Below are 115,343 nucleotides of genomic sequence, written 5' to 3'. Positions count from 1 at the left end.
GCCACAACATCCATCGGGTAACGCTCAGCCAGATCATTAATCAGGCTACCCAGACCCTTCTTATCTGCCACGCCAGAGAACCAGGGGTAATCCTTCGGCAGAGCCTGGTTGAACAGAACCTGACCAACAGTGCAGTCCAGCAGCACAGAATCGCCGGGCTGGTAACCCTCCGGTGCTTCCCAATCCTCGGGAGCAACAAACTGGTCACCATCAAGGCGAATCTTCACCTTGGTGTACAGCTCAATCTCATGACGATCCATCGCCATCAGAGCCTCAGACACCGAGGAGAATGCATGACCCTCGTTCTTCTGACCATCGCGAGGAGTAGTCAGGTGGTACAGACCAATAATCATATCCTGCGAAGGAACAGCCACAGGGCGGCCATCCGACGGCTTCAGGATGTTGTTCGAGGACAGCATGAGGATACGAGCCTCAGCCTGAGCCTCAGGAGACAGCGGCAGATGAACTGCCATCTGGTCACCATCGAAGTCAGCGTTGAACGCGGAGCAAACCAGCGGGTGCAGCTGAATAGCCTTACCCTCAACCAGCTTCGGCTCAAACGCCTGAATACCGAGGCGGTGCAGGGTAGGTGCACGGTTCAGCAGAACCGGGTGCTCAGCAATAACCTCTTCCAGAACGTCCCAAACCTGCGGGCGGAAACGCTCAACCATACGCTTAGCGCTCTTAATGTTCTGAGCGTGGCTCAGCTCCACCAGACGCTTCATAACGAAGGGCTTGAACAGCTCCAGCGCCATCTGCTTGGGCAGACCACACTGGTGCATCTGCAGCTGAGGACCAACCACAATCACGGAACGACCCGAGTAGTCAACACGCTTACCGAGCAGGTTCTGACGGAAACGACCCTGCTTACCCTTCAGCATGTCAGACAGAGACTTCAGGGGGCGGTTACCGGGGCCGGTCACCGGGCGACCGCGACGACCGTTATCGAAGAGCGAGTCCACAGCTTCCTGCAGCATACGCTTCTCGTTGTTCACGATAATCTCGGGAGCACCCAGCTCCAGCAGACGCTTCAAACGGTTGTTACGGTTAATCACACGACGGTACAGGTCGTTCAGGTCGGAGGTCGCGAAGCGGCCACCGTCCAGCTGAACCATCGGGCGCAGTTCCGGCGGAATAACCGGAACGACATCCAGGACCATACCCAGCGGAGAGTTGTTAGTGGTCAAGAAGGCGTTAACAACCTTCAGGCGCTTCAGGGCGCGGGTCTTCTTCTGGCCCTTACCGGTCTGAATAATCTCCTTGAGAGCCTCAGCCTCAGCCTCCAGGTCGAAGGACTCCAGACGCTTCTTAATAGCCTCTGCGCCCATCGCGCCCTCAAAGTACAGGCCGTACTTATCAATCATGGAACGGTACAGCGCCTCGTCACCCTCAAGGTCAGCGACCTTCAGGTTCTTGAAGCGATCCCACACACGATCCAGGTGCTCAGCCTCACGCTCGTAACGCTTACGTACCGACGCGAGCTGACGCTCAGCGTTATCACGCAGCTTACGCTTCTCAGCAGCCTTGCCGCCTTCTGCCTCAATACGAGCCAGCTCCGCCTCAACCTCACGGCTGATAGCGTTCACGTCAGCGTTCAGAGCAGCCTCAAGCTCCTGCTTCTCACGGTCGTGAGCAGCCTGCAGCATCGGCAGATCCTCGTGACGAGCTTCCTCGTCAACCTTAGTGATCATGTACGCAGCGAAGTAAATGACCTTCTCCAGGTCCTTCGGAGCCAGATCCAGCAGGTAACCCAGGCGGGAAGGAACACCCTTGAAGTACCAAATGTGGGTAACAGGAGCAGCCAGCTCAATGTGACCCATACGCTCACGACGTACCTTAGAGCGGGTCACCTCAACACCACAGCGCTCACACACAATGCCCTTGAAGCGCACGCGCTTGTACTTACCGCAGTAGCACTCCCAGTCCTTGGTGGGGCCGAAGATACGCTCGTCGAAGAGGCCGTCCTTCTCGGGCTTCAGGGTACGGTAGTTGATGGTCTCGGGCTTCTTAACCTCACCAAAGGACCAACGACGGATGTCGTCGGCGGTGGCGAGGCCAATTCGCATCAAACCAAGCGAAGATTCGTTGGACATATCGGTCCTAATCTCTTTCTGTAAGTTTCTGAAGACTTGGGTTAGCGGGCGGGAACCCCACAACGCACGCGAGCGCATGCGGGGTTCCCCACCCTAGAAGGAGGCGGTGCTTATGCCTCGTCGACGGAGCTAGGCTCGTCGTGGGTCAGGCTCACGCCCATATCTTCTGCTGCCCGGAAGCCTTCTTCCTCCGAGTCGCTCATCTCAATAATCTTGCCGTCGGTGGAGAGCACCTCGACGTTCAGGCACAGAGACTGCATTTCCTTGATAAGAACCTTGAAGGATTCGGGGATACCCGGCTCAGGGATGTTCTCGCCCTTCACGATAGCCTCGTAAACCTTCACACGGCCCGCCACGTCATCGGACTTGACGGTCAGGATTTCCTGCAGGGTGTATGCGGCGCCGTATGCCTCCAGCGCCCACACTTCCATCTCACCGAAGCGCTGACCACCGAACTGCGCCTTACCACCCAGGGGCTGCTGGGTAATCATCGAGTACGGACCGGTGGAACGAGCGTGAATCTTGTCATCCACCAGGTGGTGCAGCTTCAGGATGTACTGGTAACCAACCGAAATCGGGTCCGGGAACGGCTCACCGGAACGGCCGTCAATCAGACGTGCCTTACCGGAACGGTTGATCAGACGGTCGCCATCGCGGTTCGGGTTCGAGTGATCCATGAGGTCGAACAGTTCGTCCTCGTGGGCACCGTCGAACACCGGGGTTGCCAGGCGGGTCGGGCCGGATTCCTTCGGGAAGTTCGGCATGTGCTTGAGCCATTCGGGCTCGCCCTCAATCTTCCAACCCTGCTTAGCCAGCCAACCGGTGTGGACTTCCAGAACCTGACCAATGTTCATACGACCGGGCACACCCAGCGGGTTCAGGATAACGTCCACGGGGGTACCGTCTTCCAGGAAGGGCATATCCTCGATCGGCAGGATCTTGGAAATAACACCCTTGTTACCGTGGCGGCCTGCGAGCTTGTCGCCGTCGGTAATCTTACGCTTCTGAGCCACGTACACGCGGACCAGCTGGTTCACGCCCGGGGGCAGATCGTCCTCATCGTTGCTCTCGCGGTCGAAGATGCGGATACCGATGACGGTACCGGACTCACCGTGAGGAACCTTCAGGGAGGTGTCGCGAACCTCGCGAGACTTCTCACCGAAGATTGCGCGCAGCAGGCGCTCCTCGGGGGTCAGCTCGGTCTCGCCCTTGGGGGTGACCTTACCAACCAGGATGTCGCCAGCCTCAACCTCAGCACCGATGTGGATGATGCCGCGCTCGTCCAGAGCCGAGAGAACATCCTCGGACACGTTCGGAATGTCGCGGGTAATCTCCTCGGGGCCCAGCTTGGTGTCGCGGGCGTCAATCTCGTGCTCCTCAATGTGAATCGAGGTCAGCACGTCCTCAGAAACCATGCGCTGGGAGAGGATGATCGCATCCTCGTAGTTCAGGCCTTCCCACGGCATGTATGCCACGAGCAGGTTCTTACCCAGTGCCAGCTCGCCGCCGTCGGTGGAGGGGCCATCAGCAATAACGTCGCGGTATTCGACGCGCTGGCCTTCCTTCACCACAACGCGCTGGTTGTAGCAGTTACCCGGGTTCGAGCGGGAGAACTTCATGATCGGGTAGGTGGAGACAGAGCCGTCGTCGTTACGGACGATAACGGTCTTAGCGTCCACGGAGGAAACCACACCGGGCTTCTTCGCGAGCACGGAGTCACCGGAGTCCAGTGCTGCGTACTTCTCCATACCGGTACCAACCACGGGAGCCTCAGACTCCAGCAGGGGCACAGCCTGACGCTGCATGTTAGCACCCATCAGTGCTCGGTTAGCGTCGTCGTGCTCCAGGTAAGGAATCAGAGCGGTAGCAACAGACACCATCTGGCGCGGGGAGACGTCCATGTACTGAACGGCGCCGGGAGCAACCAGAACAGCTTCGCCAGAACCATCGCCCGCACGGCAGAGAACCTCGTTTTCAGCGAAGGTGCGGTCAGCGTTCAGCGGTGCGTTTGCCTGTGCGATAACAACAGACTTCTCGTCGTCAGCGGTCAGGTAGCGGACCTCATCGGTCACGCGGCCGTCAGTCACCACGCGGTAGGGGGTCTCAATGAAACCGAAGGAGTTGATGCGACCGTAGGTCGCCAGCGAACCAATCAGACCAATGTTCGGGCCTTCAGGGGTTTCAATGGGGCACATACGACCGTAGTGCGAGGGGTGGACGTCTCGAACTTCCATGCCTGCACGGTCACGGGACAGACCGCCCGGACCCAGTGCGGACAGACGACGCTTGTGGGTCAGACCTGCCAGCGGGTTGTTCTGGTCCATGAACTGCGACAGCTGAGAAGTACCGAAGAACTCCTTGATAGCTGCCACGACGGGGCGGATGTTCACCAAGGACTGCGGGGTGATAGCGTCCACATCCTGGGTGGTCATGCGCTCGCGAACCACACGCTCCATACGGGACAGACCGGTACGGATCTGGTTCTCAATCAGCTCGCCCACGGTGCGGATACGACGGTTGCCGAAGTGGTCAATATCGTCGATATCAATCTTGAGGGAGATTTCCTCGCCGTCACGAACACCGGGGATGGTGGTCTCGCCTGCGTGTAGAGCGCAGAGGTAACGAATCATCTGGGCGATGTCGTCCTGGCTCAGAACGGAAGCCTCGGGGGAATCCATGGGAACGTCCACGCCGAGCTTACGGTTCAGCTTGTAACGACCAACCTTCGCCAGGTCGTAGCGGCGCGGGGTGAAGTACATGTTGTCCAGCAGAGCCTGGGCAGCTTCAACCGTCGGGGGTTCGCCCGGACGCAGCTTGCGGTAGATATCCAGCAGAGCCTCGTCGCGGTCCTTAACGGAGTCCTTCTCCAGGGTTGCGCGGATGGAGTCGTACTGACCGAACTCAGCCAGAATCTTGGACTCGGTCCAGCCCAGAGCCTTCAGCAGAACAGTCACAGACTGCTTACGCTTACGGTCCAGACGCACGCCCACCTGGTCGCGCTTATCAATCTCAAGCTCAAACCATGCACCGCGGGAAGGAATCACGCGGGCAGAGTAAATGTCCTTATCGGAGGTACGGTCGGGAGCCTTCTCGAAGTAAGCACCGGGGGAACGCACCAGCTGAGAAACGACCACACGCTCAGTACCGTTAATAACGAAGGTACCGGCCTCGGTCATCAGGGGGAAGTCACCCATGAACAGGGTCTGCTGCTTGACCTCGCCAGTAGCGAGGTTCATGAATTCAGCCTTAATGTACAGCGGAGCCGAGTAGGTTGCGTCGCGGTCCTTGCACTCCTCAACAGAGTACTTGGGGTCAGCAAACTCAGGCTCAGAGAAGGAGAGCTGCATAGTCTCCTGGAAGTCACGGATCGGGGAGATTTCTTCAAAAATCTCAGCCAGACCGGACTGGGCGGGGACAGAATTGTCACCTGCAGCCTGCGCCTTTTCCAGACGCTCCGCCCAGCGCTCGTTACCCACGAGGCGGTCGAAGCTATCGGTCTGGATAGCAAGCAGGTTGGGAACCTTCAGCGGTTCGTTAATCTTCGCGAATGAAATTCGGCGGGAGACGTTCTCCGCGCCGTTAGCGGCGTCATGATTCGAGGTGCTCGAAGCGACCAAAATGGGGATCCTTCCACAGACATGTCTGTTAGCAATCAGCCTCCCGGCGACATTACCGGCGACACGACAACCTCAGCCCCCGAATAAAACGGTGCTCGAAGCTATAGAGTCGGACGGAAAAACGTCACCTTCAGCCCGTGCCCACCGCTATATGAAGGCACAAAGGTTAGGGAAAGCGTAAATACTAACAATACAGGAAGAAAGCCTTTCTGTCTACCACACCCACATCAGGAGTGCAAACCTGCCACGGCATGCACCTAGCATTCCACCACATTCACAGCCAAACCGCCCATAGACGTCTCCTTATAGCGGTGAGACATATCCAAACCGGTCTGACGCATCGTCTCAATCACCTGATCCAACGACACACGGTGCGTACCATCACCACGCAACGCCATACGAGCAGCCGTCACAGCATTCGACGCCGCCATTGCATTACGCTCAATACACGGAATCTGCACCAAACCACCCACCGGGTCACAGGTCAGACCCAAGTTGTGCTCCATCGCAATCTCAGCAGCATTCTCAACCTGCTCAGGAGTACCACCCATCACCTGCGCCAAACCGGCAGCAGCCATCGATGAGGCACTACCCACCTCGCCCTGGCAACCAACCTCAGCACCAGAAATCGACGCGCGCTTCTTATACAGCACGCCTACAGCAGAAGACGCCAAGAAGAAATCAACAACCGCCTGATCACGAGCAGCCTGACCGCAATGGCGAATACCCTGCGTGTAGTTCATCGCATAATGCAACACCGCCGGAATAATACCCGCAGCACCATTCGTCGGAGCAGTCACCACGCGACCGCCAAAAGCGTTCTCCTCATTGACCGCCAAAGCAATCAGATTCACCCAGTCAATAGCGAACTCAGGAGACTTCGAAGGATCCTCCACCATCAAATCGCGATGCCACGCACCCGCGCGGCAACGCACCTTCAGCGGGCCCGGCAAATAACCCACACGTGCCAGGGAAGAGCCAATGCACTCCTTCATCACACGGTAGATATGCAAGATGCCATCACGGACCTCCTGCTCAGAACGCAGAGAACACTCATTCGCCATCTTCAACTGCGCAATCGACAACCCAGCCTCATTCGCCATCTCCAGCAGCTCAGTAGCCGAACCGAACGGATACGGAGGGTTCATCAGCGACGCACCACCGGTCGCCTCCTCATCACCCTCAACAATGAAACCGCCACCAATGGAATAGTAGGTACGCTCCAACAGCAGCTGCTCACCGGCAAACGCCGCGATCTTCATGCCGTTCGTATGGCGCGGAAGAACCGTCAGAGGGCGCAGAGTCATATCCAGCTCACGGTACTTCACCACCGGGCCGTACACCTTCTGCTCCTCACCGCCTGGCGCAGTCACACCGTACGCAGAGGACGGGTAACCAGCAAGCGGCAAAGTACCATCCACGCTATTGCGCTCAATCATCGCCTCAGAATCAGCGATATTGATAGTCTCCGGAACAAAACCACACAGGCCCTTCAACGCAGCACTCATCGTACCGTGACCAGCACCCGTAGCCGCCAACGAACCATACAAATCAACATGCACACCCGTCACACGGTCCAGCAGACCCTCATCAATCAGCTCCGCCACAAAACGGTTCGAAGCGCGCATCGGCCCCACCGTATGCGAACTCGAAGGGCCCACACCAACGCTGAACATCTCAAAAACACTGATGTCATACGGCAGAGCCTCTGCCTTCTTCTGGGCGCTGCTGGGCGCGCTCTGGTTAATAGCCACATTCTGTCCTTCAAATAAATAATGTCTGTGCACCGCACCAAAAGATACGCGCCCCTGAATGGAGGAACCACACATCAATCTGCGGTCTATAAGTGCGGACAATCACCCTTGACTGGCCGCTCTAATCCTAACGCACTTCAGAACCATCACAAACTAAGGTTCAGAACACCTCACGCCCTCCCTCGCTATTCAACGCCCACCTCACGGCGCAGAAAAGGCGCCGTGCCCACACGGGACACGACGCCTCTACCCTACAGATTATCTGCAGAAAAACTCTTACTTCTCACGCTTGTAGAACGGCAGAGCCACAACATCAAACGGAGCACGCTTACCGCGGATATCAACATCCACAGTAGAGCCAACCTCAGAGAACTCACGGTTCACCAGCGCCATAGCAATCGGGAAGCCCAAAGTCGGGGAAGGAATACCGGAGGTAACCTCACCAATCTCATTACCTTCAGCATCCACCAGCTTAGAACCGGCACGAGCAGGACGCTTCGCCTGAGCCTTCAGACCAACCAGGATACGCTTCGATTCACTCTTAGCCAACTCAGTCAGAGCCTCACGACCCACAAAGTTAGCAGCCTTCTTCTCCAGAGCAATCTCAACCAGGCGACCCAAACCGGACTCAAACGGAGTAATCTCAAGACCCAGCTCGTTACCGTACAGCGGCATACCAGCTTCAAGACGCAGGGAGTCACGAGAAGCCAGACCGGCAGGAATCATACCGAAAGGCTCACCGGCAGCAGCCAGCTTATCCCACAGCTCAACAGCGTTCTCATTCGGAACGAACAGCTCGAAGCCATCCTCACCGGTGTAACCGGTACGAGCCAGCAAAACATCAACGCCGGCAACAGTCAGCGGTACCGAAGCGTAGTACTTCAGCTCACGGACAGCCTCTTCATCAGACACGCCAGCAGCCAGCAGAATCTCCTCAGCACGAGGACCCTGAACAGCCACCAGAGAAGTCTGATCCGACTCATTCACAAACTCAACGTTAAAATCGCCCAGGCGCTCGCTCATCGCCGCGAAGTCAGTGTCAATGTTCGAAGCGTTCGGAACGACCATGAATTCCTCATCGCCCAGACGGTAAGTAATCAGGTCGTCAATCACGCCGCCCTTATCGTTGACCAGGATCGAGTACTTCGCCTTACCAACCTTCAGGATGGACATGTTCGACACCAGAGCGTAATCCAGGAACGCACCCGCATCCGGGCCGGTCACACGGAACTCACCCATGTGAGACAGGTCGAAAATACCGGCACGAGTACGGACAGCCTCGTGCTCAGCAACGTCGTTAGCATACTTCAGGGGCATATCCCAGCCACCAAAGTCGGTGAAAGAAGCGCCCAGCTTCTCGTGAACCGGGTACAGGGAGGTCTTCTTGGGGGACATTAGGTTCTCCTCACGCACAGCCTTGTGCTGTTATCGTTCAATCGTCGTAGATTTAGTTCACCCCCACAGACACGAGATACGCTGCGGAGGCGACCCCCACCCGCCCCCAGAAACCTGAGGACGGGTGAGGCAGGTAGACCGCTACAGCCTACCCAGGAGCGTTACAGGCTCCTTATGCTTCCAGGTCGAAAGCCTCCATCGGGGGGCATTCGCACACGAAGTTACGGTCACCGCCAGCGCCATCAATACGACCCACCGAGGTGAAGTACTTGTTAGCGCGCAGGCTCGGGACAGGGAAAGCTGCCTGAGTACGGCTGTAGGGGCGATCCCACTCATCAGCGCTCACCACATCAACGGTGTGCGGTGCGTTGCGCAGAACCGAATCATCCACAGCGACCTTGCCCTCAGCCACCTCGATAATCTCGTCGTAGATGGTCTCCATTGCCTCAATGAAGCGGTCCAGCTCTTCCTTCGACTCAGACTCAGTCGGCTCAACCATCAGGGTGCCCGGAACCGGGAACGCCAGAGTCGGAGCGTGGAAGCCGAAGTCCATCAGACGCTTGCAGACGTCCTCAGCAGTCACGTGAGACTGATCGGTCAGCTGACGCAGGTCCAGGATGCACTCGTGAGCGACCAGACCGCCGGGGCCGGTGTACAGCACCGGGTACTTGTCGTTGAGCTTCTTCGCAATGTAGTTAGCGTTCAGCACCGCGTACTGCGAAGAGTCCTTCAGACCCTGAGCACCAGTCATCGCAATGTACATCCAGCTAATCGGCAGAACACCGGCAGAACCGAAGAACGCCTGAGAAATCGGCAGTGCAGCATCGTTGGGGAGCTTACCTTCAGCATCAGCGCGGTATGCGTCGCCGGGCAGGAACTTCGCCAGGTGCTCACGAACAGCCAGCGGGCCAACACCGGGGCCGCCACCACCGTGAGGAATGGAGAAGGTCTTGTGCAGGTTCAGGTGCGAAACGTCGCCGCCGAACTTACCGGGCTGAGCGAAGCCCATCTGAGCGTTCAGGTTCGCGCCATCCAGGTACACCTGGCCGCCAGCCTCGTGAACCAGCTGGCAAACCTCAGCAACCTGCTCCTCAAACACACCGTGAGTGGAAGGGTAGGTAATCATGATGCCGGCAACCTTGGGGCCGTACTTCTCAATCTTTGCCTTCAGGTCGTCAACATCAATCGAACCGTCAGCCGCAGTTGCCACACCGGCAACCTTCAGACCAGCCAGAGCAGCAGATGCCGCGTTGGTGCCGTGAGCAGACAGCGGAATCAGGACGGTATCGCGCTCGTGGTCACCGTTAGCCTCATGGAAGGAACGGATAGCGCGCAGACCAGCGTACTCACCGGTCGCACCCGAGTTCGGCTGCAGCGAGATAGCATCGTAACCGGTAATAGCAACCAGCCACTCGCTCAAATCCTTAATCAGCTCGTGCCAGCCCTCTGCCTGGTCCTCCGGGACCAGCGGGTGGATGTTCGCGAACTCAGGCCAGGAGATGGGCTCCATCTCAGCGGCCGCGTTCAGCTTCATGGTGCACGAACCCAGCGGAATCATGGTGCGGTCAAGTGCCAGGTCCTTATCAGCGAGGTGACGCAGGTAGCGCATCATCTCGGTCTCGGAGCGGTACTTGTGGAAAATCGGGTGCTGCATGTACTCATCGGTACGCAGCAGCTCAGCGGGCAGATCGTACTGTGCATCTGCCTCACCCAGGGTGCCGCCCAGAGCCTCAACCAGGCCCTTGAGCAGCTCCTCACCATGAGACTCACCCACGGAAATACCAACACGGTTCTCGTCGAAGCGGCGGATGTTCACGCCAGCTTCCAGAGCCTTCGCAACCAGCTCGTCAGCACGGCCAGCAGCCTCCACCACAACGGTGTCGAAGAAAGTATCGTGGGCGATACCGTAGCCCGCAGCCTTCAGCGCGGTAGCAACACGAGCGGCGTTGGTGTGCAGGCGGTTCGCGATAGCGCGCAGGCCCTCAGGACCGTGGTACATCGCGTAAGCGCCAGCAACAATCGCCAGCAGAGCCTGAGCAGTACAAATATTGGAAGTAGCCTTCTCACGGCGGATGTGCTGCTCACGAGTCTGCAGAGCCAGACGGTAAGCAGGCTTACCGGCAGAGTCCTTAGAAACACCCACCAGACGGCCAGGCATGGTACGCTCCATACCCTTGTGAACAGCCATGTACGCAGCGTGGGGGCCACCGAAGAAGAAAGGCAGACCGAAACGCTGAGTATTACCCACAGCGATATCAGCGCCCAGCTCACCAGGGGACTTCAGCAGGGTCAGAGCCAGCAGGTCAGCAGCAACGGTAACCAGAGCGTTACGCTCCTTAGCAGCCTTAATCAACGGCTCAATATCGCGGATATCGCCTTCATTGCCGGGGTACGCCAGGATGACACCGTACAGGTCACCCTCGGGCAGACCCTCAGAGAAATCAGTAATCACGAAAGGAATGCCGAGCATCTCTGCACGTCCACGAGTCACCGAAATAACCTGAGGCAGGCAACGGGAGTCAATAGCGAAGAAGCCGTTCTTCACCTTGCGGTTTGCACGGTGCATCATGACAGCTGCTTCAGCCACTGCGGACGCCTCATCCAGCAGGGAGGAGTTTGCAATCTCCAGGCCGGTCAGCTCCATCACGGTGTTCTGGAAGTTCAGCAGAGCCTCCAGGCGGCCCTGAGAAATCTCAGCCTGGTACGGGGTGTAAGAAGTGTAGAAACCGGGGTTTTCCAGAATGTTACGGCGCAGAACCGCGGGAGTTACAGCGTCATAGTATCCGGCACCAATCATCTGGGCGAGAACCTTATTCTTCGCAGCGTAGCCGGCAATCTTTGCCTGAGCCTCATGCTCCGACAGCGGAGCAGGCAGCTGCAATTCGCCGTCAAGGCGAATCTGGGAGGGGACGACAGCGTCCATCAGCGCATCCAGGGAAGAGTATCCCAGGGTTTCGAGCATCTGCTCTGCGTCTGCGGAACGGGGGCCGAGATGACGATCAATAAAGGACATAGGATTCTCCTATTGGTCGGCGCAAACCGTAGAGGGGTCACGTCGCGCTATTGCGACGAGTCGAACACTTTAAAGTGTCCCACATCTCCACAAAGTTTCGCCAGCTTTACCAACATTCGACATGCCCAAACATCAAACTCTTCTGCCCCGCCAAAGCCCACCCCTGTTAGAGGACAAAACAGCAGAAAAGCACAAAGTCCGGCTCGTTCCCTCCGAAGAGAAAACGAGCCGGACTCAGTCAAAGCAAACTTCATATACACCCTGCAGAAGGATGTACTAGAAGACCCTACTTAGCGTGGTTAGGCTTGCCACCGTGCGGCACGAGGAATGCCGACAGGAAGGCGAGGAACGCGGTCACGGCCAGCAGCATCAGACCGATGAAGTAGTTGTTCTCAGCCTGGTTGTAGGTTGCACCCATCACCAGCGGCGGGAAGAAACCACCCAGAGCGCCAGCAGCAGCAACCACACCGGACACCGCACCAACGTTCTTCGGATCAGCCGCACGAGCCACCCAGCCGAAGACCGAGCCGTGGCCCAGACCCAGAAGAGCAGCCATCAGGATGAAAACAGCACCATACACGTGCTCAGCATCAGGCTGGAACGCGGTAATAACTGCCAGGATCACCACACCACCCAGGGAGATGAGGGTGATAATCTTCGGACCGAACTTATCAGCCAGCACACCACCGAAGGGACGAGCAATCACGGCAGCAGCCGCGAAGCCAGCCGCACGCATACCAGCGTCGTTAGCGTTGAAGTTGTAGATGTTGCTCAGGTAAGTGGGCAGGTAGTTCGAGAATGCCACGAACGCACCGAACACAACAGCGTAGAGGAAGCACAGCTGCCAAGTGGTCTTCACCTTGAATGCCTGAACAATCTTCGGCATCAGCGGAGTAACCTCACGGCCGATGGTTGCCGGAGAATCCTTCAAGAAGAAGAAAGAGATAGCAGCGGTTACAGCACAGATAACAGCAATCAGAACGTGAGTCTGGAAGTAACCAATACCCTGCACCAGGCGGGGGGTAGCGAATGCAGAAATTGCAGTACCCACCATGCCGGCACCGAACACACCGGTCGCAAAACCCTTCTTGGAAGCGTCATACCATGCGGAACTGAAGGGAATACCCACAGCGAACACGGTACCCGCAATACCCAGGAAGAACGCCACAACAAGCAGCATGGGCAGCGAGTTCATCTGACCAGCAACACCAACCAGGAAGACCAGGGGTGCGCTAATCGCCAGAACAGCGGTGAACATAATACGACCACCGTAGCGGTCAGTCAGACCACCAACGGGAATACGGCCGATAGCGCCGATGAAAATCGGCATAGCAACCAGAAGGCTGGTCATACCAGCGTCCAGGTGCATCTGCTTTGCGTACATCTTCGCCAGCGGGCCAACGATGGTCCATGCCCAGAAACCAATGGTCGAGATGAACGTTGCCAGCAGAACGTTACGGAGCTGACCATTCTTCAGGTCGTAGCTCGGTGCAACAGGGGTGCTCATATTTCCTCTTTTGCAATATGGATATGTGTATTAGCGGTCGGCGCGCTCACGCGGGAGAGTACCTACCGGATCCCAACCTCGACGTGCACCAACACGCTGGCCGCCACGAGAGCGGTACACGGTGTAGGGGCGGAAGAGGTAGTGCAGGGGCACAGTCAGTGCGTGCACCAGGCGGGTAAAGGGCCAAATGATGAACAGAACCATAGCCACCACGATGTGAATCTTGAAAGCCACGGGAATATTCACCATCAAAGCTACCTCAGGGTGGAAGTAGAACAGCGAACGGAACCACACAGAAATGGTCTCACGGTAGTTGAAGTGAACCTCGTGACCATTCACCGGAGGCAAACCGCCCGAGGGGTTCACTGCCGAAATCAGAGTAGCCGCAGTACCGGCGAGAATCACCAGAACCAAAACGACATACATGAAAACGTCATTACGAGTGGTAGCCGAACGCACACGAGAGTTCGAAACACGGCGACCAATCAGAACGAACATACCAACAATGGTTGCGACCGCAGCAACAGAACCGCCGACCAGCGCCACAATGTGGTAAGTGTCATCCGAAACGACCAGGTCGGTGAATGCCTTAGGCACCACCAGACCACCAACGTGGCCAAGGAAAACGGCCGCAAGACCGTAATGGAACAGGGGCGAAGCGATGCGCAACAGCTTCGATTCATAGACCTGGGACGAGCGGGTAGTCCATCCGAACTGGTCAGTACGGTAACGCCAAATGGTGCCACCAATCAGAATGACCAGTGCAACATAGGGCAGAACGCCCCACAGCAGGATGTCAACAATACCCGGATCGGCTACAGCCTGTGCAGCATGTCCTGCGTTCTCAGAAGCAAGTACGTACACGTGTTGTCTCCTCACAAGGGATAAAACTAGTTAGAACGAGCCGAAGCCTGCTGGAGCAGCTGATGATCAGCGTAGCCATTCAGGCCAACAGTCTCGACGGGAGGGCCGTAGCCAGCCATCTTCTGGACCTCCTCCTGAGTCTGCGGAGAGACGCCAGGAAGGGTATCGCAGATGCTCTGCAACAACCCGTAGTGGGGCAGATTTCCGTCCTTCATGGACAGACGAAGAAGCTCAAGGGACGGACGGTACGCCTGCAAAGCGGAACGGCCCTTACGGCGATCCACCAACGCACAGAACTCCAGCACCAGCGGCAGGTAGTCCGGAAGCTCACCATTCAAAACGGTCAACATACCGGAGTCGCGGTACATCTGCTTAAAACGCAGAAGAGTCTCACCACGGCGGCGGGTATCGCCATCGGTCCAGTAGGACAGATGCAGAGAATGACGACGCGAAAGGTCGTACTCCTGCACGTACTCGGACTGCACATCCTCCAGGTCCTTAGAAGTCAGCCACTGCTGAACCGCATCAACGGCAGCAATGAAAGCCTCATCCTGGGTGGAAGCGGTAATCTCCACCAGTTCAGGCAGAACCTTCAGAGTCTCCTCATCGGGGTAGCCCAGGAGCATACCGCTCACCTGGTAAATCACCGAGTCCTTATCCTCGCCGGGACCGTAATCGATATCAAACGGGTTCTCCGGCTGAGCCGGCTCCGAGACAGTAGCCTCGGAACCGGCCTTGCCCATGAGCTTGGAAAAGAATCCAGCCACTTATTACTTCTTTCCGGTGGTATTCGGGAAGAGGCCGTCAGGACGGGAAGAACCGTCCCAGCTGAACAAGCTGACCTTGTTGTTAGCCTCGTAGACACCGGTGGACACGGGGGTCGGGCGACCCTCCATGTCGTTGAACGCATCGCCGTACATGCCGGGTCCGCCATCCACGCTCAAGGAGCAGCCCATTTCCTCAAGGTTGTGGGCGTCTTCCATGTGAGCCTTCGGAATGACGTAACGCTCGTTGTACTTAGCGATAGCCATCAGGCGGTACATCTCGTACACCTGCTGACCAGTCATGCCAACTGCCTGAGCAATCTCCTCGTTGCCTTCGCCACCGAGGTTGATGTCACGCATGTACGAACGCATCGCAGCCAGGCGGCGCAGAACGTTAGTAACAACCTCAGTGTCACCAGCGGTGAACAGCTCAGCCAAGTACTCAACCGGAATACGGAGAGACTCAATAGCACCGAACAGGTTGTTGCTGTTCTCTGCATCGTGGCCCTGCTCCTTGAGCAGGTCAACAATCGGAGACAGCGGCGGCACGTACCAAACCATGGGCATGGTGCGGTACTCGGGGTGCAGGGGCAGAGCCACCTTCCACTCCTTCGCCAGCTTGTACACGGGCGACTTCTGAGCTGCAGTAATCCACGCATCGGGGATGTCGTTCTTACGAGCCTGCTCAATCACAGCCGGATCCGAAGGATCAAGCATCAGCGACAGCTGAGCCTCGTAGAGATCCTTCTCATCCTCGACCGAAGCAGCCTCAGTCACGCGGTCTGCATCGTAGAGGAAGATACCGATGTAGCGCATACGACCAACACAGGTCTCAGCACACACGGTCGGAATACCAGCCTCAATACGGGGGTAGCAGAAGGTACACTTCTCAGCCTTACCCGTCTTGTGGTTGAAGTACACCTTCTTGTAGGGGCAACCGGTGATGCACTGACGCCAACCGCGGCAACGGTCCTGGTCAACCAGAACGATACCGTCCTCAGCGCGCTTGTAGATAGCGCCGGAGGGGCAAGAAGCCATGCAGGAGGGGTTCAAGCAGTGCTCACAAATACGAGGCAGGTAGAACATGAAGGTCTGCTCGAACTCGAACTTAATCTTGTCCTCAGCCTTCTTGCGAACCTTCTCAACCAGCGGGTCCAGGTGACCGTACTCGGTCGCACCAGCCAGGTTGTCGTCCCAGTTCATACCCCACTCGACCTTGGTGTCCTCACCGGTGATGAGGGAGACCGGCTTAGCAGCCGGGAAGTCATCACCCAGAGGAGCACTGGTCAGGTTCTGGTAATCGTAGGTCCAGGGCTCGTAGTAGTCGTTCAGCTCGGGCTGAATCGGGGAAGCGAAGATCGTGAAGAGCTTCTGGAAGCGGTTACCGCTCTTGAGCTCCAAACGACCGCGCTTGTTCAGCACCCAGCCGCCCTTCCACTTCTCCTGATCCTCGTAACGGCGGGGGTAACCCTGACCGGGACGAGTCTCAACGTTGTTGAACCAGACGTACTCGGTACCGGCTCGGTTCGTCCATGCCTGCTTACAGGTCACGGAGCAGGTGTGGCAGCCGATGCACTTATCGAGCGCCATCACCATAGCAACTTGTGCCATAACGCGCATTAGAAAGTTACCTCCTGGGACTTACGGCGACGGATGTACGAGACGATGTCTCGCTGGTTACCGGTCGGTCCAAGATAGTTGAAGGCGAACGCCTGGTGAGCGTAGCCACCAATCATGTGGGTGGGCTTCAGAAGAATACGGGTCACCGAGTTGTGAATACCACCGCGCTTACCGGTGACTTCAGACTTCGGGCTAACCATACGCTCCTGAGCGTGGTAGACGTAGCAAACGCCCTCGGGCATACGGTGCGAAACAACCGCACGGCCGACGAAGACACCATTGGTGTTCACACACTCAATCCACTCGCCATCCTTGACGCCAATCTTCTCAGCGTCCTGCGGGCTCATCCATGCAGTCGGACCGCCACGGAACATGCTCAGCATGTAGTGGTTATCGAAGTACTGCGAGTGAATTGCCCACTTGTTGTGCGGGGTCAGGTAGCGAACAGCAACCGAAACACCATCGGTAGTACCGAGCTCAGGCTCGTTGTACAGGCCGGTCATATCCAGCGGCGGACGGTAAATCGGCAGAGCCTCGCCCATTTCGTGCATCCAGTCGTGGTCGAGGAAGAAGTGCATACGGCCGGTCAGGGTGTGGAACGGCTTCTTCTTCTCGATGTTGACGGTGAACGGAGCGTAACGGCGACCACCGGTCTCCGAACCGGACCACTCGGGGGAGGTCATCACGGGCTGCGGTGCGGCCTGGGTCATGGGGAAGGTGATACGACGTTCCTCGTTACCTTCTGCCAGGTCCATCAGGTGCAGACCGGTCTGCTTCTCAAGCTCCTTGAAGCCCTTGACAGCGACCTCACCGTTGGAGGTACCGGAAATCATGAGGATTGCTTCAGAAATCTTCACGTCGGTATCCAGTGCCGGACGACCTGCGCCCTTACCGGAGTCCATCACACCGAATTCCTTAGCCATCTTCGCGACTTCGTCCTTCAGGTCGTAAGTGATGAACTTGGTGGTTGCACCGAGCTTATCGAACAGCGGGCCAACGGTGGTGTACATGTCGTACAGTGCGCCGTAGTCGCGCTCGACGGTGACGAAGTTCGGCATGTTCTTGCCGGGTACGCCCACCATACCGGGGGTGTTCTTCCAGTCGGGTGCGTGGCCGCCGGGCTGAGCAATCTGGCCGGGGGTGTCGTGCAACAGCGGGACCGAAACGATGTCCTTACGGACGCCGAGGTGCTTCTTAGCCAGGCGGCTGAACTCAAACGCCAGTGCCTTGAAGGTCTCGTGGTCGGTCTTTGCCTCCCACGGCGGGTCAATTGCCGGGGAGAACGCGTGCAGGAACGGGTGCATATCGGTCGAGGAGATATCGTGCTTCTCGTACCAGGTAGCAGTCGGCAGAACGATGTCAGACAGCAGGGTCGTGGAGGTCATACGGAAGTCCGAGGTGACCAGCAGATCCAGCTTGCCCTGAGGCGCGTCGTCAACCCACTTCACTTCGTTCGGCAGCTTCTCCGAGTCGGAGCCCTGGACGTTGTCCATGCTACCGACCAGGTGCTTCAGGAAGTAGCTCTCACCCTTAGCGGAGGAACCGAACAGGTTCGAACGCCACAGGGTCAGGGTACGAGGCCAGTTGACGGGGTTGTCAACGTCCTCAACGGAGAACTCCAGATCACCGGAGTTCAGACGCTGTGCAATGTAGTCCGCGTTCGAGGAAGCCTCGCCGCGTGCCACAGCCTGCTCTGCCTTGTCTGCCAGGTCCAGCGAGTTCTCAGGGAACTGCGGGTAGAACGGCATCCAGCCCATACGGGTAGAACGTGCCACAACGTCAGCAGTGTGAACGTCGCGCAGCTCGCCCTTAGCCAGCGGGGACTGCAGGTAGTCGGTGGAGTACGCATCCTGACGGAACTGGTCAGTGTGCATATACCAGAAGCCGGTACCAATCATGTGACGCGGCGGGCGGCTCCAGTCCAGAGCGTTCGCGATGTTGGTCAGACCGGTCAGAGGACGTGCCTTCTCCTGGCCCACGTAGTGAGCCCAACCGCCACCGTTACGGCCCTGGCAACCGGTCAGGTTCAGCAGAGCGAGGATAGCGCGGTAGGTGGTGTCAGCGTGGTACCACTGGCAAATACCTGCACCGAAGATGACCATGGAGCGACCGCCGGAATCCAGGGCGCTCTTGGCGAACTCGCGGGCAACGCGAATAACAGCCTCGGCGGGGACAGAAGTAATCTGCTCCTGCCATGCCGGGGTATTCTGAACGTTCCAGTCCTCGTAGTCCTTAGCCCAGGTACCGGGCAGACCCTCACGGCCCACACCGTACTGTGCCAGCATGATATCGAAGACGGTAGTAACTTCGTGACCATCAACGTAGGTTACGGGCACGCCGCGGGTAATGACGTCGCCGTGACCCTTCGGGTTATCGAAGGTCGGCATCTTAATCTCAACCGCTGCGGACTGGCCCTGAGGCAGGTCGCGAATCGACAGAATCGGCTTACGACCCTGCAAATCCAGGTTCCACTTGCCCTGGTCTTCCTGAGCGTAACGGTGACCCATGGTGCCGTTGGGCACGAAGACCTCGCCGGTCTCGCGGTCCATCAGGACGGGCTTGAAGTCAGCGTTAGCCTGCTCAGCCTCGCCAGCGAGCTTTGCAGCGGTCAGGAACTTGGAGGGAACCTTAATGCCGTCTTCACGGGTTTCCAGGGTGACCAGGAAGGGAAGGTCGGTGTAGGTCAGGGAGAAGTCCTCGAAGAACTCGACACGCTGGTCGACGTAGTTCTCCTTAAGGATGACGTGGCCCATCGCCATTGCCAGTGCCGCGTCGGTACCTGCCTGGGCGGGCAGCCACTCGTCAGCGAACTTGGTGTTGTCGGCGTAGTCGGGGCTCACGGTGACAACCTTGGTACCGCGGTAGCGGACCTCGGAGACCCAGTGAGCATCCGGGGTACGGGTCAGCGGAACGTTTGCACCCCACATGATGAGGTATGCAGCGTCCCACCAGTCGCCGGACTCGGGAACGTCGGTCTGGTCGCCGAAGACCTGCGGGGAAGCCACGGGGAGGTCAGCGTACCAGTCGTAGAAGCTGGTCATGACGCCACCGGCCAGCTGGATGTAGCGAACACCCGCGCTGAAGGACGCCATGGACATTGCCGGAATCGGGGTGAAGCCGGTGTTACGGTCGGGGCCGTAGTACTTGATGGTGTGCACGTGAGCAGCAGCCATCAGCTCGAGAGCCTCAGCCCAGGTCGAGCGCACCAGACCACCCTTACCACGTGCGTTCACGTAGCGTGCACGCTTGGCGGGGTCGGACACGATGGAGTGGAAGGCGTCCACGGGATCGTTGTGGATTGCCTTCGCTTCGCGGTACATCTCCAGCAGGAGACCGCGAACGTAGGGGTACTTAACGCGAGTGGGAGAGTAGGTGTACCACGAGAATGCTGCACCGCGGGGGCAACCGCGGGGCTCGTACTCGGGGCGGTCGGGACCAACCGAGGGGTAATCGGTTTCCTGTGCTTCCCAGGTGATAATGCCGTCCTTGACGTACACCTTCCAGGAGCAGGAGCCGGTGCAGTTCACGCCGTGGGTAGAGCGAACTTCCTTATCGTGGCTCCAACGGTCGCGGTAGAAGGCGTCACCTTCGCGGCCGCCTTCACGGAAGACGGCGCGGCCGTCTTCAGTCTCATCCCAGCGGGAGAAGAACTTACCGAACTTGATCAGCTGATCGGTAAGGGGGCCATCCGGGCCCTTAATCTGTGATGCTTGTTCCATACTGCCCAATATATCGGAAATTTGGCATAGAAAATACGAGATAAAAACCTTGCCTAATTCATGCGAAATAAGGGTGTTTTAGACCGTAAGCCAGGCGGAAATTCCACCCTCAAGCATGTACACAGAACGCTCCTCCAGAGGCGCTATTTCACGAGCCGCTTCAACCGTTCGGGTGTATCCGGTGCAGTAAATAACGATTTTCTGGGCATTTGCGGGGATTTTACGCTCAATTAGGGCTTTGAGGGAGTCATTTCGAGCCGCTTCAAGCAATTCAGTGAGGGGTAGATTAATGGCACCGTCAATCGCAAAGGCATTGAACTCCACCTGCTCACGGACATCCAAAAGGGCAATATTTTCACCCGATGACATCTTTTTAAGGTCCTGAGCGCTCATCGAGCGGGGCTTCGAGTCAGCAGAAGAGCTTGTAAAATCCTGAGAAATATTACGAATTGTTACATGATTTTTGGGCTTATGACTCGTTTCTTGGGGCAAAACAGCGCTTTTCTTAGGTACAGCTTGCACGCTAGCTACAAGAGGTATATATTCCCACCTTCCGCTTAATGCCGAATATAGGCCAACCTCACCCATGAGCGGCTCCCCCCCCCCGGTCAGCAGCTTCACCGCCTCCATGGCCATCGCAGCACCCACCACGCCAGCCATAGCACCCACCACGCCAGCAGTACTACACGACGGCACGCTACCGGCAGCAGGAGCATGAGGGTACAAATCCTCATACACCGGACCGCGACCAGCCCAAAACACACTCAGCTGCGCATCAAAACCAAGAATCGCAGCCCACACATGCGCAATCCCAGCACGCGCAGCCGCCGCCGACACCACATAACGCGACTCGAAATTATCGCTACCATCCAGCACCAGGTCAGCGCCAGACAGAAGCTCATCAACATTCGCCTCCGTCAAACGCTCACGCACAGGCACAACCTCAATAAAAGGATTCAGCGAGCGCAAAGACTCTGCGGCAGACTCAGCCTTAGAATTACCCACTCTGGCGTGCGTATGAATCACCTGGCGGTGCAGATTCGAAGCATCCACGAAGTCATCATCAACCACCACAATCTGACCGACCCCGGCACCCGCCAGGTACAGCAGCGCCGGAGCACCCAAACCGCCAGCGCCCAGCACCACCACGCGTGCGCCCTTGAGCGCCAGCTGAGCCTCGTAGCCCATTTCGGGCAGAATCAGCTGACGAGAATAGAACGCACGCTCAGCGGCAGAGAGCGCGCCCGTGCCGGTTGAAGGCTGAGAAGACATAGGGATTCCTCGCGTCTAGTGGTAGAGGTGACTTGAGCATTCAAGGAGAATAAGCCTGCCCGAGAGAAATCCCCCTGACAGGCTTATATAGAGATATCAGAATATTCAGAAGGCTAAGCGGGCGAAGTATCCACACCAACCCACTCGATGCTTCCATCGAGCAGTTCCTGTTCCTTCCAAATCGGCACGCGAGCCTTCACCCGGTCAGCCACCAGCTCACAGGCATCAAACGCGCGGCCACGGTGAGCAGCCGCCGCCATCACGGTCAGAGCCGACTCACCAATAGCAATCGGCCCCACACGATGCACAGCCCACAGACGCACACCGTCCAGCTCGGCAGCAACCTCGGCGGCAACCTCCGCAATATACTCACGAGCCTGCGGATGCGCGCTATAGGACAGCCCGCGAACCGCACTACCGTGATCATGGTTACGTACAATGCCGTCAAAAATTACCAGGGCACCCATGGCGTCGGTCATGACCTCAGCCTTAGCCGCAGCGTACAGCGGCTCCAGGGGCGCCTCCGTAATATCGGTGAACACCACGGTCGAGCCGCTCGGCTCAACACCGTGCGCACCCGAATGGTCCAGGGATTCTTCGTTCTGCGGCTTAGTGGTCATGGTAGTCCTCCATCTGACGGCAAATGTGCTCAACAAGCGGGTCGAGGGTTGCCACGCCGTCCTTCACGCCACCGCGCGAACCGGGCAGGGTCATCACGAAGGTGCGGTCAATGACGCCCGCCACGCCGCGTGAAAGCACCGCCGCGGGAATGTTCTTCAGACCGTTCATCCAGAAGGCATGCATAACGCCGGGAACTTCCTTGTCCAGGTGGGGGCGAACCGCCTCCACGGTCTGGTCGTCAGAGTTCAGACCGGTACCACCGCTGGTCAGGATGAAGGTCGGCAGGTTACCGTTCTTCTTACCTTCGGTCACCAGGGTGTTGAAGTACTCGACAATATCGCGGTCTTCAATGACCACGGCATCCGGGGTGTCGAAGCCGCGCGAGCGCAGCCACTCCACGGCGATGGGGCCGGACTTATCCTCGTACACGCCGCGGGCTGCGCGGGTGGAGGCGACAATAACCAGACCGGTGAGGTTCTCGGGCATGGTGTAGTCTTCGCTACTCATTGGCTTTCCTTTTCTGTATCTATCAGATGACGGTGGGGGCGGTGCACCGCCGTAGCTTAGGATTCCTCGCGGACGGACCAGTCGCCGGACTTGCCGCCGCTCTTCTCCAGAACACGGATATCGGTAATTACGGCGTACTTATCGACTGCCTTGATCATGTCGAAAACGGTCAGTGCCGCCGAGGAGACGGCGGTGAGCGCCTCCATCTCTACGCCGGTGACGCCGCGGGTCTTCACGGAGGCCTCAATACGCACGAAGTCGGTGCCGCGCTCAAAGTCCACCGTGATCTTGCCCAGGGGCAGCGGGTGGCAGAGGGGAATGATTTCCGGGGTGCGCTTAGCGCCCATGATGCCGGCAACACGTGCAACGGGAAGAGCGTCGCCCTTGGGCAGGTCAGCGTCAAAAATCATGGCAATCACGTCTTCGCGGGTGCGCACGGTTGCTTCAGCCAGGGCGGTGCGGGTGGTAACTGACTTCTCCGTAACGTCCACCATGTGTGCCGAGCCGTCGGCGCGCACGTGAGTCAGTTCCTGGTTGGGCTGAGAGGTAGAGGTCATCGTTTCTCCTGGCTTCTGCGCGGTATTCTTCTGCCGCGAATCGTTACTTAGTGTGAGTCTCAATTATTCCTTGTCGTTCGACCAAGGAACAATGCGGGGCGGGGGCTTAGTTATCGGTGAGGCGGATGCGGTGGTAGGGTACCGCTTCTCCCCCGGTGTAGGTGGTTCCGGGCGCCAGCTCAATGAGCACGTCCGCCTGTGCGGCGCGGTGTAACAGGTGCGAGCCGGAGAGCACGTCGGGGTAGAGTTCCACCCGGTAGGTTCCGGGCTCGACCTCGACCATGCCGAGGGTTCCGCGCAGGAACTGGCGCTTGGTTGCCGGGGCGGTGATCGGGGTTTCGGTGACGAGCACGCCTCGCGGTGCGTTGTTCAGGGTTGCCTGTTCGGAGGCAACCGCATAGGGCACACCGTAGGGGCCGCCTGCACGCAGGTAGGGGCGCAGAATCAGCGCGTACGAGATGAGGGTGCTCACCGGGTTGCCGGGGAAGGAAATCATGGGCACGCGATGGCCCTTGAAGTCGAGAACGTTTACGCCCTGCGGTCCGCCGGGCTGCTGGCTCACGTGACCAAACCAGGAGACGGGCACCAGGATGTCGGCTTCGTGTGCCTTGGCGATGGCGTTGCGCACCACTTCGTATTTACCGTGGCTAATACCGCCCGAGGTGATGATGATGTCCGGCGCGAAGCTCTCGTATTCTGCCGCGAGACGGTGCAGCAACTCGATGGGGTTATCACCAATAGCGATGCGGCGCACCTCAGCGCCGTCTTCACGGAGCATAGCGGTCAGCATGGGCCCGTTCGCGTCAAAAATCTGCCCCTGAGCCAGCTCCTGCGAGGTAGCGGTGCCGTCTTCTTCAACACCGGAAAGAATCTCGTCGCCGCCGGTGCATACGAGCACGCGGGGGCCTGCCGCGACGGTCAGGCGCGCATAACCCTGGGATGCGAGCGCACCGAGCAGAGCCGGGGTGATGCGTTCACCGGCGCGTGCGAGTACCTGGCCGGTGACGACGTCTTCGCCGCGGCGGCGTACGAACTGTCCGGGTTTGCCGGTGGCGAGTTTGACCTTTTCGCTGGGGCGGCCGAAGGATTCGGGCAGGTCCGGGTATTCGATACGTTCGGACTGCTCGACCGGGATGACGGCGTCGTAGCCCTTGGGGATGGGTGCGCCGGTCATGATGGGGTAGGTCAGGTCGTCGGAGGAGCGGGAGCGCTGCAGCGGACGCCCTGCGGGAATCTCGCGGCCGACGGTGAAGATGCGGTCCTCGCGGTCAACGGCTGCCGCGGTGAGGGCGTAGCCGTCCATTTGGGAGTTGTCGAAGCTGGGCACGTCCATGCGTGCGGTGACGTCTTGGGCGAGAATGCGTCCTGCCGCGTGGTAGAGGGGAACCGTTTCTGCGGTGCCGATGAAGACTTCACGCAACAGTAGCGCCAGGTAGGCGCGGTATTCCTCGGTGCTGGGGGTTCCATTGAATTCGGGGGAAATCATGGCGGTTCCAATCGTGCGGCAATAGTTAAGAACAGTGTACGGGTGCGGTTGTGAGCTGGTAAACGCAGTTTCGCCTAATAGTCTTCAGATGGCGCTGCGGTTCCTTGGGACGGGCCGGTTTTATCGGGTGCTTTCGCGCAGTTTTTTGAGGGCGCGAGCTAGACCGAGGACACCGAAGATTCCCAGGTAGAGGCTGATGAGAATTAGCGCGCTTCCGAGGGCGCTGGGGATGTCGCTGCTGTTGATGGCTAGGTCAATGGCGAGGGGTATGGTTTGGGTTTTGCCTTGCACATTGCCTGCGAAGGTGACGGTTGCGCCGTACTCGCCAAGCGCGCGAGCGAAGGAAAGTAGGAAAGCAGTCGCAAGGCCGGGCGCTGCGAGAGGCAGGAGCACTTTAAAGGTGGTCTCTGCCGGTCCGGCGCCTTCAACAAGAGCGATTTCTTCATAATCGCGGGGAATAGCCTGCAGGGTGGTAACTGCGGTGGCGACAAAGAAAGGCAGGGCAACGAAGACCTGGGCGATAATCACCGCGTTCGAGGTAAACGGAATAGAGATTCCAGCCTGGTAGAGGTAGGTGCCGATCATGCCTTTGCGTCCCCAGAAGAAGAGCAGACCGAGGCCGGAGACCACCGGTGAGAGAATCACCGGGGTGTAGATGATGGCGTAGAGGACCGACCCGAAGCGGTGCATCCGCGAGCGGTTGAGCACTTTGGAGAGCACGAGCGCCAGGGGAGCACCGAGGAGGCCGCAGATAAGGGTGGATGCGGCGGCCGTGCTGAGAGAGAGGTTGGCAGCCCCGAGAACCTGCGGGGTAAAGATGGTACCCAGCTGACTCCAGGGAATATTAATGAAAAGCCCGAGGAGCGGACCTGCAATGAGGAAAATACCCAGAGTTGCCGGGATGAGGAAGAGCCGGGGAACAGATGCGAAAAGCTTCTCTCGGGAGGTGCGCGCTCGGCGGCTGGTGGGCGCGGTAGCGGTGTCTGACATGGGTATTTCTACTTGTTGTGCTAGGGGTCTTCTGCAGTGGTTATTGGTGTGCGTCGGAAAATATGTTCAGGATGCGGTGGCATGCTTGTTGAGCGTGCCACCGCATCCTGCGGGGTGTGTCCCGTTGCCTCGTTATAGCTGTTTCAGCTGAGAAGCGTGGGGTGCTAATGACTACTTGGTGGTGTTGAAGCCGTAGTCGGAGAGGATCTTCTTAGCCTCGTCGGAGGTCTTCAGCCACTCGTTGAACTTCTTTGCAGCCTCGGAGGAGGAGCCGGTCTTGCTCAGCGCTGCGGGGTATTCGTTGGGCTCAACATCGGTCAGCTCGATGGAGCCGAGGTTTGCACCCTTCTTCTTGGCTGCGGCGAGGTCGGTGGTGTAGATGAAGCCCGCATCGGCGTTACCGGTGGTGACCTTGGTTGCTACGTCGGTGACCTTGCTTTCGGTGGTTGCGTTCTTGAGGGTGATGTCGTGCTTCTTCAGTTCCTGGTGGGCGATGGTGCCGCAGGGGACGTCTTCTTTGCAGACTGCGACGACGCCGTCGGTGGTCTTGAGGTCGTCGAGGCTGTTGATCTTGCCGGGGTTGCCTTCAGCGGTGACGAGCACGAGCTTATTGGTGACCAGAACGTTGGTTTCGGAGCCGGAGAACTGGTCGAGTTTCTTTGCCTTGTCCATGTTCTTGGTATCTGCGGTGATCAGCAGGTCGGGGGTTGCGCCCTGCTCAATCTGGTTGACGAGCTTTGCGGAGCCTTCGTAGACGAAGGTGACGTCCACGCCGGGGTTGGCGGCTTCGTATGCCTTTTCGAGGTCTGCGCCGGCGTTGTTCAGGGAGGCTGCGGCGAAGACTTCGATCTTGCCGGAGGCTGCCTGACTGCTTGCCGCAGACGAGGAGGAAGATGAGGAGGAGCTCTGGGGGGCGCCGCATCCGGTGAGAGCGAGGGTTGCGGCGGCGAGCGCGCTGAGGGCTGCGAGGGGGGTCTTCATGAAATTTGTTTCCTTGATGGTTTCGTACTCTTGCGGTGGTGAGGTGCGTCCATGTGTGGGCTCTGTATGACGTTTTGTGTACTTCCCTAGCTTGTACACGTTGTTTTCCTCGTGGTGGTCTGCGGTGGCGCAGTTGTAACTTACCCTGCACACACTATGTACGGGGCGCCGGAACATGGAATAATCATATTGTCACCTGAAATATGCAAATTTTCCACATAGGTTTTACATGGCGTACACGGCAAATTCGACCTCTTCTGAGCTCATTGCGGGCCCAACGTTAAGCACCTTATCTTCTGCGGAGGGTAACGGGGCTGCTTTTGTGACACCCCAAAAATCTGAGAATGGCGTAAATGTACAGCGTAAGCTCCCGAATATTACGAATAGCGGTCCGCTCTTGGACCGTTGGGGTCGTGTGGCGACTGATCTTCGTATCTCGCTGACCGATAAATGTAATCTTCGTTGCATTTATTGCATGCCGGCGGATGGTTTGCAGTGGCTCCCGAAGGAGAATCTGCTCTCCGCCGAGGAGATTGCGCGCCTTGCCGATATTGCGATTACTGAGCTGGGCGTTGAGGAGATCCGCTTTACCGGTGGCGAGCCGCTGGTGCGCGCCGATTTGGTGGATATTATTTCCCGCATCCACCAGGCGCATCCGGATGTTCCGCTTGCTATTACGACGAATGGTATTGGTTTGGAGAAGCGTGCCGCCGCGCTGGCGGAGGCTGGTCTGACCCGCATCAATGTTTCTCTGGATACGATTTGCCGTGAGACCTTTGCCGAGCTGACCCGCCGCGATAAGCTCGACGCCGTGCTCAAGGGCATCGATGGTGCAGCGGAGGCTGGCCTGTGGCCGATCAAGATTAATGCTGTGCTGATGCCGGGTCTGAATGATGATCAGGCTCCGGAGCTTCTGCGTTGGGCGTTGGCGGGCGGCTATCAGCTGCGTTTCATTGAGCAGATGCCGCTGGATGCTGATAACCGTTGGACCCGTGAGGGCACGATTACCGCCGCTGAGATTCGCGAGAAACTGTCGGCTGAGTATGTTCTGGGTTCGGTGGCGGAGGCGCGCGGCGACTCCCCCGCTCAGCTGTGGGAGGTGTACCCGCTCGGTACTGCCCTGGATGAGGCGGGCTTCCCTGCTGACGGTACCGAGTCGCTGGGCCGTGTGGGTATTATCGCCTCGGTCACGGAGTCGTTCTGCAATGCATGCACCCGCACCCGCCTGACGGCGGACGGTAAGATTCGTTCCTGCTTGTTCTCCGACACCGAGACTGATTTGATGCAGCTTCTGCGTTCCGGTGCTGACGATAAGCAGCTGGCTCTGCGCTGGCGTGAGGGCATGTGGTTTAAGCCGCGCGCCCACGGTAAGGAAGACGCTGACTTCGATATTGAGGAGTTCGCTAAGGCGAGCCGCTCGATGAGCGCTATTGGTGGCTAGGAAAGCCGCTGATTCATCAGCCGAAGGTGCGCGGATAAGGCTTTTTATTGGCATCTTGCGCCCGTGATTTTCGGCTGTCCCCTGACTTAGGATTGAGGAGCATTATGCAGGTTCATTTTTTCGCTGCCGCACGTTCTGCGGCGGGTACCACGCAGCTGTCGGTACCTTTGGCTGAGTTACCGTCGGCAACTCTTGGCGCGCTCGTTGAGCATCTGGGTCAGAGCTTGGAGGGTACGACCCCGTCGGGTCTGACTCTTGCGCAGGTGATGGAGCAGTGCTCGTTCCTGGTCAATGGTGCCCGCTCGGATGCGCAGGCACCTCTGCAGGATGCCGACCGTGTGGACGTTCTGCCTCCCTTTGCGGGTGGATAATGCGGGCGGATAAGATACCCGGTTCTGTACTTCCCGCTGGGGGCGATTTTTCGTGCGCCGCGGTCGTTGTTGCCGGAGGTGCTTCTCGCCGCCTGAACCACGTGCCGAAGGCGTCCCTGTCTGATGGTACGAATACTCTGCTGGATTGTGCTCTGGAGGCGGTGGCCGCCGCATCCCCGCGCGTGGTGGTGGGTCCTGAGAGCCTGCCCTTGCCTACCGGGGTGTTGCGTACTCGTGAGGATCCGCCGTTTTCGGGTCCTGCCGCGGCGATTCATGCCGGTTTGGAGTGCATTGCGGCCGATTGCGAGCGCTCGCAGATTCCTGTGCCCGACTGGTGCCTGATTTTGGGTGTGGATACTCCGCGTATTGCCCCGGCGGTTCAACAGCTGATTACTGCGGCGCAAAGTGCTGAGCGCACGGCGGGCTTCTCCCCTACTGATTCTGAATCATTTGAGGGTGCTGAATCATCTGCAGGTTTCTGGGGTGTTTCTGAGGGTATCTATCAGCCGCTGGTGGGTATTTACCGTTTTGAGGCAATTCGTTCGGTCTTTTCGGCCGGCACCACCAACGCTTCTGTTCGTTCTTTTTTGCGTCGTCTGAACCCTACTGCGGTTCAGATGTCTGCCGCTGATACCGCCGATGTTGATACGTGGGAGCAGGCGCAGGCGCTGGGTTATACGACGTCGCTTTGGTCAAGCTATTAGTAGCTGAGCTACCGCAGTGTGATATTAGGGCCTGACTACGAGTACCCTAGGTGATAAGTCTTGGCTTTAGATACCGTGTACATGTAGCGTTTTTGAGCTCGCGCGCTGTTGCGCGTCCCGCACACACTTTTACGAGGTACGATGTCTCACCATATTCCTTCTGTTTCGTGGCAGCAGGCCCGCCAGATTTTGCATGAGCAGGGCCTGGAGATTGCACACCATGTGAAGACGGAGTCTTTGCCGCTGCTGGCGACAATTGACCACTATTTGGCGGATGATGTTTATTCGGTGATGCCGGTGCCCCACTACAGCTCTTCCGCGATGGACGGTTACGCTGTGGCGGGTGTGCCTCCGTGGCGTCTGGTGACTCCGGCGTATCCGGAGGATTCTCGCGCTAATATTCACCGTCTGACGGTGCCGATTGCTCCGGGTGAGGCGACCCCGATTTTGACGGGTGGTTTGCTCCCTGAGGGCGCTGAAGCGATTGTGCGCGAGGAGCATTCGCGCCTGTATGAGGGTGCGGAGGCTTCGTCTCGCCCTGGTGTAGCTGCTCATTTGGAGACTCAGTCCAGTATTCATTACCTGGATATGGCGGAGGGTTTTGAGCCTCCGGCGCCGGGTGCTGATATTCGCCATGCTGGTGTTGAGCTAGAGCGTGGCGAGCTGTTGGCACGCCACGGCGACCGTATCTCTGCGCGTATGGCGGCGTTCTTGGGCACGAATGGTTTTGATGAGTTGCCGGTGTACGCCCCGATTCCGGTACGTTGCGCGTTTACGGGTAATGAGGTCATTACCTTTGGTGTGCCTGCGCCTGGTCAGGTGCGTGATGCGTTTGGCGGCTTTATGGAGCATGCGATTATTTCTGCTGGCTGCGAGGCGCGCCCTTCGATTCGTTTGGCGGATGTTGAGTCTGAGTTCCGCACGTTCTTGTCCACGTCGACGGCTCGTGTGCTGGTGTTTACGGGCGGGTCGAGCACCTCGGGTGTTGATTTGGTGCGTAAGGTGCTCAACGACATGGGCGCAACCTATTTGTTTGAGTCGGTGGATGTGCGTCCGGGGCATCCGGCATTGGCTGCGCGTTTGCCGGTTCCGGAGACGGGCCCGAATTCTGGTCGTGAGCGTTTTGTGTTGGGTCTGCCGGGTAATCCTTTGGCAGCGTACACGGCTTTGTATTCGTATTTGCCGCCGCTTTTGGCTGGTATGAGGGATATGCCCCTACCGGAGCTGGATTCGGCTGTTTTGGGTGAGCCGGTTGATACTTTGCGTAAGCCGGCGGGGGTTCGTCTGTTGCCGGTGTCGGTGCGTGATGGTGTAGCGTATCCTCTACCGAAGTCGGCGTCGCATATGTTGTCGTCGTTGGCAGCGGCTACTCATTGTGCGGTGTTGGATGATTCTTCGGTTCGGGGTTCTGCCCATGAGGTGGGAGCTCGGGTTCCGATTATTCCGGTGCTGTAGTAAGGCGCTATTTTCCGGCGTTGAAATGTTTATGCGGTATGCGGTCGGGGTATAGTAGAGAGATATGTCAATCGTTTAGCATACCGAAGGGAGCCCCCGTGGCTAAGCCCAAACTCAGCGACGTTGCAGCCCTGGCGGGAGTCTCCCCCACCACGGTCTCCCGCGTGCTCAACAACCGCGGCTACCTGAGCGAAAGCACCCGCACCAAGGTCCACGAGGCAATGCGGGAACTCGGCTACCGCCCCAACGCCATCGCCCGCAGCCTGCAGGGCCAGCGCTCGCAGATGGTGGGCCTCATCTTCCCCACGGTCGCAAACCCCTTCTACGGGGAGATGGTGTACCGCCTCGAAAGTTACCTTGCCGAAGCAGGCTACCGGGTCATTCTCTGCAATAGCGATGACCACCCCGAACAAGAGAAGCGCTACCTGGAGATGCTTTTCTCCAATCAGGTGGACGGCATCATCAGCGGCGCCCACTCTGACGCGCTGGTCAATATTCCGCACGCCCAGGCTCCCCTGGTGACCGTGGACCGCCTCGAAAGCGGCTTTTACCCGAATGTCCGCTCCGATAATTACGGAGGCGCCCGCGCCGCCACGGAGCATCTGATTGCCACGGGTGCGCAGAATATTGTGCACGTGACGTCGACCCTGGGTAAGCACAATGAGCGTCAGCGCGGATACCGTGAGGCAATGCTCGAAGCCGGACTCATGCCGGAGTTCCTGGAGCTGGGCTTCCGTCCTTCACTGGGTATTAAACGTGAGGTGCTCTACCGCTACCTTGATGAACGCGCCGATAGTCCGGAGCCGGTGGATGCGGTCTTTGCCTCCAACGATAATTACGCCGCGTTGGCGCTGGGCTGGGCGCGCGCACGCGCTATTCGTGTTCCGGAGGATTTCCAGGTGATTGGTTACGATGGCACGCAGAGCGTTCAGCTGCTCATGCCGGAGTTGGCGACCGTGGTTCAGCCGATTGAGGGCATGGCAGAGCGTACCGCGCAGCGTCTGCTGGAGCTCATTGAGCTACAGCAGGAGGATTCCTCAGAGAAGACCACTCCCCCAATTACCCAGCCCGAGGATGTACTCCCGGTTGAGCTCCATCTGGGGGCTACGGTGCGTTCTATCCCGAATCTGGATCAGATTCAGCCTGACACCTCCGCCCCGGACGAGCTCCAATAGACGAGCTCCAATAAGAAGCTCCTCTTCTGACGATAAAAATCCGCCCCACCGTGCGAGTGCTCACGGTGGGGCGGATTTTGCATATACATTTATCGGTTTTGTGCGCGTCCGGAAGTTTAGGAGGTGCGCTGCACAATCTCGGTGGGACCGGTGCCGGGGTAGACCATACCAACGGCGTGTGCCTTGGAGAAGATTCCGTGGAGCGGGCCGAGGGAGAAGAATCCGCGGCGCTCATAGAGACGGGCACTATCGTAGGTCGATGCTTCGAGGTAGGCGGGGTAGTCGCCGATGCGTTCGGTACCGTAATCGAGTAGCTGCGAGCCGATACCGCGGCCTCGGTACTCTTCGAGGACACCAATGTTGAAGAGGTACCAGTGCTTGTACGCGGGGCGGTACTTGAGCAGGTGTAGCTCCATCAGGACTGCCCTCAGCAGGGTCTTGCAACCGAGTGCCTTGTAGTAGGCGCCAATCTGCTTGAGCTCGTTAGCGAAGGAACCCTCATGGGATTCAGGGGTGTTCCAGAGACAAACACCCACAATCTTGCCGGTAGAGTCGTCAATAGCAATGTCGATACGGCCGCGACCCTGGAAGTTGCCGTAGACCTGAAGGGTCATAATGGCGCGGAGCCTGGCGAGTTCCTGTCGGCGGCTACCGCCTGCAATGACTGCCATCATGGCGGGATCTCCGTCAAACGCGGCAATCAGGACTTCGAGCGCTTCGGCATATTCATGAGGCTCGGCGGTGCGGACAGCATAGGAAGCTGAGGTCATATTCACCCTTTACAAAAGCTTGAAACTATACATAAATATTAGCTGGATTATTCACTCCTGGCTAATAAATTCTGCCTTATCAAGACATTTTTCACGGTCATGCATTAATGTGTGCCAGCTTATATTGCACCATTATGCATAATTTTAGTGCATATTTATTCATATCTTTTTTGCATGTTTTTGCAGGAAAAATTGAACACCCCGCACCAACTCTAGGAAGAGGGGTACGGGGTGTACATCACGTTGAGGTTATCTACTCATTAAGAGTGCAGACTATGCGTTAGCCTTTGCCTTCAGTGCAACCTTCAGCAGCGAATCTGCGCTGGTCACCGATGCGCCCGAAGCCTGAACATCTTCAACCGAAGCAGCCGCCTTCTTGGCGTTGGTAATCACCATGGGGGTTGCCAGCGGGTAGCCAGCAGCCTTGATGGCGGGGATATCGAACTCAGCGATGACGTCGCCGCGCTTGACGGTGTCACCCTTAGCAACCTTGGGCTCGAAGTGCTTGCCGTCGAGCTCAACGGTGTCCATGCCGATGTGCATCAGCAGATCCAGGCCGTCCTCGGTGCGCAGACCGTATGCGTGGCCGGTAGGGAATGCAACGGTGATCTTGCCGTCAGCCGGTGCGTAGAGCTTACCTTCGGTGGGCTCCACTGCGGTGCCTGCACCCAGTGCGCCGGAGGAGAAGGTGGGATCCTTGACGTCAGCCAGCAGAACCACGGAACCGACCATGTGGGAACCGATTTCGACGCTCTCGCCAGCCTCAGATGCTACAGCGGCGGCGGGAGCTGCGGCAGCAGCTACGGTGGCAACGGGAGCGGCAGCAGCGGGTGCAGCGGGTGCCTCAGTGTTGCCAGCCTCAACCTTCTTACCCCAGATAAAGGAGGCAACGAAAGCGATAACGGTGGTCAGGATGAGGCAGCCGAAGAAGCCAGCCCAGCCCGCGCCGGTAGTGGGGCTAATGGAGGGGAAGCCGATGTAACCAGCGGCGCCCAGAGCAATTGCCTTCACATTCAGGATGGAAGCGACCATTGCACCGATACCTGCGGAAACAATAGCAATGTAGAAGGGCCAGCGCAGAGCCAGGTTCACACCGAACATTGCGGGCTCAGTAATACCCAGGAATGCCGAGGGTGCAGATGCCGAAGCAATACCCTTAATCTTCTTGTTCTTGGTGGTCAGCGCAACACCGGCTGCAGCAGCACCCTGCGCCACGTTAGACATCGACGCGACAACAAAGATGAAGGAACCACCGGTAGCCCACAGGCTCATCTCGATGGGCGGGAATGCCTGGTGCATACCGGTCATCACGATGAATGCGTAGAAGGTACCGAAGACCAGACCGCCGAGCGGGCCGGCAACGGTGTAGAGCCAGTTCACGCCCTCGCCCAACCAGGTACCCAGCTGGAACATCGGGGGACCGACCAGAATAAAGGTCAGGAAGCCGGTGATGAGGATGGTCAGAGTGGGGGTGAAGATGAAGTCGATGGTGCCCTTGAGGACCTTGTGGAAGAACTTCTCGATATTCGCCAGGATGAAGGCGACCAGCATAATGGGCAGCACGGTACCCTGGTAACCCGCTTGCTGAACCTGCAGACCGAAGAGGTTCCAGTACTTCATCGGGTCGGTGCCTTCAGCACCCGCCAGGGATGCTGCGACACTGTAGCCGTTCATTAGGGCCGGGGAAACCATCGCGGCACCCATGGTCAGACCGAGGTAGGGGTTACCACCGAAGACCTTAGTAGCGGAGAAGCCGACCAGCACGGGCAGGAAGGCGAAGGGAGCTGCGGAGAGCAGGTTGATGATGTCTGCAAAGTCAGCCCACTCGGGGTGCATTGCGATGAAGCTCTCGGGACCAAAGATACCCTTGGAGGTCAGCACGCTGTTGATTGCCATCAGCATACCGCCACCGACCAGAACCGGAATCAGCGGGACGAAGATATCAGCAATGGTCTTAATGAAGCGGGAAACGATGTTGCCCTGCTTGGAGGCGATTTCCTTGAGATCATCCTTAGATGCTTCGGGTGCGCCAGCGGCGATAAGGTGCTTGTGTACCTCGTTAACGTCGCCGGGGCCGACGATAATCTGGAACTGGCCAGCATTGAGGAAGCTGCCCTTAAGATCCTCGTCGTTGTCGATTGCTGCCTGGTCGACCTTGTCCTGGTTCTTCAGGACGAGGCGAAGGCGGGTTGCGCAGTGTGCGGCTGCAACGATGTTGCCGGCGCCACCGACGTCCTTCAGCACGCGCTGTGCCACTGACTTGTGGTCCACGCTCGCTCTCCTTTGTTTGGAGCACCACCGTATGATGCTTTGTAAATGGGGTGGGGTGACATGTCTGTGTGTGCATGTCATGTATATGTCATACGTTTGACATATCAGATGTAAAACATGGTATCACGGGAAAGTTCTTAAAAGCGAGGGCCCACTCTCCACACGGAGAGTGAGCTCTCAAACATATTCAGAAATTACCGGAAACTACCCGCATAGGCGGCTCCCAACGCCTAGAAAATGGCTTAGAGGCGGCCATACTCCAGGGACAGCACCTCGCCACCGGTCAGGCGGACGCGGCGCTTATCGCCCTTGAAGAAGGTGCGAGCGGTCATAACCTCAGCGCCCATGGAGGCAACCAGCTTGCCACCCACGTACAGTTCGGTAGCCGAACCGTCCACAAGCAGGTCAAACTCGCGAATCTTCGAACGCTTCAGGGTTCGACGGCGCAGGCTGCCACCCTCGGTGTAGCGGGTACCGCCACGGTCCATCTGCACAAAGTCCTTATCCAGAACGATGCTCAGTGCCACGCCGTGGGTGTCCTTGATCTTCAGCTTCACGCACTCGTCAGAGACGTTCACGCGGCCGCGCAGACGGAAGGTCAGGGCATTCTTCAGCTCGACGAGCTTACCCTTCTCCTCCTCGCGGTACAGCGGGGTCATCTTCATCGCGTCGTTCAGCTGCGGAACCGGGCGCTGGAAAATCTTGCCGTTGCGCAGGTGCAGCTCACGCGGGTAGGTGAACATGTGCACCCAGCGGTGGCTCCACGAGGGCAGGTCGTCCTGGTCAGCATTGCCCAGCCAAGCAATCATCACCGGGGCATCACCGCATACATCGTGCGGTGCCTTCGGGTCGGCGGTCAGGCCGGTACCGGAGATGGTCTGCGGTGCGTAGAACTCGAAACCTGCATCCAGCTCGGTGAAGGGGGTCTCCACAGTGAACTTGAGAGTCTCGTTATCCAGCGAGCCAACAATGTAGCCGCTCTGGAAAATGTTGTTGTACTTCTCGCCGAGGGGCTGCATGCCCTGCGGGCTGAAAATCAGCACGTCACGAATCTCGCCGGTCAGCTCATCGCGCATGCTCAGCAGGGAGGGGCATTCGTACATGTAGGTGCCCTTGAGGCTCTTATCCTTAATACCCAGCTCGCCGCGGAAGGTCCACTCGCGGCGGTCAGCGGAGGTGTACACGACCACGGCGCCGGTCTTGTCTTCACGCTGAGCACCAATAACCATCCACCACTCGCCGTTACGCTCAAAGACGTGCGGGTCGCGGTAGTGCGCGGTGTAGCCCTTCTCAGGGCCGGAAATCAGCGGGGGCAGCTGACGGGTCGGCTTCGCGTCCTCACCCGCAGTTGCGAGAATCTGGTAGGTTTCACGGTTGCCCTTCTCGTCCTTCACGTTACCGGTGTAGAAGAACTCAAAACCGCCGGGCACCTTGATGCCGGAGCCGGAGTAGCAGCCGTGCGAGTCGTAGCGGCTGTCGGGAACCAGGGCGGTACCCTCATCGGTCCAGTGGGTCAGGTCCTCACTCACGGCGTGGCGCCAGTAGACCATACGCTCCGGGTGCAGGGGCGAGTACTGGTAGAAGGCGTGGTAGCGCTTGCCGTCAAAGACCAGGCCGTTCGGGTCGTTCAGACGGCCCACGGGAGGGGCCAGGTGCAGTGCCGGGTAGTCGCGGTCTTCACGCACACCGGCGCCGAAGGCGTCCAGGATCTGCTGTGCTTCAGCCGCCAAGTCGCGGTCGGGTCGCTCGGTTGCGCTCTTCTTCTTTTTCTTCTGCTCGCTCATGTCTATCCGTTTTCGTGCAAGGGGAATGTCTGGGTTGTCTCATCCCATCATACGGCACCTCTGACCCGTTGCCGGGCTCTAGGAGAGAGGCACCACAGTGCTCTCAGCCTCTCTCAGTTGAGGCACAGGGTGGTCACAGGGGCCTCTTCGCCGTGGGCATCACTAGGTACTAACAAAAACACTCCGTAAGCTACCGGAGAAGGTAACCGACACTCCAAACATAATGCGAGCATAGTAAAGCCCCGAGACCGCCCCCGCCGTAATGTCGGGGAAGGTTCGGGGCTGTTAAATGCCGCGAGGCGGCGCATCCGATGGATGCACCGCCCGCGTAAGAATCGAGAAGAAGTCGATTACTTGAGGGTGATGGTTGCGCCAGCAGCCTCGAGCTGCTCCTTAGCCTTCTCAGCGTCTTCCTTGGAAACGCCCTCGAGCAGAGCCTTGGGAGCGCTGTCAACCAGGTCCTTTGCTTCCTTCAGGCCGAGGGAGGTCAGGGCACGAACTTCCTTGATCACTGCGATCTTCTTGTCGCCAGCGGACTCCAGGACAACGTCGAACTCGGACTTCTCTTCAGCAGCCTCGCCTGCTGCGCCGCCTGCTACAACTGCAACGGGAGCAGCTGCGGTGACGTCGAACTCTTCCTCGAATGCCTTGACGAACTCGGAAACCTCAACGAGGGACAGTTCCTTGAATGCTGCAATGAGTTCTTCGATGGACAGCTTAGCCATTGTTTGGCTCCTTCACTATCTGGTGCGGGCTGACGCCCGCGGTGTAAATCTTCAGTACCTACCCGAGAGGGTCGGTCAAATTTAGGGTGCGTTACACGCTATTCGCGTTCACGCTGCTGAGTATCTCAGCGCTGGTGCAGTAGCACGAAAGGGGCTTATGCCTCTTCCGAAGCCTCCTCGGCAGCAGCGGGAGCTGCGCCTTCCTGCTCCTCCAGCTTGACGCGCAGTGCGTCCACAACCTGTGCGATGCGTGCGATGGTAGCCTTTGCACCACCTGCAACCTTGGACAGCAGAACCTCGCGGGATTCCAGGTCAGCGTAGCGCTTGACGTCGTCCTCGGTCAGAGCGGCACCTTCGTAGTAACCGTTCTTCACAATCAGCTGGGGGTTAGCCTTGGCAAAGTCACGCAGGCCCTTAGCAGCATCGATCAGGTCGCCCTTGATGAATGCCAGTGCGGAGGGACCCTGGAGGTGGCCTTCGAATGCGTCGATGCCAGCTTCCTTAGCTGCGATAGCAGCCAGCGTGTTCTTCACCACGGCGTATTCGGTCTCTGCACCGAGTGCGCGGCGCAGCTCCTTGAGCTGTGCAACAGTGAGACCGCGGTATTCGGTCAGGATGACTGCGTTCGAAGCTTCGAAGAGTTCCTTCAGCTCGGATACTGCAGCGATCTTTTCCTGAGTCGCCATGGTAGTTCCTTCTTCCGATTCTTGTAAGGTCGCCGGTAGAGCCTCGAAGCATTTATTGCAAGCAATAAAAAATGCCCCGACGCGTAGGCGTACGAGGCACGATAGGCGGCACCTAAATCAGGGCAACGACTATTCACTTCGAGTTACCTACGCGGGCGGCGATTTCTAGTGAAATCTGCTCTTATCAGAACTCTGTTCTTCGTCTCCACCGAGGTGGCGATAAAGGACATAGTTCTAGACCGGCGGTCTTTGGTTCATTCATCATCTCAGGTTAAAGCCCGAGTCGCAAGTTAAAAACGCGATTAAGCGGGGTTAATCACTTAAAGCCCCTCTTTAAGTCGATTAACCCGCGCTTTCTCCCACCTAAAAGGCCCGGCTGAAAAACCCAGAAACCGTGTTCTAGAGGTAAAAGCGCTTTCCGTCCGAGAACAAGAAGCAGCGCTCAGCAGCCACCCCCAGGTGCACCTGCTCCCCTACGCTGAGCGAGGCGCCAATCAGGGAGGTGCCCTGCGCATCCGAGATAAAGAACTCAAGCTCCTGACCGGCACGCACTCGGGCACTCAACTCAGAATCCGCCGAAGCCCGTCGAGATTCCAGAGGTAGGGACACCGCCTCTAACAGACGCGCACGGTACAGCATGCCACCCACCAGATGGCGGCTGCCAAGCACCTGCACCGGCAGAGCATGAGCAGCGTCTGCTGCCACAGGGCACAGCGCGGTCGCACGAATCGCCAGCTCGCACCCAGCAGGAAGAGCCTCAGAATCCTCAAGAGCCAATAGGTTCAGCGCGGGCGCCGCCATAAGCTTCGCCACCTGCAGAGTATGCGGATGCGCCAGCAGACGCTCCGGAGTATCCACCTGCACCAGGTAACCGGCATCCATCACCGCCACCCGCTGACCCAGCATGAGCGCCTCATTCTGATCATGGGTCACGTACAGGCCCGTAAAACCGTAGCGCTCGTGCAGACGCACAATGTCCGCACGGATACTCGCGCTCATCTGCTCATCCACACTCGCCAGCGGCTCATCAAAAAGAACCACCGGGGCACGACGAATCAAAGCACGCGCAATACCCACACGCTGAGCCTGACCACCCGACAGCTGCGAAGGCTTACGGGACTCCAAACCCTCAAGCTTCAACGCCTCCAGCAGCTCACGGTAGTAGTCCATATCAACCCGACCGGCGAACGCACCCAGCCGGGTCGGAAACAGAATATTGTCCTTCACGCTCAGGTGCGGGTACAGAATAGGGCGCTGAAAAACCACACCCACCGAGCCGCGTTCCAGAGGCTGACCGGCGTAGGTCACCCGACCGGCGCTCGGTTCCTCCAGACCGGCAATAATACGCAGCAGGGTCGACTTGCCCGTACCCGAAGAACCAACCAGAGAAATCAACTCGCCGGGGTGCACATCCAGGTCAATCTCATTCAGAACCGTCGTATCGGTGCCAAAGGTCTTGGCGACACCTCGAATACGCAGGCCTTCAAAAGGCTCCGCCGCGGCAGAAGAATAGGATGCAGAAGTCATTCCCCCATTATCGCGGAAACTTGTGCCCGGCACGGGTGCAGAAGATAAGCACCGTCATAAAACAGCATGCGAGCCTCGCACCAGAGTCTCATATGAGCACCCTAGCTCGGTCGTACCAGCAAACGCCCCTTCAACGCCAGATGCAGCGTGCCCACCCACAGGAAGATGAGGAAAGCCGTACCCGCCACCGTTAGCGCAGGACCCACCAACCCCAGCGAACCAGCAGCCGTCAAGCGAATACCGCTCGCCGCCATGGAAGCCATACCGAACGAGAAACCCCACATGCTCATCGAGAAACCACCCTCAAGAGTCCACGGGAGCAAACGCATCAAGAAGAACAGCTGCAGAATGCCATAACCGGTCAGCACCAGGAAGAACCAGTCCACCGTGCCGCCATTAGCCGCCAGGTACGCGTTACCACCCACAAAAGGCGGCGCCATCTGAATACCAATAATGCCGCGCTCCCCCTGAGGTAGCGGAGTCAAGGTGCGCAGGCGGCTCAGAATCGCGGCCTCGACACTGAACCACGAAATCAGGCCCGCACCGAAGAAGAGCATCGCCATATCGTGCCACCCCACAAAGCCCATCGCCGTAGCGGTCGCAAAATTCGTCGCCACAGTCGGCAGATACAGCACCGGCGAGGCAGCCTCAGGCACATACCCACCACGCCACGTACCGGCAATACGATGAGACGCGAAATACAACTGACCCACAGCTCCCAGCACCACCAGAGTCAGAGCCGGAACCTCAGCATACGGGTAGAGAGCCGCACCCACCTGCGCCGTCGTCGCCGGAATTAGCGAAAAGAAGCAGGTACGCGCCGGATGCTCCCAAAAACTACGCACCCACGCACGGTACTTAACCACCGAATGAACCAAAAACCCCACAAGGAGCAGCCACACCACAGCGTTAAAAGCCAGGATGCTCTCCCCCACCCAATCAGGTACCATTCCCTTCGACGCAGCGGTACGCCAGGCAGCACCCAAAGCACCGGTGCCCAGCGCCACCGCAAAATAATTGACCGGCACGCTGAGACCGCGGCGGGCGCTCTGCTCGCTCTGAAGGGAAGAAGGCATTAGGTTTTACCTCTCATAGTTGTAGGGCAGGATGGGGACACGCAGCCCCAATATGTGTTTTGACGGTGCCGGGGCATGGGCAACGCCAAGGGAACCAGGAACCAGAAAATCATTCTATGTTTTAAGCCTATATAAGCTGGAAACCCGTGACGTACTTTAACCGATTCCGGTCACGCAATGTCTTGAATCTTCACGCTGTGTTTTGAATCTTCACACAGACAAAATCATGCACAAAAAGTCGCCCCCGACGCCTAAACGTCGGGGGCGACTACTAGCTAAATGCTAGAAGCTACAGGTGCATACCTTAGGCAGCAACGGCAGCCGGATCAACGGGGATGCCGGGGCCGAAGGTGGTAGCAACGGTTGCCTTGGAGATGTAACGACCCTTAGCCGAAGAGGGCTTCAGACGGTTAACCTCTTCCAGAGCTGCCTGGAAGTTCTCCTCGAGCTGCTCAGCGGTGAAGGAAGCCTTACCGATGATGAAGTGCAGGTTGGAGTTACGGTCAACGCGGAAGTCAATCTTACCGCCCTTGATGTCTGCAACAGCCTTTGCAACATCCATGGTCACGGTACCGGTCTTGGGGTTCGGCATCAGGTTACGGGGACCCAGAATCTTACCCAGGCGGCCGACTTTGCCCATCATGTCGGGGGTTGCAACCGCTGCGTCGAAGTCAGTCCAGCCGCCAGCGATCTTTGCGATCAGCTCGTCGGAACCAACGTAGTCAGCGCCAGCTGCCTCAGCCTCAGCAGCCTTGGGGCCTGCTGCGATAACGACCACGCGAGCGGTCTTACCGGTGCCGTGGGGCAGGTTCACGGTACCGCGAACCATCTGGTCTGCCTTACGGGGGTCAACGGACAGACGCATTGCAACCTCAACGGTTGCGTCGGTCTTGGTGGAAGAGGTTTCCTTCGCCAGGGCAACTGCCTCAGCGGGGGTGTAGAGCTTACCCTCTTCAATCTTGGCTACAGCTGCCTTGTACGCCTTGCTGCGCTTTGCCATCTGCTTTTCTCCTTATGCAGTTGTGGTCTCGTGAGCCGCGCTCGGCTCTGCCACATCCCGTCCATACGACGGGCATTTACAAGTTCTGTGTAGAAAAATCTACGGTGCCGATTACTCGGCTATTCGGCGAACCGAAATTACTCGACGGTGATACCCATGGAACGAGCGGTACCTGCGATGATCTTGGAAGCAGCATCCAGGTCGTTTGCGTTCAGGTCGGGCATCTTGGTCTCAGCGATCTCGCGCACCTGAGCCTCGGTCAGCGAACCAACCTTGGTGGTGTGAGGAACAGCGGAGCCCTTAGCAACGCCAGCAGCCTTCTTGATCAGCTGGGAAGCCGGAGGGGTCTTGGTGATGAAGGTGAAGGAGCGATCCTCGTAGACGGTAATCTCAACGGGGATGATGTTACCGCGCTGCGACTCGGTTGCAGCGTTGTATGCCTTGCAGAACTCCATGATGTTCACACCGTGCGAACCCAGTGCGGGGCCGACGGGGGGAGCCGGGTTAGCGGCGCCTGCCTGGATCTGCAGCTTAATGAGGCCAGTGACCTTCTTCTTGGGAGCCAATGTAGGGTCCTTTTCTTAGCTGGGAACCGACGCACAGGAGCGTACGCCGGCAAGACGGTGACCGTGGCGCGGTCACCCGTGCATCCGCATGAAAGCGTGACATGCGCATACACAAACCAACATTCTAGCGTTAATCAGCGACTTAATCCAGCGCCAGCTAGCAGAAAGATTAAACCTCGTCTGCACAACTAATGCCGCTTACAAAGCCGACACAAAATATGAGCCCCGCACCGAAGTGCGAGGCTCATATTCACACGCTAGAAGCGTTAAATCTTTTCGATCTCGGTGAAGCTCAAGGTCACCGGGGTGTCGCGACCGAAGACGGAAATCATCACGACAATCTGCTGGGACTCGCCCTTGATCTCCGAAACGGTAGCATCCATGCCCTCGAAAGCACCGGACTTCACACGGACGTTCTCGCCCACAGTATAGTCGGACTCGATAACGGGCTTGGAAACGGGCAGGCCCTGGCTCTGCTGCTGCTCTTCGAAGACCGGCAGGAGCATGTCGAAAACCTCGTCCATGCGCAGCGGGACCGGGTTGTACGCATCCTGACCCACGAAGCCAGTCACACCGGGGGTGTGGCGGACAACGCCCCACGAGTGGTCGGTCAGTTCCATACGCACCAGAACGTAACCGGGAACGCGCACGCGGCGGATGGTCTTCTTCACGGTGTTCTTGAACTCAACCACGGTCTCCATGGGAACCTGAACCTCGAAGATCTCATCTTCAGCTTCCAGGTTCTGGATACGGGTCTCGATACCGGTCTTCACCTTGTTCTCGTAACCGGAGTAGGTGTGCACCACGTACCAGTCGCCCGCCTGACGGCGCAGCTTGGACTTGAATTCTTCCAGAGCGTCGACTTCCTCAGCCGCCTCAGCAGCTGCTTCAGCCACCTCGACAGCCTCGGTAGCTTCCTCAGCCTGCTGCTCAATAGCTGCAGACTCCTCAGTAGCCTCAGCAGCGGCTACCTCGACCTCTTCAATCTCGGATACCAGTTCCTGCTCGGACACGTCGCTCCTACTTTCTATCGTTAATCATCTAGAGGGGACTCCCACTCACCAATGTGCTGAGGGAAATCACTGATGGGGCACCCCAGATAAGGATGCAGCCTGTACTAGTTACGCTGAATCGTTCCGTTACCGAAAATCCAGAATGCTCCCTGGCCGAAAAGATAATCCAGACCAGAAATAAGCAGGAGCATCACCACGACAAAGAACAGAACTCCGAAGAAGTAACCAACCAGTTCGCGTCCGGTGGGAGTAGTAACCTTCTTCAACTCCGCAATAACTTCACGGAGGAATGCAAAAATACGGCCGAAGAAACCGAGCTTCTTATCGCTCTTCGACGATGCGCCGGGCTTAACAGCCTTCTCGGCGGTAGCAGACGATGCCATTTCTTCTGCCCCTTTCTGAGTCTAAAAAAGTACGCCCGGGGAACGGGCGTACGAAGATGTTATTGAGGCAATAAAAGCAGGGCGGACAGGACTCGAACCTGCAACCTGCGGTTTTGGAGACCGCTGCTCTACCAATTGAGCCACCACCCTTTGAAGCGTTAACTTCAGGTGTGAGAGTTGCTTCTCACTTGTCTACTCCTCCATTGCCTCCTAAGCCGTGGGCTTTAGAGGGGCAAACAATTACACCCTTGCGGGTGCAGAACTAACTGTAAACCATCTTTCGGGGCCGATGCAACTTCAGAATGTAATATTTTTCGAAAAACCTCTTGAGATACCTTGACGAAGGGTTCCGCATCACTACTAGTGGACCGTATCCTAATAAGAGGAATGCCGCACACACCCGCGCCCATCACGCGCGGATTGGTCCCACACGTGCATTCCCATCACCTATTTCCTTGTCGACTTCACGCCGGCAGCGCACAAGAAGAAAGAGAAGAGAGCCCCATGGCGCGTATTTCAAGCCGCATCGGTGCCATCGCACCCTCCGCAACCCTTGCCGTCGACGCAAAGGCAAAAGCACTCAAGGCTCAGGGACGCCCCGTCATCGGTTTCGGCGCAGGCGAACCGGACTTCCCCACCCCCGCGCACATTGTGGACGCCGCACGCGAAGCGCTCAACGACCCCAAGAACTTCCGCTACTCCCCCGCCTCCGGTCTTCCCGAGCTGAAGAAGGCAATCGCGGAAAAGACCCTGCGCGACTCCGGCGTAGAGATTGACCCCTCCCAGGTTGTCATCACCAACGGCGGCAAGCAGGCGGTCTACCAGGCATTCGCAACCGTCATTGACGAAGGCGACGACGTCCTGCTGCCCGCACCCTACTGGACCACCTACCCCGAGTGCATTCGCCTGGCTGGCGGTAACCCTATCGAGGTTTTCGCCGGTAGCGACCAGCACTACAAGGTCACCGTCGAGCAGCTCGAAGCGGCCTACACCCCCGCCACCAAGGCGCTCATCTTCGTCTCCCCCTCCAACCCGACCGGTGCCGTCTACACCGAAGAAGAAACCCGCGCCATCGGCGAATGGGCACTTGCCAAGGGCATCTTCGTTCTGACCGACGAAATCTACGAGCACCTCACCTATGACGGTGTTCAGGCAGTCTCTATCCTGAAGGCAGTACCCGAGCTCGCTGACCTGTGCGTCATCCTCAACGGCGTGGCAAAGACCTACGCCATGACCGGCTGGCGCGTGGGCTGGATGATTGGCCCGCGCGACGTCATCGCCGCAGCCTCCAACCTGCAGTCCCACATGACCTCCAACGTCAACAACATCGCCCAGCGCGCAGCCCTCGCCGCGCTGACCGGCCCGCAGGACGACGTGGAAATCATGCACGCAGCCTTCGACCGCCGCCGCCGCACCATCGTAGATGGCCTGAACGCTATTGAAGGCGTGCACTGCCCCGTACCCACCGGCGCGTTCTACGCCTACCCGGACGTACGCGAACTGCTCGGCAAGGAAATTGAAGGCGTACGCCCGCAGACCACCGCAGAGCTGGCTGAGCTCATCCTCGAAAAGGCTGAGGTCGCCGTAGTTCCCGGCGAGGCATTCGGTCCCAGCGGCTACCTGCGCCTCTCCTACGCCCTGAGCGACGAGGACCTGGCGGAGGGCCTGGCACGCCTGCAGAAGTTCCTCGGTCAGGCACGCGACTAGTTCCGCCCCCTCTGAGCGCGCCTGCTGAACCTGCAACTCACCCCGTGGGAAGCGGTTCAGACGTGGGATAAACCGGTGCGAAACGATCAATCACAGGACTATTGACCGTTTTTTGTCCTAAAAACGGAGAATCCCACAAATATTTAAAAATATTTTTAAAACGAATGAGGCTTCCCGCATCTTTACAGATGTGAGGAAGCCTCATTCGCCTCTTCGGTGCCATAGGTGGGAAAGGGCGGCTATTTGTGTTTCAAACCCAAACATACAGGTTTCAAAAACCTGAACTTTTCAGCACCAAAACCGGCGTTCCCACGGCTTTCCACCACTACCCACACAACCCAAACATCGCTAAAATAGAGACCAAGAGAACGACCTCCCGACCGGCGAACATTCGCGTGCCGAATTCGTGGAGGTCATAGTTATATACACGCGCGCGCACAACACCTAAAACGCGCAGACATTAGGAGCCAACTATGAAGATCGGTCTGCTTACTTCCGGCGGCGACTGCCCCGGCCTGAACGCTGTCATCCGCGGCGCCGTGCTCAACGGTGTCAAGAAGTACGGCTACGAATTCGTCGGCTTCCGCGATGGCTGGCGAGGCGTCGTTGAAGGCGACTACATGGACCTGCCCCGCCAGAAGGTCCGCGGCCTGGCATCCCAGGGCGGCACCATCATCGGTACCTCCCGCACCAACCCCTTCGACGGCCCCAACGGTGGCCCCGAAAACATCGAAATCATGATGGAACGCCACGGCATCGACGCAATCGTCGCTATCGGTGGTGAAGGCACCCTCGCAGGCGCAAAGCGTCTGGCAGACGCAGGCCTGCCCGTCATCGGTGTGCCCAAGACCATCGACAACGACCTGCGCGCAACCGACTACACCTTCGGTTTCGACACCGCAGTCTCCATTGCAACCGAGGCAATGGACCGTATCCGCACCACCGGTGAATCGCACCACCGCTGCATGGTCGCAGAGGTCATGGGCCGCCACGTCGGCTGGATCGCACTGCACTCCGGTATGGCTGCAGGCGCACACGCAATCCTGATCCCCGAGGTCAAGGTCTCCATGGAGCAGGTTGCTGAATGGGTCAAGGAAGTACACGACCGCGGCCGCTCTCCCCTTGTTGTTGTGGCTGAAGGCTTCATCCCCGAAGGCTTCGACGACGTCATGGCAAACAAGGGTACCGAGAAGGACGGTCGTCCCCGCCTCGGTGGTATCGGTGAGTACATCACCCACGAAATCGAGAAGATGACCGGCGTCGAAACCCGTAACACCATCCTGGGCCACATCCAGCGCGGTGGCGCACCCACCGGCTACGACCGCGTGCTCGCAACCCGCCTGGGCATGGGCGCAGTCGACATGGTCGCTCAGAAGCAGTGGGGCAAGATGGTCTCCGTTCAGGGCACCGAGATCAAGTACGTACCCCTCGAAGAGGCACTGGACGGTCTGAAGTCCGTACCTCAGGAACGTTGGGAAGAAGCAGCCGTCCTCTTCGGCCGCTAAACCCCGCAAGCTCAGCAAGCTCAGCAAGCTCGCTGAGCACTCATACTAAAACCGCGGAGGCGGGCACTCGCAACGAGTGTCCGCCTCCGCGGTTTTATATTGGTCGTCAGATGCTATTGCGTAGCCAGATGCTCTAGCGCTTCAAGAAATCCTGACCCGCCAAAGAACGACGCGCCACCTCACCGGACTCCGGCGAAACCACCGTCGTCTGAGCCACCGCGTACTCGGTCGCCGGCGCCGGCGAACCATCGGGCAGGAAGTCTCCGCCATCAACCGCACGCAAAGGCGCCTGCGGATCAACGCCGCGCTTAATCACAGCCAACGCAATCGGGCCCGCCTCGTGATGCAACGCCACCGAGGTAATACGACCGACCGGGCGGGACTTACCCTCCACAAACAGCTCGCTACCTGCCGCCGGCAGGGTGTGCTCCGAACCGTCAATATCCAAGAACACCAGGCGGCGCGGCGGGCGACCCAGGTTATGCACGCGAGCCACCGTCTCCTGCCCCTTGTAGCAGCCCTTATCAAAATGCACCGCCGTACGGGTGTAATCCAGCTCCTGCGGGATGGTCTTATCGTCAGCCTCGGTGCCATAGCGGGGGCGCCACGCCTCAATACGCAGAGCCTCCGCAGCCCACAGACCCGCAAAACGCGCGTCCGAAGATTCAGCCAGGGCGGGCAGAACAGAGCGCGGCACGATGCTCAAGAAACGCACATAGTCCGCGCCGGGGTGGGCGTCACCCGCCTCATCGTAGCGGTAGCTACCCGGTGCCGGAGTGTGCCAAGGGTCCTCCCACACCAGCGGCTTGCACTCAGCGAGCGCCGGATGCACCGAGCCGTCCTGCTGGATCGGGTTGCGGGCGCTCTCCAGTACCGCATACTCGTCGCTGAGGTTCTGCACCTCAACGCGCATCATGAACTTCATGCGGTTTAGGTAATCGGTCAGCGGCTGAGCCTGGTAGCCCTCAACGATCAGCCAGAGTGCCTCGCCGTCTTCAATTGCGGCGGGTGCGTACTCCACACGGCCCTGAGGGGAAAGCAGCAGGAACTCGCGGCTCTCCCCGGCGGTCATGCCGGTCAGAATCTGCGAGGCGATGGAGGTCAGCCAGGTCTGGCGGTCCGGCCCCTCAACACGCACCACGCCCAGGGAGGAGCGGTCCACTAGCACCAGCGGTTCATCCGCGCTGGCGGAGCGGTCGAAGCTGAGGGCGCGCTGCTCCAGCATGGGGTTGCCGTAGTGTGCGGCGACGCCGGCATCCAGCCCGGAGGCGGCAAAAGCGCCGTGCAGGCTCAGCAGGGGGCTCACCGGGCGGGCGGCATCGGGCTGGGGTACCTCAGCCTGAGGCGCTTCAAGCGAAGATTCAGTCACGGAAGGTGCACCTTTCACGCAAAGAGTCTGCCCCGCCGACCGGCGGGGCAGACACAAGTTAGTTATTAGGCGGTGGGCTCGGAGTCGGGCTCGCCGGTGGGCTCTTCGCCGTCCAGGGAACCGAACATCGAGGTTCCCAGGGAATCGCCGGTCATCGAGGAGGTCTTGCGCAGTTCAGCGGAGGCGTGCTTGTGCAGCTTACCCTCAGCGTCTGCGACCTCCCAGTCCCACATGAGGTTGCCGTTGACCAGGCCCCACAGACGCACGGAGCCTGCGTAGTCGTGGGAAATATCATCGCGCAGTAGGTTGCCGGTCTGCATGCGAATAACCGGGCCCTTGACCATGCCCACGTAGTTTTCGCTAATGCCGCCGGGGTGCGCAATGGTCGCCAGCAGGGAGAATCCGTCGTCGGCATTGCGGAGAGTCTCTACACTTGCCGCGTCAGCGAAGGCGGGAACAACGTCTTTGGGGACAATGCCGAAGCCGCCGTCAGCGTCGGTCAGGGGGCGGTCAATCTGCCAGAAACCGGTTTCAACGGTGATGGGGCGCAGCTTCTGACCCTCGTCATCGAGCAGGAAAGACTCAGCGCGGTATTCGATGAAGGGCAGACCATCCTGCTCAAAAGTAATAATCTGGCCGAAGGGGGTGTTTTCCTGGCCTTCGTACCACATGGTTCCGGTACCTTCCCAGGTGCCGAGCAGCCATGCGAAGGGAACAAGTTCAGGGGTTAGGTTGGTAGGGATTTCAATAGCCATACCTCCCATTTTAGTACCCGAGCGTAAAAACGGCACCCTATTCGTTCGCTCACGGCACGGGGTAGCACCGCCTCCTGCAGAGTAAATGGTACGGCGGGCAGCATAAAGAAAACCCCCAACCGGAGGGGACCGGGTGGGGGTTCACGCCGTCATTGGCGAGGCGGTACGAACCGTACGACCGCCTAAAGCCCTGTGTGGGCGATGCTTCTGCTCTGTGCGGGGAAGACTACTTCTGACCGCTGAAGAGGCCACGCAACACTGCGAATGCACCGATACCGATGCACACGGAGATAATAGCCATCAGCGACATGAAGAGAGCTTCAAGAGCCATAAGATTGTTTTCCATGCCTTAAACCTACCACAGACCCACCCCGAAAGGGCGCAGAATCGGTGCTAAAAACATCCTGGACAGAGCTATCGGCAGCGACCTGCGCAGACGGGCAAGTAAACAGTCCGGTATACGATATCTGCATCTGCTCTTTACCGCCTCCACAGCTGCACCATAGGCGGGCGAGTACACTAGAAAGAGCCTAATATTTTACCGGGAAAGGAGAGGGTGTGTACCGTATTGCGCTTCTGAGCGATACCGCCGCGCAGGATATGATTCCCTCGCTGAGTCTACTCAGCCACAAGGTACACGTTTTCCCCCTCGACACCGCCCATACAGCTCTCGAAACCGAGACATTCGACCTGCTCATGGTCGATGCCCGCACCGCCCTCGTTAAAGCACGCCACTGCGCCCAGCTACTGCGCGCCGCAGGTGTGCAGTTGCCGCTCATCGCGCTCCTGAATGAAGGCGGCATGGCGGCTGTTGCCGCCTCCTGGCAGGTGGACGATATTGTCTCTGACCAGGCCTCCCCTTCCGAGCTGGATGCGCGCCTGCGCCTCGCCATCAAGAGCGACGCAGCCGCAGAAGAAGAGAACTCCGAAGAGCGCATCGTGCGCGCAGGCAACCTCGTGATTGACACGCAAGCATATTCGGCGCATCTTTCCGGTACCGCGCTGAACCTGACCTTCAAAGAGTTTGAGTTGCTCAAATTCATGGCTCAGCACCCCGGACGGGTCTTCTCCCGCGCCCAGTTGCTCTCCGAAGTGTGGGGTTACGATTCCTACTACGGCGGCACCCGAACCGTGGACGTGCACGTGCGCCGTCTGCGTTCCAAGCTCGGTACCGAGTACGAGCAGATGATTTCGACCGTGCGTAACGTGGGCTATTCCTTCAACAGCACCCGCTAAATTTTGGGGCTCCAACCCCTGTTTTGGTGTACCCGCTCTGCGAGTTGCCCCGGTGCTGCGCCAAGTACCAGAATGCGTAAATGTTCCGGTTCTTGTCATATTCGCCCAGGACGGAGAACAAACTCTCCAAAGAGCAACTATCCCCGGTAGAGTTGAATCAGAAGGCTACGAAAGAAGGCGATGATGGTACACAGTCAGACACCCGAAACCTCCACCCTGCCCGCAGCAAGCACCCCGGTCTACGCAGAACCGCAGCTCACCGAAGAGCTGCTGGAACGCTTCGATTCCTTCGCACAGAAGGTTGCCCGCCACGACGGCGTCTCGGCATTCTCTGAGCAGACCCGCATTGAACTGAGTAAGGCACTCCACGAAAGCACCCTGATCCCTCCGCGTTTCTTTGTCGCCGAGGATAACGGCACCCTCGCCGCCGTCTTCGTGGCGCTCACCCCGGCAAACGATGAAGATACCGGCGTGATTGAGGCAGCCGTCGCCCCCGAATACCGCGGACGAGGCGCAGGTAGCGCATTCTTCGACCACGCCGTCCGCCAGCTGGGCGATGACGCAACCCGCTACCGCCTCTGGGTTCACGGTAGCGCCACCGACACCGGCATCGAAAGCCCCGCCCACGCGTTCGCGACCCTGCACGGTTTCGAGCCGGTGCGTGTGCTGTACAAGATGGTTCTGCCCCTGGACGCGCAGACCCGCGAAGAGCTCGTGGAACGCTCCGATGCGCGCACTCTGCCGGAGAACCTGCGGATGCGCACCTTCACCGGCGCGGACGAGTTCCCTTGGCTACGCGTGAACGCCGCCGCTTTTGCGCACCACCCGGAGCAGGGCAAGCTCACCCTTGCCGATTTGCGCGAGCGCACCGGCTCCCCCTGGTTCCGCCCCGAGGGTTTCTTCATCGCCTCCGAGGTGGATGACGACTCCGCCATCGCGGCATTCACCTGGACGAAGATTCCAACCGGTCAGGAGCAGGGCGAGCTGTCCCCCTCCGGTGAGATTTACGTGGTGGGCGTGAACCCTCAGGCGCAGGGAGGCGGCCTGGGCCGAACCCTCACCCTGCGCGCGCTGGCATACCTGGCATGCGATGAGGACGAGAACGGCGAGCCGCTGCGCGCCATCGACCTGTACGTGGATGCCGATAGCACCACCGCATATTCCCTCTACACTTCGTTGGGTTTCGGCGTGGCGACGGTTGACCGCATGTACGCCCCCGCCCAGCAGGATGAGCCTGCCGCCTAGCTTTTGGTGCGCCGTCTCTGGCGTGCTTCTTCACGACTTATCCCCGATCAGAAAGGCAAGTACAGTATGGTACCCGCCCCCAATGGCCTGAATAAGGCGCCTAAGCCTAAGCCGTCTGAGCCGGCACCCATGACCGGTGTCATTCATATCGGCCACGATATTTCGAAGATTGAGCGTGCCGAGTCTCGCGGCGACCGCATTGAGAAGGGCGAGAAGCGCTCCTACTTCAGTCTGGAAGAGGAGTTCGGCCCGGAGCGTTTCTTCGACCGTGAGAGCAGCTGGCTGGACTTCAACACCCGCGTGCTGGAGCTGGCGGAGGATCCGAACCTGTTCCTGCTGGAGCGTCTGAACTTCCTGTCGATTGTGGCGTCTAACCTGGATGAGTTCTTCATGGTGCGTGTGGCGGGTCTGAAGCGCCGCATTGCGACCGGTCTGGCGGTGCCTTCGGCAGCAGGTCTGAGCCCCGAAGAGCAGATGGAAGAGATTGCTGAGCGCGCTCACCAGTTGCAGACTCGCCACGCTGATGTGTTCCAAAACCAGGTTCTTCCGGCTCTGGAGGAGCAGAACATCCGCATTGTGGGTTGGAACGACCTGGATGCGGACGCTAAGCAGCGTCTGCGCGAGGAGTTCATGCGCGATATTTTCCCGATTCTGACTCCTCTGGCTGTTGACCCGGCGCACCCCTTCCCGTACATTTCGGGTCTGTCGCTGAACCTTGCGGTGCTGGTGCGTAACCCGCAGACCGGCAAGGAGCTGTTTGCTCGCGTGAAGGTGCCCGATCAGCTGGACCGTATGGTCTCTGTGGACGGTTCCCGTGCTGCCAACACTGCGGGCCGTGAGAGCCGCTACATTGCGCTCGAAGACATCATTGCTGAGCACTTGGACACCCTCTTCCCGGGTATGGAGGTTGTGGAGCATCACGTCTTCCGCGTGACCCGTAATGAGGATCTTGAGGTGGAAGAGGACGATGCAGAGAACCTGCTAAAGGCTCTGGAGAAGGAGCTTCTGCGCCGTCGTTTCGGTCCGCCGGTCCGACTGGAGGTTGAGGACACCATCAACCCGACCATCCTGGATCTGCTGATTTCTGAGCTGAACATCGACGAGTCCGAGGTGTACCGCCTGCCGGCTCCGCTTGATCTGCGCGGCATGAGTGCGATTGTTCGCGCGAACCGCCCGGCTCTGCACTACCCCAAGCACATTGCGCACACTTCCCGCTGGCTCAATGCTACCGAGACTGCGAAGGCTGCAGACGTTTTCGCTGCCGCCCGCGACCACGACGTGTTGCTGCACCACCCGTACGATTCCTTCGCGACCAGTGTGCAGGCGTTCTTGGCGCAGGCTGCCGCCGACCCGCGTGTTCAGGCGATTAAGCAGACCCTGTACCGTACCAGTGGCGATTCCCCCATCGTGGATGCGCTGATTGAGGCGGCTGAGGCTGGCAAGCAGGTTGTGGCGCTGGTGGAGATTAAGGCTCGTTTTGATGAGGAAGCCAACATCTCGTGGGCTCGTAAGCTGGAGCGCGCTGGCGTGCACGTGGTGTACGGCATCGTGGGTTTGAAGACTCACTGCAAGCTGTCGTTGGTGGTGCGCCGCGAGGGTAACCATCTGCGCCGTTACGCGCACATTGGTACCGGTAACTACCACCCGTCGACCGCTCGTTTCTACGAGGATTTGGGTCTGATTACCTGTGACGAGCAGATTTGTGAGGACGTCTCCCGCCTGTTTAACCAGCTGTCTGGTTACGCGCCGAAGACTAACTACCAGTCGCTGCTGGTGGCTCCGCGTACTCTGCGTAGCGGCCTGATTGAGTGCATCGATCAGGAGATTGAGAACCATAAGGCTGGCCGTCCGGCGAAGATTCAGTTCAAGTGCAACTCCATGGTGGATGAGGCCGTCATCGATTCGCTGTACCGCGCTTCGCAGGCTGGTGTGCCGGTGGATGTGGTGGTTCGCGGTATTTGCGCTCTGCGCCCGGGCGTTAAGGGTCTAAGCGAGAATATTCGCGTCCGTTCGGTGCTGGGCCGCTTCTTGGAGCACTCGCGTGTGTTTGCGTTTGAGAACGGTGGCGATCCGATTGTCTACATTGGCTCTGCCGATATGATGCACCGCAACCTGGACCGCCGCATTGAGGCGCTCGTGCCTGTGAAGGATCCGCGCCACGTGAAGTATCTGCGTGACATGTTCACCACGTATATGAGTGATTCTTCGCGTACCTGGCACCTGGATTCTGAGGGCAACTGGACCCGTCACGACACCGACGATCAGGGCAACCCGCTGCAGGACGTGCAGTCGTACTACCTGAGCTCGCGTTCCCGTAAGAACGTGGTCGATAAGGTCTAAGGATGTGCCCGCTGACCTACCGGTGATTTCTGGGGTGAACCCCGTCTGTTCTCGCGCTTTATGGCGTGAGGCAGGCGGGGTTTTCCGCGTGTCGTGCAAAAACGTGCGGTGGACTAGTGCACTTAGCACAAAAGTGAACAACAGGTTACGTTGAGATTACAACTTGACCGCTCTCTCACCTACAATTAGACGCGGAGCATGGTGCCCTCTGGCATTGTGCGCAAGCCTAGCGAAGAGGTTCAGAGAGAGATATGGCACCGCTGGATTCCCCCTCCATCTACTACTCGGCACGACGTTTTGACGCGGTCAACAGCATTGACCGTGCCCCCTCAAACACTGCGGATATTGTTGCTTCTGGCGCACTGATTTGGCGTATGCACGACGGTGCGCTTGAGGTCCTCATCATTCACCGCCCTCGTTATGACGACTGGTCCTGGCCTAAGGGCAAGCAGGATCCGGGCGAGTCCCTGGCTGAAACTGCTATTCGTGAGATTCGCGAAGAGGTCGGCCTGCAGGTTGTTCTGGGGGTGCCCCTGGCTGTGACTTCCTACCCGGTGGGTGGCCGCCCTAAGGATGTCTTCTACTGGTCCGCTGAACTTCCCGAGGGTGCCCGCGCCCTGGCGGATGAGGGTGAAGTGGATGAGCTGCGTTGGGTATCCACCGAGGTTGCTCGCGCCCTGCTGACCAACGAGGACGACCTGGCTCCCCTGGAGTCCCTGGAGGCTCTCGCGGAGGCGGACGTGCTGCGCACCCGCCCGGTGCTGATTGCCCGCCACGCGAAGGCTAAGCCGCGTTCAAACTGGGCTGCCGCTGAGGATGACCGTCCGCTCGCGGCTACCGGTAAGCGTCAGGCGCTGGCTTCTAGCCGTCTCTTTGCGGCGTGGGCTCCGAGCCGTATTATTTCTTCCCCGTGGCTGCGTTGCGTTCAGACCGTGACCCCGTATTCGGTGGATTACGGTGTGTCTGTGAAGGAGAAGAAGTCCCTGTCGGAGGCTGGCGCTCAGCGTCACCCGGCACGTACTGCCCGCACCGTGGCGTCACTGTTCGATAAGGATTCTTCGTCCCTGCTGTGCACTCACCGCCCGGTACTGCCGCAGGTGATGGATGTTCTGCGCGAGTACCTGTTTGAGGGTTCCGCGGAGGTCCTTCCGACCGAGGACCCGTACCTGGAGCCCGGCGATGCCCTGGTCCTGCAGGTGACCGAGGGCGATGATCCGCGTATTGTCTCGGTGGAGCGTGTACGCGCGGCTCTGGACTAGGTTCTAGGCTAGATTTTTATCTTTTCATAGCGAGCGCGCTGGGCTTTATGCTCAGCGCGTTTGCTCTACCTGCACCCCGTTTGCGGGTTTTACAATAGAGGGGCGGTTGCTTCTTTGCCGCCTCTCACGTCTACTGACAGGATTCAAGGTTTTTCTTATGACTCACGCAATCCCCACGCCCTATGAAGATCTTCTGCGCGAAATCCTCGAGGAGAACAAGGACGCCATTGCGGCGGATGCGCAGCGTTCCGACCGTACCGGCACCGGCACCTTCGGTGTTTTCGGCCGTCAGATGCGTTTTGATCTGCGTGAGTCGTTCCCGCTGATTACCACCAAGCGTGTGCACTTCAAGTCGGTTGCTATTGAGCTGCTGTGGTTCCTGCGCGGTTCGTCGAATGTGCGTTGGTTGCAGGAGCGCGGCGTGACCATTTGGGATGAGTGGGCTGATGAGAACGGCGATTTGGGTCCGGTGTACGGCGTGCAGTGGCGTTCGTGGCCGACCCCCGATGGCGGCACGATTGACCAGATTGCGAAGGTCATTGAGTCACTGAAGAATAATCCGAGCTCTCGTCGCCACATTGTTTCGGCGTGGAACCCCGCCGAGGTGGATAGCATGGCGCTTCCGCCCTGCCACGCGCTGTTCCAGTTCTACGTGCACGAACGCGCCGACGGTGTGAAGGAGCTGTCCTGCCAGCTGTACCAGCGTAGCGCGGACATGTTCCTGGGTGTGCCCTTCAACATCGCCTCGTACGCTCTGCTGACCTACCTGATTGCGCAGGAGGTGGGCATGGAGCCGGGCGAGTTCGTGTGGACCGGCGGCGACTGCCACATCTACTCGAACCACCTGGAGCAGGTGAAGAAGCAGCTGGGCTACGGCACCGACCCTGAGGGTAACCCCTACCCGCCGCGCGAACCGTACCCGTACCCGAAGCTGGTTATTAAGACCAAGAAGCCTTCTATTTTCGATTACGAGTATGAAGACTTTGAGCTGGTGGATTACAAGCACCACCCCGGTATTGCCGCCCCGATTGCGGTCTAACTGCAGGTTGTAAGGAGGCATGATGTATCGTCTGGGCGCTATTTGGACTCAAACTGATGCCGGCATCATTGGTCGTGACGGGGATATGCCCTGGTACGCGCCGGAGGATTTGGCGCACTTTAAGAAGGTGACGCTGGGCGCTCCGGTGATTATGGGTCGCCGCACCTGGGAGTCGTTACCGCCGCGTTTTCGTCCCCTGCCGGGTCGCACCAATATTGTGATTAGCCGTTCGGTTACCGAGGCGGAAGAACGCGATGGTGCCCTGTGGGTTCCTTCGCTGGATGCGGCGCTGTACGCGGCTCGTGACGCTGCGGGCGCGCCGGTCGAAGCTAGCCCCGCAGATACCGCTGCGGTTGATGCTTGGATTATTGGTGGCGGCTCCGTCTACGCGGAGGCGCTCTCCCGCACCGATCTGCCCGCCTTCGGTCGGGTGAAGACGGTGGAGCGGACCCACTTCTACTGCCAGGAAGGTAACGAGATTACCGGCGATACGCGAGCGCCCGAACTGCAGCTTGCAAATTCTGCGGGCAGTTGCGAGGGCAGCTCACCAAACGGGTGCTGGCGGGTCACCTCCGAGAGTGCATGGGAGAATAGCGAGAAGGGTTACCTGCTCGATGAGTCGGGCACGAAGAACCCCATGTACTTCTCGTTCCAGCGGCTCGAACGTATCTAGTTCAAGCTTCCCTCATTCACTCGCTGATATAGACATGCATTTCAAGCCTGCGGCTGCTCCACCCGGAGTACCGCGGGCTTGAACGCTTTAACGCGCCCCGATACAGTACCTGGTGCCGAGTCGGATACCAAGCCTAGCGCCTGCGCGGAATGTCCCGTTCCGAATATCAAATTTTTTGTACGGTGTTAGTCCGCACCCGCCAGCCTGAGAGTACACTGGGAACCATGAACTTTAATCCCGGTGACTCTGTAGGTTTTGTTGGCTGGCGCGGTATGGTGGGCTCGGTCCTCATGAAGCGCATGGTTGAGGAAGGCGACTTCGAGGGCATTACCCCCGTCTTCTTCACTACCTCTAATGTTGGTGGCGCTGCGCCCACCTTCGACGGCGTAATTGAGCCGTCCGAGCTGAAGGACGCATACGACATTGATGAGCTGCGTAAGCACTCGATTATTGTGACCGCTCAGGGCGGTGGCTACACCGAGGCTGTGCACCCGAAGCTGCGTGCAGCAGGCTGGGACGGCCTGTGGATTGATGCCGCTTCCACCCTGCGCATGAACGATGACTCCATCATCGTGCTGGACCCCATTAACCGCGACGTCATCGACCGCGGCCTGGCATCCGGCGTGAAGGACTTCGTCGGCGGTAACTGCACCGTCTCCTGCCTGCTGATGGGCCTGGGCGGCCTCTTCAAGAACGACCTGGTCGAGTGGGCTACCTCCATGACCTACCAGGCTGCATCCGGCGGCGGTGCCCGCCACATGCGCGAGGTGCTCGCACAGTTCCGCGACCTGGGCAACGAGGTCTCCGAGGAGCTGAACGACCCCGCATCCGCAATTCTGGACATCGACCGCAAGATCCTTGCTAAGCAGCGCTCCGGTGAGCTGGATTCCTCCCAGTTCGGTGTGCCGCTCGCTGGCTCCCTGATTCCCTGGATCGACTCGGATCTGGGTAACGGCCAGTCCCGCGAAGAGTGGAAGGCTGAGGTTGAGACCAACAAGATCCTGGGCCGCTCCGAAGATGACAAGATCACCATGGATGGTCTGTGCGTCCGCATCGCTGCGATGCGCTCGCACTCTCAGGCGCTGACCATCAAGCTCAAGAAGGATCTGCCGCTCGAAGAGATCGAGCGCATCATCGCTGAGGACAACCCCTGGGTTCGCTTCGTGCCGAACGAGCGTGAGGCTTCCATGGAGCAGCTGACCCCCGTGGCTGCTTCCGGTTCTCTGGAGATTCCGGTTGGTCGCGTGCGTAAGCTGGCTATGGGCCCCGAGTACATTAGCGCGTTCACCGTGGGTGACCAGCTGCTCTGGGGTGCTGCTGAGCCGATTCGCCGCATGCTGCAGATTGCTGTTGGTAAGCTCTAAGGCTCACTGACAAGCTATAAGAAAGCCCTCGCTACCATTCTTTTCGGATGGGAGCGAGGGCTTTTTGTGTTTGCCTATAGCTTGCGCAGAGCGGATCAGCGCGAGCTGGTTTAGCGCTGGTTTGCGGCGGCGGCTTTGCGTTCTGCCTTGCGTGCGGCTTTGTGTTCCTTGCGCTGCTGTCGCCAGGCGCGGTAGCGGTACCAGGCGGTGAGCACCACGTGCTTCATGAAAATATTGGCGCGGCGTGCCCAGGTGAATTCGGTGCCCCAAATGCCCAGGCCTATGAAGATGAACAGCCAGCCGGGGCCGGGGGTGACGAGCATAATCAGTCCGGCGATGAAGCAGAAGGCGCCCACGCCGATGACAAGGGGCTTGTAGAGATGACGCATGACCGGATGCGCGTGCATACGCTCCTTGCGGGCTTCGAGCCAGCGGTGGAAACGACTGGTTTCGCTTTCCTTGACTTCATCTTCGAGGGTTTTCAGGGTTGGTCCTTCCAAACGTGCCGTAGGTGAGTTTCACCGGGCGGCGGTGGTTAGAGAATAGCACCTACCGCTGGGCGACGGCTGTGAAAGATTTCTTCATGTTGAGATTTTTCCGTCATCTTCAAAATTTTTTCGTTTCAATAGTGTTCAAGTCGAAAGTACCTTTATACACTGTAAGGGAACAATTCGCCCGGCACTACGCCTAAACACTAAGGAAGCGACCCACTACCGTGTCCTCCCCTCGTCCCGTATCAACGGACTCATCCCGCACCAACGCTGTTGCACCCGCTGGTACCGCTGCACCTGCTACTGAACGCAACGCCGCACCGACCCTCAACGAACGCCTCGAAAACCTGCCCTTCACCCGCGCCCACGGCAAGCTCCTGGGCATCTCGGGTCTCGGCTGGGCGCTGGACGCCATGGACGTCGGCCTCATCTCCTTCGTCATGGCGGCACTCATCAAGGAATGGCAGCTCAGCCCCACCGAAGCCTCCTGGCTCGGATCCATCGGATTCGTCGGCATGGCGCTCGGCGCAACCTTCGGCGGTCTACTCGCCGATAAGCTCGGCCGCCGCTACATCTTCGCCCTCACCCTGCTGGTGTACGGTCTGGCGACCGGCGCCTCCGCCCTGGCAACCTCCCTGGGTGTGCTGCTCGTCTTCCGTTTCTTGGTCGGTCTGGGTCTGGGAGCGGAACTTCCCGTGGCATCCACCCTGATTTCTGAGTTCTCGCCGCGTGCTATTCGCGGGCGCGTCGTGGTCGCCCTGGAGGCTTTCTGGGCTCTGGGCTGGATTCTCGCCGCTCTCATCGGTACCTTCATCGTTCCGCAGGCGAACGGCTGGCGTTGGGCGCTTGCCATCGGTCTGATTCCCGCCATCTACTCTCTCGTGATCCGTATAGGAACCCCCGAGTCCGTGCGCTTCCTGGAGTCGGTCGGCAAGCACGATCAGGCACGCCAGGTGGTCGAACGTTTCGAGGCCTCCCCCGCACTCTTCTCCCGAACCGGTAAGAAGCAGACCGAAGACGCTTCCGCACACGGTGCCGCAGAAAGTGCCGACAACGCAGAATCCGCGAAAATCCACTCCATCTGGGCTGCCGGTCAGCGCCGCAAGACCATCGCCCTGTGCGTCATCTGGTTCTGCATCAACCTCTCCTACTACGGCGCGTTCATCTGGATTCCGGCGCTGCTGAACGCCCAGGGATTCAGCCTCGTGAAGTCCTTCGCGTTCACGCTCATCATGACCCTCGCCCAGCTACCCGGCTACGCGGTCGCCGCCTACCTCATCGAAAAGTGGGGCCGACGCGCAACCCTGGCGACCTTCCTGCTTGGCTCCGCGCTGGCGGCGGCTGGCTACGGCATGGCGCACGCCGAGGTATTCATCATCCTCGCCGGATGCATGCTCTCCTTCTTCAACCTGGGTGCGTGGGGTGCCCTCTACGCCCTGAGCCCGGAAATCTTCCCGACCCACCTGCGCGGAACCGGCACCGGTGCCGCCGCCGGTATCGGTCGTATCGCCTCCATCGCGGCACCGCTCATTGTGCCGCCGCTGGTCGCATTCGGTGGAACCCCGCTACTCTTTGCGCTCTTCTCCACCGCGTTCCTGGTAGCGGCAACCACCGTGTTCTTCCTCCCTGAACGCCGCGGCGAATCCCTCTAAACGAGCGGCACGCCATACAATATGAGCTGTCCCTCCTGAACGCTCTTTCCGAGCAATCAGAAGGGACAGCTCATTTGTCATTTAAGCCCTATAACCATGCACCACAACCTCAAACTATGAGAGGATACGTTCTATGCTCGATTCCTTCCTCTCCAACCCCTACCGCACAGAGTTCAGCCCCTGGCCCGTGAGCGAACACTACGCCACAGAACGCGCCGGCGGCGTGCCCGAAGCCATGCTGCTACCGGGCGAACTCACCGTGCACCGTGGCGACGGGGCAAAAATGAGCTACTACTTGGACTGGCCCGAGGAATTCAACGAATATACCCGCGCAATCACCCTGCGCCCGCGCACCAAAAACGGCTACCCGCAGGACTTTATGTTCACCGTCGCCGTACGCGACGGCCAAGCTGTCTTCACCGCAACCGCCCTCAGCTTCTGGGAGCAGCGCGACGGCCGCCCCTACGACCGTGAGCCCATCGCCCGCGGCTACGTGGACGTCGCCTCCTACGAATCCTGCGAGGAATACGCCGGCATTTCCGCCGCGCCCACCCTCATCGGCTGGGATATCGCAGACCCCTACCCGGCACGCATGGCGCTCATCCGCGCCCTCTGCGAAGGAGTCGCCAGCAGCATCACAATGGGCACCCAAATCCTCGCGGACGGGCAGGTACAGGTCGACCACAAGGACGGGGATCTGCTCGCCCTACACGTAAACGCGATTAGCACCGTAGGCGGCATGGTCCGCGCCCTCATCATCGAACAGGACCGCGTACCCAGCGGCGTATCCACCGGCACCACTACTGGCGCCTCCGAGCGTGTCGACCTGCAGACGCGCGCCTACTACGCCAACGTGCTCTCCCCCGTTCCCGGCGAGTTCGGCAACCTTGTCTGGTCACACAGCGAGGACGCGGAATACTACCCCTACCGACCCACGCGCCATAAGCCGATTTTCCACGCCCCCAGCCCGCCGCAGAAGCTTCCCCTGGCGGTCCAGGTGTTGATGGAGCACCTGCCCGCCGCTCCCCTTGCGGCAACGCGCACAGCGCCCAAGCGCAGGCCTTACCTGCCGGGGCAGGTGCGCATCTTTTCCCCTCGCCACTAGCTCAGTGAGTCAATACAACGCTTCGGGCGGCCTCTGATACAGAGACCGCCCGAAGCGTTTATTCTGAAGCGTTTATTCTATGCGTCCTAGCGCTACGAGAAGCGAGAAGTTGAGCGTTTAGATTTCGCCGTTAACCACGACAGGCTCAGGAACCAGAGTCACACCAAAACGTTCACGCACGCCGTCGCGCACAGCGCGGGCGATAGCGAAGATGTCCTCAGCGGATGCGCCGCCGCGGTTCGTAATCGCCAGGGTGTGCTTGGTCGACAGGCTCGCACGGCCCTGAGCAATCTCGCGAGACTCACCCTCCAGACCGAAGCCCTTCTCGAAACCGGCGTGCTGAATCAGCCAAGCAGCCGAAAGCTTCACGTGATCGGGGTCCTCGACACCCGCGGTGAACGGGGAAGTCTTCACGACCACCGGGAAGTTCGGGGCGCCCTCCGGCAGGGAATCCAGGGTCGAGCGCGGAACGATCGGGTTGGTAAAGAAAGAACCGGTGGAGAAGGTGTCACGGTCCTCGGGGTTGAGCACCATGCCCTTGGAGCCGCGCAGCTCCAGCACCTTTTCGCGCACCAGGGCGGATTCGGCGCGCTGACCGGGCTCAACGCCCAGGCTCCTCGCCAACTCGGCGTAACGAATCGGGGAGGACAGGCTACCGAGGGTGAACTGGAAATCAACGGTCAGCACCACGTAACGGGGCGAGCCGTTGACGGTTGCGCGCTTGAGCACCGAGTCGCGGTAGCCGAAGCGCAGGTCTGCGCTCGCGAAGGTCTTCCGAGTGTTCTTTTCGCGGTCCCAGGTGCGTACGGAGGCGATGAACTCGCCCACCTCAACGCCGTATGCGCCGACGTTCTGCACGGGGGTTGCACCCACGGTGCCGGGAATGCCGGAGAGAGCCGCGGGGCCAACCCATTCGTTCTCGATGCTGAGCTTCACGAAGTCGTCCCAGATAGTGCCCGCCTGCACGCGCACGTTCGCGCCGCCGCATGCGGGGATGGGCAGAACCTCTACGCCTTCGGAGGCGATGTGCACGACGGTTCCGCTGAAGCCTTCGTCGGAAACCAGCAGGTTGGAGCCGCCGCCCACGATGAGGACGGGTTCGCCTGCGGCGTCTGCAGCGGAGACTGCTTCGATAATTTCTGCTTCGGAGGTGGCGCGGACGTAGGTCTTAGCGGGGCCGCCTACCTGGGCGGTGGTCAGTTCGCTCAACAGCTTTTCAGTCATAGGTTAAGAATACCGGTCGTTGTGCGGGGTCAACACCCGCCACGCGTTAAAGTCATGAAAACCTTATGGTGATTTTGCCTTCATTTTCCGGCGCGCCTTTCTCAGAAAAACGCAACTACCCCGCCGGTAAGCACACAAAAGCGGTGAGCGCGCGAAAGCCCCGGAACCACCGCATCGGGTAGCGCCGGGGCCTTCACATAGTTGCTTTCACACGGCTATCTGCAAGCACAGAAACTCTATACCGAGAGACGAACCACAGCCTGACTCTTCATCAGAACCTTCTGCTCCTTGCCTTCCTCGTCACGAGCGGTGACGGTCAGGTCAATGCGGGCGGTGCGCTCCTCCTCATTCAGGGCACCCACCTTACCGCTGATGGTCAGGGCGTTCGTGGGGGTGTCGGGGTTTTCGCCGCCGGGCGCATCCGCCACGGGAACGGGCTTGGTGAATCGAGTCTGGTAGTCCACGATTGCGCCGGGGTCGCCCGCCCAGTCGCTCACGAGCTGCACGGCGGTACCCATGGTCAGCATGCCGTGAGCAATCACGCCGGACAGGCCCACCGACTGAGCAAAACGCTCGTTCCAGTGAATCGGGTTGAAGTCACCGGATGCGCCAGCGTAACGCACCAGCGAAGCGCGGGAGAGCTCCACGGTACGCGAACCGATGTCCTGGCCCTTTTCAAGATCTTCAAAACGCACCATTAGTTCTCCTCCTCAGCACGAACCAGCAGGGAAGAAATGCAGGTGGTGACCGGCTCGCCCTGCGCGTCAACGATTTCTTCACGGGTGGTCAGCATTGCGCCAGCACCCATTACGCGCACGGAGTCCACGTGAACTTCGGTGCGCAGCTCATCACCGGCAACGATGGGGCGGTGGTGGGTGAAGCGCTGGTCGGCGTGCACCACGCGGGAGAAATCAATACCGGCGGAATCGTCGTTGATGAGTGCCGCGTCAGCTGCCTGCGCCAGGATAATGGCGAAGGTCGGCGGGGCAATCACATCTGCGTACCCTGCCGCGCGGGCTGCCTCAACGTCGTGGTGGAGGGGGTTTTCTGCGTGAACTGCTCGGGCAAATTCGCGGATCTTTTCGCGACCGACAACGTAGGTGTTCTCGGACGGGTAGACCCTGCCCACAATCTCAGGGTTAATGCTCATGATTTCAGTCTACCGTTCTTGTGCACAGTGTTCAGCTCAAACGTACAGAGTGGACAGACCACTGTACAGGTAACCGGCGTGCAGGCGTGCAGTATTTCGTCGCATTTTTACCTGCTAGCGAAGGCCCCTACCCATCCAGCCCAAGCAGGCGTAGGCTGGACGGGTACCCGCAATCTATTTCAGAAGGAAAAGTTATGTCTTCCAACGTAAAAATTTCGGTGCTTGACCTGATGCCGCACCGCCCCGACCAGAGCCAGCACCAGACCATGCTCAACACCATCGATGCCGCCCGCGCGGCTGAGTCCTACGGGTACGAGCGTTTCTGGGTCGCCGAGCACCACAATGCCGGCTCCCTGCTGTCCTCGGCGACCATCGTGGTCATGGCGGAGATCGCTGCCGCAACCGAGCGTATTCGCGTGGGTTCGGGCGGCATTATGCTCCCCAACCACGCACCCTACGTGGTGGCGGAGCAGTTCGGTACCCTCAACGCATTCCACCCCGGCCGTATTGACCTGGGTGTGGGCCGTGCGCCCGGCACCGACCCGATGACCGCCGCCGCTCTGCGCCGCGACGATTCTGCCGCCATGAGCTTCCCCGCCGAGGTGCAGCAGCTGCAGCGCTTCCTGGGCGAGCCCTCCCCCATGCACCGCGTGCACGCCATTCCCGGCCAGGGCTCGAAGGTGCCCCTGTACATTCTGGGTTCTTCCCTGTTCGGTGCGCAGCTTGCCGCACAGCTGGGTCTGCCCTACGCGTTCGCTTCGCATTTTGCGCCCGCAATGCTGCAGGAGGCGGTAGACACCTACCGCGCAAACTTCAAGCCCTCCGAGCACCTGGAACAGCCCTACGTCATGGTGGGTGCAACCGCAATGCTCGCCGATACCGACGAGCGAGCACGCTACCTGTACACGACCCAGCAGCAGCATTTCCTGGGCGTGGTGCGCGGCAATCTGTCTTTCGCACCTCCCGTGGAAGATATGGACGCCGTCTGGACCGACGCGGAGAAGATGCACATTGAACGCATGACCGCCGAAGCAATCGTAGGCTCCCCCGCCACCGCACAGGCTCGTATTGAGGACCTGGTGGCGCGCACGGGCGCTGACGAGCTCATCGTCATGACCGAGGCGTGGGAGCACGAGGACCGTCTGCGCTCCTACGAGCTGCTGTCCCAGCTGCCGGTGGTGCGCCGCGCCTCCTAACGCTTCGATCAGAGCATAAAGATGAAGCCCCCGAGTATTTTTCTCGGGGGCTTTGCTATGCCCGGCATCGGGCCGCGGGGCTGAGTACCTATTGAGCACATGCAGACCGGGCTTCAGGCAAAGAAAATAGGCAGACAAAATGGCAAACAAAAAAGCCTGCCTCCGAAGAGACAGGCTTATCTGAGCCCCGACCGGGAATCGATCCCGGGACCTCCATCTTACCAAGATGGCGCTCTACCACTGAGCTATCGGGGCGTAGCGGTGGACGGGCTCGATCCGTCGACCTCACGATTATGAGTCGTGCGCTCTAACCAGCTGAGCTACACCGCCACATCATTAATACGTGCTCTCGCATGAATTAATGAGAGAGCCCCGACCGGGAATCGATCCCGGGACCTCCATCTTACCAAGATGGCGCTCTACCACTGAGCTATCGGGGCAACAGGTAAAACTATACAGGTCTTCAAGAATGCTCGCAAGCGGAGAAGCTATGGCATGCACCACATTTAACGTTTTCCTGTTCTCCGCCCTGCCGCACGATAGCCCAGCAATGACCAGGCGCCCCAGTAATGATCAGGCACCACCGCAACAGCTGACGCAAACACATCAACACCCATATACATAAAGACCGGCAGGAGAGCTTATCGCTCCCCTGCCGGTCTTTGACTCATCTGCGGATGACAAGGCTGCTAGCCGATAGACTCAGCAAGCCCCTCATATCGCAGATTCAGGCTTAGCCGAAATCTTAGTAGCGCTTGCCGCGGCCGCCGAAGTCACGGCCACCGTCACGGTTACCGCGGTAGCCGCCATCGCGACGATTATCACGGCCACCGAAGTCGCGACCACCGAAGTCACGACGCTTGAAGTCGCGGTCACCGCCGAAGTCACGGCCACCGTCACGGTTACCGCGGTAGCTACCTTCACGACGACCACCCTCGCGGCGATCGAAGTCGCGGAAACCGCCCTCACGACGGCCACCACCGAAGCTGCGGCCACCGCCGCCACCCTTGGGACCGTTGTCCTTGCGGATGTTGATGAACTCGCCAGCGATCTTGGTGTCGCGCAGGCGATCGAAGAAGTCGCGGGGCAGGTCCTCGGGCAGGCCAACAATGGTGAAGTGCTGGCGAATGTCGATGGAGCCAATCTGGGAGCCCTTAATGCCACCCTCGTTAGCCAGCGCACCCACGATAGCGCCTGCAGTCACACGGGAGGAACGGCCAACGTTCAGCTTGTAGTTGACCATGCCCTCGTCGTTGTGCGCGCGCTTAGCCTTGCGGCCGCCGCGGTCCGAATCGTCGTCGGAGAAGGGGCGGGAGTTGCGCGCGATGTCCTCTTCCTCATCCAGGAAGAACGGGCGACCCTGCTGGGCGATAACAGCCAGTGCAGCCGCAATGTCCTCAGCGGTGGTGTCGTGCTCGTTCTCGTAGTCCTCGATAATCTGGCGGAAGAAGCTCAGGTCCTCAGACTCGATGGTCTCGGTAATCTGCTGTGCGAAGCGCTGCTTACGGGTCTCGTTCACTGCCTCTGCGGTGGGCATGTGCATCGGCTCGACCTTCTGGCGGGTTGCCTTCTCGATTTGACGCAGCATGTACTTCTCACGCGGGGTGACGAAGAGGATTGCGGCACCTTCGCGACCTGCACGGCCGGTACGACCGATGCGGTGCACGTAGGACTCGGTGTCGTGGGGGATGTCGTAGTTAACAACCAGGGAGATGCGCTCAACGTCCAGGCCGCGTGCCGCCACGTCGGTTGCCACGAGGATGTCGATGCGACCGTCACGCAGGGCGTCAACGGTGCGCTCACGCAGCTGCTGGGGGATGTCACCGTTAATCGCTGCTGCCGCGAAACCGCGTGCCTTCAGCTTGTCGGCGACTTCCTCGGTTTCCTTCTTGGTGCGCACGAAGACAATGATGCCGTCGTAGTTTTCAACCTCGAGCACGCGGGTCATTGCGTCCAGCTTGTGGGAGTGCATGACCTGCATGTAGCGCTGGGAGATGTTTGAGCTGGTGGTGGTCTTAGCCTTGACGCGAACCTCGCGGGGGTCGTTCAGGTACTGCTGAGCGATCTTGCGGATCGAGTTGGGCATGGTTGCGGAGAAGAGGGCAACCTGCTTGCTGTCGGGGGTGCCTTCGAGGATCTTTTCCACGTCTTCGGCGAAGCCCATGCGCAGCATTTCGTCTGCTTCATCGAGTACCAGGTACTGCAGGTTGGACAGGTCCAGGGACCCCTTTTCCAGGTGGTCAATCACGCGGCCGGGGGTACCGACGACGACCTGCGCACCGCGGCGCAGACCAGCCAGCTGCGGGCCGTAGGGGGAGCCACCGTAGATGGGCAGGACGGTGAAGTCCTCCATGTGGGTTGCGTAGGAGGAGAAGGCTTCTGCAACCTGCAGAGCCAGCTCGCGGGTGGGTGCCAGGACCAGAACCTGGGTGTCGCGGGAGATGCCGTTGACGTCAGCAAGTTCAGCCATGCGGGACAGTGCCGGCAGCGCGAATGCTGCAGTCTTACCGGTACCGGTCTGTGCCAGACCGACCACATCGTGGCCTTCGAGCAGCAGCGGGATGGTCTGTTCCTGGATGGGGGACGGCTTCTCGTAGCCTACCTCTTCCAGAGCTGCCAGGACGCGAGCGTCCAGGCCCAGGTCGGTGAAGCGTACGCCTTCTTCTTCAGCCTTGTCGGCGGTTTCTTCTGCGGGGGTTTCTACAGTAGCTTCTGCGGTGGTTTCTTCTGCTTCTACAGCAGGGCTCTCAACGGTGTTCTCGGTGATGTTCTCAGTGGTCACAACGGTCTCTGCCTCGGCGTTCAGTTCGGCCGGGGTAGCAGTATTCTCAGTCAATTTTTCCTCTATACGGTAGGGGTGGAAGCGCACGCTTTTCGGCGCTTACCGGGTGTCCACTTCACGGCCCAGCCACACATCATCCCCTGGGGAGTAGAACGTCCAGGGGTCCTCCGTTACCGGCGCATTCTGCAGAGGTGTTCTGCGGATGCTGCGGGTAGCGGCTTTTGCTGGGGGTGGTCTTGAATTTCTCGGCACATTATCCAAACACCTGTTTGTACTCTGCGCTTGGTGCACAGTAGTCCCTGTGAATCAGGGGTGTACAGGGTGGGTAATGCTCACATGCAATGTCACGTATTCCTGGTGGTTCGCCTTCCCGCTTACACGGCGGTGGTGTGTCTGTTACAGCAGACGCAGCAAAGACGCTGGACCAGAGATCGTTAAGAGAAGCCCGCGTGTACGGTGTAAACCGCAAGTTTATGGGGCGTATCAATCGGTGATGGTGAGTACGGCGCACCTACAATTCCAGCACCACCTTGGGTGCCGGGTGCGCACAAGACCTTCATCGGGGGTTCCCGTGTTCTATCCAGTGTACAGCAGGGTCCCCACTTGAGCCACAAAAAGGTGCTTAAAACCTCATCTCTTAAATGTGAGCGCCCACCCCAGCGTTTGCGGGGTGGGCGCTCATTGAGACGCTGAACCGAGGGGCTAGTCTACGCGGCGCACAATATCAATCGTGCCGACGGTCGCGTACTTCGCGTAGGAGTGGCCGTAGCGGTCAGCCGCGTACTGCGCGGCGTTGGTCGGCGGGTTGCCGCCCCAGGAGTTACTCTTACGGTCAATGACCACGTAGTCGGGTGCGGGCTCACCGGTGTGGCCAATCCAGTAGACGGTGCGGCCGGGAATCAGCTGGGTCAGAATCGACAGGTCAGATGCAACCGACACCCCTTCGGGTACCTTCTGCACGGCGTCCTGCTTCATCTGGTCAGTCGTAGTCAACGCGGAGGCGGTGAACTGCGCATTACCCAGGGATGCGAGGGGTTGCTGGGAGCCGGGCACGAAAATCGGGGATGCGGCAAGGAAGAGCGCCGCGGCGGGTAGAGCCCACACGGGGATGCGGCGTGCCAGGGCGGTGAGGCGACCGGGCTCAGTGTTGCTCTGAGGTGCCTCGGCGGAGGCGCTATCGGCTACTCGCGCAGCCGAGCGTACCGGAATCGCTGCGGGAACCACGCCGTAGCGTATCCGCATGACAGCGTCGAGCAGGGCGAGGAAGACGACGGGCATGAGCACGAGCGAGTAGTGCCAGGTGCTTGCCCAATAAGACTCCATGGTGGAGAGTAGACGCCAGGCAAGGGTCGGCAGGGCAATTGCCGCGAGCGGAGAAATCACCCAGAGGACAGCTCCGGTAATGAGCAGCAGTCCGAGGGTTGCCAGCTTGGTGTTGTTACTGAGCATCTGCAACGCTGAGCCGAAGGGGTCGCCCAAGGCTGCGGAGAAGTTCACCTTGTCGGCGTAATCAAAGTTTCCACCGCTATTGAAGTAGGGCAGAATCACGTAGACGGCGACGGCGGACCAGAACACACCCCACATCATGACCATGGTGGATTCTGCGACGGCGGGGGTGCGTGCCCACGAGGAGTAGAGCTGCTGCATGCGGGCACGCATGGGGGCGGGAGTACCAGCGGAAAGGCGCGGCATCAGAATGTCAACAGCGGTGCTCAACCAGCCGGTGCGGATAAAGATGATGAGGCCGATGGCTGCGACAGTAATACCCATATCTTCTTTGACGAAGGCAATGGGCAGGGACCACCAGCAAGCGTAGGCGAGGTAGCGGGCACGTTCGGTGCCACTCACTCGTGAGGCAAGCACCAGGTAACCGAGGCTCATGGCAAGCAGCGGCACGGCGAAGGCTACTTCGTGGAATTGGGCGGCGATAGCCTGCTGAACGCCGAAGCTGAGGGCGAATCCGGCGCCGAGCAGCAGACCGGTGAGGGTCGGGATGACGCTCTGAAGTTTTGCGGACTGAGCATTCTGCGCAGGTTCGTTCTTCTGCGCATCTTCAGTTTTCTGGGCGAGCGCGAAGGCACGCTGAGTGAAGCGCACAATGGCGAAGCTTGCGAAGGCGACCAGGGCGTTCTGCACGACCAGTAGCGTGGTCGGCGAGGGGAACAGCGCGTAGATGGGTCCCAGAAGCACCAGAATCGGGTGGAAGTGGTCACCCCAGAGGTTAAAGTCGGGCCCCTTAATCGGCACGATGGGCACGGAGAAATGCGAGTAGGCCTGTGCCATCTGGGTGAAAATCGCCAGGTCCCAGGAGGGCGTAATCCAGTGCTTCATCTGCTGCAGCGAGTAGTAGGTGTACAACGCCATGACGGCGGCGGCAAGCAGCAGACCGGGTAGTAGTTCGAGGGGGCGGATGCTCTTGACGCGCTCGGTGAGGGACTGACGCGGCTGTTTCTTGGCGCGCTGAGTACGGCCCGCACTGGTGGCGGCGCTGTTCTTCTGTTCAGGTGCGTCAGTATTCGAGGATGCTTCTTGTGCTTCCGCTGCCATAGGCGTCCTTCTCTCGGGGTGTATGTCCGGGGTGCGTGTCCGGGCGTGGGCACCCTTGTGAACGGGCGGAACGCATAGCCTGTGTCGTGCCGGTGGCGGAGTTTGCGTTCGTTCTCGCTCTACCCTTTAGGGTATCGCATTAGTGGCGTGCCTGCCCTTCCTGCACTTTTTGTATCTTGGTCCGCAATTATCTGCCGCGGATGTTGCTGCCCGGTTTGGGCGCATAGACTGGTGGGGTGAGTACGTTTCCTTCCTCAAACCCCGGCGGTGCGACCTCCGGTAGCCGCGCGGCAGCGGGTGCACGGCGCATCCGGCATCCTTTGGCGGCAACTGGTGTGCCCTATGCGCCAGCGCTTGCGGATGTTCTTCAGGAGCCTACCATTCTTAGCCAGCCGCGCGTTCAGGTTCGTACTCTCTCCCCCGCCGCTTCGCCCCTTCCCGGCGCTCTGGCTCCCGAGGCGTGCGAGGTTGTGATTGAGCCGCATGTTCCGGTGCAGTTGGCGCAGACTTTGGGTTCGTTGCGCCGCGGTGCTCAGGATCTTTCGTATCGTGCGCTGAGCCGCGCGGATGGTGCCGAGCGAATCTGGGTGACGGCTCGCACGCCGTTTCACGAGTTCCCGGCGGTGCTGTACGTTGAACGAGTTGCGGAGACAGCCACGCTTCCCGAGACTCTCCCCTCCCTGCATCGCCTGCTGATGCGCCCGGTGCGTATTCGTATCTGGGTTTCTTATAGTGCCGCTGATCAGCAGATGCAGGCGCGAGCCGACCTTCAGGCGCTAGCGCAGGAAATGACGTACTGGCTGGGGTTGCACGACCCCGCCGAACAGTTCGGTGCTCTGTCTTCTTTTGAGTCTCTTCCGCCGCGTGTTCAGCAGGCGTGGCGGCAGAATCCGGGGCTCCGCCTCAGCGCTTCGGGGCAGCTGGACCGGCAGATGCTCAACGCCATTGTGGAGCAGCGCATCACCCAGACCGAAGCGTTCAGGACCTTAGGCTGGGTTCTGCGAAAGTACGGCTCCCCCGCCCTTTCGACCGGGTTGGGGAATCAGCCGGAGGGGATGCGCGTCTATCCAAGCGCCCGGACCCTGGCGACGATTCCTACCTGGGATTGGCATCGGGCTGGCGTTGATAAAAGCCGCTACGATGCCGTGTACGCTTACGCTCGTTCCGCAGAGTCTCTAAAAAACATTGCGGCAGAAGGCGACGTCGCACTTCTGGCGCGGAGCCTGCACGCTGTGCGCGGCGTGGGCCCGTGGAGTATTTCCGAGGCCCTGCAGCGTGTGTGCGGGCACCCGGATGCCATCAGCGTGGGCGACTACCATCTGGCGCACGCGGTCGGTGAGCTGTTCATAGGTCAGCGCACCGATGATGCGGGAATGCTCTCCCTGCTGGCGCCCTTTAGCCCGCATCGGCAGCGTCTGGTGCGGCTCATGCATGCTTCGGGCTTTTCGAAGCAGCGCTACGGGGCGCGCATGACCATTGAGGATCACCGCGACCGCTAACGCTCCTGCACCCTCACGAGGTTAAAAGGGGGCGGGGCGCCCCTGCCGGTTGTGCCGGCGGGTGCGCCCCGTTCAAGCTCTTTTGTGGTGGTGAGCTTACTTCTTCTCTGCAGAGCCCTCTGCTGCTGCGATCTCTGCACGGACCTTGTCCATGTCGAGCTCGCGGATCGAACCGATTACGGTCTCCAGCTGGTCTTCGCGCAGTGCGCCAGCCTGCTGGTATACCAGGATACCGTCACGGAAGCCCATGATGGTGGGGATGGAAGTGATGCCTGCTGCCTGAGCGAGCTGGCCCTGGTCCTCGGTGTCGACCTTGCCGAAAACAATGTCGCTGTGCTTCTCCGAAGCCGCCTCGTAGACGGGGGAGAACTGCTTGCAGGGACCGCACCAATCTGCCCAGAAGTCCAGGAAGACGATGTCATTGCTCTCGACGGTAGCAGTCAGGTTCTGCTGAGTAATTTCATTAGTAGCCATGAGATAAAGCTACACCCTCAAGACCCCAATCGCTAATTGTTCGCTCTGGGATTCAAACATGTGAAAGATATGACAAATTGCGGTCATAGTAAATACTTTTTGCGGCTGTTTCAGCCGGTTTACGGGCGTGTCGCGAATACTCTGGCGAATGTCCCTGTAGCCGAATGATGGAGGCGCCCGACCCGGCGGGCGAAGCCCCGTGGTCGTCCCCTACAGCATCCTGAGGAAAGCACCCAATGCGGGCACCCAGAAAATACGGGCGCAACCATGAAAGACCGTTGCTGTGGAAGACCACTGTGGTGGAAGATTACCGCGGTGGAAAGCAGCTGGGTTGGAAAGCGGCTGCGGAATCCGCTATAAAACTGGTTTTAGATACACAAAAGCCCGGTTACTTTCGTAACCGGGCTATTTGTGGCAGGTGAGGGATTCGAACCCCCGTAGGCAGTGCCAGCTGATTTACAGTCAGCCCCCTTTGGCCGCTCGGGTAACCTGCCGCCTAGCTAGGTGCTAGTTGCTCGCTCAAGCGAACAGAGACTACTCTACAGCAGTTTTAGGGACTTGTACACTTCACATAGAGTTTTGTGACGAAGGTTATATATCTGGTTGTATTTATCGTCTTTTCGTCACACAAGAGCGTCAGCGCACGCTCACCGCGCGCCCATATCTATCGCAGCGCCCACGCTCTCACCTTATGAATAAAGCCGCGAATAAAGCCACCGCCTACAGCAGTTTTAGAAGGAGCGGGAAGGAGTATCGCCATCCTGCTCAAGCAGAAGCACAATCTCCAGGTGCTCCAGATAGCGGCGCGCCTGCTCCACGGTGCACATGTCACCGGCAATCTCACGCTCCAGGTCACGGCGAACGCCACGGAAACGTGCCACCAGCGAAGGTTCCGTCAGGGTGATACCGATACCGTCAAAGAGAGAAGGCTCAGCATCTTCCTCGTGCAGGTCAAGGTGAATATCGTGGTGGTCAGACTCGCTGAGGCGCTCAGCCTCAGGAATATCTTCGGGCTCAGCGCCCAGAGAGGTATGCAAGTCAATGAAGAGCAGGGTTTGCAGGTCGTGAGCTTCCTCGCTCGTGTGTGCGTCCGTTGCAGACAGGTTATGAATGGTCATATCTCTATTGTCCTCTTTTTAGGTTGGTAACGCCTGTAAAACAGGCCCGTATTTCTGTTAGTTAGCTGTGAACAAGAGCCCCAACCCGGTAGGCTAGTACTAACCGGTGCCAGTAGCACCTCATTCACGAAAGGAAAACCCATGGCTAGCGAATCCTCATTCGACATTGTGTCCAAGGTGGACAAGCAGGAAGTTTCTAACGCACTGCACCAGGCGCAGAAGGAAATCTCCCAGCGTTACGACTTCCGTGGCGTTGGCGCAGAAATCGACTACTCCGGCGACAAGATCCTCATCAAGGCAAACGCCGAAGAGCGCGCACTGGCAGTGCTGGACGTTTTCCAGTCCAAGCTGGTCAAGCGCGGCATCTCCCTGAAGTCCCTGGACTCCGGCAAGCCCTACGCATCCGGCAAGGAAATCCGCATCGAATGCTCCATCAAGGAAGGCATCGCGCAGGATCAGGCAAAGAAGATCTCCAAGATGATCCGCGAAGAGGGCCCCAAGGGCGTAAAGGCGAACATCCAGGGCGACGAGCTGCGCGTCTCCTCCAAGTCCCGCGATGACCTGCAGGAAGTCATTGCAATGCTCAAGTCCGCTGATCTTGAGATTGACCTGCAGTTCGTCAACTACCGCTAAGCTCAGGCGAGGCTCTCACCCTCTATCCCCGCCCAGCGATGGGTGAGGATAGAGGACTAGAAGCCGAAACGTAAAAATCCTCGGGGTGGCTACTTCCACAGTAGCCACCCCGAGGATTTTTTGTCTGCCAACCCGTCATCGCGGGTCACAATCGTCACCCCGGGTCATATTCACGCCCAGAGATGAGGGCGACAAAAAGACTTAGTACTGACCCATCTCACGAGCCTGCTGCTGCAGACGCGCAATACGCTGATCCATCGGCGGGTGAGTAGAGAGCATGCTCTTCAGCGAACCGAAGGGATTCGCAATCATCATGGCGCTCGCCGCCTCAGTGCTACGGTTGTTCGGGTCCATCGGGTACATGGACACGCCACTCTCCAGCTTGTGCAGTGCCGAAGCCAGAGCCAGCGGGTCGCCGGTCAGACGTGCGCCGTCCTCGTCGGCATCAAATTCACGGGTGCGGCTAATAGCCATCTGGATGACCTGAGTAGCAATGGGAGCCAGCATAGCAACCACGAACATGGCGAGGGGGTTGGAACGTTCACCATCGCGGTTGGATCCACCGAACATCGCGCCAAACGAAAGAATCTGCGCAATCGTACCGATGATGGAGGCGATACCCGCCGCCACCGAAGAGGTGAGGATATCGCGGTTGTACACGTGCATCAGCTCGTGGCCGAGCACGCCGCGCATCTCGCGCTCATCCAGCAACTGCAAAATACCCTCAGTGCAACACACCGCCGCATTCTGCGGGTTACGGCCGGTCGCAAACGCGTTCGGGGTCATAGTCGGTGCCACGTAGAGGGCGGGCATGGGCTGACCCGCGCGGGAGGACAGCTCCTCCACTATGTCGTAAAGTACCGGAACCTCTTCACGGCTGACCGGGTAAGCATTCATGGAACGTAGGGCGAGCTTATCGGAGTTCCAGTAGGTGTACACGACCGAACCCAAGCTAAACAGGCCCATAACCCAGATGAAAATGGAGGTGCGGAAAGTCGCCGAAAGCAGGCCACCGATGAGCAACATCATGCCCACCATGGAGCCCATCAACAGGGCAGTTTTCAGTCCGTTGTTATGGCTGTGCATGGGTATCCTCCTGAACAATTAGGTCAGTGCGTACAGCGTGTACTTGACTCTATAGAATACGTGCAAGCACCCGCGGGCGCACCTTATGGCACGCGGATTCACCCAGAGCGTCACCCATGCGCCGAAAGCTCAAAAGGGATTAGGGAATAGCGCCCGGAATATTCACCAGGGGCACCTGCTCCAGCACCTGCGCCGTAGCAGTGGGGAAAATACCCAGCAGCAGAATCGTGCCGTACGCGCCCAGAAAAAGGATGAAGAGCAGACCGAGCATCAGCTGACCCTCCAGATCAAAACCAGTGGTAGTACTGCGGTACTGGCCGTAAATCACCGGGGTCACGATGGGCACACCGAAGAGCAGAATCATCAGCAGAATGTAGATGGGGTTTGTGAAGTCGTACACCATGACCCTATCCTCCTTGATGGTGATCGCCGGTACGGGTTACTCTAGGTTCTTTGATTGTACGGCATCTCTTCACACCCGAGGCCGGGGCGAGGAGGGGCGCCACAGAGTGGATGAAAGGGACGCCTTGCCGGCTTATTATGAGCTTTTCATAAAATAATGATGAATTTCTCATAATAACGTGTAGACTTAAACCTATGACCGACGCAAAGACAACCTCCGACACGAAGAAGGCTCAAAGCCAAGACCACCACAATACCGGCTGCGCCCACACCACCGGCCTGCCCATGCTCTCCGCAATGAGCCCTGAACAGCTCGAAGAAGCATGGACCACCGGGCTGCGCGCCAGGGGCCGCCGCGTCACCAAGCAGCGCCTCGCCGTACTCCACGCAGTGCAGGAACACCCGCACTCCACCGCCGACACCATCGTGCAGGCAGTCCGCGAGCGCATCCCCGCCATTACGGTTCAGTCGGTCTACGTGATTCTTGCCGACCTGACCGACATCGACCTGCTGCGTAAGTTTGAGCCGCCGGGAACCCCCGCCCTCTACGAAACCCGCACGGGCGACAACCACCACCACGCCTTCTGCGTACGCTGCGGCAAGGTCGAAGACGTGGACTGCGCGGTCGGCTCCGCACCCTGCCTGACCCCCAGCGATTTTCACGGCATGGCGCTCTTCAGCGCAGACGTGCTCTACCAGGGCGTGTGCGTAGATTGCCAGACCGAGCAGGAGGCGGCACTCGCCCGCACCCAGCAGGAAGCGGCAACGCGCATCCTGGGGGCATAACCCTATAGCCCCGGGAGTCTCAGGCAGGCTCGGTCATGAGAGCTTTTAAACCGTTGAGGCGGCGACACTACTCGTGTCGCCGCCTCAACGGTTTAAGTTATTCGGTGCAGGAACTGTTATTCAATCCAGGAGCTTAGGCACCCATACGGGGCTGCGAATCCACAATCTCCAGCAGCTCGCGAATCTGCGCCGCGGTCAACACCGTGGAGGGGTTAATCGCGTTCACCTTCACGCTCGGAGCACCAATCTCCAGGGCGTAACGCAGAATATCCAGGGCGTTCGCCGAACGCACCTCAACATGCGGGTCCAGCGCCGCAATCTCAATGGGTGAGGTGAATACCAGCAGGCTCTGCGGGTTGCCGTTCTCATCCGGGTCAAAGACGAAAGAGGTACCGGACGGGTCAGCCGGGTCAACACCCACCAGCAGCACGGACGCCGGGGACACCAGCGAGCCGAGCAGCATCTGCATGTTGTCCTGGGTCAGCGCCATCTTCGCGCCGTCGTTACGGGGCGAAGTGACAATCCACTGCACCTGAGCGCGCTCAATGTAGCACTCGTGGTCGGTGCCGGGGTCAACCACAATCAGGTCCAGCGCCTCGTTGCCGAGGAAATCGATAAAGACCTTCATCGCCGGTTCACGCAGAATCAGCTCGTCGCCCTCGGACTCCTGACGCACGTAGCTCTTGCCAATGTGCTCGGAGGAGGAGAACACGCACAGCGCCTGCATACCGGTCTCGGGCATACGAATGACCTGGTGGGTCAGCACCGACTCGGGGCCCATCGGGTCGGTCTCAGACGGAATCAGCAGGGAACCGGTCGCATCCAGTAGAACGTCGCCGCCGAGCATCGTGCGAACCACGTTAATGAGGGTTCGCTCCTGCACATCGTTACGGAACGTCTCAAGAGCGGCGACCAGGTAGGGGTTCGGAATCTCGTGCTCGCTCGAAGACAGCGCCGCGGCGGCAGAGTGGCGGGCGCGACCCTCCATACGTTCACGAGCCCAGGCGGGGATACGCGACGCGTCACGCGGGAACTCAGTCAGGTGCTCACGCACGTCGGTCGCGGTCAGGGTGCCTTCATTCTTCCAGCTGGCGGGCTCATCGTCACGGTTATAGGAGGCACCCACGCTGAACTGCGGGTTCGGCCAGCCGGTTGCCGCCACCACAATGGAGGCGGTGAACCAGGTGCCGCGGTTACCGTCGTAGGCGGCACGCTGCAGCTTACGAACCTCAGCAATAATGGGCGAGCCGTCCTTGAGCGGGCCGATAGTGCCAATGAACTCTTCACCGTCGCGGAATTCACGCACACGCACAAAAATCTGACCTGCCAGAGGCTTGACGTCCAGCACCATTTCACTCCAGCCGGGGTCAACACTAACGACATCCAGCAGCCAGCTTCCAATGTTGTTCAGCGCATCCTGGATGCGCGCGGCACGGCTACTCGTCTCGGCGAGGCGGGGTTCAGTCATAGTTCATACATCCTTGAGTGTGAATACGGCGCGGCTGGAGGCATCCGTGTTCGGTCGTAGTGTCGGCTTACAGGGTGCCGGAAGAAGCCGTCTCTTCGATTCTAACGAACACAGGCACTCAACGCAGATAGTTTACGCCGAAAGATATATGCTCTACCTCTCCCCTACACCTCTTACAGACGGCGCATTCGACCCTCTTAACGTCCAATACGCCTAAAGCGCACCCCAAAACCGGGGATACACGGCATAGTGAACGCTAAAAGGTTGATAATCTTGAAGCATGACGAATTCTCTGCAGGACCTTATCGACGCATCGATCTTTATCTCCACCGAGTACCAGGCTCGACTCGCTGAGCTCGTGGGTACCTCCGAGTGGAACGTGGATTTCACCTCCCAGTCTCTGGATTTTGAGACCACTCCCCCGCTTTCGCTCAAGCCGCACCTGCTGGGCACCGAATCCGAGAACCGCGGTACTTGGATTTGGTCTTGGCAGCAGCTGGGCTACTTCCCCGACTCCGTTGTTTCCGCCGCTATTCAGGCGCGCGAAACCGGTGAGCGTGACGGCCTGGCCGAACTGACCACCGACGAGCTGCCCCTCTCCGAGTCCCTGGCACGCCGCCTGACCCTGGCAACCAAGACCATCAGCGGCCTGTACGCACACTACCCGCTGCCCGCGGGCGCTGGCGTGCGCGCATGGACCCTGCTGGAAGGTGCCGAGCTGACCCTCGAGGCACCGACTTACAAGGGTATTGGCCGCGTCATTGCTAAGACCCTGCAGAGCGAAGAGGTACACAACCAGGTTCTGGCGGTGGACTCCTACGCTCAGCAGCGCGGCTTCCACATCGCCTGGGACACCGAGGCAACCGCCGTGCTGACTGCAACCGACGGTGCCCTGCGCCTATGGTTCGACGAGGGTCGCATCAGCGGCATCGAGCAGGCTGAGCCTCAGGTTGGCCCCGAGGTTCTGGAGCAGTGCGCAGCCGCTGCCGCACAGCGTCGCGAATCCCTCGCCGCACTGCGCACCGAGATTGAGCGCGTGGCAGCCGCAGAGGCAGCCGCTCAGAACGCACAGCGCGAGCAGGAGGCAGCAGAACGCGCCGCCGCACGTGCCGAGGCTGATGCAGAGCGCGCCGTCGAGATCGCCGAGCACGCACCGGTCGCAGACACCGAGGTACCCGGCGTCGAGAGCACCGAGAACCTCTACCCCGCCGACGAGGCTCCCTTCGATCAGGAGCCGGCAGAGTACGCAGAGCCCGGCCTGGTCACCGTGGAGACCCTGCCCGGCGAGTACGAGGCAGAAGAGACCGAACAGGCTCGCGTCTACACCGACGAGTCCATCGGCGCCGAGCAGCCCGAGTACGAGACCGTTGAGACTTCCGCAGAGTACGCTGAGGAGCCGGTCGCCGCTGAGACTGCAGCTGCGCAGCCCGTCGAGGTCGAGCAGGATGCAGCAGAATACGAAGAGCAGCACGTGGAGCCCATCCGCAACGCTGGCGCAGCTCCCGATCTGCAGGCAGAACACGAAGAGGCAGCCCGCCGCGAGCAGGAAGAAACTGCACGCCGCGAGGCAGAGCAGCCCAAGAAGAAGGGCTTCTTCTCCCGCTTCTTCGGCCTCTAAACCGAATACGCAGCATTCCTCAGGCGCGGTATCCTCGTGGTACCGCGCCTGAGGCGTCCCTAGCGTATGCTGCACCCCGTATCGGGTACAGTAGTGTGCGCGCATCGAAACCTGTGTGGGTACCCAGCTGGCGCATCCCGATGAATAGCTTAGAAGAACGTAACCGAAGAATCAGGTCAGACGAAACCATGTCAGAAACGCAGAAGCACACCACCCGTAACGGGTTTATCACCATCATCGGTACCTACATCATTTGGGGTCTGCTCCCCCTGTATTTTGTGCTGATGGCGCCGGCAGGACCGATTGAGATTGTGGTGGCGCGAGTGGTCTTCTCCCTCATTTTCTGCGCCCTGCTACTGCCGATTGTGCGGGCAACCGCGGACTTCCGCCGCGCCCTCAAGGACCGCCGCATCATGCTGGTGCTAACGGCGGCATCGTTCCTCATCTGCGCGAACTGGCTTATCTACGTGATGGCAACAACCAGCGGTCACACGATTGATGCGTCCCTGGGATATTTCATTAACCCGCTGGTCTCCGTGGTGCTGGGCGTGATTTTCCTGCAGGAGCGCCTGCGCGCCGCGCAGTGGGTATCCGTCGCAATTTCATGTATCGCGGTGCTGATGATGAGCCTCATCTACGGTCAGGTGCCCTGGACGGGTCTGGGCCTGGCGTTCTCCTTCGGCATCTACGGCCTGCTCAAGGCACGCGTAGCCCACGACGTGAGCCCCATCGTTTCACTCTCTCTCGAAACTCTGATTCTGGCGCCCTTCGGCATTGCCGCCCTCTTTGTGCTCAATGCTCAGGGACAAATGACCCTCTTCAGCGAAGGTGCCGGGCACTTCTGGCTTCTCGCATCCACCGGCGTGGTCACCGTTGTGCCCCTCATGCTCTTTGCGGCGGCTACCAAGGCTCTACCGCTGTCAGTCATTGGCATGGTTCAGTACCTGGGCCCGACCATCCAGTTTGTTCTGGCGCTGACCGTTCTGCACGAGCAGATGAGCGCCGATAAGGTGCTGGGTCTGAGCCTCATCTGGATTGCGCTCATCATTTTCACCGTGGATGCGGTGCGCGCTTCCCGCACCTACCGCGCCTCCGCGCTGTCCGACCCGGAAACCGGCATGATCCCGCTCGTGCAGGCTGAAGACGTACAGAGCAAGTAGCTCTCTCCCCCAACCCGAACAAAACACAGTCCCGAACAAAACACAGTGATGCCCCGCCGGCTAACGCCTGCGGGGCATCACTTTATATCGCGTTCACACTCTAAAGCTCAGAACCCTGAGCTTCAGCAGCATCGTCGAGAGCATCCAGATCCGGCTGACGGTGCAGGTTCAGCAGAGCCAAACCCAGGCCACCCCAAATGATCAGGATTGCCACAACGAGCATCACAATTGCAGAGATAGACATGAGGGCTCCTAACGGGTAATGGTCGAATCAACGTGGCCGTGCTCCACCTGACCGGAAATCACCGGAGGCGCCGGCGGCTCTTCAGCCGCACGAGACTTCTTCGACCAGGGCAGAAGAGAAACAACGATCGCACCAACCAGAAGCAGTGCGCTCATACCCCAACCGAAAATCGCCAGCAGATCCGCGGGGTAACCCTCATACGGGGTCGCAATCAGCTTGATAACGCTCTGAATCAGAGAGTAACCCAGAATCAGCGGGGTCACGACAGCCAGCAGACCCATCCAGATCTTGCCGACCTTGATGGAGGAGTAGCGGTTCAGGTGATCAGCCAGAGCGGGCAGTGCGCGCACCACGTATGCAACCACGATAATGGCGCACAGGCCGGCTGCCAGAATGCCGAAGAGGTTCACGAAGTTATCGAGAATATCCAGCACGTACAGGCCGGTGGTGGTCGGCATCAGCAGCAGCGAAATCAGAGCCATCGGAACAATCACCAGAATGGTAGACGCCAGACGGGAGGTCGCGAACTTATCCTGAATACCGGCGATAATCACCTCAAGAATTGAAATGAGGGAGGTGAAACCAGCAAAGAGCAGGGAGCCGAAGAAGAGGATACCGATCAGCACGCCGCCGGGTGCCTGAGAAATAATGGTCGGGAACGCGATGAACGCCAGACCAATACCGCTGGTCGCAACCTCGCTCACCTGGGTGCCAGCAGCCTGAGCCATGAAGCCCAGAGCCGCGAACACACCGATACCAGCAAGAAGCTCGAATCCGGAGTTCGCGAAACCAACCACAGCACCGGAACCGGTCAGGTCAGTCTTAGGCTTCAGGTAGGAGGAGTAGGTAATCATAATACCGAAGCCAATGGACAGGGAGTAGAAAATCTGACCGTAGGCAGCAACCCACACATCCGGGTTAGCCAGGGAGTCCCAGCTGGGGGTGAACAGAGCATTCAGACCATCGGCCGCACCGGGCAGGGTCAGCGAGTAAATCACCAGACCAACAAACATGACCAGCAGCAGCGGGATAAAGATGATATTGGCTGCACCCACACCCTTCTGAACGCCCAGAGCCATCACAGCAAGCAGGACGCCCCACACGAGAACCATGGGGATCAGGACGTTCATGTTGAAGTCCAGGGAGACACCGGGGGTTTCTGCGACCTTCAGGAACTCGCCATTGAAGAACGCCTTCGGGTTATCGCCCCACTCATTGGTGAAGGAGAAAACCATGTAACGCAGCGACCACGCCACAATAGCGGCATAGTAGATAGCGATGACGAAGTTAATACCCATGTGCCACCAGCCGATGAACTCGGTCTTACGGTTCAGACGGCGGAAAGCAAGCGGGGACGACGCACGCGCACGGTGACCGATAGCGTAGTCAAAGAAAAGGAAGGTCAGACCGGCGGTCAGCAGGGCGACAATATAGGGAATCATGAAGGCGCCGCCGCCGTTATCAAATGCGATGTAGGGGAAACGCCAAATATTGCCCAGACCAACAGCAGAACCGATGGCGGCAAAGATAAAGACGCGACGGCTAGAGAAGCCTTCGCGCTTCGTGGGCGCCTTAGGGGTAGATGCTCCCATAGTTGTAAACCTCGAATGTGTGGGGACGCGGATGGTTGGTGCGAGAATAACCCGTCGGGGTGGTTGGGCTCTGCTCGCGTCCAGAAATAGTAAACGGCTCTCCAACACGGGGTTGGGCATGGGAGCCGTCAAACGTCTGAAGGGTGGATGTGCGCCTCAGGCATGCCTATAAGGATTACCTTAAAGGCATATAGCGGTCAAGGAGACCCCAGCATGCGGAAGCTTTCGGAGGGTAAGAGGAGCCCCAAAGCACCCCTAAAATCGGCGCCGACTAGTCATAACGCAGAAAACCCCCGCCGAATCCGGGCAGATTCAGCGGGGGTTTTGAAGTATGAGACACCCGGAAGTCGTTAGACTCGGGTACACGCTACACGGCGGGTTTTAGCCTTCGCGGTGAACCACAGCGTGAGCGAAAGACTCCAGCGCAGCCTTCGCGGTGGACTCGGGCAGCGGAGCAATCGCGGCAATTGCACGGTCCGCCCAATCGTAGGCGATCTGCCATGCTTCCTGGGTGACCGGGTGGGCGGCGAGCGCCTCCACAGCGGTCTCCAGCGCCTCGTCGGAGCTGAGATCGGCATCCAGCAGTGCACGAACCTTGATAGCAGATTCGTCGCCGGCGGCTACCGCGCGGTCCAGCAGGATGGTCGGCAGGGTCGGCACGCCCTCGCGCAGGTCGGTGCCGCGGGTCTTACCGCTGGTCTTGCCGTCGCTGACAATGTCGATGACGTCGTCCGCCAGCTGGAATGCCACGCCAACCAGTTCGCCGTACGCCTTGACCATGGAGATGACTTCCTCGGAGGCACCCGAAAGCAGGGAGCCGTACTCGCCGGCGGCGGCAATCAGGGAGCCGGTCTTGCCCTCAATGACGGCGATGTAGTGGTCGAGCAGGTCCTGGCCCTCGCGCGGACCGGTGGTCTCGAAGAGCTGGCCGAGCACCAGGCGCTCGAAGGTCTGGGACTGAATCTTCATGGGGCGGGTACCCAGCTCGGACACCAGCAGGGAGGCGCGAGAGAAGATCAGGTCGCCGGTCAGAATTGCGACGGAGTTACCCCAAATCATCTGGGCACTGTCCACACCGCGGCGCTTGGGAGCATCATCCATGACGTCGTCGTGGTAGAGGGTTGCCAGGTGGGTCAGCTCAACGACCACGGCGGCTTCGATGACCTCATCGTTGATTTCGCCGTCGACTGCTGCCGAGAGCAGCGCCAGCAGGGGACGCACGCGCTTACCGCCCGCAGAGAGCAGGTGGCGGGATGCGACATCCGCCAGGTGGTCGGTCTGGGAGATGGCTTCAGCCAGGCGCTCCTCAATACGCGCCAGGGAGGAGAGAATCTGCGGACCCAGCTTGGGGTCGGCGGCGATGAGTTCAAAGCCCGCGGGAAGCTTCAGGTCGAGGTCTCCCAGCAGGTCGGTTGCGGCAATGGGCTGCTCTGCGTTGCTCACGGTGTCTTCTATCTTCTTGGTGTTGGTGTCTTCGGTGGTGTGTGAACGCGGTGTCTATGCGTTGTGTGCTTCGGGCTTGAAACCGCGGTGAATGGCGACGATGCCGCCGGTGAGGTTGCGGTACTGCACGGAGGTGAAGCCCGCCTCCTTGAACTTCTGCGCCAGTTCCTGCTGGTTGGGCCAGGCGATGATGGACTCGGCGAGGTACTCGTAGGATTCGGGGTTGGAGGAAATCGCGCGGGCAATCGGCGGAATTGCCTTCATGATGTAGTTCTTGTAGACCGCGCCGAAGGGAGCGAAAGTCGGGGTGGAGAACTCGAGGATGACGATGCGGCCGCCGGGCTTGAGCACGCGGTAGATTTCGCTCAACGCCTTGGGGTAGTCTGCGACGTTGCGCAGACCGTAGGACATGGTGACCGCATCGAAGGATTCGTCCTCGAAAGGCAGGGCGGTGACGTCCGCCTGCACGAAGGTCATGTCGGGACGGCGGCGGCGACCCACGTCGAGCATGCCTTCGGAGAGGTCTGCTGCGATGACGTCTACGCCTGCGTCGGCGAAGGGCTCGGAGGAGACGCCGGTACCTGCGGCTACGTCCAGTACTTTCTGGCCGGGGTGTGCGTCGACGGCGGCGACTGCCTGCTTACGCCAGTAGATGTGCTGGCCGAGGGAGAGGATGCCGTTCATGAGGTCGTAGCGTTCGGCGACGGTATCAAACATGGCGGCGATATCGCCGGTTTTCTTGTCCAGGGTTGCGCGAGTTGCGCGGGTGTTCTTCTCTGCGTTCACGCTCTCAATTGTGGCATGGAGGTTAGGGGATTCGATAGTTGGGTGAACCGTAGTTGCGTCATGTGGCGCGCTAAGGGGCGTGCTGTGATGGTTTTTGAGTGGCTTGTTCGGGGTTTTATTCACTCTTTGAGGATTAATTTATGCATATTCAGCAAAAATTTATGAATATTTATGTATATACTTGCATTTTTTAACATGGGGGCGCACAATAGACCATAGATTTCATAGAACACACCTCACACAGGAGCATCCCAATGAACACCGCAATCTTCAAAAAGGCATCCCTCAAGCCTCTCGCACTGCTGGCAGTGCTACCCCTGGCGCTGACCGGCTGTGTCTCCACCGCCAACGAGAACACCGACCCTAACGGCGAGGTCAGCCTCGTCAAGTCCGGCACCCTCAGCGTCTGCACCAACACCCCCTACAAGCCCTTCGAATACGAAGAAAACGGCACCATCGTCGGGCTGGATGCAGACATCGCCAACGCTATCGCCTCTGATCTGGGCGTGAAGGCTCAGCTGACCTCCATCAGCTTTGAGGGCCTGGACTCCGGTACCGGCCTGGCCACCGGTCAGTGCGATATCGCCCTGGCGGGTATCGGCGTGACCGATGAACGTAAGAGCAAGATGGAATTCACCACCGTCTACTTCGACGACAACCTGGCAATCCTGGTCCCCAAGGGTTCCTCCATCAGCTCCGCCGCAGATCTGAAGGGCGTGAGCGTTGGTGCGCAGCAGGCAACCAGCGGTGAAACCTACGCCAAGGAAAACGGTGCAGAGGTCATCCAGTACGAAGACACCTCCCTCATGTTCTCCGCCCTGAAGACCGGTCAGGTCAAGGCAGTCGCAGCGAACCTCTCCGTGGTGTCCGAGGCACTGACCAATGACCCGGACTCCTTCAAGATCGCGTACCAGGATTCTGAGAACACCGAGCAGATTGCCGCAGCAGTTTCTTCCAACAACAAGGCGCTGCTAACCAAGGCAAACGCCACCATCGCCAAGCTCAAGGAAAACGGCGAACTCGACAAGATGAAGGCCAAGTGGGTTGGCGCCACTTCCTCCACCTCCGCGAGCGCCTCTTCCTCCGCTTCCTAAGCGTTTAGCCGGTTAGCCTCTCCCCCAATTCAGGAGTACCCTTATTACTTTTGGGTTGGGGGATTCTCCGGTCTTTACCCTTGTGAGCGTATAAAACGCTCTTGACCGAACAGCACACGGATAAGAAAGCGCATGTCCTCTAAACTCTCACCCCGTCAGAAGCAGAAGCTCTTCCGCTACGCACAGTACGCCCTTCTGGCAGTTATCGCCCTGGCAGCCATTCTTCTGGCTGACTGGAAGACCCTCAGCCAGCAGGTATTCAACCTGGACGTTGCGGCTCAGCAGTTCCCCGACGTCATCACCGTGGCGTTGAAGAACACCCTGCTGTACACCACCTTGGGCTTCATCGTGGGCCTCTCCGGCGGTCTGCTGCTGGCGCTCATGCGTATTTCCTCTATCGCCCCCTACCGTTGGATTGCGACCCTGTACGTGGAGCTTTTCCGCGGCATCCCGGCACTGCTGGTCTTCTTCGCGTTCGGTTACGGTATTCCTCTGGCATTCAAGATCCGCTTCGTGGATAACCTGATTCCGGTGACCCTGTCCCTGGGTATGGTTTCGGCTGCTTACATCAGTGAGGTTCTGCGTGCGGGCCTGCAGGCAATCCCGAAGGGCCAGATGGAGGCGGCACGCTCCCTGGGTATGTCCCACACTCGCGCGATGATTTCGATCATTATTCCTCAGGCGTTCCGCGTTGTTCTGCCCCCGCTGACCAACGAGGTTATCCTGCTGACCAAGGACTCCTCCCTAGTGTACCTGCTGGGTGTGACGGTTTCTCAGTACGAGCTGGCGAAGTTCGGCCGTGAGGGCCTGACCGCCGCTAACGCGGGCCTGACTCCCCTGGTGGTTGCGGGTCTGTGCTACCTGATTATCACTGTTCCGCTGGGCCAGCTCTCCGCATACTTTGAGCGCCGCACCCAGCTTGCGGGCCGCAAGTAAGCGCAACGACAGATACGGATTACGGAAGATACTATGACTGTTTCAACTTCATCCATGGCCGCCTCCTCGGTGCGCATTTCTAACCTGCACAAGTCCTACGGCAAGGTTCAGGTTCTCAAGGGCATTGACATGCAGGTCGAGCCGGGCGAGGTCGTGTGCCTCATCGGCCCTTCGGGTTCCGGTAAGTCCACCCTGCTGCGTTGCGTGAACCTGCTAGAGGAGCCGAACGACGGCACCATCATGGTGGGCGATACCGAGGTCACCGACCCGGACGTAGACATTAACCGCGTGCGTACCCACATGGGTATGGTGTTCCAGCAGTTCAACCTGTTCGGTCACCTGAACATCCTGGATAACTGCACGATTGCTCAGATTAAGGTTCTGGGCCGTTCCAAGGCTGAGGCGGAGGCGGTTGCCCTCGAACAGCTCGCCAAGGTTGGTCTGGAGGGCAAGGAAGACCGCTTCCCGGCTCAGCTGTCCGGTGGTCAGCAGCAGCGTGTGGCTATTGCGCGTGCGCTGTCCATGAACCCGGACCTGATGCTCTTCGATGAGCCGACCAGTGCGCTCGACCCGGAGATGGTCGGCGAGGTTCTGAGCATTATGCGCAACCTTGCTGACGAGGGCATGACCATGATCGTGGTGACCCACGAGATGGCGTTCGCCCGCGAGGTCGCCGATAAGGTCGTCTTCATGGCCGATGGCGTGGTCGTGGAGGAGGGCCCCGCCGATCAGGTGATTGGCAACCCCCAGCACAAACGTACTCGGGCTTTCTTGGCGCGCGTGCTCGATCCGACCCACGCCGTAGTAGACTAGTACTAGCTCTTGAAAAACGTAGCGGGCGGTGCTGTACGAAACATTCTGTTTCGCGCAGCACCGCCCGCTTTTTAATGTTCTAGTTCGCGGCTATTTCGGTTCTAGAAGATACGGCGCGCAACCTTGTCAAAGAGACGGTCGGGCAGCACGGTATGCAGGAACACGGAGGGCTTAGCGCCGAATCCCACGAGGTAGCGGGTCTTGGGGCGGCGCGCCTCCAGGGCTCGCAGAATAGCGTTAGAGATAACCTTGGGCTCTGAGAGGTTGGAGGACGGCGAGTAGAGCTTACGCATATTTGCCGCAACCCGCTGCGCCTGAGCCGCGTAGACACCGTTTCGGGAGGATTCCTCGAGGTGGTCTGCCGCGATGAGTCCCCAGGGGGTTTTGATGCCGCCGGGCTCGATAATGACCACGTCAATACCGAACTCTTCAACTTCCATGCGCAGTGCATCGCTGAACGCCTCGAGGGCGTACTTGGTGGCGTGGTACCAGGCACCCAGGGGCGAGGTAATACGCCCCGCCATTGAGGAGATATTCAGGATGCGCCCGCTACCCCGTGCGCGCATATGCGGCAGCACCAGCTGGGTGAGGCGCGCGAGGCCGAAGAGGTTCACCTCGAACTGGCGGCGTGCCTCGTCGATGGGGACGTCTTCAATGGCGCCGTAGGATCCGTAGCCAGCGTTGTTGATGAGCACGTCAATGCGGCCTTCTGCGTCAATAATCTGCTGCACGGCGGCTTCCATGGACGCCTCATCGGTAACGTCCAGGCTGAGCGCTTTCACGCCCTCGGAGGCGAGCTCTTCAATCTTCTCAACGCGGCGGGCGGCACCGTAGACGGTGTAGCCATAGCGCACCAGTAGAGGCGCCACGTCGTAGCCGATACCGGAGCTGGCGCCGGTGAGAAGAACGACGGGGCGTTGCAGTGACTTGGGCATTGCGTATCCTTTCGGGTTGCTCCCCTTTCGGGTTGTTCCCTGCAGTGGTAGCGGGCATATTAGCGGGCGGGTACTTTCAGGGTACGCTCACGCGGGGTGAACCGGCGTGCAGAAAGCTCAGGGCGTAGCGTGAGGGTATTCTCACCGGCATATGTGAGGGCAGGAAGACAGAGAAAAAGCTCGCCGCGGCATCCTGCGCAGATGCGGCGGCGAGCTAATGTTTTGAGGTCGGGGGTTTTGGGGTCAGGGGTTTAGAGGCCGGGGATTAGACCTCTTCGACGTCGATGTTAACCTTGGGTTCGGGGTGCGATTCGCCGGTCAGCATGGTCACTAGCAGGGTGGAGTCCTTCACGGCGCGCAGGGAGTGCAGCAGCTTGGCGGTCACGTGAATCGGCTTGCCGGGTACCAGGGTAATATCGCGGTCCTTCACGTGGAAGATAACTTCACCCTTGAGCACCTGCACGAAGACGGGGTGGACGCTGTGGTGCTCGTGCCAGGACTGGCCTGCAGCCAGTTCCATGAGGGTCAGGTTGCCGCCGTCGGCATCAACGATCTTGCGGGCCTGGGGCTTATCTTCAAAGGGGGTCAGCGCTTCGGTGAGCTGGGGGAATACGAGGACGCGGCCTTCATGGGCACCTGCCATGGTACGCACCTTTCTCTTCAGGGGTGAGTGAAAGGGGGCACACACCCCCTCTCTAATATTGGTATTAAAAATACTAAATTTCTTATATTGTATTCCCCTCCCCGCACCCGGACAATATCTCAGCTCACATCAAGCTGAAACATCCCGCGCAGAGAGGGGAACAATACTTACTGGTAGCTCCACACCTTCGAATAGGCGGAGCGATTACTATTACGCGGACGCAACAGGTTCACCATCAACGCCGTCGTACCAAAGCTCACCGCAATAATCATGCAGGTCGCCGCGGTAAACGCACCACCGGGAATCGGCGCAAAAATCGCAATCAGATACAGGATGACCGCGCAGAACGACAGGAACAGCGTCGCAATCGTCATCAACGGCACCAGCACCAAACCACCGCGCGCCGGCACCGCAAAATCTGCCGGACGCACATAACGCAACACGCCCATACCCACGACCGTCCAGATGGCGGTGACCAGAATAGCGGTCACCACATCCGCCGGGCGATGCCAACCGTTAATAATCGTGGAGGCACCCGTCAGGCAGGTCGCCAACGCCGCGCAGAGAGCCACCGTGGGCCGCAAGAAACGAGGCGCCGCTAGGAAGAGCGCCGCGCCAGCCGCCGCCGCGAAGGTCGTGTGGCCGCTGGGCGCCGAGTTGCTCAGCGCCTCCTGAACACCCAGGTCGGGCTTCACAATCAGGTAGTGCTTGAGCAGATATGTACTCGTCACCGCCGCAGCCCCAACTAGCACGCCAATCAGCGAGGGCAGGAACCGGTGCTTCCAAATCAGCACCGCAATCAGACCCAGCACCGCAATCACACCAACAATCGTGGGCAAAGAATCCAGCGCAGTCAGGGTCGGACCGCGGTAACTCTTGAACTGATGCGCATACTCGGTGTACGCCTGCTCATCAACCTGCTGGCCGGTCGCCGTGTAAATGAAGAACACAAACGCACCGTAGAGAGACAGACCCAAGAACAGCAACGCCATCACGTGACGCATCAAAATACCGGTACTCGGAAGATGGTGCCCCTGCTCTTCGCCGGGACGATTCACAGGGCGGCCCGAAGCATCCACGGGAACCTGACCGGTCTGCACATACGCACCGTTCGGGTAGGCGGCGGCAGGATACGCCTCGGGAGGATAAGCCACCGGCTGCGGAGGTGCCTGCGGAGGCATCGCACGCGTGGGAAGAGGCTGCTGCGCGCCCATCTGAGGCGCACCCATTGGGGAGGCACCCATCTGATTGTTCAGCGGGAAACCGCTCACCGGAGGCTTCGGCGGATCGAGGCGGCGCGTAGCCTGCATCAGCTCATCCGCGCTGTAGTTCCCCTGAGAGGCGCGTTCCTGCGGCGAGGGAATCGTCTCAGGAATCTTAATGGGGGCACGGTAAACGCGCGGCAAAGGACGGGTCGCACCAATAACCTCTGAGGTGTCGGGGTGCGAAGAAATAACTTCGGTATTCGCCGATTCAGCGTTCGCGGAACCGGTATTCATGGAACCTGCAGGCGCAGTTTTGTTAGCCGGCGAGGAACCGTAATCCGTCAAAACTTTCGTGCGGTCATCACTGTGCGCAGTAGCAGGGGTAGCCGTCTCGTGGGAGGCGAGCACCTGGGTAGCGTCCTGATAATCAGAAAGCACCGCAGTCGGGTCCTGATAATCAGAAAGCACCGCAGTCGGGTCCTGATAATCGGAGAGAACCGCAGTCTCATCAGAGGAAAACACCGTAGTGGGCGCGTTATCGGCAGCGGCTGCACGCACGTCATCGGGGTGAAGCACACTGGTAGCGTCGAGGTTTTCGGAGCTCTCCCAACCGGAGTTTCCCGAACCTGATGTATTCGCTTGCGGTGTCTTCTTCATAACCCTTCGTACCTTCTCGCCCTCATGTCTGTTAGCCATACCCGAGCCCGCCGATGCCAGCCCCTCAAAACAGTAGCCCCCAAGCTGCCGTTTTATGCGAAGCACCGTCCGAGTTCTCGGGCGAATAACTACCTACTATCCCAGGTTAAGCTATGAAAAACTAAAGTTTTTTCGACCACAACCTGAGAGTTTCCAGAGAATGCGTGACAGGGTGCGAGCGCACCCACCCGCCCCCGGAATGTTATGGTGAGCTCATAGCGCATCACAGAAGGGCAGATACCTTGAACACCAGTATGAGCGTGCCGCCTCTCGGCTACGGTTTTCACCTCACGAACACTCCCCTGCCGCCGCTACAGGAGGTTCTGGAGAACCTGTTCACGGTCGAAATTCCGATGACGGTCACCTTCCGTGGGGTCAATAGCCGCCAGAGCGCGCTGATTTGCGGCCCGTACGGCTGGGGCGAGTTCGCGCCCTTCCTCGAGTACGGTCCGCAGGAGTCTGCGGCGTGGCTTGCCTGCGCGCTGGAGGCGGCGTGGCTGCCCACCCCGGAGCCGGTGCGTACGCGCATCCCGCTGAACGCCACTCTGCCCGCAGTACCTGCGGAGCGTGTGCCGGAGGTGCTCGCCAAGTACGCCGGTGATATTCAGGAACTCAAAATCAAGGTGGCTGAGAAGGGCCAGAGCCTCGCCGACGATATTGCCCGTGTAGCGGCGGCACGAGAAGCACTCCCGAATGCACGCCTGAAGGTGGACGCAAACATGGGCTACACTTTCGCCGGTGCCCTTGATGCGCTGCGCAAGCTCTGCGAGTACGGCATTATCTACGCCGAGCAGCCCGTGGCATCCATTGAAGATATGGCGGCGCTCCGCTTTGCCATTGCCAAGGAGGGGCTGCCCGCCCGCATTGCCGCAGACGAGTCGATCCGCAAGGCGGAAGACCCGCTGAAGGTGGCGCGCGCGAACGCCGCGGACCTCATGGTTATTAAGGCGGCACCGCTGGGCGGTGTACGCCGTGCGCTCGCGCTGGTTGAGCAGGCGCAGCTTCCGGCGGTGGTTTCTTCTGCGTTGGAGTCTTCGGTGGGCATTGGTGTCGGTGCGTCCCTGGCGGCTTCCCTTCCGACTTTGAAGTACGGGTGCGGTCTGGGCACGGTCTCCCTCATGGCTGAGGACGTCACCGATGAGCCGCTCATCGCCCGTGACGGGTTCATGGACCTGCGCGCCATCACCCCCAGCCCGCAGCGCCTGGAGCGTCTTGCCACCGATGAGCAGACCCACCAGTGGTGGGTGGAGCGCGTCACCGCCTGCTACCGCGTTCTGGAACGCACCGCTGATCTGTAACGGTTAGCGGTGTAACGGTTAGCACTGTAACGATGAGGTCGTGAAGGGTAACCATAACTGAAGGAAAATGCCCTCGGCATTAGAATGGTACGGTGACTGAAAACCGCTCAACCCCCGCCATGCTCACCGCAGTATCCGTGCTCGATTCGCTGATTCGTGCCGGTATGCGGCATGTTGTCGTGTCTCCGGGATCCCGTAGCGCACCTCTTGCGTACGCTATTGCCGCCGCCGCTGAAGCCGGCGCCCTCATTGCGCACGTGCGCGTGGACGAGCGAAGTGCAGCCTTTACCGCCCTGGGTATTGCCAAGGCGTCCGGTCAGCCCGTGGGCCTGGTGTGCACCTCCGGTACGGCACTGGGCGAGTACGTGCCCGCTGTCATGGAGGCGTACCACACCGGCGTGCCCCTGGCGGTGCTGAGCGCGGACCGCCCGGAGCGTCTGCGCGGTAGCGGCGTGAATCAGACGACCCGTCAGGCGAGTTTCTTCCATCCTTTTGTGCGTGCTGAAGCCGATCTGACCTCCTACCCCGAGCAGGTGGAGGGCGAGCAGACTCAGGCTTTTGCCGCCTGCTTGAATGCGCTGACCGGTCGTAGCGCCGAGCACTGGCGCAAGCAGTCGGCGGAGCCGATTGGCCCGGTGCACCTGAACATTTGTTTCGATACGCCGCTGACCCCCTCTGGCCGTTTTGCGCAGATGCTTCCGCAGTGGGCGCAGAGCCTGCTGGAGGATTACGACCCGCAGGCTGAGGGCCGTGCCCGCGCCGCCCGCGCCGAGGGTTCGGGGCTCTCCAGCGCTGAGCAGCGTTGGCTCCTGGACTCCTTGGAGGCGCAGGCGGACCTGGCGGAGTTCACTCCGGCGCACCGCACCGTGGTGGTTGCCGCTGACGGTGCCGGCGAGTTTGCGGCTGAGTTCGCGCGCGTGCTGAACCTGCCGCTGTTTGCGGAGCCTTCCTCCGAGGCGCGCCACGGCGCAACCTCCATTCCTCACTACCCGCAGCTGCTCGCTGATGGTTCGTTCGCCCCCGCCGCGCAGATTGAGCGTGTGGTGCTCTTCGGCCACCCGACGCTTTCGCGCCCGATTACCGCATTGCTGGAACGCGAAGATATTCAGTGCGCGTTCTACGCCCCGCGCCGCGCCAGCTGGTACGAGCCGGGCGCTCGCTCCTTCGTGGAGCTGCCGACCCCGCGCGAGCTCGCCGAGTTTGCGTGCGCATCCTCTGCTACCGCTGATGAGCTGGTGGACGAGCTGAGCTGGCTAGAGCAGTGGGTTGAGCCCGCCCGCGAGCTGCAGGATGAGCGCCTGCGCGCCATTGCCGCCTACGAACACCCCGGTGCTGAGAGTTCAGTAGGCAGCGCTGAGAGCTCGGTTGACTACACCGATTACCGCAACCGCACCGCCGGCCGCTCCTACGCCCGCCGCGTCTGGAAGGATGCGGTGGCTCAGCGTCGCCTCATGGTGTTGGGCTCCTCTAACCTGGTGCGTGATTTGGATGCGGCAGCCCCCGCCCTGGGTGAGCCCGCCCCCGCACGCGTGTTCGCCAACCGCGGTCTTGCCGGTATTGACGGCACGATTGCGACCGCTATTGGTGTGTCCCTGTCGGGCTACTACCCCGCCGGCGTGGATGAGAACTCCCGCCCGGTCGTTGGTGGTGCCGCCCTGCCGGTGACCCTGCTGTGCGGCGACCTGACCTTCCAGCACGATGTTTCCTCACTGAACCTGCCGAATACTGAGCTTCTGCCCGAACTGCGCGTTGAGGTCTTTGACGATGCCGGCGGCGGTATTTTCACGACCCTTGAACACGGTGATATGGCTCGTCAGGCGCAGTTCACCGCCGCGGTAGACCGCTTCTTCACGGTGGCTGCCGCACCGAACACTGACCTGGCACGCATGGCCGCCGGTTTCGGCACCGAATCCGGCATTGAGGTGCGCATTCACACACCCTAAAGCCGCGCGTAAAGGCGGCAGGCTAAGCCCCGTGCGCAGGGTTGACCGATATACTAAAAACTACCTGTGCCGTAGCCTTCCGTGGCTAAAAGTTAGCCGGTCGTAGCGGTTTCACTCGCCGTTACCTTCGCGTTTTCCTGCGCACCTGCTGACTCAAGGCACCCTATCTATCATTGATCAACATTCACGCTCTCACCGCTAACGCATACCGCGCTCGACCAGGGGTTTTACCCCGGTGAGTCCGGTGCATGCGGCGGACGTCGCTCCCAAGGATTCTCATGAGCTCACTCGATATTATTGTTGCTGTCCCCTCCGGAGCCGGTTGGGTTCCCGTACACGCCATGGCGGAGCTTCTCGCCCGCTACACCGGCGGCACCGTGCACACCGTGGATGTGGGCGCATCCCTCAGCAAGGAAACGAAGCTTCTGGCGCGCCTGCCCCGCCTCAAGGGCGGTTCCAATCGTTGCCTGGTGATTGCTTCTGATCCCGGTCAGCTGTACGCCATTTCGCAGCGTTCCTTCGCGTTCCGCCGCTACGGCGCGGTCTACGGCTGGGTGATTGATAGCTTCTGGGATGACCGTATTCCTGCGGTGGCTAAGTCCTCCACCTACGACCGTATTTTCGTTGCGGATGTTGACGACGTTCAGCCCTGGACTGCCGCGGGCGTGAAGAACCCCGGCGTTCTGCCCTGGGGTGCGGATGTTTGGAGCAAGTTCAGCGACCGTCTGGCTACTCTGGGCTCAAAGAGCACCGACCTGCTGCGCGTGGGCCGTCAGCCCGCCGCCTACGAAGATGACGAGGCGACCGCCGCCCTCGCCGCTGAGCTGGGTCTGAGCTTTGAGGGCCGCCCGCCCTTCGGTGCAAATGACCGCGAGTCGGCTCAGCATCTGCAGGATTCGCTGAACCGCGCGAAGTTCCTGCTGGCGTTCTCCACTTCGGTCAGCCCGGCGCCGTACACTCACCCGACCAAGGAGTACATCACCGGTCGTTGGACCGATGCCCTGGCTTCGGGCGTGACCGTGGTCGGCAAGGTTCCGAACACCACCACCGTACGTGAAATCCTTTGGGATGGCGCGACCATCGACATTGATCATGCGGATGCACGCGCGGGCCTCGCGCAGGTTGCCGATGCGGTCTCCCGTTGGACCCCCGCGCAGGGTGAGCAGCAGATTCGTCAGGCGCTGCAGCACCTGGATTGGCGTCACCGTTTCGTGCAGCTTTGCGAGGCAATGGGTGAAGTCCCGGCTTCTTTGCAGGCTGATTGCGAGGCAATGCGCGCCCAGTACGTTCAGCGCTAAATACGTGCCCTAAGGTTATGGGTATATAAAAGGTGAGGGCTGGTTTCTATCATAGAAACCAGCCCTCACCTGTATTTATGCCCCATGAGGCATATTGCATACGGGGTTTTAGTACGAAGCCTGACCCAGAGTAATCGGACCCGTGAAACCACTGGTATCCGGGTGATCCGCTTCGAGGTACGCCGCCACCGGTGCATTCTCCAGCTGAGCCAATCGATCCAGCAGGAAGCGAGTCGCACCCGGCGCATACGGCAGCTTATACATTGCCGCGGTAGTTGCTTCATCCTCACGGTCCAGAGTGGAGGAACGAATCGACTCAATAGCGGTCACCATGGTGTTACGCTCACGCTCCACGAAGGTGCGGTCCACCGGCTCACCGTTACCGGGCACATACACGCGGTAGCGATCAAATTCGAGCACGGCACCGAGAGTATCAATCCAGCGATCCGGGAAGGAATCCTCGAAGTAGGGGTCGGTACCCTCTTCAATCAGACCGCCCATGAAGAGCACATCTTCAATGCCGACCAGAATGTCACCGTCGGTGTGGCCGGGACCCATGTACATGAGGGTTGCGCTACGCTCACCCAGGTCAATGGGGGTAAAGGTAATACCGTCACCGCTATTGGCGACCAGGCGGTTGGGGACAATAATATCGGTGGCTGCACCCTGGTGGTGCGCCATTTCCGGTTCCAGCGTCTCGACATAGGGACGCTGCGCCTCACCGTATTTACGGATTGCACGCGCGGCGCGAGGATGCGCCCAGAATTCTTCGGTACCCATTGCCGCGAAAACATCGTTGCCGAAGAAACGCTCATAGTGACCGTGAGTGTTTACGACGGTGATAGGAAGGCGCGTGAGACGGCGAACCTCATCATAGATTTCGGTTGCCTGACGGGGACCTGCGCCGGTATCCACGACAAGTGCCCGTTCCAGTCCGAGGACCAGTCCGGTGTTCAGTCGGTAGTTGTCGGTCGCAATACGGTACACGCCGTCTGCGAGTTCAATAGTACGAGCCATAGATACAACCCTACTGTAATTTTTGGCGACTGAGGGGCTATTCGGGCTTCTGGAGAACATATTTTTGCACTATTGCACGCTTCTAAGGGGATGAAAGTGCATCATTCTGCATAATTCAGCCTCTACGGACAGCTGATACGTGATGCTTGACAACCTCCACAGATTGATTAGGAGGGTAGCGCGTTCCTCCTGCTAGTCCAGCGCCGGTTAGGAGCCAGTGAGCAGTCAGTGAGGAGCCCGTGGGAATCTGAGCAGGAACCAGAAATTCGCGCCCTATAGGATAGGAGTATGACTTCTTCCTCTAGCCCTTCCTCTGCTCAGCCTGTAACTCAGCCGTTCCCCAGCGGCACCGGACGCTACGCCCCCTCCCCCTCGGGTGATTTGCACCTGGGTAATTTGCGTACCGCCATTTTGGCATGGGCTATGGCGCGCCGCGGTGGCAAGTCCTTCTATTTGCGTGTGGAGGATTTGGATCGCGTGCGCCCGGGTGCTGCGGAGCGTCAGATTGCTGATTTGGCGGCTCTGGGTTTGGATTGGGAGGCGAGCCCCGGCGCCTCGGCAGAGCGTATTGAGGGTAGCGAAAGCACCGAGGGCAAGGAAGCAGGCGTACTGTATCAGAGCACGCGCCTTGCCGCCTATGAGCAGGCGGTTCAACAGCTACGCGAGGCGGGACTCGTCTACGAGTGTTTCTGTACTCGCCGCGAAATTCAGGAGGCCTCAAGCGCCCCGCACGGTGCACCGGGCGCCTACCCGGGTACTTGCCGCGACCTAAGCGAGGACCAGCGGGAGGAGCGCCGCACCCAGCGTCCGCCGGCTCTGCGCCTGCGCGCCGAGTGCGCGAGCTACACCGTGCAGGATGATTTTTACGGCGCATACACCGGCCTGGTGGATGATTTTGTGCTGGTGCGCAATGACGGAACCTACGCCTACAACCTGACCTCCGTGGTGGATGATGCGTTTGTGGGGGTTGAGCAGATTGTGCGCGGTGATGATCTGCTCCCTTCGGCGCCCCGCCAGTCGTATTTGGCGCAGCTTTTGGGTTTGACGCAGCCGCGTTACGCGCATGTGCCGCTGGCGCTGAACGAGGAGGGCAAGCGCCTGGCGAAGCGTGACGGTGCGGTGACTCTGCCGCAGTTGCGTGAGGCGGGCGTTGAAATCCCTACGATTTTGGGGTGGATTGCCGCATCTATTCCGGTGTATAACGCCGATGGCTCCACCCATTCGGCGGATGTTCCGGTGCCCAATGCGGCAGCGATTTTGGAGCGTTTTGATCCGGCTCGTATGGCTACTGAACCATGGGTTGTGAGGGATCTCTAAGCCTCTGTGACATTGTCGTGTAACAGTTCAACACTCCGAACGGCTTTTAAATTTTTCGTTTAATTCGTTTTAGATGCATATGCCATTGAGCGTTTGCGTTGCTTTTCAACTACATATCTTTCACTCAAGTGCCCGAAACCCTGAAATTCAAGGATTTTTCGGGCACTTTTTCGCACACGCTCCCACAATGACCCACGTGTACGACCATGGATTTTACACAGAAAATACATATTTATTCCATAGATCCTCACCCCTAAGCGTCAAATAGACTTTATTTTCAGTCCTTCAAAGCCTAGACTGTATCCTATGCCACTCATAAAGTTATGGGGTAGCGCATAAATACACACAGGCGCACACTACCACCAGGAGAGAAGGAACATTATGGCCGCGAGTACATACCAGGTCATCGCGCTGGCGATTTATTTTGTTGCCATGATCGCAATCGGCCTATGGGCAAATAGCAAGAACAACAGCCTCGACGACTATGTGCTGGGCGGGCGTCAGCTCTCCCCCACCGTCGCCGCACTCTCAGCGGGCGCCTCCGACATGTCCGGTTGGCTCCTCATGGGTCTGCCCGGCGCCGTCTACCTCAGCGGCCTCTCCCAGGCATGGCTCGCCGTCGGCCTGACCATCGGCGCATGGTGCAACTGGACGTTCGTGGCACCGCGACTGCGTAGCTACACCGAAGTAGCAGGCGACGCAGTGACCGTCCCAGTCTTCCTGAGCAACCGCCTCCATGACACCAAGCGCGTGCTGCGCATCGTCTCCGGTGTCGTGATTCTGGTATTCTTCACCTTCTACGTCTCCTCCGGTATGGTGTCCGGCGGTCTGTTCTTCAAGTCCTCCTTCGGTCAGGAATACCACACCGGTATGCTCCTGTTGGCAGGCATTACCGTGTTCTACACCTTCTTCGGCGGCTTCATGGGCGCGTCCTACACCGACATGGTTCAGGGTCTGCTCATGCTCGCAGCACTGATTGCCGTTCCGGTCGTCACCATCATTGACCTCGGCGGCGTGGGCCCCGTGGTTGAGTCCATCAGCCAGGTACGCCCCGACGCACTGAGCATCTTCGCGGGTACCACCTTCGCCGGTATTGTTTCATCCCTCGCATGGGGTCTGGGCTACTTCGGTCAGCCGCACATTATTGTGCGATTCATGGCAATGCGCACCCCCGCTGACGCCAAGTCCGGCCGCCGCATCGGCATCAGCTGGATGGTCCTGACCGTGTTCGGCGCACTGAGCGGCGCGTTCATGGGTATCGCATACTTTGCACGCCACCCCGAGGCGTCCCTCACCAACCCGGAAACCGCTGAGTCGGTCTTCCTGGACCTCGCCCAGATTCTGTTCCACCCCCTCATTGCGGGCCTAATTCTGGCTGCGGTTCTGGCGGCAATTATGTCCACCCTCTCCTCGCAGCTGATTGTGTGCTCCTCCGCTCTGGTGGAGGACCTCTACGGCATCTTCTCCTCGAAGAAGCTCAGCGCCGGCAAGTCCCTGTGGCTCGGCCGTGCAGGCGTGGCAATCGTGGCGCTGGTCGCCGGTGCCCTGGCATGGAACCCCAACAGCTCCATTCTGCAGCTGGTCGCATTCGCTTGGGCTGGCTTCGGTTCGGCATTCGGCCCGACCGTTCTGCTCTCCCTCTACTGGCGTAAGCTGACCACCCAGGGTGCACTGGCCTCCATGATTACCGGCGCCGTTGTGGCATTCGCATGGGGCCAGAGCCCCATGAAGTCTGTGCTCTACGAAATGGTTCCCGGCTTCGCTTCGGCGCTGCTTGTCGCCATCGTGGTTTCGCTCATGACCTACAAGAAGAACGACGCCATTGACGAAGAGTTCGACCGCGCGGTTGAGCTCGCCAAGGTCAAGTAAAGAGTCTCTTCCCCAAGGCTCGGGCCGCACACACGCGGTCCGAGCCTTGGTCTGTTTATAGGGTCTTAACCTGCCAAGATACAGGTATGAGCGCAAGGACAGAGGCCCTTCCCGCGCATCATATTCTGTTATTGGAATATTATGCCGAGCGTGCTTCGTTCCCCGGCCTCGACGAGCCGCACCGCGGGCACCGTAAAATAGGGTCTATGACTGCACAACTTCCCGAAAAGATCTCGGACATCTTCAACCCCGCCGACTGGCGCGTCGTTGAGGGCTTCGAGGACTTCACCGACATCACCTACCACCGCCAGGTTGAGCGCGACGAAAACGGTGAGATTCTGCGCGATCTGCCTACCGTGCGCATCGCCTTCGACCGCCCCGAGGTGCGCAACGCATTCCGCCCGCACACCGTGGACGAGCTCTACCGCGCCCTCGACCACGCCCGCATGACCTCTAACGTGGGCACCGTACTGCTCACCGGCAACGGCCCCTCCCCCAAGGACGGTGGCTGGGCATTCTGCTCCGGCGGCGACCAGCGCATCCGCGGTCGCGACGGCTACCACTACGCCAGCGGCGACACCGCAGAAAGCATCGACCCGGCACGCGCAGGCCGACTGCACATCCTGGAAGTGCAGCGCCTCATCCGCACCATGCCCAAGGTCGTTATCGCCCTCGTCTCCGGCTGGGCTGCAGGCGGCGGCCACTCCCTGCACGTAGTTGCTGACCTGACCATCGCCTCCGAAGAGTACGGCAAGTTCAAGCAGACCGACGCAACCGTCGGCTCCTTCGACGCAGGCTACGGTTCGGCGCTGCTCGCACGCCAGGTGGGTCAGAAGTTCGCCCGCGAAATCTTCTTCCTCGCCAAGGAATACGACGCACAGCGCATGTACGAAATGGGCGCAGTCAACGACGTCGTTCCCCACGCAGAGCTCGAGAACAAGGGCCTGGAATACGCGGCGCACATTGCTCGCCAGTCCCCGCAGGCAATCCGCATGCTCAAGTACGCCTTCAACCTGCCCGACGACGGCATGCTCGGCCAGCAGGTCTTCGCTGGTGAGGCAACCCGCATGGCATACATGACCGACGAGGCTGTGGAGGGCCGCGACGCGTTCTTGCAGAAGCGTGACCCGGACTGGTCCAACTACCCCTACTACTTCTAAGAGACAGCCCCTTCTACAGAAGTAGTTTCAGATGCATAGGCTCGGAGCCGGATTCAACCCTGAGAACCTCAGCTAAGAATCCGGCTCCGGCGCATTTGATGCCGCACCGGCATATGACACCGGCGCATGACAGCACGCAGCCGCTACAAACAGCCGCTAAGGATTTAGCCATGATGAACACCCCCGTACCCGGGCTCATGCCCTCCCCCGCCCCGCAGGAGGTTGCCCTGCATCCGCAGGCGGTACAGGTGCGTGCCGATCAGCCCGCCGACCCTCACGCCATGCTGGGCGCCTTTGAGCAACTACTGGGCGGGTACGCGGCGGATGCGGGTGCGGCTGCGGAGCCTATCGCGCTGGTGGTGGGCACCTCCGGATCCACCGGAACCCCCAAACGCACCGCGCTGACCGCGCGAGCTCTTGCCGCCAGTGCGGTAGCCACCGAGCGCTTCTTCGGCTCAAACTCCGATGCCGCCTCGCAGTGGCTCCTGGCTCTTCCGGCGCACTATATTGCCGGCGCGCAGGTACTCGCCCGCTCCGTACTCGCCGGTACCGCCCCGGTCATTGCCCGCTCTGTCATTGAGCCCGTGCACTTTAGCCCCGAAGTTTTCCTGCAGGCGGTTGAGCACATGAGCTCGGCACGCCGGTTTATCTCCCTGGTACCCACCCAGCTCCATAAGCTGCTCGAAAGCGCGGACGCCGATCCGCACCTGGGCGCTGAAATTCACGAGGCGCTCGGATCCTTCACTGGCATCCTGCTTGGAGGCGCCCCCGCCAGCGCCGGCCTGCTCGCCGCCTCCACCGCCCTGGGGCTGAACACGGTGACCACCTACGGTAGCGCCGAAACCGCCGGCGGCTGTGTCTACTCCGGCTCTGTTCTGCCCGGCGTGCGGGTTGAGCTCGTACCCGAAGAAGGTATGCCCGCTGTGCCGGATACCGGCGGGAAGCAGGCACAGGTGGGCCGTATTTGGATTAGCGGTGCGCACCTCGCCAGCGGCTACATTGGCGACGCCGCCCGCACCGCCGAGCACTTCTTCACCGCCGCCGACGGCACCCGCTGGTACCGCACCGACGACTACGGGCTGCTGAGCCCTGCAGCAGCTCCCAACAGCAACGAGAACTGTAGCGAGCAGCGCCTGCAGGTGCTCGGTCGTAGCGACGACGTGCTCATCAGCGGAGGCGTAAAAATCTCCGCCCGCGCCGTGGCAACCGTCCTCGAAGAGCACCCCGCCGTACGCGAAGCCTGCGTAGTCGGCCTACCCGATGCCCGCTGGGGCACAGCCATTGCCGCCGCGGTCACGCTCGTACCTTCTGCCGGTGCTACGGCTGCGCCTACCGAGAATCGCCCCGCCCTGAACGAAGAACTCTGCGCCCTGCTGCGTGCCCGCTGCGCCGAAAAGCTCGGTGCCCCCGCCGCACCCAAGCAGCTGAGCATCCTGCCGGATTTCCCGCTCACCAGCACCGGCAAGCCGGACCGCGCAGAAATATACAGTATCCTGGACAGAGACTACCGTCAGGGCTAAAGCAGGCTCATCCGCGGGTTTTCACCCCGTACACGCACCCGCCCGCCCGCCCTGACCGTCACACACAAAACCCACGCATCATACGCACTTAGACCCGGAAGGAACCCCCGTGGCAACTGCCGCCCAATGGATTGAAGGCGCTCGCCTGCGCACCCTGCCGCTCGCCGTTGCCCCCATTATTGCCGGCTCAGCTGCCGCCTACGAGATCAACGAATTCAAGCCGCTCTACGCGTTCTTGGCGTTCCTCGTCGCGTTCTTCCTGCAGGTCGGCGTGAACTACGCCAACGACTACTCCGACGGCATCAAAGGCACCGACGAAGACCGCGTGGGTCCGCTACGCCTCGTCGGTTCCGGCGTGGCAAGCCCCCGCTCCGTCAAGTACGCCGCCTTCGCCTGCTTCGGTCTAGCGATGCTTGCCGGTCTTGCCCTGGTGGCTCTGGCGAACCAGTGGTGGTTCCTGGCGATTGGCGCCTCCAGCGTCTTCGCGGCGTGGGGCTACACCGGCGGCAAGCACCCCTACGGCTACATGGGCCTGGGCGACGTGTTCGTCTTCGTCTACTTTGGTCTGGTTGCGACCCTGGGCACCCTCTACACGCAGGCGCACACCCTGACCCTGCTCGGCTGGGTCGGCGCTATCGGCATTGGTCTGATTTCCTGTGCGCTGCTCATGGCGAATAACGTACGTGACATTCCCACCGACATTGAGGCGGGCAAGCTGACCATGGCGGTCCGCCTGGGCGAACGCTGGTCGCGCATCACCTACATCGTGGAGATGGCGCTGGCACTGGGCCTGGGCGTGCTCCTGCTCGATGAGAACCCCTGGTTCCTGCTGATCTTCCTGCTGGTCGGCCCGACCATCCACTCCTGCGTGACCGTGTGGACGCGCGGCGGCCGCGACCTGATTCCCGTGCTCAAGCAGGCGGGTATTGTGGCACTCGTGTACTCGGTTATTCTTGCCCTCGCCGTGTGGCTGGGCTCGCTGGATATTATTAGCCACGAAGTTCAGGTGTTCACCGGCTACTAAGACCGGCTACTAAGCCGACGTACAAATCTGCACCGGATTGCCGCGCCATTACGCCGTTGGCGGGCACCCGGTTCACAGTTCCGCAATAACGCGGCGGTATGTCATAGTAGTGCTTATGATTCGAGCCATGCTGATAATTGGCGGCGCCGCCCTCATCGTGGGGCTGACCCTCTACACCCTCTTGGACGCCGTCCGCACCCCCGCACACGAGGCGCGAACCCTGCCCAAGTGGCTGTGGGTTCTCGTCACCCTGCTCTTCCCCGTGGTGGGCCCGCTCATGTGGCTTATCCTGGGCCGCCCCAAGGCACAGCCCGCAGCAGGTGCTCCTCGCCCCGGATTCGGTCAGCGACGCGGCACCCCGGCGCCCTCGGTCTCTTCCCCCGACGACGACGAAGAGTACCTGCGCTGGCTCAAAGCAAAAGCAGAACGCGAACGCCGCAGCCGCGAGGCAGAATCGAACGACAAACAGGATTCTGAGCGTAAGGATCCCGAGGACGGCACGCCGAATCAGGGTAACGGGCAGAACTAGTCAGGACAGCTAGGTTTGCAGCTCGTGCGCCCCTCAAGATTTACAGTAAGAGGCTGTGAGCGCATCCGTAACGGATGGGCTCACAGCCTCTTACTATGCTCAAAAACAGCTTCAGGAACTAGCTACCGGATGTTTCAGCTACCGGGCAGCTGAATCACGCCACCGTACAGCGGCGCCGCAGGCTCCGAATACCCCACAAAATGCGGCATCTCATGCTCAAAATCAGTGGTGCTAAACGCCAGAGTCGTAATCGACGCCAGGTTGCACTCACGGGCACGCGGGTCATGCTGCAGCATGCGGCCCTCAACTCCCAGGCGAGTAGTCCAAATCGGCAGCTGGTGCGACACAATAATCGCCTCCGCGCCCTCGCCGCCGTGCTCATAGGCGGTACGCGCCGCATCCTGAACAGCCGCCGCCATACGGCGAATCTGGTCCAGGTACGACTCACCCCAGGAGGGGCGCGCCGGGTTGTACAGCTTCATCCAGTGACGCGGGTTCCTCAGCAGCTCCTGCGCGTTCACGTGCAGACCCTCAAAGTAGTTATCCGCCTCAATGACGCGCTCATCCGGCTGCGCGGTCAGGCCCAGCAGTTCCTCAACCGGGGCGGCAGACTCACGGGTACGCTGCAACGGCGAGCAGACCAGATGCACGAAACGGGCACCGCGCTCAGCACGAGCCGCGAACTCCTCGGCGCTCAGACGCACCATCTGCTGGCCCTTATCGGACAGACGGTAGCCGGGCAGACGGCCGTACACGATACGCTCGGGGTTGTGCACCTCGCCGTGACGCATGAGGTGAACTTTAATGGTGGAAGTTTCAGTCATAATCCCAGTCTCTCAGATAGCGCGCCGCACCCCAAACAAGTGACCCGCACATACCCTCTACAAATACAAAACCCGGCGTACAAAACCTGGCGTACAAAACCCGGCCCGCAAAAACTGTAGGAACGCAAAAACTGCAGAAACGCAAAAACCCCGCCTCTCCATACGGAAGGCGGGGCAAAAGAAGTCTATTTACTTCTTGTTGCGGCGCTGGTGGCGGGTCTTACGAAGCAGCTTGCGGTGCTTCTTCTTGGACATACGCTTGCGGCGCTTCTTGATAACGGAACCCATAGGATTTCCTCACTTTACTCGTACCCGGCCGAGCCATTCGACTCGGTAGCTACCCGGGGATATTTATACCGGTATAACCGATCCAAAACGCATTTTAGGCACAGAAATACCCTTGCGTTTTAGAGCGCTACCTACCTAGAGTACTAGGTTTACCCCCATTTTCACCATTCGAGAGCGGCTTTTCAGGAGTTTTCCCCTGAATTTCCGCTTCTCCCGCAGGCTTATCGAGGGTATTTCCGGGTGAAACCGGGGATTCGGCAGCCCTAACGGCGCTTCTTCTTCGACTTCTTCGAGCCCTTAGCGCGGCCATGAGACAATACCGAACCGGAAGAAGCTACAGCACCCTCAGAAGTGCTCTCCTCAGTCTGGGAGTCGGCCTCTACCGGCTCCTCAGCCGATTCCTGCGCGGGGTCCTCAGCGGGTTCTTCAACCGGCTCTTCTACAGAAGCCTTCTCAGCAGAGCTTTCCGCTGCGGATTCTTCCTCCGCTGCCGCGTGCAACGCCTTCAAACGCTCAGCGCGCTCAGCCTCGGCACGAGCCAGCGCCTCCTCATCAATGACGGGCTGGGGCTCAGGCTGGAGCTCATGCTGGGGCTCGGACTTCGTTTCAGCCTTCAGAGCCTGCTCCTTCACAGCCTGTTCCTTCTCAGGGCTCTCCTGCGCTTCATCAGGCTCGTACACATCCACGCCGAAGAAACGCTTCATCTTCGAGAAGATGCCGCCGCGCTCCTGCACCGGCTCCTCATGCGGAAGCTTCTCGTAGGTGTCGTGAATGGTCGCAGCCGCCTCAAGACGGGTAGGCTCAGCAGGCTGAACGGCGGGCGCCTCCTGGCGTGCAGGGGCACGCAGAACATTCTCAGCCGACTCAGTCTCCGCAGGAGCCGCAGCAGTCACAACAGCCGCAGGATGCACGGTACGGGCAGGCGCAGTCAGCACCTTGCTACGATCCACCGGCTTAATAATGGTCGCACGCACCGGAGAAATAATCTGGCCGCTACGACGACGCGGAGCCGCCGTAGAAGCACGCAGAACCTTCGCGGGACCCTCAGCCTCTTCCTGCGCGTACGCGGCAGGGACGCTCGGCAGATGACCGCTGGGAGTCTGCGAGCTGAGAGCCTGGGAGGCGGGTGCAGCCTGCGCTACCGGGGCGCTGCGGCGCGGGGTGCCGAAGCTCAGCGGCACATCCGGGCTCGCAGAATGAGCGGCAGGCTGTGCGGGGGTTGCGGAAGCCGCAACAGGTGCGGGCTGAGACGCAGCGGGAATCGTACGTTCTGCCTTGTCAGAAGCAGAAATATCCGCACCAGTTGTAGTATCAGCAGAGGTATCAGTCAGCCCGAAGGAAATCTCAGACCCCGCCTCATCACCGTGGGCAACCTCGGGTTCAGACTGCGCAGACACCGCAGCAGAAACCGGAGCAGGAACCTGAACCGGCTCAACCGGCGCCGCAACAGGAGCATCCGCAGCAGGAAGTGCCCCCACATCAGCGAAGGACGGGTCATCCTGCATCAAATCATCAAAGTCATCAGCGGCAAACTCATCCACATCAACCGGCGCGAACTCAGAAGCAATCGGCTCACCCGGCAGACCGTTCGCAGAGGTCGCTTCCTGCTCCAGGTCAATACCGGCATCGGAATACATGCCGCGCAGCTGACCAATCACCATGGCACGAGCCGTCGCCGAATCGCCAGCCTTCAGCGCCTCCGCAATAGCGCGGCTCTCAGCACGCAGACGCTCCACAGCGCTACTCCACAGCGGCATACGGCCCACCAGCGACAGCATCGACTCAAAGCTCGGCTGACGCACCGACGCGAGCAGACCCACCAGCAGCTCATTACCGGCGCAACGCATCACCTGGTGGTGGAAAGTCAGCAGAAGCTCGAGGAAATCACGAATCGACAGGTCGAAATCTTCCATCTGCTCCAGGACCTCGTCCATCTCCGCGAAGGAGGTGGTCTTCGGGTCAATACGCGCAATCGCCCAGCTTTCCAGCAGAATACGGGTCTGCACCAGGTCACGAGTCGGGTAACGCGAGCTGGACATGTGCAGGCGCAGAGCAGCGCTGGCGGCAGCGGCAGGCTCATCGCTCAGGTGCACCAGCATTTCCTTGCCGCGGCCGTTGTACAGCTGCACCAAATCCATATCTTCCAGGGTGCGTAGAGCCTCGCGGGTGCGGGAACGACTCACACCAATAGCGCGCGCAATTTCGCTATCGCTGGGCAGGTCCTGACCCAGCTGAATGTTGCCCTCGAACAGTTCGTTCTCGAGCCAGCGCAGAATTTTACGATGAATAGCCACGTGAATGCGTCTTTCGGTCAAAAAGTGAGTGAGAGTGTGTGTTTTATACAGAGTTGTGCCGGAGGTTGAACGGCAGAGAGTCAGGGCGTGCCTTAGCGGCGGCGGCCACGCAGGAAGCCGAAGAGGCCACCACGGTGGTTGTCCTTCGCCTCGGTGTTGGTCGTCTCAGCGTTGGGGCGGTACACAGAATCGTAGGCGGGCATAGTCTGATACTCGGGCTCCTCAGCGGAGGTTTCAGCCTTAGTAGGCTCACCCTCAGCGAGCTCATCATTAGCAGGCTCGCCCTTAGCGAGCTCATCCTTTTCAGTAGCTTCTGCGGGCGAAGCTACTTCCTCAGCAGATTCAGCCTTCACCGGCTCTTCTGCCGCGGCTTCATCCACTACGTTCTTCTCAATCACAGACTTTTCAGCTGCAGAATCCTCAGATGCAGATTCCTCAGCTGCAAATTCCTTGCCGGTTGTTTCTTCCGTGACAGATTCAGCGGTTGCAACAGGCTTCTCAACAGCAACCTTTTCGTCGGCGACCTTTTCAAGCACAACAGCCTCGGGGATTACAGCGATAGGCTGAATCGAACCACCCACAACCGCAGCGGGGTCGGTACCATAAGACACCACAGCCGCAGGCTGAGGGAATACCACCGGCTTATGCGCTACGACAGGCTTAGCCTCAGTGGTCTTGGCGGTCTCAGCGGGCTTCACCTCAGCAGGTGCCGCAGGGGTAGCGGGCTGAGCGGGGGATGCCGACGCCGCGGGGGTCACCCCAGCATCGTAACCGTAGGATGCGGGAGTGAAGGGGCGCATCGGGGTGCTATCCGCTACCTCTTCCTGCGAGGTGGGCTCAGCAGCTCCTGCCTTCTCAGTGACAGGTTCGGAAGCGGCACTATCAGCAGCATGCTCCGCCGGGCGCGAGTAAATGCGCACGCTGGGGGTCAGGTGCTGTGCGCGGGCGCGCTGAATGCGAGCCTGCTCGATTTCCTCGGGGGTGGGCGCCTCAACGACGAAAGTCTCAGAGTCGGTCGCCTCGGTCTTCTCCGCGGTTGCGTTCTTCTCGGATGCAGCCGGCGCAGTTGCAGCGGGTGCAAGCTTCTGAGCGGGTTCTTCGGCTGCGGGCTTCTGAGCGCTCTTTTCAGAGGTCTTCTCGACCGGCTTCTGCCCAGCCTTCTCGACTGCGTTCTCAGCTGCAATCCTCTCAGCCATCGTCTTGTCGGAGGCAGATGCAGTCACGCCACCGGGCAGTGCCACGGGTACGTGCGCCTCATTGGACTGGCGCGCAATCTGAACGGTCTCGTTAATCCACTCGGTCACAGTGGCGAATACATCCGGGTTCAGGGAGTAGAGGCGACGCTGCCCCTCCACGGTCACGGAGACCACATCTGCATCGCGAAGGACTTTCAGGTGCTTCGAAATGGTCGGCTGGCTCATGCCCAGCTTTTCAACCACTGCACCCACCGTGTGGGTTTGCTCAGCGAGAATACGCACAATTCGGCGGCGAGTCGGATCCGCGATGACAGAAAAAACATCAGAATGCATATAGCGATTATGACATATAAAGTGACGCCTCAAGCTTAGAATGAGGCTGATACGGAAATTACCTTCAAAAATTCTGAAAGACCGCTGAATGCTACCTCAATATGAAGCACTGAAGGGGAGAAAAGCATGAAGTGCCTATCACATCTCGTGGAGATTTCCTGTATCTCATCCTAGGCATATGCGAGCCACCCAGACCCTCAATACTTATATAGCTAATTCAGAATATATAGTTTTCGTGGTTCCACCCACAAAACCAACCGCACGCCTTCTCCAAGCTCACATATTTACCCCCAAACCACCAGAGCCTCAACCCCCTCAGTAGGCACCCGGCGCGATACACTAGAAGGCGTCAAAACAGGCACATATCCGCCACCCAACACACCAACACCCAGACCAGCTGAAGGAGGCGCATGGGACGCATCATCCGCCGCACCCGGCGCCGACACCACCACCCCCAGGGTCAGCTCAACCGCCGCTGGGACACCCTCAGCGGCACCACATCCGTACCTCAAAAGCAGCAGGTTCACCGTAGCCGACGCGACCGCCTCGAGGCCGAAAACCTTAGCATCCTCACGAGCGTGCCCGGTATTGACCTCGATCGTCTGCTCACCCTACGCGACCACGTGAGCGAAACCTCCGAGGTTCAGCGTAAGCGCGCCCCCATGGGGTTCAATCTGCAGACCCTCGAACGGTTCCGTGACTTTATTGACGTGACCGTTCTTGCCTCGCCTTCGCGCACCGCAATCACTGCGTTTCTGCTGGTCATCATCTTCTTTACGCTCACCTTGCTACTGCCCATCTCCTCCAATGATGGGCAGCCCGCGCCTTTCCACCACGCATTTTTTACCTCTACCAGCGCGGTGACCGTGACCGGCCTGACTACCGTCTCCACCGCCGAGCAGTGGTCCACCTTCGGTCAGGCAATGATTCTTGTGGCTTGTCAGGTCGGTGGTTTGGGTACTCTGACCATTACCTCCCTGCTGGCGCTGGCTATCGGCCGTAAGATGGGTCTGCGCACCAAACTCATCGCACAGGAAGACCTGAACATCAGCCGTCTTGGCGAGGTCGGTGGCATCATCAAGAGCGTCTCCTATGCTTCATTCTCCATCGAGGCAATCATTGCGCTTGTGCTGATTCCTCGTTTCCTGACCCTCGGCGAAGACCCGTTCCAGGCGATCTGGCACAGCATTTTCTACTCCATCTCAGCCTTCAACAATGCAGGCTTCACCCCGCACTCCGACGGCATCGTGCCTTACGGTCATGACCTTTTCCTGCTCGTGCCCATCTGCATTGCCGTGTTCTTGGGCTCGCTCGGTTTCCCTGTTTTCATTGCGATTCAGCATCACCCTTTCCGCCCCCGCCACTGGTCGCTCACCGCGAAGCTGACCACCGTGACGACCCTGTTTTTCTTTGCTTTTGGCGCGTTCTTCTGGGGTCTCTTCGAGTGGAACAACCCCGCCACCATCGGCGACTACTCCGCAGGCGACAAGGTTCTGAACGCCATCTTTGCCTCCGTCATGATGCGTTCGGGCGGCTTCAATCTGGTCGACATGAGCAGCATTACCCCCGTCTCCACGCTGCTGACGGATACGCTCATGTTCATTGGTGGCGGCTCCGGCTCGACCGCAGGCGGCGTGAAGGTCACCACCATCGCCGTGATTGCCCTATCGATTCTTGCCGAGGCGCGAGGTGACCAGAAGGTCGTAGCGTTCAATCGCACCATCCCCGAATCCTCTCTGCGCATTGCCATCTCTGTGATCGTTATGGGTGCTACCGTGGTAGGTGTTGGCACCGCATCGATTCTCATCATTAGCGGCGCAGATCTCAAAGAAGTCATCTTCGAGGTCATCTCTGCCTTCGCGACCTGCGGCCTCTCAAACGGCCTCTCCGCGAGCCTACCTCCGGCAGGCGTGTACGTGCTCAGTGTGCTCATGCTCATTGGTCGTGTGGGTACAACAACCGCCGCAACCGGCCTGGCGATGCGTTCACACCGCCGCCTCTACAAGTTCCCCGAAGAAAGGCCCACCATTGGCTAGTGCACATAACGCCCCCGTCCTCGTCATCGGCCTGGGACGCTTCGGTTCGGCTGTGGCTGCCCAGTTGCGCCTGCAGAATAAAGAGGTTCTCGCCATCGAGAAGGACCCCGAGCTGGTGCAGAAGTGGTCCGGCGTGCTGACGCACGTGGTCTCCGCCGATGCGACCGATATCGACACCCTGCATCAGTTGGGTGCGGACGATTTCGGTTCCGCCGTGGTGGGCGTGGGCACCTCCGTGGAGGCGTCCGTGCTGATTACCGCGAACCTCGTGGACATTGGTGTGGAGCGTATCTGGGCGAAGGCTATTACCCCCGCGCACGGCAAGATTCTGGAGCGTATTGGCGCGCACCACGTGGTCTACCCGGAGGCGGACGCTGGCCGCCGCGCCGCGCACCTCGTCTCGGGTCGACTGCTGGACTACATTGAGTTTGATGACGACTTCGCGATTGCGAAGATGCGCCCACCGAAGGAAACCCACGGCTTCACCCTCGCCGAGTCGGATATCCGCTCCAAGTACGGCGTGTCCGTGGTTGGTATTAAGTCCCCCGGTGAGGACTTCACCTACGCGGACGCGACTACCCGCATTCACTCGCGCGACATTCTGATCGTGTCCGGTCAGGTGGATTTGATTGAGCGTTTCGCGGCGCGCCCCTAAGCGTATTTTTCCTCGCTGCCTTGAGGAGCCCGCGTTTGAGTAGCCCGCGATGAGACATAGAAAAACAGCCTCTTCCCGTTCTGCCGGGAGGAGGCTGTTTTTCTGTAGTTTTACCCAGTCAGAGGAATGGTACCGGACGGTGTTAGTCCCCGCTAGTAATTCCCGCTGATTAGTCCTCGTCAGCGGTGTACAGCTGGCTCATTTCCGCCGAACGTGCCGCACAGGCGCGCATCGCGTCCTCGGTCAGCTGGAAGAGGCCACCGTCCACGAAGGTGTTCAGTGCACGCTCGGTGGTGCCGTTCGGGCTGGTCACGGCGCGGCGCAGGGCGGGCGCATCCGGGTTGGCGTCGAGCAGGAAGCCCGCACCGGCAACGGTTGCGCTGGCAAGCTTGAGGGCGGTGTCTGCGTCCAGGCCGAGCTTCTCACCGGCGGCTGCCATCGCCTCCGCAAGCAGGAACGCGTATGCCGGGCCGGAACCGGAGACGGCGGTGACCGCGTCCATCTGATCTTCGCGGACCTCAACAACCAAGCCGACGGTGCCCAAGACCTCTTCGACGAGCTTCTTCTGCTCGTCCTTCACGGTGTCGGTGGTGGAGATGGCGAGCACGCCCTTGCCCACGGAAGAGGGGGTGTTCGGCATACAGCGAACAATGGGCTGACCTGCGGGAAGGCACTCGGCGAGGGTTTCGAGGGTCACGCCAGCAGCAACGGACACCACAACAGCGTTCGGTGCGAGTGCGGGTGCGATATCGCGGGCAAGCTCAACGATGCCGTAGGGCTTCACGCCGAGCAGAACGACGTCTGCGTGGGCGGTTGCCTTGTGGTTGCCGTCAGCTTCGCCGCCGGTGGTGATGATTTCTACCTTGTCGCCGAGGCGCTGGGCGAGGGCGGCGCGAGATTCTTCGCTACGCACGGTAGCGCGGATGTGGGCGGGGTCGTGGCCTGCAGCGAGCAGACCTGCGGCGATGGAGCCGTTCATGGAGCCGGTGCCGAGAAAAGCGATAGTTGCGGTCATCGTTGATCCTTCCTAATGGGGTGCCTGCGCCGGGTGCCGGCAGGCGTGCCGCCGGTGTATTCCGGGGGCTACTGTTCGGTGCGCGGCGGGCGCGTGGAGGCGTACCCTTCCAGCATAGCGGGTGCGGCTACGGGCATGTGACCTGGCTCTGTTTCTTCCGCGTTTTCTGGGGCGGCAGCTTCACCTCAGGCTCCGCGACCCAATGCGCAGGGTTCCGCTTCTCACGTTCTGGCATGCCGGGGAGAGCGTAATTCTGCGGGTGTAGAATGAAAACAGCTTCACCCGCGGCAGTTTGTGCCGGGCATGAAGCCTCCAACACCACACAGCACGCAACACACAAACCCCTTTTTCTATGTCTTCTCATACTGGTTCTTCCTCGAATTCTTTCCCGAATAGCCCGCAGAATCCTGCGGGTTTCCGTTCTTTTTCGTTTCGCCTCCTGCTGGGGCTGACCCTTGCCGCGCTGGTCACGGGCGTGTTCAGCGGCTTGGGCGCGATTGCTCTGCATTATGTTCTGGACTTTATGCAGGAGCTAACTTTCGGTCAGTCTGAGGGGCATCACCCAATGGTGACTGACGGCGCCGATCCGGCGCGTCGTGCCCTGGTTTTGGCGGCGCTGGGCCCGTTTGTGGCGCTGGTGTGGTACTACCTGCAGTCCGGTGGGCGGCGTGTGGTCGGCGTGAAGTCGCAGATTGCCGGTGCTACCGAGGAGGACCGCACCCCGTCGCTGTGGCGGCAGATTTCGCATTCGGTGATTCAGATTGTTGCGGTGGGTGCGGGCTCTCCTGTGGGTAAGGAGGTCGCGCCTCGTGAGCTGGGTGCTTTGGCGGCTGGCCGTACCTCGAATCTGCTGGAGCGTCTTGGTTTTGTGGGCGCTGACGGTGCCGCGCTGTTGGGTGTTCGTGAGCGTAGTCTGCTGGTGGCGGCGGGTGCGGCGTCTGGTTTGGCGGCGGTGTATCAGGTGCCGATTGGTGGCCTGGTGTACCTTGTGGAGGCGATGGCTGTTGGTTTGAGCCTGCGGTCGCTGTATGTGGGTGCGGTGACGGTGTGGACGGCTACGGTCACGGCGAATCTGGTGATCGTCAATGAGCCGACGTACCCGGTGCCGCAGCTTCCGTTGGATGCGACGACGCTGACGGTGGCGGCGCTGACGGGTGTGGTGTTGACTCCGTTGGCGTTGGGTTTTAGGGCGTTGTCGCAGCGTGCGGAGAAGTTGAAGGCGAAGGATCGTTCTCTTCTGTGGCGTATTCCTGTGGCGTTTGCGCTGGTCGCGGTGGTTTCGTTGTGGCTTCCGGAGATTCTGGGTAATGGTCGTCTGCTGACTCAGCACACGTTTAATGTGTCGTTGGATACGGCGGCGGGCGGTTTGACCGCGGCAGCGGTGGGGTACGTGTTGGCGTTGGCTGTTGCGAAGGCTGCCGTGGTGCTGCTGAGTCTGCGTTTCGGTTCTTATGGCGGTACGTTGACGCCGGGTTTGGCGTTGGGTGCGGCGGCTGCGTTTTGTGTGGCGGCGCTGGTGCTGTGGGCGTTCCCGGGTTTGGGCGGGGTGCCGGGTGGCGCGTCGATGGTGTTGTATGCGGCGGCGTTGACGGGTACGGCGGCGTTTTTGGGCGTGTCGATGAATGCGCCGCTGTCTGCGCTGACTCTGTTGATTGGTTTTACGGGTCAGGGTGCGAGTGCGTGGCTGCCGATGGCGGTTGCGGTGGGCACGGCGGTGCTGACGCGCTGGGCGTGGATGAGGGCGTTCGGCACTAAGAAGTAGCTTTCAGAAATAGGGGCGGCCCCGGATGCGTGTGTGCATCCGGGGCCGCTCTGTTTTGCCGTGCCGAAGAATTGCCTTACTTTTGTTTTGACGGCTTTGAAAGGAATAGCAGATAGATTCCGAAGATGAGCTTAATCGCCGCGTCGATATATGCAATTACCTCTAACGGGATGTTGGTAAAAATATATCCCGCAAACACGTTAATGGCACAGATAAGACCCAGGTATATCATTGACTTTCCATGCACAAAATAGTACGGGAAGAAATGCAGTGCGGTTGCCATCAGCGCTCCCAGCCAAATCAGCCTCCAATTTTCAGTTGCGAAGAATGGGCCGCCCAGCAAAATCATCAAGACAAATAATAGAATAACGGCACGTGAAGATACTTTCTTTTGAAATTCACTTGAAGGACCGTCGGATAGTCTATTCAACACCTTTTTATTCATGTTGATCGAGAAAAAGCTAATAACGTAGCCAATGCTGAATACTTGCATGTTTATTATTTGCTTTCCTCCAACCAAGGTAGCTATTGCTATAACTGCCGCCACCACAATTAGCCACAGACCGCAGGCCCTCTTATAGTTAAATTCTAACTTTTCATCTTTGATATAGTTTAGAAAAGTCATCGATACCTCCAATAGCATCTCATAGAGTCACTTCTCTTGTTACGTCACTAAATTTTAATATGAAAAAATTCTGCAATATATCAATATAATCCAGCCCTTCTGACTATTAATTACATCTCCTATGATTATATCAAAATGGCAATAGAGAATTCGTCAAAAAAGCGAAAGAGGCGGCCCCGGATGCGTGTGCGTCCGGGGCCGCCTGCTTTTTAGACAGAGGTTTTCGATAGGTTAGTGTCTTCGCCGCGAGTCTTTAACCCGCAGTGAAGACACTAACCTATCGACGAAAAGGCAAGGCATAACCCAATAACCAGCTCTCACCTACCTGGCACAGCCGGAGATTCGGTCATGGGTTACGGATTT

At 59.5% G+C, this 115,343-nt stretch carries 92 protein-coding genes and 5 tRNA genes (1 of these 97 cut by a window edge); 37 read left to right on the top strand and 60 right to left on the bottom strand.

Annotated elements, in window-relative coordinates; translation table 11 throughout:
• From HMPREF2894_RS01795 to modA, 17 genes are all read right to left on the bottom strand, one after another.
• Positions 1-2,093: the 5' portion of a DNA-directed RNA polymerase subunit beta' gene (locus HMPREF2894_RS01795; RefSeq protein WP_049349245.1), read on the bottom strand. The gene continues 1,810 nt to the left of window position 1, outside the view; the window shows 2,093 of its 3,903 coding nt (coding positions 1-2,093); its start codon is at positions 2,091-2,093; the stop codon falls past the left edge of the window.
• Positions 2,094-2,203: 110 nt separating this feature from the next.
• The gene (gene rpoB, locus HMPREF2894_RS01790) at positions 2,204-5,710 is read right to left on the bottom strand and encodes a DNA-directed RNA polymerase subunit beta (protein WP_070506927.1); all 3,507 of its coding nucleotides are present in this window, start codon (positions 5,708-5,710) and stop codon (positions 2,204-2,206) included.
• A gap of 257 nt (positions 5,711-5,967) precedes the next feature.
• The gene (locus HMPREF2894_RS01785; RefSeq protein ID WP_070593731.1) at positions 5,968-7,464 is read right to left on the bottom strand and encodes an L-serine ammonia-lyase; all 1,497 of its coding nucleotides are present in this window, start codon (positions 7,462-7,464) and stop codon (positions 5,968-5,970) included.
• Positions 7,465-7,740: 276 nt separating this feature from the next.
• A complete protein-coding gene (gcvT, locus tag HMPREF2894_RS01780) occupies positions 7,741-8,859 on the bottom strand; it encodes a glycine cleavage system aminomethyltransferase GcvT (RefSeq protein WP_070593732.1) in 1,119 nt (372 codons plus the stop codon).
• 172 nt (positions 8,860-9,031) lie between these two features.
• Positions 9,032-11,872 (bottom strand): aminomethyl-transferring glycine dehydrogenase, encoded by a 2,841-nt coding sequence (gene gcvP, locus HMPREF2894_RS01775; RefSeq protein WP_049356342.1) that lies wholly within the window; start codon positions 11,870-11,872, stop codon positions 9,032-9,034.
• A 286-nt stretch (positions 11,873-12,158) separates the two neighbouring features.
• Positions 12,159-13,379, bottom strand: a complete 1,221-nt coding sequence (locus HMPREF2894_RS01770; protein ID WP_049347292.1) for an MFS transporter — start codon at positions 13,377-13,379, stop codon at positions 12,159-12,161.
• A 30-nt stretch (positions 13,380-13,409) separates the two neighbouring features.
• A complete protein-coding gene (gene narI, locus HMPREF2894_RS01765; RefSeq protein WP_049347293.1) occupies positions 13,410-14,243 on the bottom strand; it encodes a respiratory nitrate reductase subunit gamma in 834 nt (277 codons plus the stop codon).
• A gap of 26 nt (positions 14,244-14,269) precedes the next feature.
• On the bottom strand, positions 14,270-15,010 hold the full coding sequence (narJ, locus tag HMPREF2894_RS01760; RefSeq protein ID WP_005504922.1) for a nitrate reductase molybdenum cofactor assembly chaperone: 741 nt from the start codon (positions 15,008-15,010) through the stop codon (positions 14,270-14,272).
• A gap of 3 nt (positions 15,011-15,013) precedes the next feature.
• Entirely contained in the window at positions 15,014-16,627 is a 1,614-nt protein-coding gene (gene narH, locus HMPREF2894_RS01755) for a nitrate reductase subunit beta (protein ID WP_005504921.1), read from the bottom strand.
• Positions 16,627-20,346, bottom strand: coding sequence for a nitrate reductase subunit alpha (locus HMPREF2894_RS01750; protein ID WP_049349235.1), 3,720 nt, complete (start codon positions 20,344-20,346; stop codon positions 16,627-16,629). The genes narH and HMPREF2894_RS01750 overlap by 1 nt, the downstream gene beginning before the upstream one ends.
• Before the next feature lie 78 nt (positions 20,347-20,424).
• Complete coding sequence (locus tag HMPREF2894_RS01745; RefSeq protein ID WP_070677589.1) at positions 20,425-21,618, bottom strand: ThiF family adenylyltransferase; 1,194 nt, start codon at positions 21,616-21,618, stop codon at positions 20,425-20,427.
• A gap of 113 nt (positions 21,619-21,731) precedes the next feature.
• Positions 21,732-22,238 (bottom strand): molybdenum cofactor biosynthesis protein MoaE, encoded by a 507-nt coding sequence (locus tag HMPREF2894_RS01740; RefSeq protein ID WP_049341113.1) that lies wholly within the window; start codon positions 22,236-22,238, stop codon positions 21,732-21,734.
• Positions 22,228-22,746, bottom strand: a complete 519-nt coding sequence (locus HMPREF2894_RS01735) for a MogA/MoaB family molybdenum cofactor biosynthesis protein (RefSeq protein WP_049341111.1) — start codon at positions 22,744-22,746, stop codon at positions 22,228-22,230. Before HMPREF2894_RS01735 ends, HMPREF2894_RS01740 begins: the two co-directional genes overlap by 11 nt.
• A 56-nt stretch (positions 22,747-22,802) precedes the next feature.
• On the bottom strand, positions 22,803-23,303 hold the full coding sequence (moaC, locus tag HMPREF2894_RS01730) for a cyclic pyranopterin monophosphate synthase MoaC (RefSeq protein WP_049341109.1): 501 nt from the start codon (positions 23,301-23,303) through the stop codon (positions 22,803-22,805).
• 106 nt (positions 23,304-23,409) lie between these two features.
• Positions 23,410-24,789: a molybdopterin molybdotransferase MoeA gene (locus HMPREF2894_RS01725; RefSeq protein ID WP_070677587.1), complete on the bottom strand. Its 1,380-nt coding sequence runs from the start codon at positions 24,787-24,789 to the stop codon at positions 23,410-23,412.
• A 120-nt stretch (positions 24,790-24,909) separates the two neighbouring features.
• Entirely contained in the window at positions 24,910-25,779 is an 870-nt protein-coding gene (locus HMPREF2894_RS01720) for an ABC transporter permease (protein WP_070677585.1), read from the bottom strand.
• 171 nt (positions 25,780-25,950) lie between these two features.
• Entirely contained in the window at positions 25,951-26,760 is an 810-nt protein-coding gene (gene modA / locus HMPREF2894_RS01715; RefSeq protein ID WP_070677583.1) for a molybdate ABC transporter substrate-binding protein, read from the bottom strand.
• 229 nt (positions 26,761-26,989) lie between these two features.
• Between modA and moaA the strand changes: the two genes are divergently transcribed.
• The 5 genes from moaA (at position 26,990) to HMPREF2894_RS01690 (ending at position 31,906) form a co-directional block, all read left to right on the top strand.
• A complete protein-coding gene (gene moaA / locus HMPREF2894_RS01710; RefSeq protein WP_012903023.1) occupies positions 26,990-28,201 on the top strand; it encodes a GTP 3',8-cyclase MoaA in 1,212 nt (403 codons plus the stop codon).
• Between the two features lie 104 nt (positions 28,202-28,305).
• Complete coding sequence (locus HMPREF2894_RS01705) at positions 28,306-28,572, top strand: MoaD/ThiS family protein (RefSeq protein WP_049338071.1); 267 nt, start codon at positions 28,306-28,308, stop codon at positions 28,570-28,572.
• Positions 28,572-29,276, top strand: a complete 705-nt coding sequence (locus HMPREF2894_RS01700; protein ID WP_070593736.1) for a molybdenum cofactor guanylyltransferase — start codon at positions 28,572-28,574, stop codon at positions 29,274-29,276. The genes HMPREF2894_RS01705 and HMPREF2894_RS01700 overlap by 1 nt, the downstream gene beginning before the upstream one ends.
• Before the next feature lie 141 nt (positions 29,277-29,417).
• Positions 29,418-30,731, top strand: a complete 1,314-nt coding sequence (locus HMPREF2894_RS01695) for a molybdopterin molybdotransferase MoeA (RefSeq protein WP_070506949.1) — start codon at positions 29,418-29,420, stop codon at positions 30,729-30,731.
• 98 nt (positions 30,732-30,829) lie between these two features.
• Positions 30,830-31,906 (top strand): LacI family DNA-binding transcriptional regulator, encoded by a 1,077-nt coding sequence (locus tag HMPREF2894_RS01690; RefSeq protein WP_049349213.1) that lies wholly within the window; start codon positions 30,830-30,832, stop codon positions 31,904-31,906.
• A 116-nt stretch (positions 31,907-32,022) separates the two neighbouring features.
• On the opposite strand, the gene HMPREF2894_RS01685 is transcribed toward HMPREF2894_RS01690, so the two are convergent.
• From HMPREF2894_RS01685 to HMPREF2894_RS01630, 12 genes are all read right to left on the bottom strand, one after another.
• Complete coding sequence (locus HMPREF2894_RS01685) at positions 32,023-32,676, bottom strand: GNAT family N-acetyltransferase (protein ID WP_049349211.1); 654 nt, start codon at positions 32,674-32,676, stop codon at positions 32,023-32,025.
• A gap of 273 nt (positions 32,677-32,949) precedes the next feature.
• A complete protein-coding gene (locus tag HMPREF2894_RS01680) occupies positions 32,950-34,947 on the bottom strand; it encodes a PTS sucrose transporter subunit IIABC (RefSeq protein ID WP_049349209.1) in 1,998 nt (665 codons plus the stop codon).
• A gap of 242 nt (positions 34,948-35,189) precedes the next feature.
• The gene (locus HMPREF2894_RS01675; RefSeq protein ID WP_049353359.1) at positions 35,190-36,731 is read right to left on the bottom strand and encodes a glycoside hydrolase family 32 protein; all 1,542 of its coding nucleotides are present in this window, start codon (positions 36,729-36,731) and stop codon (positions 35,190-35,192) included.
• A 350-nt stretch (positions 36,732-37,081) separates the two neighbouring features.
• Positions 37,082-37,456: a 50S ribosomal protein L7/L12 gene (rplL, locus tag HMPREF2894_RS01670; RefSeq protein WP_005508362.1), complete on the bottom strand. Its 375-nt coding sequence runs from the start codon at positions 37,454-37,456 to the stop codon at positions 37,082-37,084.
• 155 nt (positions 37,457-37,611) lie between these two features.
• The gene (gene rplJ / locus HMPREF2894_RS01665; protein WP_005504882.1) at positions 37,612-38,142 is read right to left on the bottom strand and encodes a 50S ribosomal protein L10; all 531 of its coding nucleotides are present in this window, start codon (positions 38,140-38,142) and stop codon (positions 37,612-37,614) included.
• Between the two features lie 399 nt (positions 38,143-38,541).
• Positions 38,542-39,669 (bottom strand): ABC transporter ATP-binding protein, encoded by a 1,128-nt coding sequence (locus HMPREF2894_RS01660; protein WP_070677581.1) that lies wholly within the window; start codon positions 39,667-39,669, stop codon positions 38,542-38,544.
• 101 nt (positions 39,670-39,770) lie between these two features.
• On the bottom strand, positions 39,771-40,745 hold the full coding sequence (locus tag HMPREF2894_RS01655; protein WP_070677578.1) for a TDT family transporter: 975 nt from the start codon (positions 40,743-40,745) through the stop codon (positions 39,771-39,773).
• 304 nt (positions 40,746-41,049) lie between these two features.
• A complete protein-coding gene (gene rplA / locus HMPREF2894_RS01650; RefSeq protein ID WP_005504876.1) occupies positions 41,050-41,745 on the bottom strand; it encodes a 50S ribosomal protein L1 in 696 nt (231 codons plus the stop codon).
• Between the two features lie 137 nt (positions 41,746-41,882).
• The gene (gene rplK / locus HMPREF2894_RS01645) at positions 41,883-42,311 is read right to left on the bottom strand and encodes a 50S ribosomal protein L11 (RefSeq protein ID WP_005504870.1); all 429 of its coding nucleotides are present in this window, start codon (positions 42,309-42,311) and stop codon (positions 41,883-41,885) included.
• A gap of 266 nt (positions 42,312-42,577) precedes the next feature.
• Positions 42,578-43,324, bottom strand: coding sequence for a transcription termination/antitermination protein NusG (nusG, locus tag HMPREF2894_RS01640; protein ID WP_012903012.1), 747 nt, complete (start codon positions 43,322-43,324; stop codon positions 42,578-42,580).
• Between the two features lie 104 nt (positions 43,325-43,428).
• Positions 43,429-43,707 (bottom strand): preprotein translocase subunit SecE, encoded by a 279-nt coding sequence (gene secE, locus HMPREF2894_RS01635; RefSeq protein ID WP_049353360.1) that lies wholly within the window; start codon positions 43,705-43,707, stop codon positions 43,429-43,431.
• Positions 43,708-43,784: 77 nt separating this feature from the next.
• Positions 43,785-43,857: transfer RNA gene (locus HMPREF2894_RS01630), tRNA-Trp, on the bottom strand.
• A 354-nt stretch (positions 43,858-44,211) separates the two neighbouring features.
• Between HMPREF2894_RS01630 and HMPREF2894_RS01625 the strand changes: the two genes are divergently transcribed.
• Together HMPREF2894_RS01625 and HMPREF2894_RS01620 are read left to right on the top strand one after the other, a co-directional pair.
• Positions 44,212-45,414, top strand: a complete 1,203-nt coding sequence (locus HMPREF2894_RS01625; RefSeq protein WP_049341095.1) for a pyridoxal phosphate-dependent aminotransferase — start codon at positions 44,212-44,214, stop codon at positions 45,412-45,414.
• A gap of 473 nt (positions 45,415-45,887) precedes the next feature.
• Positions 45,888-46,919 carry a 6-phosphofructokinase gene (locus HMPREF2894_RS01620; protein WP_049347329.1) on the top strand — a complete coding sequence of 344 codons (1,032 nt, stop codon included), beginning with the start codon at positions 45,888-45,890 and terminating at the stop codon, positions 46,917-46,919.
• Between the two features lie 133 nt (positions 46,920-47,052).
• On the opposite strand, the gene HMPREF2894_RS01615 is transcribed toward HMPREF2894_RS01620, so the two are convergent.
• Together HMPREF2894_RS01615 and HMPREF2894_RS01610 are read right to left on the bottom strand one after the other, a co-directional pair.
• Positions 47,053-48,288, bottom strand: coding sequence for a CAF17-like 4Fe-4S cluster assembly/insertion protein YgfZ (locus tag HMPREF2894_RS01615; protein WP_070633768.1), 1,236 nt, complete (start codon positions 48,286-48,288; stop codon positions 47,053-47,055).
• Positions 48,289-48,353: 65 nt separating this feature from the next.
• The gene (locus HMPREF2894_RS01610; RefSeq protein WP_049356321.1) at positions 48,354-49,043 is read right to left on the bottom strand and encodes a nitrobindin family protein; all 690 of its coding nucleotides are present in this window, start codon (positions 49,041-49,043) and stop codon (positions 48,354-48,356) included.
• A 558-nt stretch (positions 49,044-49,601) separates the two neighbouring features.
• Here HMPREF2894_RS01610 and HMPREF2894_RS01605 point away from each other — a divergent pair.
• The 7 genes from HMPREF2894_RS01605 to asd all read left to right on the top strand — a co-directional run bounded on the left by HMPREF2894_RS01605 (position 49,602) and on the right by asd (position 58,199).
• Positions 49,602-50,279: a winged helix-turn-helix transcriptional regulator gene (locus tag HMPREF2894_RS01605; protein WP_083309900.1), complete on the top strand. Its 678-nt coding sequence runs from the start codon at positions 49,602-49,604 to the stop codon at positions 50,277-50,279.
• A gap of 180 nt (positions 50,280-50,459) precedes the next feature.
• Positions 50,460-51,524 carry a mycothiol synthase gene (gene mshD, locus HMPREF2894_RS01600; RefSeq protein WP_070677577.1) on the top strand — a complete coding sequence of 355 codons (1,065 nt, stop codon included), beginning with the start codon at positions 50,460-50,462 and terminating at the stop codon, positions 51,522-51,524.
• 66 nt (positions 51,525-51,590) lie between these two features.
• A complete protein-coding gene (locus HMPREF2894_RS01595; RefSeq protein WP_083309899.1) occupies positions 51,591-53,864 on the top strand; it encodes an RNA degradosome polyphosphate kinase in 2,274 nt (757 codons plus the stop codon).
• A 251-nt stretch (positions 53,865-54,115) separates the two neighbouring features.
• Positions 54,116-55,123 (top strand): NUDIX hydrolase, encoded by a 1,008-nt coding sequence (locus HMPREF2894_RS01590; protein WP_070677575.1) that lies wholly within the window; start codon positions 54,116-54,118, stop codon positions 55,121-55,123.
• 157 nt (positions 55,124-55,280) lie between these two features.
• Complete coding sequence (locus HMPREF2894_RS01585; RefSeq protein WP_070677572.1) at positions 55,281-56,162, top strand: thymidylate synthase; 882 nt, start codon at positions 55,281-55,283, stop codon at positions 56,160-56,162.
• A gap of 22 nt (positions 56,163-56,184) precedes the next feature.
• Positions 56,185-56,835 carry a dihydrofolate reductase gene (locus tag HMPREF2894_RS01580; RefSeq protein WP_070677570.1) on the top strand — a complete coding sequence of 217 codons (651 nt, stop codon included), beginning with the start codon at positions 56,185-56,187 and terminating at the stop codon, positions 56,833-56,835.
• 224 nt (positions 56,836-57,059) lie between these two features.
• Complete coding sequence (asd, locus tag HMPREF2894_RS01575) at positions 57,060-58,199, top strand: aspartate-semialdehyde dehydrogenase (protein WP_049353807.1); 1,140 nt, start codon at positions 57,060-57,062, stop codon at positions 58,197-58,199.
• A gap of 110 nt (positions 58,200-58,309) precedes the next feature.
• On the opposite strand, the gene HMPREF2894_RS01570 is transcribed toward asd, so the two are convergent.
• Positions 58,310-58,699, bottom strand: a complete 390-nt coding sequence (locus HMPREF2894_RS01570; RefSeq protein ID WP_070677568.1) for a PGPGW domain-containing protein — start codon at positions 58,697-58,699, stop codon at positions 58,310-58,312.
• Between the two features lie 215 nt (positions 58,700-58,914).
• Between HMPREF2894_RS01570 and HMPREF2894_RS01565 the strand changes: the two genes are divergently transcribed.
• A complete protein-coding gene (locus HMPREF2894_RS01565; RefSeq protein WP_070677560.1) occupies positions 58,915-60,342 on the top strand; it encodes an MFS transporter in 1,428 nt (475 codons plus the stop codon).
• Between the two features lie 133 nt (positions 60,343-60,475).
• The gene (locus HMPREF2894_RS01560; protein ID WP_070677558.1) at positions 60,476-61,447 is read left to right on the top strand and encodes a histidine kinase; all 972 of its coding nucleotides are present in this window, start codon (positions 60,476-60,478) and stop codon (positions 61,445-61,447) included.
• A 117-nt stretch (positions 61,448-61,564) separates the two neighbouring features.
• On the opposite strand, the gene HMPREF2894_RS01555 is transcribed toward HMPREF2894_RS01560, so the two are convergent.
• From HMPREF2894_RS01555 to HMPREF2894_RS01545, 3 genes are all read right to left on the bottom strand, one after another.
• Positions 61,565-62,671: a UDP-N-acetylmuramate dehydrogenase gene (locus HMPREF2894_RS01555; protein ID WP_070677556.1), complete on the bottom strand. Its 1,107-nt coding sequence runs from the start codon at positions 62,669-62,671 to the stop codon at positions 61,565-61,567.
• Between the two features lie 236 nt (positions 62,672-62,907).
• Positions 62,908-63,369 carry a MaoC family dehydratase gene (locus HMPREF2894_RS01550; RefSeq protein WP_070677554.1) on the bottom strand — a complete coding sequence of 154 codons (462 nt, stop codon included), beginning with the start codon at positions 63,367-63,369 and terminating at the stop codon, positions 62,908-62,910.
• Positions 63,369-63,821, bottom strand: coding sequence for a MaoC family dehydratase N-terminal domain-containing protein (locus HMPREF2894_RS01545; protein WP_005504824.1), 453 nt, complete (start codon positions 63,819-63,821; stop codon positions 63,369-63,371). The genes HMPREF2894_RS01550 and HMPREF2894_RS01545 overlap by 1 nt, the downstream gene beginning before the upstream one ends.
• A gap of 194 nt (positions 63,822-64,015) precedes the next feature.
• Here HMPREF2894_RS01545 and HMPREF2894_RS01540 point away from each other — a divergent pair, with 194 nt between their 5' ends.
• Positions 64,016-65,017 (top strand): LLM class flavin-dependent oxidoreductase, encoded by a 1,002-nt coding sequence (locus HMPREF2894_RS01540; RefSeq protein ID WP_070593743.1) that lies wholly within the window; start codon positions 64,016-64,018, stop codon positions 65,015-65,017.
• Between the two features lie 183 nt (positions 65,018-65,200).
• On the opposite strand, the gene HMPREF2894_RS01535 is transcribed toward HMPREF2894_RS01540, so the two are convergent.
• The 5 genes from HMPREF2894_RS01535 to HMPREF2894_RS01515 all read right to left on the bottom strand — a co-directional run bounded on the left by HMPREF2894_RS01535 (position 65,201) and on the right by HMPREF2894_RS01515 (position 70,346).
• Positions 65,201-65,272 (bottom strand) — tRNA-Thr (locus tag HMPREF2894_RS01535).
• Between the two features lies 1 nt (position 65,273).
• Positions 65,274-65,347: transfer RNA gene (locus HMPREF2894_RS01530), tRNA-Met, on the bottom strand.
• A 38-nt stretch (positions 65,348-65,385) separates the two neighbouring features.
• Positions 65,386-65,457: transfer RNA gene (locus tag HMPREF2894_RS01525), tRNA-Thr, on the bottom strand.
• Positions 65,458-65,762: 305 nt separating this feature from the next.
• Complete coding sequence (locus HMPREF2894_RS01520; protein WP_070677552.1) at positions 65,763-67,853, bottom strand: DEAD/DEAH box helicase; 2,091 nt, start codon at positions 67,851-67,853, stop codon at positions 65,763-65,765.
• Positions 67,854-68,501: 648 nt separating this feature from the next.
• The gene (locus HMPREF2894_RS01515) at positions 68,502-70,346 is read right to left on the bottom strand and encodes a DUF2079 domain-containing protein (RefSeq protein ID WP_070677550.1); all 1,845 of its coding nucleotides are present in this window, start codon (positions 70,344-70,346) and stop codon (positions 68,502-68,504) included.
• A 236-nt stretch (positions 70,347-70,582) separates the two neighbouring features.
• Here HMPREF2894_RS01515 and HMPREF2894_RS01510 point away from each other — a divergent pair, with 236 nt between their 5' ends.
• Entirely contained in the window at positions 70,583-71,845 is a 1,263-nt protein-coding gene (locus tag HMPREF2894_RS01510; RefSeq protein ID WP_070677549.1) for a DNA-3-methyladenine glycosylase family protein, read from the top strand.
• 96 nt (positions 71,846-71,941) lie between these two features.
• Here HMPREF2894_RS01510 and trxA read toward each other — a convergent pair whose 3' ends face one another.
• The 3 genes from trxA to HMPREF2894_RS01495 form a co-directional block, all read right to left on the bottom strand.
• Positions 71,942-72,319 carry a thioredoxin gene (trxA, locus tag HMPREF2894_RS01505; protein ID WP_012902990.1) on the bottom strand — a complete coding sequence of 126 codons (378 nt, stop codon included), beginning with the start codon at positions 72,317-72,319 and terminating at the stop codon, positions 71,942-71,944.
• A gap of 412 nt (positions 72,320-72,731) precedes the next feature.
• Positions 72,732-72,813: transfer RNA gene (locus tag HMPREF2894_RS01500), tRNA-Tyr, on the bottom strand.
• Between the two features lie 237 nt (positions 72,814-73,050).
• A complete protein-coding gene (locus HMPREF2894_RS01495; protein WP_049341066.1) occupies positions 73,051-73,437 on the bottom strand; it encodes a hypothetical protein in 387 nt (128 codons plus the stop codon).
• 141 nt (positions 73,438-73,578) lie between these two features.
• Here HMPREF2894_RS01495 and HMPREF2894_RS01490 point away from each other — a divergent pair, with 141 nt between their 5' ends.
• Positions 73,579-74,070, top strand: a complete 492-nt coding sequence (locus HMPREF2894_RS01490; protein ID WP_049341065.1) for a YajQ family cyclic di-GMP-binding protein — start codon at positions 73,579-73,581, stop codon at positions 74,068-74,070.
• Between the two features lie 201 nt (positions 74,071-74,271).
• Here HMPREF2894_RS01490 and htpX read toward each other — a convergent pair whose 3' ends face one another.
• Positions 74,272-75,156: a zinc metalloprotease HtpX gene (gene htpX / locus HMPREF2894_RS01485; RefSeq protein WP_049341063.1), complete on the bottom strand. Its 885-nt coding sequence runs from the start codon at positions 75,154-75,156 to the stop codon at positions 74,272-74,274.
• A gap of 139 nt (positions 75,157-75,295) precedes the next feature.
• Positions 75,296-75,559: a hypothetical protein gene (locus HMPREF2894_RS01480; RefSeq protein WP_005504804.1), complete on the bottom strand. Its 264-nt coding sequence runs from the start codon at positions 75,557-75,559 to the stop codon at positions 75,296-75,298.
• A 194-nt stretch (positions 75,560-75,753) separates the two neighbouring features.
• Between HMPREF2894_RS01480 and HMPREF2894_RS01475 the strand changes: the two genes are divergently transcribed.
• Positions 75,754-76,344, top strand: a complete 591-nt coding sequence (locus tag HMPREF2894_RS01475) for a Fur family transcriptional regulator (RefSeq protein WP_049341061.1) — start codon at positions 75,754-75,756, stop codon at positions 76,342-76,344.
• A 133-nt stretch (positions 76,345-76,477) separates the two neighbouring features.
• Here the strand turns inward: HMPREF2894_RS01475 and HMPREF2894_RS01470 are convergent, their stop codons facing one another.
• Complete coding sequence (locus tag HMPREF2894_RS01470) at positions 76,478-77,812, bottom strand: SseB family protein (protein ID WP_070677547.1); 1,335 nt, start codon at positions 77,810-77,812, stop codon at positions 76,478-76,480.
• A gap of 280 nt (positions 77,813-78,092) precedes the next feature.
• On the opposite strand from HMPREF2894_RS01470, the gene HMPREF2894_RS01465 reads away from it, so the two are divergent.
• A complete protein-coding gene (locus HMPREF2894_RS01465) occupies positions 78,093-79,430 on the top strand; it encodes a DUF6882 domain-containing protein (protein WP_049338046.1) in 1,338 nt (445 codons plus the stop codon).
• A gap of 188 nt (positions 79,431-79,618) precedes the next feature.
• A complete protein-coding gene (gene rarD, locus HMPREF2894_RS01460) occupies positions 79,619-80,590 on the top strand; it encodes an EamA family transporter RarD (protein WP_070677544.1) in 972 nt (323 codons plus the stop codon).
• 100 nt (positions 80,591-80,690) lie between these two features.
• Here the strand turns inward: rarD and HMPREF2894_RS08900 are convergent, their stop codons facing one another.
• From HMPREF2894_RS08900 to HMPREF2894_RS01445, 4 genes are all read right to left on the bottom strand, one after another.
• Positions 80,691-80,834, bottom strand: a complete 144-nt coding sequence (locus tag HMPREF2894_RS08900; RefSeq protein WP_080974509.1) for a methionine/alanine import family NSS transporter small subunit — start codon at positions 80,832-80,834, stop codon at positions 80,691-80,693.
• Between the two features lie 8 nt (positions 80,835-80,842).
• Positions 80,843-82,426: a sodium-dependent transporter gene (locus HMPREF2894_RS01455; RefSeq protein WP_070677542.1), complete on the bottom strand. Its 1,584-nt coding sequence runs from the start codon at positions 82,424-82,426 to the stop codon at positions 80,843-80,845.
• A 381-nt stretch (positions 82,427-82,807) separates the two neighbouring features.
• Positions 82,808-83,869: a polyprenyl synthetase family protein gene (locus tag HMPREF2894_RS01450; protein ID WP_070677540.1), complete on the bottom strand. Its 1,062-nt coding sequence runs from the start codon at positions 83,867-83,869 to the stop codon at positions 82,808-82,810.
• Positions 83,870-83,923: 54 nt separating this feature from the next.
• A complete protein-coding gene (locus HMPREF2894_RS01445; RefSeq protein ID WP_070677538.1) occupies positions 83,924-84,655 on the bottom strand; it encodes a demethylmenaquinone methyltransferase in 732 nt (243 codons plus the stop codon).
• Between the two features lie 254 nt (positions 84,656-84,909).
• On the opposite strand from HMPREF2894_RS01445, the gene HMPREF2894_RS01440 reads away from it, so the two are divergent.
• From HMPREF2894_RS01440 to HMPREF2894_RS01430, 3 genes are all read left to right on the top strand, one after another.
• Positions 84,910-85,749, top strand: a complete 840-nt coding sequence (locus HMPREF2894_RS01440; protein WP_070677536.1) for an ABC transporter substrate-binding protein — start codon at positions 84,910-84,912, stop codon at positions 85,747-85,749.
• A gap of 132 nt (positions 85,750-85,881) precedes the next feature.
• Positions 85,882-86,685, top strand: a complete 804-nt coding sequence (locus tag HMPREF2894_RS01435; RefSeq protein ID WP_005504788.1) for an amino acid ABC transporter permease — start codon at positions 85,882-85,884, stop codon at positions 86,683-86,685.
• Between the two features lie 33 nt (positions 86,686-86,718).
• Positions 86,719-87,498 carry an amino acid ABC transporter ATP-binding protein gene (locus tag HMPREF2894_RS01430; protein WP_070677534.1) on the top strand — a complete coding sequence of 260 codons (780 nt, stop codon included), beginning with the start codon at positions 86,719-86,721 and terminating at the stop codon, positions 87,496-87,498.
• 101 nt (positions 87,499-87,599) lie between these two features.
• On the opposite strand, the gene HMPREF2894_RS01425 is transcribed toward HMPREF2894_RS01430, so the two are convergent.
• The 3 genes from HMPREF2894_RS01425 to HMPREF2894_RS01415 all read right to left on the bottom strand — a co-directional run bounded on the left by HMPREF2894_RS01425 (position 87,600) and on the right by HMPREF2894_RS01415 (position 90,938).
• Positions 87,600-88,433, bottom strand: coding sequence for an oxidoreductase (locus tag HMPREF2894_RS01425; RefSeq protein WP_049327512.1), 834 nt, complete (start codon positions 88,431-88,433; stop codon positions 87,600-87,602).
• Positions 88,434-88,698: 265 nt separating this feature from the next.
• On the bottom strand, positions 88,699-89,076 hold the full coding sequence (locus HMPREF2894_RS01420; protein ID WP_049341046.1) for a cupin domain-containing protein: 378 nt from the start codon (positions 89,074-89,076) through the stop codon (positions 88,699-88,701).
• Between the two features lie 167 nt (positions 89,077-89,243).
• Positions 89,244-90,938, bottom strand: coding sequence for a phosphatase PAP2 family protein (locus HMPREF2894_RS01415; RefSeq protein ID WP_070593762.1), 1,695 nt, complete (start codon positions 90,936-90,938; stop codon positions 89,244-89,246).
• A gap of 293 nt (positions 90,939-91,231) precedes the next feature.
• Here HMPREF2894_RS01415 and HMPREF2894_RS01410 point away from each other — a divergent pair, with 293 nt between their 5' ends.
• The 3 genes from HMPREF2894_RS01410 to HMPREF2894_RS01400 all read left to right on the top strand — a co-directional run bounded on the left by HMPREF2894_RS01410 (position 91,232) and on the right by HMPREF2894_RS01400 (position 95,516).
• Positions 91,232-92,275: an o-succinylbenzoate synthase gene (locus HMPREF2894_RS01410; protein ID WP_070593764.1), complete on the top strand. Its 1,044-nt coding sequence runs from the start codon at positions 91,232-91,234 to the stop codon at positions 92,273-92,275.
• 92 nt (positions 92,276-92,367) lie between these two features.
• Entirely contained in the window at positions 92,368-94,218 is a 1,851-nt protein-coding gene (menD, locus tag HMPREF2894_RS01405) for a 2-succinyl-5-enolpyruvyl-6-hydroxy-3-cyclohexene-1-carboxylic-acid synthase (RefSeq protein WP_070593766.1), read from the top strand.
• Between the two features lie 278 nt (positions 94,219-94,496).
• Positions 94,497-95,516: a glycosyltransferase gene (locus HMPREF2894_RS01400; RefSeq protein WP_070593769.1), complete on the top strand. Its 1,020-nt coding sequence runs from the start codon at positions 94,497-94,499 to the stop codon at positions 95,514-95,516.
• Positions 95,517-95,624: 108 nt separating this feature from the next.
• Here the strand turns inward: HMPREF2894_RS01400 and HMPREF2894_RS01395 are convergent, their stop codons facing one another.
• Positions 95,625-96,533, bottom strand: a complete 909-nt coding sequence (locus tag HMPREF2894_RS01395) for an MBL fold metallo-hydrolase (protein WP_070593770.1) — start codon at positions 96,531-96,533, stop codon at positions 95,625-95,627.
• Between the two features lie 288 nt (positions 96,534-96,821).
• Between HMPREF2894_RS01395 and gluQRS the strand changes: the two genes are divergently transcribed.
• The 6 genes from gluQRS (at position 96,822) to HMPREF2894_RS01365 (ending at position 103,952) form a co-directional block, all read left to right on the top strand.
• Positions 96,822-97,850, top strand: a complete 1,029-nt coding sequence (gene gluQRS, locus HMPREF2894_RS01390; protein WP_070677532.1) for a tRNA glutamyl-Q(34) synthetase GluQRS — start codon at positions 96,822-96,824, stop codon at positions 97,848-97,850.
• Between the two features lie 381 nt (positions 97,851-98,231).
• Entirely contained in the window at positions 98,232-99,719 is a 1,488-nt protein-coding gene (gene putP, locus HMPREF2894_RS01385; RefSeq protein WP_049341036.1) for a sodium/proline symporter PutP, read from the top strand.
• A 206-nt stretch (positions 99,720-99,925) separates the two neighbouring features.
• Positions 99,926-100,879: a 1,4-dihydroxy-2-naphthoyl-CoA synthase gene (locus HMPREF2894_RS01380; RefSeq protein ID WP_049341035.1), complete on the top strand. Its 954-nt coding sequence runs from the start codon at positions 99,926-99,928 to the stop codon at positions 100,877-100,879.
• A gap of 170 nt (positions 100,880-101,049) precedes the next feature.
• Positions 101,050-102,399, top strand: a complete 1,350-nt coding sequence (locus tag HMPREF2894_RS01375) for an AMP-binding protein (RefSeq protein WP_070677530.1) — start codon at positions 101,050-101,052, stop codon at positions 102,397-102,399.
• A 109-nt stretch (positions 102,400-102,508) separates the two neighbouring features.
• Positions 102,509-103,423: a 1,4-dihydroxy-2-naphthoate polyprenyltransferase gene (locus HMPREF2894_RS01370; protein ID WP_005504756.1), complete on the top strand. Its 915-nt coding sequence runs from the start codon at positions 102,509-102,511 to the stop codon at positions 103,421-103,423.
• A 115-nt stretch (positions 103,424-103,538) separates the two neighbouring features.
• A complete protein-coding gene (locus tag HMPREF2894_RS01365) occupies positions 103,539-103,952 on the top strand; it encodes a PLD nuclease N-terminal domain-containing protein (protein WP_049351880.1) in 414 nt (137 codons plus the stop codon).
• A 134-nt stretch (positions 103,953-104,086) separates the two neighbouring features.
• Here HMPREF2894_RS01365 and HMPREF2894_RS01360 read toward each other — a convergent pair whose 3' ends face one another.
• The 4 genes from HMPREF2894_RS01360 to HMPREF2894_RS01350 all read right to left on the bottom strand — a co-directional run bounded on the left by HMPREF2894_RS01360 (position 104,087) and on the right by HMPREF2894_RS01350 (position 108,887).
• Positions 104,087-104,776, bottom strand: coding sequence for a histidine phosphatase family protein (locus HMPREF2894_RS01360; RefSeq protein ID WP_070604042.1), 690 nt, complete (start codon positions 104,774-104,776; stop codon positions 104,087-104,089).
• A gap of 189 nt (positions 104,777-104,965) precedes the next feature.
• Positions 104,966-105,064, bottom strand: coding sequence for a 30S ribosomal protein bS22 (locus HMPREF2894_RS08895; RefSeq protein ID WP_005504750.1), 99 nt, complete (start codon positions 105,062-105,064; stop codon positions 104,966-104,968).
• 263 nt (positions 105,065-105,327) lie between these two features.
• Positions 105,328-107,358, bottom strand: coding sequence for an FCD domain-containing protein (locus HMPREF2894_RS01355; RefSeq protein WP_070677528.1), 2,031 nt, complete (start codon positions 107,356-107,358; stop codon positions 105,328-105,330).
• Positions 107,359-107,450: 92 nt separating this feature from the next.
• Positions 107,451-108,887, bottom strand: a complete 1,437-nt coding sequence (locus tag HMPREF2894_RS01350; protein ID WP_070677526.1) for an ArsR/SmtB family transcription factor — start codon at positions 108,885-108,887, stop codon at positions 107,451-107,453.
• 410 nt (positions 108,888-109,297) lie between these two features.
• On the opposite strand from HMPREF2894_RS01350, the gene HMPREF2894_RS01345 reads away from it, so the two are divergent.
• Both HMPREF2894_RS01345 and HMPREF2894_RS01340 read left to right on the top strand, forming a co-directional pair.
• Complete coding sequence (locus tag HMPREF2894_RS01345) at positions 109,298-110,923, top strand: TrkH family potassium uptake protein (protein ID WP_070677524.1); 1,626 nt, start codon at positions 109,298-109,300, stop codon at positions 110,921-110,923.
• Entirely contained in the window at positions 110,916-111,578 is a 663-nt protein-coding gene (locus HMPREF2894_RS01340) for a potassium channel family protein (protein ID WP_005504725.1), read from the top strand. The genes HMPREF2894_RS01345 and HMPREF2894_RS01340 overlap by 8 nt, the downstream gene beginning before the upstream one ends.
• Positions 111,579-111,747: 169 nt before the next feature.
• Here the strand turns inward: HMPREF2894_RS01340 and proC are convergent, their stop codons facing one another.
• The gene (proC, locus tag HMPREF2894_RS01335; protein ID WP_070677522.1) at positions 111,748-112,593 is read right to left on the bottom strand and encodes a pyrroline-5-carboxylate reductase; all 846 of its coding nucleotides are present in this window, start codon (positions 112,591-112,593) and stop codon (positions 111,748-111,750) included.
• Between the two features lie 352 nt (positions 112,594-112,945).
• Here proC and HMPREF2894_RS01330 point away from each other — a divergent pair, with 352 nt between their 5' ends.
• Complete coding sequence (locus HMPREF2894_RS01330) at positions 112,946-114,355, top strand: chloride channel protein (RefSeq protein ID WP_070677521.1); 1,410 nt, start codon at positions 112,946-112,948, stop codon at positions 114,353-114,355.
• Positions 114,356-114,431: 76 nt separating this feature from the next.
• On the opposite strand, the gene HMPREF2894_RS09170 is transcribed toward HMPREF2894_RS01330, so the two are convergent.
• Entirely contained in the window at positions 114,432-114,980 is a 549-nt protein-coding gene (locus tag HMPREF2894_RS09170; protein WP_070677638.1) for a DUF6609 family protein, read from the bottom strand.
• Positions 114,981-115,343 lie beyond the last annotated feature (363 nt).

This window comes from Rothia sp. HMSC066G02, assembly GCF_001813145.1.
Taxonomy (GTDB): domain Bacteria; phylum Actinomycetota; class Actinomycetes; order Actinomycetales; family Micrococcaceae; genus Rothia.
This window is presented reverse-complemented; position numbering and strand designations above follow the sequence as displayed.

What these genes read in the sequence shown, in the direction of transcription:
- asd (WP_049353807.1), top strand. Translation starts at nt 57,060, where the DNA reads ATGAACTTTAATCCCGGTGACTCTGTAGGTTTTGTTGGCTGGCGCGGT.
- HMPREF2894_RS01750 (WP_049349235.1), bottom strand. Translation starts at nt 20,346, where the DNA reads ATGGAACAAGCATCACAGATTAAGGGCCCGGATGGCCCCCTTACCGAT.
- gcvT (WP_070593732.1), bottom strand. Translation starts at nt 8,859, where the DNA reads ATGTCCCCCAAGAAGACCTCCCTGTACCCGGTTCACGAGAAGCTGGGC.
- moaA (WP_012903023.1), top strand. Translation starts at nt 26,990, where the DNA reads ATGGCGTACACGGCAAATTCGACCTCTTCTGAGCTCATTGCGGGCCCA.
- rplA (WP_005504876.1), bottom strand. Translation starts at nt 41,745, where the DNA reads ATGGCAAAGCGCAGCAAGGCGTACAAGGCAGCTGTAGCCAAGATTGAA.
- HMPREF2894_RS01705 (WP_049338071.1), top strand. Translation starts at nt 28,306, where the DNA reads ATGCAGGTTCATTTTTTCGCTGCCGCACGTTCTGCGGCGGGTACCACG.
- putP (WP_049341036.1), top strand. Translation starts at nt 98,232, where the DNA reads ATGGCCGCGAGTACATACCAGGTCATCGCGCTGGCGATTTATTTTGTT.
- trxA (WP_012902990.1), bottom strand. Translation starts at nt 72,319, where the DNA reads ATGGCTACTAATGAAATTACTCAGCAGAACCTGACTGCTACCGTCGAG.
- HMPREF2894_RS01740 (WP_049341113.1), bottom strand. Translation starts at nt 22,238, where the DNA reads ATGACCACTAAGCCGCAGAACGAAGAATCCCTGGACCATTCGGGTGCG.
- rplJ (WP_005504882.1), bottom strand. Translation starts at nt 38,142, where the DNA reads ATGGCGACTCAGGAAAAGATCGCTGCAGTATCCGAGCTGAAGGAACTC.
- gcvP (WP_049356342.1), bottom strand. Translation starts at nt 11,872, where the DNA reads ATGTCCTTTATTGATCGTCATCTCGGCCCCCGTTCCGCAGACGCAGAG.
- HMPREF2894_RS01360 (WP_070604042.1), bottom strand. Translation starts at nt 104,776, where the DNA reads ATGACTGAAACTTCCACCATTAAAGTTCACCTCATGCGTCACGGCGAG.
- HMPREF2894_RS01365 (WP_049351880.1), top strand. Translation starts at nt 103,539, where the DNA reads ATGATTCGAGCCATGCTGATAATTGGCGGCGCCGCCCTCATCGTGGGG.
- HMPREF2894_RS01490 (WP_049341065.1), top strand. Translation starts at nt 73,579, where the DNA reads ATGGCTAGCGAATCCTCATTCGACATTGTGTCCAAGGTGGACAAGCAG.
- HMPREF2894_RS01585 (WP_070677572.1), top strand. Translation starts at nt 55,281, where the DNA reads ATGACTCACGCAATCCCCACGCCCTATGAAGATCTTCTGCGCGAAATC.
- HMPREF2894_RS01330 (WP_070677521.1), top strand. Translation starts at nt 112,946, where the DNA reads ATGTCTTCTCATACTGGTTCTTCCTCGAATTCTTTCCCGAATAGCCCG.
- HMPREF2894_RS08900 (WP_080974509.1), bottom strand. Translation starts at nt 80,834, where the DNA reads ATGTCTATCTCTGCAATTGTGATGCTCGTTGTGGCAATCCTGATCATT.
- HMPREF2894_RS01395 (WP_070593770.1), bottom strand. Translation starts at nt 96,533, where the DNA reads ATGGCTCGTACTATTGAACTCGCAGACGGCGTGTACCGTATTGCGACC.
- HMPREF2894_RS01380 (WP_049341035.1), top strand. Translation starts at nt 99,926, where the DNA reads ATGACTGCACAACTTCCCGAAAAGATCTCGGACATCTTCAACCCCGCC.
- HMPREF2894_RS01610 (WP_049356321.1), bottom strand. Translation starts at nt 49,043, where the DNA reads ATGGCTATTGAAATCCCTACCAACCTAACCCCTGAACTTGTTCCCTTC.
- modA (WP_070677583.1), bottom strand. Translation starts at nt 26,760, where the DNA reads ATGAAGACCCCCCTCGCAGCCCTCAGCGCGCTCGCCGCCGCAACCCTC.
- HMPREF2894_RS01770 (WP_049347292.1), bottom strand. Translation starts at nt 13,379, where the DNA reads ATGAGCACCCCTGTTGCACCGAGCTACGACCTGAAGAATGGTCAGCTC.
- rplL (WP_005508362.1), bottom strand. Translation starts at nt 37,456, where the DNA reads ATGGCTAAGCTGTCCATCGAAGAACTCATTGCAGCATTCAAGGAACTG.
- HMPREF2894_RS01420 (WP_049341046.1), bottom strand. Translation starts at nt 89,076, where the DNA reads ATGGCAGGTGCCCATGAAGGCCGCGTCCTCGTATTCCCCCAGCTCACC.
- HMPREF2894_RS01470 (WP_070677547.1), bottom strand. Translation starts at nt 77,812, where the DNA reads ATGACTGAACCCCGCCTCGCCGAGACGAGTAGCCGTGCCGCGCGCATC.
- HMPREF2894_RS01545 (WP_005504824.1), bottom strand. Translation starts at nt 63,821, where the DNA reads ATGAGCATTAACCCTGAGATTGTGGGCAGGGTCTACCCGTCCGAGAAC.
- HMPREF2894_RS01465 (WP_049338046.1), top strand. Translation starts at nt 78,093, where the DNA reads ATGACGAATTCTCTGCAGGACCTTATCGACGCATCGATCTTTATCTCC.
- gluQRS (WP_070677532.1), top strand. Translation starts at nt 96,822, where the DNA reads ATGACTTCTTCCTCTAGCCCTTCCTCTGCTCAGCCTGTAACTCAGCCG.
- mshD (WP_070677577.1), top strand. Translation starts at nt 50,460, where the DNA reads ATGATGGTACACAGTCAGACACCCGAAACCTCCACCCTGCCCGCAGCA.
- HMPREF2894_RS01410 (WP_070593764.1), top strand. Translation starts at nt 91,232, where the DNA reads ATGAGCGTGCCGCCTCTCGGCTACGGTTTTCACCTCACGAACACTCCC.
- HMPREF2894_RS01655 (WP_070677578.1), bottom strand. Translation starts at nt 40,745, where the DNA reads ATGCCTTCTTCCCTTCAGAGCGAGCAGAGCGCCCGCCGCGGTCTCAGC.
- HMPREF2894_RS09170 (WP_070677638.1), bottom strand. Translation starts at nt 114,980, where the DNA reads ATGACTTTTCTAAACTATATCAAAGATGAAAAGTTAGAATTTAACTAT.
- HMPREF2894_RS01695 (WP_070506949.1), top strand. Translation starts at nt 29,418, where the DNA reads ATGTCTCACCATATTCCTTCTGTTTCGTGGCAGCAGGCCCGCCAGATT.
- HMPREF2894_RS01720 (WP_070677585.1), bottom strand. Translation starts at nt 25,779, where the DNA reads ATGTCAGACACCGCTACCGCGCCCACCAGCCGCCGAGCGCGCACCTCC.
- HMPREF2894_RS01375 (WP_070677530.1), top strand. Translation starts at nt 101,050, where the DNA reads ATGATGAACACCCCCGTACCCGGGCTCATGCCCTCCCCCGCCCCGCAG.
- HMPREF2894_RS01685 (WP_049349211.1), bottom strand. Translation starts at nt 32,676, where the DNA reads ATGACCTCAGCTTCCTATGCTGTCCGCACCGCCGAGCCTCATGAATAT.
- HMPREF2894_RS01625 (WP_049341095.1), top strand. Translation starts at nt 44,212, where the DNA reads ATGGCGCGTATTTCAAGCCGCATCGGTGCCATCGCACCCTCCGCAACC.
- HMPREF2894_RS01415 (WP_070593762.1), bottom strand. Translation starts at nt 90,938, where the DNA reads ATGAAGAAGACACCGCAAGCGAATACATCAGGTTCGGGAAACTCCGGT.
- HMPREF2894_RS01555 (WP_070677556.1), bottom strand. Translation starts at nt 62,671, where the DNA reads ATGACTGAAAAGCTGTTGAGCGAACTGACCACCGCCCAGGTAGGCGGC.
- HMPREF2894_RS01435 (WP_005504788.1), top strand. Translation starts at nt 85,882, where the DNA reads ATGTCCTCTAAACTCTCACCCCGTCAGAAGCAGAAGCTCTTCCGCTAC.
- HMPREF2894_RS01735 (WP_049341111.1), bottom strand. Translation starts at nt 22,746, where the DNA reads ATGAGTAGCGAAGACTACACCATGCCCGAGAACCTCACCGGTCTGGTT.
- HMPREF2894_RS01480 (WP_005504804.1), bottom strand. Translation starts at nt 75,559, where the DNA reads ATGGTGTACGACTTCACAAACCCCATCTACATTCTGCTGATGATTCTG.
- HMPREF2894_RS01700 (WP_070593736.1), top strand. Translation starts at nt 28,572, where the DNA reads ATGCGGGCGGATAAGATACCCGGTTCTGTACTTCCCGCTGGGGGCGAT.
- HMPREF2894_RS01430 (WP_070677534.1), top strand. Translation starts at nt 86,719, where the DNA reads ATGACTGTTTCAACTTCATCCATGGCCGCCTCCTCGGTGCGCATTTCT.
- HMPREF2894_RS01595 (WP_083309899.1), top strand. Translation starts at nt 51,591, where the DNA reads ATGGTACCCGCCCCCAATGGCCTGAATAAGGCGCCTAAGCCTAAGCCG.
- HMPREF2894_RS01620 (WP_049347329.1), top strand. Translation starts at nt 45,888, where the DNA reads ATGAAGATCGGTCTGCTTACTTCCGGCGGCGACTGCCCCGGCCTGAAC.
- HMPREF2894_RS01345 (WP_070677524.1), top strand. Translation starts at nt 109,298, where the DNA reads ATGGGACGCATCATCCGCCGCACCCGGCGCCGACACCACCACCCCCAG.
- moaC (WP_049341109.1), bottom strand. Translation starts at nt 23,303, where the DNA reads ATGACCTCTACCTCTCAGCCCAACCAGGAACTGACTCACGTGCGCGCC.
- HMPREF2894_RS01675 (WP_049353359.1), bottom strand. Translation starts at nt 36,731, where the DNA reads ATGAGCGAGCAGAAGAAAAAGAAGAAGAGCGCAACCGAGCGACCCGAC.
- narH (WP_005504921.1), bottom strand. Translation starts at nt 16,627, where the DNA reads ATGCGCGTTATGGCACAAGTTGCTATGGTGATGGCGCTCGATAAGTGC.
- proC (WP_070677522.1), bottom strand. Translation starts at nt 112,593, where the DNA reads ATGACCGCAACTATCGCTTTTCTCGGCACCGGCTCCATGAACGGCTCC.
- HMPREF2894_RS01725 (WP_070677587.1), bottom strand. Translation starts at nt 24,789, where the DNA reads ATGATTTCCCCCGAATTCAATGGAACCCCCAGCACCGAGGAATACCGC.
- HMPREF2894_RS01440 (WP_070677536.1), top strand. Translation starts at nt 84,910, where the DNA reads ATGAACACCGCAATCTTCAAAAAGGCATCCCTCAAGCCTCTCGCACTG.
- HMPREF2894_RS01425 (WP_049327512.1), bottom strand. Translation starts at nt 88,433, where the DNA reads ATGCCCAAGTCACTGCAACGCCCCGTCGTTCTTCTCACCGGCGCCAGC.
- HMPREF2894_RS01400 (WP_070593769.1), top strand. Translation starts at nt 94,497, where the DNA reads ATGAGCTCACTCGATATTATTGTTGCTGTCCCCTCCGGAGCCGGTTGG.
- HMPREF2894_RS01455 (WP_070677542.1), bottom strand. Translation starts at nt 82,426, where the DNA reads ATGGGAGCATCTACCCCTAAGGCGCCCACGAAGCGCGAAGGCTTCTCT.
- HMPREF2894_RS01745 (WP_070677589.1), bottom strand. Translation starts at nt 21,618, where the DNA reads ATGTCTTCTCAGCCTTCAACCGGCACGGGCGCGCTCTCTGCCGCTGAG.
- HMPREF2894_RS01550 (WP_070677554.1), bottom strand. Translation starts at nt 63,369, where the DNA reads ATGGTGCGTTTTGAAGATCTTGAAAAGGGCCAGGACATCGGTTCGCGT.
- htpX (WP_049341063.1), bottom strand. Translation starts at nt 75,156, where the DNA reads ATGCACAGCCATAACAACGGACTGAAAACTGCCCTGTTGATGGGCTCC.
- HMPREF2894_RS01660 (WP_070677581.1), bottom strand. Translation starts at nt 39,669, where the DNA reads ATGACTTCTGCATCCTATTCTTCTGCCGCGGCGGAGCCTTTTGAAGGC.
- HMPREF2894_RS01495 (WP_049341066.1), bottom strand. Translation starts at nt 73,437, where the DNA reads ATGACCATTCATAACCTGTCTGCAACGGACGCACACACGAGCGAGGAA.
- HMPREF2894_RS08895 (WP_005504750.1), bottom strand. Translation starts at nt 105,064, where the DNA reads ATGGGTTCCGTTATCAAGAAGCGCCGCAAGCGTATGTCCAAGAAGAAG.
- HMPREF2894_RS01350 (WP_070677526.1), bottom strand. Translation starts at nt 108,887, where the DNA reads ATGCATTCTGATGTTTTTTCTGTCATCGCGGATCCGACTCGCCGCCGA.
- secE (WP_049353360.1), bottom strand. Translation starts at nt 43,707, where the DNA reads ATGGCATCGTCTGCTACCGCCGAGAAGGCTGTTAAGCCCGGCGCATCG.
- HMPREF2894_RS01580 (WP_070677570.1), top strand. Translation starts at nt 56,185, where the DNA reads ATGTATCGTCTGGGCGCTATTTGGACTCAAACTGATGCCGGCATCATT.
- HMPREF2894_RS01560 (WP_070677558.1), top strand. Translation starts at nt 60,476, where the DNA reads ATGCTCGATTCCTTCCTCTCCAACCCCTACCGCACAGAGTTCAGCCCC.
- HMPREF2894_RS01590 (WP_070677575.1), top strand. Translation starts at nt 54,116, where the DNA reads ATGGCACCGCTGGATTCCCCCTCCATCTACTACTCGGCACGACGTTTT.
- HMPREF2894_RS01540 (WP_070593743.1), top strand. Translation starts at nt 64,016, where the DNA reads ATGTCTTCCAACGTAAAAATTTCGGTGCTTGACCTGATGCCGCACCGC.
- HMPREF2894_RS01475 (WP_049341061.1), top strand. Translation starts at nt 75,754, where the DNA reads ATGACCGACGCAAAGACAACCTCCGACACGAAGAAGGCTCAAAGCCAA.
- rarD (WP_070677544.1), top strand. Translation starts at nt 79,619, where the DNA reads ATGTCAGAAACGCAGAAGCACACCACCCGTAACGGGTTTATCACCATC.
- HMPREF2894_RS01515 (WP_070677550.1), bottom strand. Translation starts at nt 70,346, where the DNA reads ATGGCAGCGGAAGCACAAGAAGCATCCTCGAATACTGACGCACCTGAA.